Source organism: Planomicrobium sp. MB-3u-38 (assembly GCF_002836425.1).
GTDB classification, from domain to species: Bacteria; Bacillota; Bacilli; order Bacillales_A; family Planococcaceae; genus Planococcus; species Planococcus okeanokoites.
The window spans coordinates 57,672-170,420 of sequence record NZ_PJBO01000001.1 but is presented as its reverse complement, the minus strand read 5'-3'; the positions used below and the strand labels follow the sequence as shown (position 1 = coordinate 170,420).

The 112,749-nt window shown below is 48.1% G+C and carries 125 protein-coding genes, 1 pseudogene and 3 riboswitches (2 of these 129 running past the window's edge); of the genes and pseudogenes, 35 read left to right on the top strand and 91 right to left on the bottom strand.

From position 1 onward, the window contains the following. Positions 1-1,542, bottom strand: the 5' portion of a protein-coding gene (locus tag CXF70_RS01005) for a fructose-1,6-bisphosphatase (RefSeq protein WP_101801325.1). Its footprint begins 390 nt before the window's first position; only the first 1,542 of its 1,932 coding nucleotides appear in the window; its start codon is at positions 1,540-1,542; its stop codon lies off the left edge, out of view. 245 nt (positions 1,543-1,787) lie between these two features. Between CXF70_RS01005 and CXF70_RS01000 the strand changes: the two genes are divergently transcribed. Then, on the top strand, positions 1,788-2,633 hold the full coding sequence (locus tag CXF70_RS01000; RefSeq protein WP_101801115.1) for a GAF domain-containing protein: 846 nt from the start codon (positions 1,788-1,790) through the stop codon (positions 2,631-2,633). Between the two features lie 90 nt (positions 2,634-2,723). Here CXF70_RS01000 and CXF70_RS00995 read toward each other — a convergent pair whose 3' ends face one another. The 10 genes from CXF70_RS00995 to CXF70_RS00950 all read right to left on the bottom strand — a co-directional run bounded on the left by CXF70_RS00995 (position 2,724) and on the right by CXF70_RS00950 (position 10,304). Next, positions 2,724-3,002 carry a hypothetical protein gene (locus tag CXF70_RS00995; protein ID WP_084243592.1) on the bottom strand — a complete coding sequence of 93 codons (279 nt, stop codon included), beginning with the start codon at positions 3,000-3,002 and terminating at the stop codon, positions 2,724-2,726. Between the two features lie 36 nt (positions 3,003-3,038). Continuing rightward, positions 3,039-4,811, bottom strand: a complete 1,773-nt coding sequence (gene arsA, locus CXF70_RS00990; RefSeq protein ID WP_101801114.1) for an arsenical pump-driving ATPase — start codon at positions 4,809-4,811, stop codon at positions 3,039-3,041. A 13-nt stretch (positions 4,812-4,824) separates the two neighbouring features. Continuing rightward, a complete protein-coding gene (gene arsD, locus CXF70_RS00985) occupies positions 4,825-5,184 on the bottom strand; it encodes an arsenite efflux transporter metallochaperone ArsD (RefSeq protein WP_101801113.1) in 360 nt (119 codons plus the stop codon). Positions 5,185-5,211: 27 nt separating this feature from the next. After that, positions 5,212-5,631 (bottom strand): arsenate reductase (thioredoxin), encoded by a 420-nt coding sequence (gene arsC / locus CXF70_RS00980; RefSeq protein ID WP_084243589.1) that lies wholly within the window; start codon positions 5,629-5,631, stop codon positions 5,212-5,214. Positions 5,632-5,676: 45 nt separating this feature from the next. After that, positions 5,677-6,027 carry an ArsR/SmtB family transcription factor gene (locus CXF70_RS00975; RefSeq protein ID WP_101801112.1) on the bottom strand — a complete coding sequence of 117 codons (351 nt, stop codon included), beginning with the start codon at positions 6,025-6,027 and terminating at the stop codon, positions 5,677-5,679. A gap of 178 nt (positions 6,028-6,205) precedes the next feature. After that, positions 6,206-7,048: an alpha/beta fold hydrolase gene (locus CXF70_RS00970; RefSeq protein ID WP_101801111.1), complete on the bottom strand. Its 843-nt coding sequence runs from the start codon at positions 7,046-7,048 to the stop codon at positions 6,206-6,208. A gap of 12 nt (positions 7,049-7,060) precedes the next feature. Further along, on the bottom strand, positions 7,061-8,125 hold the full coding sequence (locus tag CXF70_RS00965) for a DmpA family aminopeptidase (RefSeq protein ID WP_101801110.1): 1,065 nt from the start codon (positions 8,123-8,125) through the stop codon (positions 7,061-7,063). 37 nt (positions 8,126-8,162) lie between these two features. Then, a complete protein-coding gene (locus CXF70_RS00960) occupies positions 8,163-9,185 on the bottom strand; it encodes a DUF2268 domain-containing putative Zn-dependent protease (protein ID WP_158241137.1) in 1,023 nt (340 codons plus the stop codon). Between the two features lie 60 nt (positions 9,186-9,245). Further along, positions 9,246-9,740, bottom strand: a complete 495-nt coding sequence (locus CXF70_RS00955; protein ID WP_199172773.1) for a kinase — start codon at positions 9,738-9,740, stop codon at positions 9,246-9,248. Positions 9,741-9,764: 24 nt separating this feature from the next. Then, a complete protein-coding gene (locus tag CXF70_RS00950; protein ID WP_101801107.1) occupies positions 9,765-10,304 on the bottom strand; it encodes a hypothetical protein in 540 nt (179 codons plus the stop codon). 101 nt (positions 10,305-10,405) lie between these two features. Here CXF70_RS00950 and CXF70_RS00945 point away from each other — a divergent pair, with 101 nt between their 5' ends. Next, positions 10,406-10,945, top strand: coding sequence for an SDR family NAD(P)-dependent oxidoreductase (locus CXF70_RS00945; RefSeq protein ID WP_101801106.1), 540 nt, complete (start codon positions 10,406-10,408; stop codon positions 10,943-10,945). A gap of 236 nt (positions 10,946-11,181) precedes the next feature. Here CXF70_RS00945 and CXF70_RS00940 read toward each other — a convergent pair whose 3' ends face one another. Genes CXF70_RS00940 through CXF70_RS00925 form a run of 4 tightly spaced genes read right to left on the bottom strand, consistent with a single transcriptional unit; the run spans position 11,182 to position 13,135 of the window. Further along, positions 11,182-11,649, bottom strand: coding sequence for a GNAT family N-acetyltransferase (locus CXF70_RS00940; RefSeq protein WP_101801105.1), 468 nt, complete (start codon positions 11,647-11,649; stop codon positions 11,182-11,184). 34 nt (positions 11,650-11,683) lie between these two features. Continuing rightward, positions 11,684-12,178 carry a GNAT family N-acetyltransferase gene (locus CXF70_RS00935; RefSeq protein WP_101801104.1) on the bottom strand — a complete coding sequence of 165 codons (495 nt, stop codon included), beginning with the start codon at positions 12,176-12,178 and terminating at the stop codon, positions 11,684-11,686. A gap of 14 nt (positions 12,179-12,192) precedes the next feature. Next, positions 12,193-12,636, bottom strand: coding sequence for an ASCH domain-containing protein (locus CXF70_RS00930; protein WP_101801103.1), 444 nt, complete (start codon positions 12,634-12,636; stop codon positions 12,193-12,195). Between the two features lie 22 nt (positions 12,637-12,658). After that, positions 12,659-13,135, bottom strand: coding sequence for a GNAT family N-acetyltransferase (locus tag CXF70_RS00925; RefSeq protein ID WP_369916905.1), 477 nt, complete (start codon positions 13,133-13,135; stop codon positions 12,659-12,661). Between the two features lie 93 nt (positions 13,136-13,228). Here CXF70_RS00925 and CXF70_RS00920 point away from each other — a divergent pair, with 93 nt between their 5' ends. After that, positions 13,229-13,753 (top strand): P-loop nucleotide/nucleoside kinase family protein, encoded by a 525-nt coding sequence (locus CXF70_RS00920; RefSeq protein WP_101801102.1) that lies wholly within the window; start codon positions 13,229-13,231, stop codon positions 13,751-13,753. Positions 13,754-13,999: 246 nt separating this feature from the next. Here the strand turns inward: CXF70_RS00920 and CXF70_RS00915 are convergent, their stop codons facing one another. From CXF70_RS00915 to CXF70_RS00905, 3 genes are read right to left on the bottom strand one after another with little or no spacing between them, the layout of a single operon-like run. Continuing rightward, complete coding sequence (locus CXF70_RS00915) at positions 14,000-14,674, bottom strand: metallophosphoesterase (protein WP_101801101.1); 675 nt, start codon at positions 14,672-14,674, stop codon at positions 14,000-14,002. A gap of 54 nt (positions 14,675-14,728) precedes the next feature. Further along, complete coding sequence (locus CXF70_RS00910) at positions 14,729-15,265, bottom strand: GrpB family protein (protein WP_101801100.1); 537 nt, start codon at positions 15,263-15,265, stop codon at positions 14,729-14,731. A 21-nt stretch (positions 15,266-15,286) separates the two neighbouring features. Further along, the gene (locus CXF70_RS00905; protein WP_101801099.1) at positions 15,287-15,757 is read right to left on the bottom strand and encodes a GNAT family N-acetyltransferase; all 471 of its coding nucleotides are present in this window, start codon (positions 15,755-15,757) and stop codon (positions 15,287-15,289) included. 253 nt (positions 15,758-16,010) lie between these two features. On the opposite strand from CXF70_RS00905, the gene CXF70_RS00900 reads away from it, so the two are divergent. Beyond that, positions 16,011-16,451 (top strand): YybH family protein, encoded by a 441-nt coding sequence (locus tag CXF70_RS00900; RefSeq protein WP_101801098.1) that lies wholly within the window; start codon positions 16,011-16,013, stop codon positions 16,449-16,451. Between the two features lie 30 nt (positions 16,452-16,481). Here the strand turns inward: CXF70_RS00900 and CXF70_RS18410 are convergent, their stop codons facing one another. The 5 genes and pseudogenes from CXF70_RS18410 to CXF70_RS00875 form a co-directional block, all read right to left on the bottom strand. Next, complete coding sequence (locus CXF70_RS18410) at positions 16,482-17,012, bottom strand: hypothetical protein (RefSeq protein ID WP_233208506.1); 531 nt, start codon at positions 17,010-17,012, stop codon at positions 16,482-16,484. Positions 17,013-17,045: 33 nt separating this feature from the next. Next, positions 17,046-17,552, bottom strand: coding sequence for a hypothetical protein (locus CXF70_RS00890; protein ID WP_101801097.1), 507 nt, complete (start codon positions 17,550-17,552; stop codon positions 17,046-17,048). A gap of 38 nt (positions 17,553-17,590) precedes the next feature. Next, positions 17,591-18,109, bottom strand: a complete 519-nt coding sequence (locus CXF70_RS00885; RefSeq protein WP_233208505.1) for a GNAT family N-acetyltransferase — start codon at positions 18,107-18,109, stop codon at positions 17,591-17,593. 14 nt (positions 18,110-18,123) lie between these two features. Further along, positions 18,124-18,960, bottom strand: coding sequence for a nucleotidyltransferase domain-containing protein (locus CXF70_RS00880; protein ID WP_101801096.1), 837 nt, complete (start codon positions 18,958-18,960; stop codon positions 18,124-18,126). Between the two features lie 218 nt (positions 18,961-19,178). Beyond that, positions 19,179-19,310 (bottom strand): annotated as a pseudogene (locus CXF70_RS00875) (DUF3934 family protein); the annotation flags it as partial. 637 nt (positions 19,311-19,947) lie between these two features. Here CXF70_RS00875 and CXF70_RS00870 point away from each other — a divergent pair. Beyond that, complete coding sequence (locus tag CXF70_RS00870; protein WP_101801094.1) at positions 19,948-21,444, top strand: murein hydrolase activator EnvC family protein; 1,497 nt, start codon at positions 19,948-19,950, stop codon at positions 21,442-21,444. A gap of 946 nt (positions 21,445-22,390) precedes the next feature. Here the strand turns inward: CXF70_RS00870 and CXF70_RS00860 are convergent. The 4 genes from CXF70_RS00860 to CXF70_RS00845 all read right to left on the bottom strand — a co-directional run bounded on the left by CXF70_RS00860 (position 22,391) and on the right by CXF70_RS00845 (position 25,623). Next, positions 22,391-24,043, bottom strand: a complete 1,653-nt coding sequence (locus tag CXF70_RS00860; protein ID WP_084243567.1) for a b(o/a)3-type cytochrome-c oxidase subunit 1 — start codon at positions 24,041-24,043, stop codon at positions 22,391-22,393. A gap of 2 nt (positions 24,044-24,045) precedes the next feature. Then, on the bottom strand, positions 24,046-24,513 hold the full coding sequence (locus CXF70_RS00855; protein ID WP_101801092.1) for a cytochrome c oxidase subunit II: 468 nt from the start codon (positions 24,511-24,513) through the stop codon (positions 24,046-24,048). Between the two features lie 28 nt (positions 24,514-24,541). Further along, positions 24,542-24,664, bottom strand: a complete 123-nt coding sequence (locus tag CXF70_RS00850; RefSeq protein ID WP_084243565.1) for a cytochrome C oxidase subunit II — start codon at positions 24,662-24,664, stop codon at positions 24,542-24,544. A gap of 284 nt (positions 24,665-24,948) precedes the next feature. Continuing rightward, on the bottom strand, positions 24,949-25,623 hold the full coding sequence (locus CXF70_RS00845) for a Crp/Fnr family transcriptional regulator (protein ID WP_369916913.1): 675 nt from the start codon (positions 25,621-25,623) through the stop codon (positions 24,949-24,951). 227 nt (positions 25,624-25,850) lie between these two features. Here CXF70_RS00845 and CXF70_RS00840 point away from each other — a divergent pair, with 227 nt between their 5' ends. Both CXF70_RS00840 and CXF70_RS00835 read left to right on the top strand, forming a co-directional pair. Then, the gene (locus CXF70_RS00840) at positions 25,851-26,324 is read left to right on the top strand and encodes a universal stress protein (protein ID WP_101801091.1); all 474 of its coding nucleotides are present in this window, start codon (positions 25,851-25,853) and stop codon (positions 26,322-26,324) included. Positions 26,325-26,673: 349 nt separating this feature from the next. Beyond that, positions 26,674-27,081 (top strand): DUF1259 domain-containing protein, encoded by a 408-nt coding sequence (locus CXF70_RS00835; protein WP_101801090.1) that lies wholly within the window; start codon positions 26,674-26,676, stop codon positions 27,079-27,081. A gap of 80 nt (positions 27,082-27,161) precedes the next feature. Here the strand turns inward: CXF70_RS00835 and panB are convergent, their stop codons facing one another. Then, on the bottom strand, positions 27,162-27,998 hold the full coding sequence (gene panB / locus CXF70_RS00830) for a 3-methyl-2-oxobutanoate hydroxymethyltransferase (RefSeq protein ID WP_101801321.1): 837 nt from the start codon (positions 27,996-27,998) through the stop codon (positions 27,162-27,164). Positions 27,999-28,338: 340 nt separating this feature from the next. Between panB and CXF70_RS18285 the strand changes: the two genes are divergently transcribed. From CXF70_RS18285 to CXF70_RS00815, 3 genes are all read left to right on the top strand, one after another. Then, on the top strand, positions 28,339-28,998 hold the full coding sequence (locus CXF70_RS18285; protein ID WP_199172766.1) for a hypothetical protein: 660 nt from the start codon (positions 28,339-28,341) through the stop codon (positions 28,996-28,998). A gap of 16 nt (positions 28,999-29,014) precedes the next feature. Further along, positions 29,015-29,575: a peroxiredoxin family protein gene (locus CXF70_RS00820; protein WP_101801089.1), complete on the top strand. Its 561-nt coding sequence runs from the start codon at positions 29,015-29,017 to the stop codon at positions 29,573-29,575. Positions 29,576-29,650: 75 nt separating this feature from the next. Further along, a complete protein-coding gene (locus tag CXF70_RS00815) occupies positions 29,651-30,067 on the top strand; it encodes an NUDIX hydrolase (RefSeq protein ID WP_101801088.1) in 417 nt (138 codons plus the stop codon). A gap of 238 nt (positions 30,068-30,305) precedes the next feature. Here CXF70_RS00815 and CXF70_RS00810 read toward each other — a convergent pair whose 3' ends face one another. The 6 genes from CXF70_RS00810 to CXF70_RS00785 form a co-directional block, all read right to left on the bottom strand. After that, positions 30,306-30,845, bottom strand: a complete 540-nt coding sequence (locus CXF70_RS00810; protein ID WP_101801087.1) for a GNAT family N-acetyltransferase — start codon at positions 30,843-30,845, stop codon at positions 30,306-30,308. An 89-nt stretch (positions 30,846-30,934) separates the two neighbouring features. After that, positions 30,935-31,174: a hypothetical protein gene (locus CXF70_RS00805; protein WP_101801086.1), complete on the bottom strand. Its 240-nt coding sequence runs from the start codon at positions 31,172-31,174 to the stop codon at positions 30,935-30,937. Positions 31,175-31,229: 55 nt separating this feature from the next. Beyond that, positions 31,230-31,748, bottom strand: a complete 519-nt coding sequence (locus CXF70_RS00800) for a DinB family protein (protein WP_084243557.1) — start codon at positions 31,746-31,748, stop codon at positions 31,230-31,232. Continuing rightward, a complete protein-coding gene (locus tag CXF70_RS00795) occupies positions 31,749-32,225 on the bottom strand; it encodes a GNAT family N-acetyltransferase (protein ID WP_101801085.1) in 477 nt (158 codons plus the stop codon). Positions 32,226-32,244: 19 nt separating this feature from the next. After that, a complete protein-coding gene (locus tag CXF70_RS00790) occupies positions 32,245-32,718 on the bottom strand; it encodes a GNAT family N-acetyltransferase (protein ID WP_101801320.1) in 474 nt (157 codons plus the stop codon). Between the two features lie 17 nt (positions 32,719-32,735). Next, positions 32,736-33,431, bottom strand: coding sequence for a Type 1 glutamine amidotransferase-like domain-containing protein (locus tag CXF70_RS00785; RefSeq protein ID WP_101801084.1), 696 nt, complete (start codon positions 33,429-33,431; stop codon positions 32,736-32,738). A 318-nt stretch (positions 33,432-33,749) separates the two neighbouring features. Here CXF70_RS00785 and CXF70_RS00780 point away from each other — a divergent pair, with 318 nt between their 5' ends. The 4 genes from CXF70_RS00780 to CXF70_RS00765 all read left to right on the top strand — a co-directional run bounded on the left by CXF70_RS00780 (position 33,750) and on the right by CXF70_RS00765 (position 36,853). Further along, entirely contained in the window at positions 33,750-34,061 is a 312-nt protein-coding gene (locus tag CXF70_RS00780) for a hypothetical protein (protein ID WP_101801083.1), read from the top strand. A gap of 115 nt (positions 34,062-34,176) precedes the next feature. Next, complete coding sequence (locus CXF70_RS00775; RefSeq protein WP_101801082.1) at positions 34,177-34,695, top strand: sigma-70 family RNA polymerase sigma factor; 519 nt, start codon at positions 34,177-34,179, stop codon at positions 34,693-34,695. Continuing rightward, positions 34,688-36,019: a DUF4179 domain-containing protein gene (locus tag CXF70_RS00770; RefSeq protein WP_101801081.1), complete on the top strand. Its 1,332-nt coding sequence runs from the start codon at positions 34,688-34,690 to the stop codon at positions 36,017-36,019. Before CXF70_RS00775 ends, CXF70_RS00770 begins: the two co-directional genes overlap by 8 nt. A 102-nt stretch (positions 36,020-36,121) precedes the next feature. After that, a complete protein-coding gene (locus CXF70_RS00765; RefSeq protein ID WP_101801080.1) occupies positions 36,122-36,853 on the top strand; it encodes an SDR family oxidoreductase in 732 nt (243 codons plus the stop codon). 414 nt (positions 36,854-37,267) lie between these two features. Here CXF70_RS00765 and CXF70_RS00760 read toward each other — a convergent pair whose 3' ends face one another. The 19 genes from CXF70_RS00760 to gnd form a co-directional block, all read right to left on the bottom strand. Then, the gene (locus CXF70_RS00760; protein WP_101801079.1) at positions 37,268-37,693 is read right to left on the bottom strand and encodes a DUF4064 domain-containing protein; all 426 of its coding nucleotides are present in this window, start codon (positions 37,691-37,693) and stop codon (positions 37,268-37,270) included. 38 nt (positions 37,694-37,731) lie between these two features. Continuing rightward, on the bottom strand, positions 37,732-38,688 hold the full coding sequence (locus tag CXF70_RS00755; protein ID WP_101801078.1) for an ABC transporter permease: 957 nt from the start codon (positions 38,686-38,688) through the stop codon (positions 37,732-37,734). Beyond that, positions 38,681-39,601: an ABC transporter ATP-binding protein gene (locus CXF70_RS00750; protein WP_084243546.1), complete on the bottom strand. Its 921-nt coding sequence runs from the start codon at positions 39,599-39,601 to the stop codon at positions 38,681-38,683. The genes CXF70_RS00755 and CXF70_RS00750 overlap by 8 nt, the downstream gene beginning before the upstream one ends. A gap of 198 nt (positions 39,602-39,799) precedes the next feature. Continuing rightward, a complete protein-coding gene (locus CXF70_RS00745; protein ID WP_101801077.1) occupies positions 39,800-40,210 on the bottom strand; it encodes an HIT family protein in 411 nt (136 codons plus the stop codon). A gap of 11 nt (positions 40,211-40,221) precedes the next feature. Further along, positions 40,222-40,983, bottom strand: coding sequence for a metallophosphoesterase family protein (locus CXF70_RS00740; RefSeq protein WP_101801076.1), 762 nt, complete (start codon positions 40,981-40,983; stop codon positions 40,222-40,224). Between the two features lie 36 nt (positions 40,984-41,019). Further along, entirely contained in the window at positions 41,020-41,664 is a 645-nt protein-coding gene (locus tag CXF70_RS00735; protein ID WP_101801075.1) for a class I SAM-dependent methyltransferase, read from the bottom strand. An 81-nt stretch (positions 41,665-41,745) separates the two neighbouring features. Continuing rightward, the gene (locus CXF70_RS00730; RefSeq protein ID WP_101801074.1) at positions 41,746-42,588 is read right to left on the bottom strand and encodes a hypothetical protein; all 843 of its coding nucleotides are present in this window, start codon (positions 42,586-42,588) and stop codon (positions 41,746-41,748) included. Positions 42,589-42,606: 18 nt separating this feature from the next. Next, the gene (locus tag CXF70_RS00725; protein ID WP_101801319.1) at positions 42,607-43,083 is read right to left on the bottom strand and encodes an 8-oxo-dGTP diphosphatase; all 477 of its coding nucleotides are present in this window, start codon (positions 43,081-43,083) and stop codon (positions 42,607-42,609) included. Then, entirely contained in the window at positions 43,076-43,639 is a 564-nt protein-coding gene (locus tag CXF70_RS00720) for a GNAT family N-acetyltransferase (RefSeq protein WP_101801073.1), read from the bottom strand. The genes CXF70_RS00725 and CXF70_RS00720 overlap by 8 nt, the downstream gene beginning before the upstream one ends. After that, complete coding sequence (locus CXF70_RS00715) at positions 43,636-44,154, bottom strand: GNAT family N-acetyltransferase (RefSeq protein WP_101801072.1); 519 nt, start codon at positions 44,152-44,154, stop codon at positions 43,636-43,638. Before CXF70_RS00715 ends, CXF70_RS00720 begins: the two co-directional genes overlap by 4 nt. Positions 44,155-44,166: 12 nt before the next feature. After that, positions 44,167-44,742: a nucleotidyltransferase family protein gene (locus tag CXF70_RS00710; protein WP_101801071.1), complete on the bottom strand. Its 576-nt coding sequence runs from the start codon at positions 44,740-44,742 to the stop codon at positions 44,167-44,169. Positions 44,743-44,777: 35 nt separating this feature from the next. Further along, entirely contained in the window at positions 44,778-45,317 is a 540-nt protein-coding gene (locus CXF70_RS00705) for a GNAT family N-acetyltransferase (RefSeq protein ID WP_101801070.1), read from the bottom strand. 80 nt (positions 45,318-45,397) lie between these two features. After that, positions 45,398-45,823 carry a GNAT family N-acetyltransferase gene (locus CXF70_RS00700; protein WP_233208502.1) on the bottom strand — a complete coding sequence of 142 codons (426 nt, stop codon included), beginning with the start codon at positions 45,821-45,823 and terminating at the stop codon, positions 45,398-45,400. Then, positions 45,820-46,035: a hypothetical protein gene (locus CXF70_RS00695; protein ID WP_101801069.1), complete on the bottom strand. Its 216-nt coding sequence runs from the start codon at positions 46,033-46,035 to the stop codon at positions 45,820-45,822. Before CXF70_RS00695 ends, CXF70_RS00700 begins: the two co-directional genes overlap by 4 nt. Positions 46,036-46,052: 17 nt before the next feature. Next, on the bottom strand, positions 46,053-46,496 hold the full coding sequence (locus CXF70_RS00690) for a DUF4181 domain-containing protein (RefSeq protein ID WP_084243536.1): 444 nt from the start codon (positions 46,494-46,496) through the stop codon (positions 46,053-46,055). Beyond that, on the bottom strand, positions 46,489-46,785 hold the full coding sequence (locus CXF70_RS00685; protein ID WP_101801068.1) for a hypothetical protein: 297 nt from the start codon (positions 46,783-46,785) through the stop codon (positions 46,489-46,491). The genes CXF70_RS00690 and CXF70_RS00685 overlap by 8 nt, the downstream gene beginning before the upstream one ends. Positions 46,786-46,808: 23 nt before the next feature. Beyond that, positions 46,809-48,485: an FAD-binding dehydrogenase gene (locus CXF70_RS00680; protein ID WP_369916912.1), complete on the bottom strand. Its 1,677-nt coding sequence runs from the start codon at positions 48,483-48,485 to the stop codon at positions 46,809-46,811. A gap of 813 nt (positions 48,486-49,298) precedes the next feature. Further along, on the bottom strand, positions 49,299-50,843 hold the full coding sequence (gene gntK / locus CXF70_RS00670; protein ID WP_101801065.1) for a gluconokinase: 1,545 nt from the start codon (positions 50,841-50,843) through the stop codon (positions 49,299-49,301). 62 nt (positions 50,844-50,905) lie between these two features. Next, complete coding sequence (gene gnd, locus CXF70_RS00665; RefSeq protein WP_101801064.1) at positions 50,906-51,790, bottom strand: phosphogluconate dehydrogenase (NAD(+)-dependent, decarboxylating); 885 nt, start codon at positions 51,788-51,790, stop codon at positions 50,906-50,908. Between the two features lie 122 nt (positions 51,791-51,912). On the opposite strand from gnd, the gene CXF70_RS00660 reads away from it, so the two are divergent. Then, complete coding sequence (locus CXF70_RS00660) at positions 51,913-52,764, top strand: MurR/RpiR family transcriptional regulator (RefSeq protein WP_101801063.1); 852 nt, start codon at positions 51,913-51,915, stop codon at positions 52,762-52,764. 43 nt (positions 52,765-52,807) lie between these two features. Here CXF70_RS00660 and CXF70_RS00655 read toward each other — a convergent pair whose 3' ends face one another. Next, entirely contained in the window at positions 52,808-54,040 is a 1,233-nt protein-coding gene (locus tag CXF70_RS00655; RefSeq protein WP_158241136.1) for an MFS transporter, read from the bottom strand. Positions 54,041-54,502: 462 nt separating this feature from the next. On the opposite strand from CXF70_RS00655, the gene CXF70_RS00650 reads away from it, so the two are divergent. Then, entirely contained in the window at positions 54,503-55,732 is a 1,230-nt protein-coding gene (locus CXF70_RS00650) for a dicarboxylate/amino acid:cation symporter (RefSeq protein WP_101801061.1), read from the top strand. Positions 55,733-55,808: 76 nt separating this feature from the next. Continuing rightward, positions 55,809-56,648, top strand: coding sequence for an aldo/keto reductase (locus CXF70_RS00645; RefSeq protein WP_101801060.1), 840 nt, complete (start codon positions 55,809-55,811; stop codon positions 56,646-56,648). A gap of 366 nt (positions 56,649-57,014) precedes the next feature. Here the strand turns inward: CXF70_RS00645 and CXF70_RS00640 are convergent, their stop codons facing one another. Continuing rightward, entirely contained in the window at positions 57,015-57,731 is a 717-nt protein-coding gene (locus CXF70_RS00640; RefSeq protein ID WP_101801059.1) for a sulfite exporter TauE/SafE family protein, read from the bottom strand. Positions 57,732-57,778: 47 nt separating this feature from the next. Then, positions 57,779-58,348: a GNAT family N-acetyltransferase gene (locus CXF70_RS00635; protein ID WP_101801058.1), complete on the bottom strand. Its 570-nt coding sequence runs from the start codon at positions 58,346-58,348 to the stop codon at positions 57,779-57,781. Between the two features lie 90 nt (positions 58,349-58,438). Between CXF70_RS00635 and CXF70_RS00630 the strand changes: the two genes are divergently transcribed. Beyond that, complete coding sequence (locus CXF70_RS00630) at positions 58,439-59,035, top strand: histidine phosphatase family protein (protein ID WP_101801057.1); 597 nt, start codon at positions 58,439-58,441, stop codon at positions 59,033-59,035. Here CXF70_RS00630 and CXF70_RS00625 read toward each other — a convergent pair. The 3 genes from CXF70_RS00625 to CXF70_RS00610 form a co-directional block, all read right to left on the bottom strand. Continuing rightward, the gene (locus tag CXF70_RS00625) at positions 59,005-59,412 is read right to left on the bottom strand and encodes a GNAT family N-acetyltransferase (RefSeq protein WP_101801056.1); all 408 of its coding nucleotides are present in this window, start codon (positions 59,410-59,412) and stop codon (positions 59,005-59,007) included. The genes CXF70_RS00630 and CXF70_RS00625 overlap by 31 nt on opposite strands. Next, positions 59,402-60,238: a PP2C family serine/threonine-protein phosphatase gene (locus CXF70_RS00620; protein ID WP_101801055.1), complete on the bottom strand. Its 837-nt coding sequence runs from the start codon at positions 60,236-60,238 to the stop codon at positions 59,402-59,404. Before CXF70_RS00620 ends, CXF70_RS00625 begins: the two co-directional genes overlap by 11 nt. A 569-nt stretch (positions 60,239-60,807) precedes the next feature. Next, positions 60,808-61,857, bottom strand: coding sequence for an NAD(P)/FAD-dependent oxidoreductase (locus tag CXF70_RS00610; RefSeq protein WP_101801053.1), 1,050 nt, complete (start codon positions 61,855-61,857; stop codon positions 60,808-60,810). Positions 61,858-61,989: 132 nt separating this feature from the next. On the opposite strand from CXF70_RS00610, the gene CXF70_RS00605 reads away from it, so the two are divergent. From CXF70_RS00605 to CXF70_RS00590, 4 genes are all read left to right on the top strand, one after another. Then, positions 61,990-62,781 (top strand): ABC transporter ATP-binding protein, encoded by a 792-nt coding sequence (locus CXF70_RS00605; protein WP_101801052.1) that lies wholly within the window; start codon positions 61,990-61,992, stop codon positions 62,779-62,781. 5 nt (positions 62,782-62,786) lie between these two features. Then, positions 62,787-63,707 carry an iron-hydroxamate ABC transporter substrate-binding protein gene (locus CXF70_RS00600; protein WP_101801051.1) on the top strand — a complete coding sequence of 307 codons (921 nt, stop codon included), beginning with the start codon at positions 62,787-62,789 and terminating at the stop codon, positions 63,705-63,707. Between the two features lie 66 nt (positions 63,708-63,773). Further along, positions 63,774-64,772 carry a FecCD family ABC transporter permease gene (locus CXF70_RS00595; protein ID WP_101801050.1) on the top strand — a complete coding sequence of 333 codons (999 nt, stop codon included), beginning with the start codon at positions 63,774-63,776 and terminating at the stop codon, positions 64,770-64,772. Beyond that, on the top strand, positions 64,769-65,776 hold the full coding sequence (locus CXF70_RS00590) for a FecCD family ABC transporter permease (RefSeq protein ID WP_101801049.1): 1,008 nt from the start codon (positions 64,769-64,771) through the stop codon (positions 65,774-65,776). Before CXF70_RS00595 ends, CXF70_RS00590 begins: the two co-directional genes overlap by 4 nt. Before the next feature lie 464 nt (positions 65,777-66,240). On the opposite strand, the gene CXF70_RS00585 is transcribed toward CXF70_RS00590, so the two are convergent. From CXF70_RS00585 to mtnK, 7 genes are all read right to left on the bottom strand, one after another. Then, complete coding sequence (locus tag CXF70_RS00585) at positions 66,241-66,834, bottom strand: flavin reductase family protein (RefSeq protein WP_101801048.1); 594 nt, start codon at positions 66,832-66,834, stop codon at positions 66,241-66,243. Positions 66,835-66,898: 64 nt separating this feature from the next. Beyond that, positions 66,899-67,903: an EAL domain-containing protein gene (locus tag CXF70_RS00580; RefSeq protein ID WP_101801047.1), complete on the bottom strand. Its 1,005-nt coding sequence runs from the start codon at positions 67,901-67,903 to the stop codon at positions 66,899-66,901. A gap of 147 nt (positions 67,904-68,050) precedes the next feature. Continuing rightward, the gene (locus CXF70_RS00575) at positions 68,051-69,088 is read right to left on the bottom strand and encodes an ABC transporter permease (RefSeq protein WP_101801046.1); all 1,038 of its coding nucleotides are present in this window, start codon (positions 69,086-69,088) and stop codon (positions 68,051-68,053) included. Continuing rightward, positions 69,012-70,547: a sugar ABC transporter ATP-binding protein gene (locus CXF70_RS00570; protein ID WP_101801317.1), complete on the bottom strand. Its 1,536-nt coding sequence runs from the start codon at positions 70,545-70,547 to the stop codon at positions 69,012-69,014. The genes CXF70_RS00575 and CXF70_RS00570 overlap by 77 nt, the downstream gene beginning before the upstream one ends. A 76-nt stretch (positions 70,548-70,623) precedes the next feature. Beyond that, the gene (locus tag CXF70_RS00565; protein ID WP_101801045.1) at positions 70,624-71,709 is read right to left on the bottom strand and encodes a sugar ABC transporter substrate-binding protein; all 1,086 of its coding nucleotides are present in this window, start codon (positions 71,707-71,709) and stop codon (positions 70,624-70,626) included. Between the two features lie 330 nt (positions 71,710-72,039). Beyond that, a complete protein-coding gene (gene mtnA / locus CXF70_RS00560; protein ID WP_101801044.1) occupies positions 72,040-73,083 on the bottom strand; it encodes an S-methyl-5-thioribose-1-phosphate isomerase in 1,044 nt (347 codons plus the stop codon). A gap of 3 nt (positions 73,084-73,086) precedes the next feature. Beyond that, on the bottom strand, positions 73,087-74,265 hold the full coding sequence (gene mtnK, locus CXF70_RS00555; RefSeq protein ID WP_101801043.1) for an S-methyl-5-thioribose kinase: 1,179 nt from the start codon (positions 74,263-74,265) through the stop codon (positions 73,087-73,089). A gap of 77 nt (positions 74,266-74,342) precedes the next feature. Next, a riboswitch (SAM riboswitch) is annotated at positions 74,343-74,497 on the bottom strand. A gap of 947 nt (positions 74,498-75,444) precedes the next feature. Continuing rightward, a riboswitch (SAM riboswitch) is annotated at positions 75,445-75,554 on the top strand. Positions 75,555-75,631: 77 nt separating this feature from the next. On the opposite strand from mtnK, the gene mtnW reads away from it, so the two are divergent. The 9 genes from mtnW to CXF70_RS00510 all read left to right on the top strand — a co-directional run bounded on the left by mtnW (position 75,632) and on the right by CXF70_RS00510 (position 82,505). Further along, positions 75,632-76,846 (top strand): 2,3-diketo-5-methylthiopentyl-1-phosphate enolase, encoded by a 1,215-nt coding sequence (mtnW, locus tag CXF70_RS00550; protein WP_101801042.1) that lies wholly within the window; start codon positions 75,632-75,634, stop codon positions 76,844-76,846. A gap of 2 nt (positions 76,847-76,848) precedes the next feature. Continuing rightward, a complete protein-coding gene (locus tag CXF70_RS00545) occupies positions 76,849-77,514 on the top strand; it encodes a 2-hydroxy-3-keto-5-methylthiopentenyl-1-phosphate phosphatase (protein ID WP_101801041.1) in 666 nt (221 codons plus the stop codon). Continuing rightward, positions 77,511-78,140 (top strand): methylthioribulose 1-phosphate dehydratase, encoded by a 630-nt coding sequence (locus tag CXF70_RS00540; protein ID WP_369916903.1) that lies wholly within the window; start codon positions 77,511-77,513, stop codon positions 78,138-78,140. The genes CXF70_RS00545 and CXF70_RS00540 overlap by 4 nt, the downstream gene beginning before the upstream one ends. A 25-nt stretch (positions 78,141-78,165) precedes the next feature. Further along, positions 78,166-78,699: a 1,2-dihydroxy-3-keto-5-methylthiopentene dioxygenase gene (locus CXF70_RS00535; RefSeq protein ID WP_101801040.1), complete on the top strand. Its 534-nt coding sequence runs from the start codon at positions 78,166-78,168 to the stop codon at positions 78,697-78,699. Positions 78,700-78,877: 178 nt separating this feature from the next. After that, on the top strand, positions 78,878-80,236 hold the full coding sequence (gene mgtE, locus CXF70_RS00530; protein WP_101801315.1) for a magnesium transporter: 1,359 nt from the start codon (positions 78,878-78,880) through the stop codon (positions 80,234-80,236). 79 nt (positions 80,237-80,315) lie between these two features. After that, complete coding sequence (locus CXF70_RS00525; RefSeq protein WP_101801039.1) at positions 80,316-80,726, top strand: DUF4395 domain-containing protein; 411 nt, start codon at positions 80,316-80,318, stop codon at positions 80,724-80,726. A gap of 120 nt (positions 80,727-80,846) precedes the next feature. Further along, the gene (locus tag CXF70_RS00520; RefSeq protein ID WP_233208501.1) at positions 80,847-81,488 is read left to right on the top strand and encodes an alpha/beta fold hydrolase; all 642 of its coding nucleotides are present in this window, start codon (positions 80,847-80,849) and stop codon (positions 81,486-81,488) included. Positions 81,489-81,504: 16 nt separating this feature from the next. Beyond that, entirely contained in the window at positions 81,505-81,885 is a 381-nt protein-coding gene (locus CXF70_RS00515; protein WP_101801038.1) for a VOC family protein, read from the top strand. Positions 81,886-82,034: 149 nt separating this feature from the next. After that, a complete protein-coding gene (locus tag CXF70_RS00510; protein WP_101801037.1) occupies positions 82,035-82,505 on the top strand; it encodes a hypothetical protein in 471 nt (156 codons plus the stop codon). A gap of 444 nt (positions 82,506-82,949) precedes the next feature. Here CXF70_RS00510 and CXF70_RS00505 read toward each other — a convergent pair whose 3' ends face one another. The 9 genes from CXF70_RS00505 to CXF70_RS00465 form a co-directional block, all read right to left on the bottom strand. Beyond that, positions 82,950-84,617, bottom strand: a complete 1,668-nt coding sequence (locus tag CXF70_RS00505; protein WP_101801036.1) for a hypothetical protein — start codon at positions 84,615-84,617, stop codon at positions 82,950-82,952. Next, entirely contained in the window at positions 84,604-85,410 is an 807-nt protein-coding gene (locus tag CXF70_RS00500) for an ABC transporter ATP-binding protein (protein ID WP_101801035.1), read from the bottom strand. Before CXF70_RS00500 ends, CXF70_RS00505 begins: the two co-directional genes overlap by 14 nt. Before the next feature lie 134 nt (positions 85,411-85,544). Continuing rightward, complete coding sequence (locus CXF70_RS00495; RefSeq protein ID WP_101801034.1) at positions 85,545-86,753, bottom strand: multidrug effflux MFS transporter; 1,209 nt, start codon at positions 86,751-86,753, stop codon at positions 85,545-85,547. Positions 86,754-87,166: 413 nt separating this feature from the next. After that, positions 87,167-87,901, bottom strand: a complete 735-nt coding sequence (locus CXF70_RS00490; RefSeq protein ID WP_101801033.1) for a sulfite exporter TauE/SafE family protein — start codon at positions 87,899-87,901, stop codon at positions 87,167-87,169. 150 nt (positions 87,902-88,051) lie between these two features. Continuing rightward, on the bottom strand, positions 88,052-89,329 hold the full coding sequence (locus tag CXF70_RS00485) for a glutamate-5-semialdehyde dehydrogenase (protein ID WP_101801032.1): 1,278 nt from the start codon (positions 89,327-89,329) through the stop codon (positions 88,052-88,054). Between the two features lie 18 nt (positions 89,330-89,347). Beyond that, positions 89,348-90,133 (bottom strand): glutamate 5-kinase, encoded by a 786-nt coding sequence (gene proB, locus CXF70_RS00480; RefSeq protein ID WP_084243497.1) that lies wholly within the window; start codon positions 90,131-90,133, stop codon positions 89,348-89,350. Between the two features lie 534 nt (positions 90,134-90,667). Further along, positions 90,668-91,282, bottom strand: coding sequence for an NUDIX hydrolase (locus CXF70_RS00475; protein WP_084243496.1), 615 nt, complete (start codon positions 91,280-91,282; stop codon positions 90,668-90,670). 321 nt (positions 91,283-91,603) lie between these two features. Continuing rightward, positions 91,604-94,744, bottom strand: a complete 3,141-nt coding sequence (locus tag CXF70_RS00470; protein WP_101801031.1) for a DEAD/DEAH box helicase — start codon at positions 94,742-94,744, stop codon at positions 91,604-91,606. A gap of 165 nt (positions 94,745-94,909) precedes the next feature. Continuing rightward, positions 94,910-96,025: a GGDEF domain-containing protein gene (locus CXF70_RS00465; RefSeq protein ID WP_101801030.1), complete on the bottom strand. Its 1,116-nt coding sequence runs from the start codon at positions 96,023-96,025 to the stop codon at positions 94,910-94,912. A gap of 255 nt (positions 96,026-96,280) precedes the next feature. Between CXF70_RS00465 and CXF70_RS00460 the strand changes: the two genes are divergently transcribed. The 3 genes from CXF70_RS00460 to CXF70_RS00450 all read left to right on the top strand — a co-directional run bounded on the left by CXF70_RS00460 (position 96,281) and on the right by CXF70_RS00450 (position 98,252). Next, a complete protein-coding gene (locus CXF70_RS00460) occupies positions 96,281-96,982 on the top strand; it encodes a Na-translocating system protein MpsC family protein (protein ID WP_101801029.1) in 702 nt (233 codons plus the stop codon). Positions 96,983-97,157: 175 nt separating this feature from the next. After that, positions 97,158-97,397 carry a KGG domain-containing protein gene (locus tag CXF70_RS00455; RefSeq protein WP_101801028.1) on the top strand — a complete coding sequence of 80 codons (240 nt, stop codon included), beginning with the start codon at positions 97,158-97,160 and terminating at the stop codon, positions 97,395-97,397. A gap of 93 nt (positions 97,398-97,490) precedes the next feature. Then, positions 97,491-98,252 (top strand): purine nucleoside phosphorylase YfiH/LACC1 family protein, encoded by a 762-nt coding sequence (locus CXF70_RS00450; protein ID WP_101801027.1) that lies wholly within the window; start codon positions 97,491-97,493, stop codon positions 98,250-98,252. A 75-nt stretch (positions 98,253-98,327) separates the two neighbouring features. On the opposite strand, the gene thiW is transcribed toward CXF70_RS00450, so the two are convergent. The 10 genes from thiW to CXF70_RS00400 form a co-directional block, all read right to left on the bottom strand. Next, positions 98,328-98,816 carry an energy coupling factor transporter S component ThiW gene (gene thiW / locus CXF70_RS00445; protein WP_101801026.1) on the bottom strand — a complete coding sequence of 163 codons (489 nt, stop codon included), beginning with the start codon at positions 98,814-98,816 and terminating at the stop codon, positions 98,328-98,330. Then, the gene (gene thiE, locus CXF70_RS00440) at positions 98,813-99,466 is read right to left on the bottom strand and encodes a thiamine phosphate synthase (RefSeq protein WP_101801025.1); all 654 of its coding nucleotides are present in this window, start codon (positions 99,464-99,466) and stop codon (positions 98,813-98,815) included. The genes thiW and thiE overlap by 4 nt, the downstream gene beginning before the upstream one ends. Further along, positions 99,447-100,280 (bottom strand): bifunctional hydroxymethylpyrimidine kinase/phosphomethylpyrimidine kinase, encoded by an 834-nt coding sequence (gene thiD / locus CXF70_RS00435; protein ID WP_084243489.1) that lies wholly within the window; start codon positions 100,278-100,280, stop codon positions 99,447-99,449. The genes thiE and thiD overlap by 20 nt, the downstream gene beginning before the upstream one ends. Continuing rightward, positions 100,256-101,068 (bottom strand): hydroxyethylthiazole kinase, encoded by an 813-nt coding sequence (thiM, locus tag CXF70_RS00430; protein ID WP_101801024.1) that lies wholly within the window; start codon positions 101,066-101,068, stop codon positions 100,256-100,258. The genes thiD and thiM overlap by 25 nt, the downstream gene beginning before the upstream one ends. 1 nt (position 101,069) lies before the next feature. Continuing rightward, positions 101,070-101,753 carry a thiaminase II gene (tenA, locus tag CXF70_RS00425; protein WP_101801023.1) on the bottom strand — a complete coding sequence of 228 codons (684 nt, stop codon included), beginning with the start codon at positions 101,751-101,753 and terminating at the stop codon, positions 101,070-101,072. Between the two features lie 86 nt (positions 101,754-101,839). Then, positions 101,840-101,942, bottom strand: a riboswitch (TPP riboswitch). A 177-nt stretch (positions 101,943-102,119) separates the two neighbouring features. Beyond that, complete coding sequence (locus CXF70_RS00420; RefSeq protein WP_101801022.1) at positions 102,120-102,314, bottom strand: hypothetical protein; 195 nt, start codon at positions 102,312-102,314, stop codon at positions 102,120-102,122. Between the two features lie 242 nt (positions 102,315-102,556). After that, complete coding sequence (locus tag CXF70_RS00415; RefSeq protein ID WP_233208500.1) at positions 102,557-103,120, bottom strand: GNAT family N-acetyltransferase; 564 nt, start codon at positions 103,118-103,120, stop codon at positions 102,557-102,559. A gap of 27 nt (positions 103,121-103,147) precedes the next feature. Beyond that, positions 103,148-103,600: a helix-turn-helix domain-containing protein gene (locus tag CXF70_RS00410; RefSeq protein ID WP_101801021.1), complete on the bottom strand. Its 453-nt coding sequence runs from the start codon at positions 103,598-103,600 to the stop codon at positions 103,148-103,150. A gap of 199 nt (positions 103,601-103,799) precedes the next feature. Then, on the bottom strand, positions 103,800-104,294 hold the full coding sequence (locus CXF70_RS00405; RefSeq protein WP_101801020.1) for an LURP-one-related/scramblase family protein: 495 nt from the start codon (positions 104,292-104,294) through the stop codon (positions 103,800-103,802). Positions 104,295-104,327: 33 nt separating this feature from the next. Continuing rightward, the gene (locus tag CXF70_RS00400) at positions 104,328-106,388 is read right to left on the bottom strand and encodes an ATP-binding protein (RefSeq protein ID WP_101801019.1); all 2,061 of its coding nucleotides are present in this window, start codon (positions 106,386-106,388) and stop codon (positions 104,328-104,330) included. A gap of 249 nt (positions 106,389-106,637) precedes the next feature. Between CXF70_RS00400 and CXF70_RS00395 the strand changes: the two genes are divergently transcribed. Further along, entirely contained in the window at positions 106,638-107,195 is a 558-nt protein-coding gene (locus CXF70_RS00395; RefSeq protein ID WP_101801018.1) for an ECF transporter S component, read from the top strand. A gap of 71 nt (positions 107,196-107,266) precedes the next feature. On the opposite strand, the gene CXF70_RS00390 is transcribed toward CXF70_RS00395, so the two are convergent. From CXF70_RS00390 to CXF70_RS00365, 6 genes are all read right to left on the bottom strand, one after another. After that, complete coding sequence (locus CXF70_RS00390) at positions 107,267-107,605, bottom strand: hypothetical protein (protein ID WP_101801017.1); 339 nt, start codon at positions 107,603-107,605, stop codon at positions 107,267-107,269. 99 nt (positions 107,606-107,704) lie between these two features. Continuing rightward, a complete protein-coding gene (locus CXF70_RS00385; RefSeq protein WP_101801016.1) occupies positions 107,705-107,935 on the bottom strand; it encodes a hypothetical protein in 231 nt (76 codons plus the stop codon). 468 nt (positions 107,936-108,403) lie between these two features. Beyond that, positions 108,404-109,948, bottom strand: coding sequence for a malate:quinone oxidoreductase (locus tag CXF70_RS00380; RefSeq protein WP_101801015.1), 1,545 nt, complete (start codon positions 109,946-109,948; stop codon positions 108,404-108,406). A 275-nt stretch (positions 109,949-110,223) separates the two neighbouring features. Beyond that, positions 110,224-111,474: a GGDEF domain-containing protein gene (locus CXF70_RS00375; RefSeq protein ID WP_101801014.1), complete on the bottom strand. Its 1,251-nt coding sequence runs from the start codon at positions 111,472-111,474 to the stop codon at positions 110,224-110,226. Between the two features lie 162 nt (positions 111,475-111,636). Further along, positions 111,637-112,422 carry a nitroreductase family protein gene (locus CXF70_RS00370; RefSeq protein WP_233208499.1) on the bottom strand — a complete coding sequence of 262 codons (786 nt, stop codon included), beginning with the start codon at positions 112,420-112,422 and terminating at the stop codon, positions 111,637-111,639. A 142-nt stretch (positions 112,423-112,564) separates the two neighbouring features. Beyond that, a protein-coding gene (locus CXF70_RS00365) for a TetR/AcrR family transcriptional regulator (RefSeq protein ID WP_101801312.1) crosses the window boundary here: on the bottom strand, positions 112,565-112,749 show its end. 436 nt of this gene lie beyond the right edge of the window; 185 of the gene's 621 nt are visible here — the last part of the coding sequence; the start codon falls outside the window, past its right edge — the gene reads right to left on this strand; the stop codon is at positions 112,565-112,567.

Sequence of the window (112,749 nt, the reverse complement as noted above, 5' to 3'; positions counted from 1 at the left end):
GCCGCACATCTCTTCATCTTCCCGCAAATAATAATAAGGGTTTTTACGTTCCTTGTGCGTTTCTTTTTCTTTGATGAAATAACGTTCAAATGTCGTCATTTCACGCTTGCCGAATAATGAAGAATTCTCGCCGGTCCACAGATACCATACCATATCCGTCGCAAAGTCATCCGTTTCGTCAGGGTTGGCGAAAGCATGGCGCAGATATTGTTCAAAGACGTCCAGCAAGTCGCGTCCAGCATAGCTTTTTCCTTCGATCTCCATCTTCTTCATGTCGCCGTTTTCCTCCAGCGGGATACAGCCGTGGATCAGCAGATTGCCGTTGTACTGCAAATAAAGGCTGCCTTTTTTCATCAGGAAATTCATATGGCGCGCAAGTTTTTCGGAATGCTGGATCGAAAACAGCAATTTGTCCATCACTTGCTGCTCTTCATCCAGCAACCGGTCCGGCTGCTCGGGATCGATTGTCGCAAAGCAGGTGTTCTCGAGCGCATAAGTAATGCCGTGGATTGTCGCTGTTTTATTTTTATAATCAACTTTCTCCAGCAGCAGCCTGTCTTCCATCTCGAAGCAAGGACGGCGCTTGATGATCGGGCTTTCCAGTTTGAACTGGATCATCGAAATGGCCTGATGGATTTTGGTGATTTGGAGCTGCTCCTGCTCCGTCAGTGTTTCATCTGAAATCCGTTTCGGCCGGAAGACGGGGTTGTCGTCATAATACTTCTCCGCCAGATTCAGCAGCGGACGCAGATTGATGCCGTAAACATCTTCGATGATGTCCAAATTATTGTAGCGGGCACAGATTCGGATAATATTCGCCAGGCATACTTTCGAGCCGGCAAATGCGCCGATCCACAAGGCATCATGATTGCCCCATTGAATATCGACCGAATGGTAGTCAATCAGCGTATCGACGATTTTATGCGGATCCGGTCCCCGGTCGTAAATGTCGCCGACCACATGCAGATGATCGACCACCAGGCGCTGTGTCGTATAAGCGAGTCCAATGATCAGCTTATCTGCCTGACCAAGCGCAATGACCTGATCAACCATTTTTGCATAATACTCCTTTTTATTCGTGAACTCATCCGTCTTGTACAGCAATTCTTCGATGATGTAGACGAATTGCTTCGGCAGCGCACGGCGCAATTTCGAACGTGTATATTTCGATGAAGCATATGCCACCAGCTTCAGCATGCGCTCGATGATTTCTATGTACCATTCCCGCAGCTCCTGTTTGCTGCTGAAATTGCTTTTGATCAATTGCAGTTTCTCTTCAGGATAATAAACCAGTGTGGCAAATTCGTTCAATTCCTTTTCCTGCAACTCATCCTTGAAAAGGTCCTTGATCTTCACTTTCACATTGCCGGAACCGTTGCGCAGCACATGCTGGAACGCCTGGTACTCGCCGTGCAGATCGCTGACAAAATGCTCCGTCCCTTTGGGAAGATTCAGGATCGCCTCCAAATTGATGATTTCATTTGCCACTTTTTCCTCGCTGTCGTATTTCTGCGCCAATAAATCCAGGTATTTTGAATCCATCATCGGAATATCCCCTTTCGAAATCCATTCGCTGTTTATTAAAAAAGAAAGCCTCACCTGTTTCAATGCTGGCCATCCAAAAAAGAAATCTCTTCTCTATCCAGTCTATAGCAGTTCGAGGGAAGGCTCTAGTATAAAGTGCGCCCTTTGCCTTGACCGTTAAAACACATTTCCTATAGGGTTAAAGATAGAGAAATCGAAAAGTTCTGCTAAAGAGCCTTTGAGAATGAGGAGGAAATCAATACATGCCCGAAACGAAAAGAATCTCCACTCATGAGTCATTGAAAGCAGTTTCCTATAAACTGTTTGAAGTGATCAGCGAAGAGCTGGAGGTAAATACTGCTTATGTTACCCAGCGAGGACCCAAAGCGATGGAAGTCATCAGCTCGTTCAATAGAGATCATTATATTATTCCAGAAGGCTATCAAGTCGATTATGACGGAACTTACTGCCGCCTGATCATCCAAAGCGACGAAGAAGCGATGCATACGAATAACCTCGGTTCATTCACCCTGACAAAAGATCTGGAAGTGACCGAGCAGCTTGAAGTTAAAGGATTTTTAGGTGTGACCCTGCGTGATTTTTATGGAAACGTATTCGGCACCTTATGTGTCATGGACAAAGAGGAAAAAGAATTCAGCGAGGACGATATCCATTTTCTGAAGAAGATGGCCGAAGTGCTCTCCTATCTCATCCACCTGGATAACACGATAGCAGATATTGAATTGTTGAGCGTCCCGATCATCCCGATCAAAAAAGGGCTCGCGATTCTTTCGCTGCAAGGCAATATCAACGAAGAGCGTTCCCACAAAATTTTGGAAGATACATTAAGCTATGCGGCCAAAAACGGCAGCCATTCTTTCATCATCGACCTGTCGCAAATCGTCCTGCTTGAAAACCGCTTTCCGGATATTCTGAAAAACCTGGTGCTCGGTTTGAATATCATGGGCATCAAAGTCATGATGACCGGACTGCCGCCGTGGCTTGTGAAAATGCAGGAAGTCCGCGACCATCTGACTGACCTGCAAACGGAATATGTCATGGATATCGAATCGGCGTTGAATAAAATCGGATATACGCTGGAGAAATAAGATCTGGGGAAATCATTTGAAAAAGAAGCGGAATTGCTCAGTCTGAGCAATTCCGCTTCTTTGATTGTGAAAAATATAAACTGCAGCTGTTTAGCAGCCTGCTGGAGCACCAATCATCACCAGACCGGATTGCTCACCTTGTTCTTCAAAATCCAACGTTAAGCTCTCCGCTGCATCTTTCGCTTCCGGTGCAATAGCCATACGGATTCCGTTGACATCCGTCATTTCATCCGCTGCTTCCGGCGCATCCAGTGACAGGCCGATTTGCGGTCCGCAGCAGCCTGCTACAGCATAGATGCGCAGACTTTCCGCATTCTGCTCTTCCAGAATGGATTCAATATATTGTTTTGCTTCATTGGTGATCATCATTGGTCTCATCTCTCCTTTTGGTGATTAAGTGAAAATTTATAAACTGAATTCCTTCAATTGGTCATAGCCGATTTTCTCTTCATGCAGCCAGGGAATGACGGCGCATTTCGCCGCAAGTCCGCTGTTCACTTTAGCAATCCATTCAGTCTCCGAACTTGCGCGGCCACGGAGGACAGGATCTGTTGTATCCGTTGCAGCCAGGCTTTGGTTGATAACCCACCATTTCGGGTCGATGCCGGCCCGTTTCAAATCTTCCTGAAGGCGCGCGGCTTCAAGAACCGGTGTCGCTTCAGCCAACGTGACGATGACAACGCCGGTTTCTTCCGGATTACGCAAACGCGGAAGAAGCTTTTTGACATTTTCCGGCACGTCGCCTGTCGAACGGCTCATCTCTTTATGATAGGCCTCCGTTGAATCCAGCAATAGGAGCGTATGGCCTGTCGGCGCTGTATCGATGACGACGATTTCATCTTCCGACTTTTCCACGACAGTTGCAAATGCCTGGAACAATGCGATTTCTTCGGTGCACGGCGATTCCAGGTCTTCCTGTAAATAAGCCAGCTCTTCTTCCGACAATCCGCTCCCAGCATTTTCAAGAACCGCTTTTTTATAGCGTTCCACTTCAACTTCCGGGTTGATGCTGCTGATCGACAAATTGTCCTGCGCGTCACTGCCTTGGAATGTGTATGCCAGGTGCGCCGCCGGATCGGTCGTCGTCAAATGGACGCGATGTCCCTTTTCTGACAAGCCGACCGCAATCGCGGAAGCAATCGACGTTTTGCCGACTCCGCCTTTACCCATTGTAAAAATGACGCGTGTGTTTTTTTCGGAAAAATCGTTAATAAGCTGATTCAGACCTGGCAGTTCTTCCATTTTCACCACTGTTTCTTCTGCCACTGATGCTGAAATGGCTGAAGAACTGAATAAATAACGGAGATTTCCGATCCCTGTCAGCGAATACGAAACGAATGGCAATGAATATGCCATAATCTGCTTTAAAGCTTGAGGTGTTTTATTCAGAGCGGCTCGCTGGCGATTATAAAACGCGCTTGACACTTTGTCTTCTGCCCGGTGCGTCTGCAGCAGTCCATTAACGATGAGCAATTGGTTATCGATGCCGATCGCTTTCAGTTCCGCAGAAGCACGGTCCGCTTCAAGCAACGATGAATTGTCGGGACGGGCGACCAATAACAATGTGGTCTTCTCACGATCTGCCAGCGATGCAACGGCTTTGCCGTACATCTCTTTCTTTCCTTCCAGACCCGCAAGCGGACCCAAGCAGGAAGCGCCATGCGTACTTTCTTCCAAAAATCCGCTCCACGCCGTCGGCAATTGCAACAGGCGAAGCGTGTGGCCGGTTGGTGCCGTATCAAATAAGACATGATCGTATTGATCCAGAATTTCTTCATCAGCCAATAAGTGTGAGAACTCATCGAACGCGGCAATCTCCACAGTGCAGGCACCCGATAATTGCTCTTCCATCGTCGCCAGTACAGCATCGGGTAATTTTCCGCGGTAAGGACCCACTACATTTTCCTTATAGATGCGAGCCGATTCTTCCGGATCGATATTGCAGGCGTACAAGTTAGGGACAGCGGAAATCGCTCTTGGCTCATTCGACAATTCCACTTCCAGCACATCCTGCAGATTGGAAGCGGGATCGGTGCTGACGAGCAGCACTTTTTTCCCTTGGTCAGCGAGTGCGACCGCAGTTGCACAGGCTGTCGATGTTTTGCCGACGCCGCCTTTTCCGGTGAAAAACAGGAACGGCGTCAATTGCATTTTTTTCGGATTGAACAATGAATGCATCAAATTCTCTCCTTTATTTGCCAAACTCTACTGATACGCGAACCCTTGGCTTTTCCTGCAATTCGGAAGGAGTGGTGCCGAACCAATCAGCTAATTCCTCATTTGTAGGGTATTCGGCTGTTTTCACAATTTCACCATCAAGAAGGACAAGCGGAAGTGCATCCGGACCGCCATTCGCCAATGCCTGGTTCACTGTCTGATTTTCCACAAATGCACTCGGGTCATTGCTGAGGTTAAAACGTTCAATTTGAAAACCTTTTTTCTCCAGTGAATAAACTGCAGAAGCAATGCGTGTCAGTTCCGGGTCGACGACAGGTCCGCAGACGCCTGTGGAGCAGCACATTGCCGGATCAAAGATTTCTACCTTTTTCATGTTGTTTCCTCCTCTATACAGAACTGCTTATTTGCCTGTTTCAGCGAATTCACGGATGCGCGCGCCGATTTCGTCGCGGACATTCTGGAATACCGTCCACTTTTCTTCTTCCGTGCCTTCCGCTTTTGCCGGATCCGTAAAGCCCCAGTGATCGCGCTTCACATGCGGCGGTGTCATTGGACATTTATCGGCAGCGTCGCCGCATAAAGTCACGACGAAATCCGCATTATTCAAAATTTCAGTATCAATGATATCTGATGTCTGCTCAGAAATATCGATATCCACTTCGTTCATCGCCTTCACCGCGTTCGGGTTCAATCCGTGTGCTTCAATTCCCGCGCTCAGGACTTGCCATTCGTCACCAAGAATCTGTTTCCCCCAGCCTTCTGCCATCTGGCTGCGGCATGAATTTCCTGTGCATAGAAAGTACAATGTTTTTTTTGTCATAGTAAAAACTCCTCTGTAGGTTAGATTTTTTATCGTGTTAGTTCTTTAATTGCAGCTGATGCGAAGCCCTTGCTTCTCCAACTCTAAAAGCCTGTCGTCCTGGCTCGGGATGAATTCCAAGATGTGCAGCACCATCTCGTAAGTGTCGCTGTCTTTATTCAATGAATAAAAAATCCACTGACCGCGGCGCTGTTCTTTCACCAATCCGACATCGCGCAATTTCCGCAAATGCTGGCTGATGGCCGACTGGCTGATCTGAAAGATTTCCACGAATTCGCAAACGCAGCAATCGTTCTTTTCCAGCAGCTTCATCATGGCAAGCCTTGTTTTGTCGCCCAATAACTTAAGGACCATACCGGCTTTTTCGATTTCGACTTCTTTTACTGTCGCTTCCATTTGGATTTCACCTCATTCGTTATAGGTTTATTTTTTAATCGATAGCTATTATTCTTAAAACTAAAAACAGCATATCAGTATATACTTATATGTTCAAGTGGCTATTGATAGCTTTAATTTTTTGGCATTGAAAAAAGGCCGCTCGTTTACATGCGGCCCTGTATAAATCTTTCTCTATCTATAATTGTTCTACAAACGATTGATAAGCTTCACCGAATCGCTCCGCTTCCTCCAGGAACGGATAATGATTGCTGTCTTCGAATATTGCCAGAGTGGAGTCCGGTATCAATTCGTTCATTTCCACCGAGTATTCGAGCGGACATTGCACATCGTGTTTTCCGCAAATGATCAAAGTCGGCGCAGTGATCAGCCTCAGTTTTCTGGTGACATCAAACACATGCAATTCCCTGCTGAAGAAATTGAGCCGCACAGCTGACAGTTCCTTTCGGATATCTTGTGTGAAATAATCATCGTACTTATCCGGATTCGCTAAAGAGAGCTTTGTACGCTGGATTTTCAAGCTGCTCTTTTCCTCTGCCGACAACCCCGGCTGCTTCAGGTTTTCCATCAGTTCCTGCATCTTTTCAAATTGAGGATGCTGTTCGTTATAGATGCAGTCCTTTGAAAACGTCATATATTCCCTGGCCGCTGCGCCGACGATTACATTAAAGCTGAGCTTTTCTGAAAAATAAATGCCATAGACAACGCCCAGCATGCCGCCGGTCGAATGGCCAGCAAAGCCCCATTCATCAAATCCCAACGCTTCACGGATTGCTTCCAGGTCAAGAACCGTTTCAAGCAGACTGAGTTGATGCGGTTTCTCTGCTTTTGCGGAGTTTCCCGCCTCTCTCAGATTGACCAGGAACACCAGATTCGTCTTCATAAAAGCATCTGCAAAGAAATCGCCTGTTTCATTGAACTCGGAATAATGGTGAGTGACGCATAAAGGGGGACCGTCCCCTTTTATAAACACTTCGAAATCGCCGCGGGTTGTTTTGATTATTTTTTGGGTCCACTTCATAAGAGCGCCTCCTCACACTAACGATACGTCAAACTTCTTGACCAAATCCTTGAACGCCGGTCTTTTATTGCCATCACGGCCGGTTACTTCATGAGCCGTCACCAATGAATTCAAAACCGCTTCTTCCGTCGCTTCACCTATCGCGCGGAAAGCGGTGTCCATATCTTCTTCGTGAATTTGTGGGAGTGCCAGTAGGTGTTCCGGCTTGTCATGCGGTATGCGGACAGCGGTCGAGAACCCAATGACGATTTCTCCGCTGCCGTTGGTGATGATCGAACCGGTTCTGGACAGGCCGGTAACGGCCCTTTTGAGGATCCGGTTTAATTGGCGTTCAGATACGGGCAGGTCGGTTGCAACGATAATCATGACAGAGCCTTTATCTTCTTCCTTATAAGATTCGAGAAGAGCCTCCTTCAATTCCTGCCCGACTGCTTTGCCTTGTATAAGCAAATCACTGAGAATACCGAAATTCGACAACACGAGTACCCCGATTGTATAGTTGCCGTGGCTCATCTCCATAATCCGGGAAGCGGAACCGATTCCGCCTTTCAGCGAGTAGCACAGCATACCGGTCCCTGCTCCGACCGCTCCTTCCGCGAAATCAGATGAAGTGTTATGGAGCGCCTCGAGAACATGTTCCCGCTTTACAAATTTCGCGCGGATGTCATTCAGGAGCATATCATTACATTCGCCGATCACTGCGTTCACCGTTCCAGTCGTTCGTCCAATTTCAGGGTTCTGCTCCAGCATGTAATCCGTCAGCGTATCGGCAGCTGTTCCTACAGCCAGCGTATTCGTCAAAAGAATCGGCGTCTCCAAAGTGCCGAGCTCCTTTATCTGAATCGTTCCCATCGTTTTGCCGAAACCGTTGATGACGTGGCTGGAAGCGATCAGCTTCTCTTTGAAGATGTTCTCTTGATGCGGCAGGATAGCCGTCACACCTGTTTGGCTGTCCCCTTCGCTGAGCGTCACATGCCCGACCGTTACACCTTTCACATCGGTGATGGCGTTGCGGGCCCCCGTTTGGAGCCGCCCAATCGCTACTCCGTAATCGCGTATCCGTTTTTGGTTGAACATGTTATCGGCTCCTTTGAGTTTATTGAAATTAAGTTGCTTACTCTCTAAAATCACTGCCTGCCAATATTTCTTCAGCGCTCATCCCCAGCCATTCACTGACATCTATCTCTGGATGGTTTTTGAGGAAGCTCTGCATGATTTCGTGGCCGATGATGTAATTGGCAGAAGCGGGAATGCCTTTTACAGGATTTCCGTTAAGAAAGTCTTCCCACACCCCCATTTCGACAGAATCTTTTTGTTCCATAAATAGATTGCGCGCCTGTTCAGTAACCTTGCCGTCCTCATTTGAAATCCACGACAGGTTTATACCCGGATAGTTGAGCAGTGAAAAAGCCACTGCTTTCCCTTCCATAATCGTGGATTCAAGTAGCGTGGATTCAGCCGTTGAACTTTCAAACGCCCCTTTTTCCATATCTATTAAATGAAAATATTCATGGGATACGGTATGTTTCAATTCTTCTGTCTCAAGACTTGAGTGTACGAACAGAATCATTACCTCCTCATTCAGCGCTACTCCGCTTGCATTGAGTTCTGGACTCCCGCCATGGATGAAAGCCGGATTCGCAGGAAAGACATGTATAGTTTTATTGCCGCCAGGTAACGATTCCGCGGACTTTTTGAGCGACTCTTCGATTGCTGATTGGAACTCGGCTTCTTTATCAGACAGCGCTTCGAGTGAACTTTGCAGCGGGATGATGTCTTGCGGCGGGGTGAAAATTATAAGATTTATGTATTCGAGCACACTTTTTTCATCGAAGGCATTTTGACGAAATGGCTGGAAAATTGTTTGAGCGTACGCATCGTTCAGTTCAGCCGGCTGCTCTTTTGCCAAAGCCACGTATTCATCGAATGCGTCGTAGTACGAGAAGATTTCAAATTGCTGGTTGCCGATTTTCAGTATGGCAAATTCAGATTCGGTGGTTTTCTGTATGTTTTCTGCAGCTTCGTCTTTTTCAACACTTTCTCCTTCTGGTTCCGGATTAGGCGCAACGTCTTCTGAACATCCCAACAGCAGTATTGTCAGCAGAATAGATGAAATTGGGACAAATAATTTTTTCAATACTTCCCTCTCCTCTATAAAAAACGTTTCATCCACTTTCATATTAGAAAATCTTCTGAATTAAACTATTCGACTAGAAATCAAACCCAAAATACTTTCCTCCGTCATTTCTTCCGTCAGCATCGTTTCGCCCGATGTGCCAAGATAATCTTTTGGATGCCACCAGGCACGCAGCGAGTCTTCTCCGAATGCATCGGCAAGTGCACGTGACTGATGGCGCTCGACCGTCTTTTCGAAAGGCAAATCGAAGTAATACACATCGGCATTGCCTTCATAAAACCGGATCAAATCCATCAGCATTTCGCCGTAGCGTTCTTTCATTAGAATTCCTTCCAAAATCACAAACTCACATTTGCCTTTGCCGTACTCGGTGATCTGCCGGATAAGCTCCAACGATAGGTTTCCTTTTCTGTCGCGGACGCTCAGCATGTCCCGCCGCACAACATCCTGCGACACCAAAAGCGTGCCATCCCCGAAACGGTCCTGCAGGCTTTTCGCTATTGTGGTTTTTCCGCTTCCCGAGTTTCCCCGTAGGATAATTAGCTTTGTTTTTATTGGAATCAGGCCTTTCTCAATAACTTATATATTTACTTCTGCGACTTCTTTCGCCGTTCTTCTTCGCAGAAGTTCATCGATCACCCAAAAGATCATTGCACTGATAACCGGGAGAATCCACAGTTCCCTTATCAGCAGCATGCCAAATCCAAAATGCACAAATCCTGCCGCCACCATGCGATGAGGGTAACGCGCCGCTAACCAATCCGATAACAGCGAAACCGGCAGGCCGTAAATAAGAAAATAAAAAAGGGTAATGGAAAAAACGAGTAAACTATACCCTAAAGAGTCTCCAGATTCGATAAAGGTATTAAAATTCGTTAAATCGCCAGAAAGCAGCACCGGCACAAATAGAACCAGCATCGTAAATATAATCGTCCCACTCACTGCGGCTATGAACTTTCTCCACATCCGCTCCTTTGTAAAAAATTCATAGCGGAACGGCAGAAAAAAGAACAGCATGACGGATATAAAAATGATTTTTAGGTATGAGGGCGTTTCTGATACCATGATCAGAAATGAAAAGAGTGAGAATACCGCAATTTTAAAGAGCAGATGCTTCATTTGATTTCTCCTTTTTCTTTAATCATACAGCATTAATTCCCTTTTACTGGCTTTTAATTTACAATTATCGCATTATTCTGTTCAAAAAAGGACTGATTTTTATGAAACACGCACTAGTGATCGGCGGCACCGGCATGCTTGCCCAGGCTTCTGTCTGGCTGTCGCAAAATGGGTACCGCGTTTCGGTGATTGGCCGCAACCACGAAAAGATGCAGCGGCTGATTGAAAAGAATCCGAAAGGAATCATTCCGGTGCCGGTTGATTACAGAGACTCCGAAAAACTAGCTCAGCAGTTAGCCCAGATTCAGCAAAAGAATGGCCCAATTCAATTGGTGCTTGCCTGGATCCATTCAGATGGTCCGGATGCGATCCCTTGCTTAATCGATTCTCTTCCGCGAGACTCCGACTGGAAATTATTCCATGTAAACGGCAGCAGCTCGAACCTGAAGGAGATAAAAGTTCAGGTTTCTGTGCCCTCACATGTCCATTATTATCAAATTCAACTCGGTTTTAAGCTGGAAAGCGGCACATCCCGCTGGCTTACAAATGATGAGATTTCGACTGGTGTCATTGAAGCGATACGGGCCGAGAAAGCGCAATACGTCGTCGGAACGCTCAGTCCTTGGGAGAAACAACCTTAAGATCCAGATTGAAAAACATTCGCTACGGCGAATGTTCCTGGGATGGTCTCCGCCAGGCGGAAACCACCCCATCATTCTGTGTTTTTTGCATCAACAATTGATGTGAGAGATATTTGAGTGGTGATTTCAGTTAATCCCCAACTATTTGGATACCTTTTCTTTTTACTTTCTGATTCCAGAAAGTAAAAAAAGGACCCTTGAAGAAGGTCCTTTAAAATACTGCAGCATACTCTTGCCTAAATCCGTTTCCCCATCGCCATAGACGCCGGCTGGTATCCCAATTTCTCATAAACTCTTTGGGCACCGGGATTATTGCCGAAGACATTCAATCCCATTGAAGTGACGCCGGCACTTTTCACAGTTTCCTCTAATTCTTCCAGCACCAAACTGGCGAATCCCCTTTTTCTGAACGCTTCATGAATGAGGATGTGGTAGACGTAGGCTTTATTGCTTTCGGCTTGGATGTTATACCAGAGCACGCCGATTTTCTTGTCGTCTTCGGGTGAATAAATGTTACGGATGTGCTGGTCTGCTGAGTTCTGCCTGTCCGGAAGTAAAGTGGCCATTAAATCTTCGGACTCCCCCAAAGCTTTTTCATACGGAATCATAAAATTGTCGGATAAGTCTTTGGCGTAATCCGGAATAAAAAATTCCATGTATTGATCAAATTCTTCATCATTCATTTCTGTCAGTTGTGTTTTCATTACCGCACCCCTTTGTGTCTTTACTTATGCCTCTTCATATCTCCCTTGAATACCGCAATGACACCTGCTCTTCGCCGGTATCCGTCAACTCCGTTTTCTTCCCTTGAAGCCGAAATCCTCGCGCTTCGTAAAACGGAATACCATGCTGATTGTCTTCCTGCACAGAAACCCATTGTTTCGCTGCGCCTTGCTCTTTCTGCAATTCAGTCAACGCTTCCAGCAACAACCTGCCGATTCCTTTGTAGCGGTAAGTTTCATCTACATACAGCATGAAAATCTCGCTCACACTAGGGCTGGTCATGCCGCCACCTATCACTCCTGCTACGTCAGAGTCGATCAAAGCCACGTGTGTATAGGAACCGGCTTCCATATCGCTGCGAATGCGTTCGTGGTTATACCAGAAATCCACATTTCGTTCCTGATACGCTTCGCTTAATTTCCCTGCGACGGTTTGCTTCCAGCCGGCCGAGCAAATCGCGGAAATCGCTTCTATGTGGTTTTCAGTAGGTTTGGCAATGGTTACTTCCATGGTCTTCTCTCCTATTATTTTGTATGGATCGTCTCAAAGCGCTCGCAGACGAGCGGCATCGATTCCGAGTATTCGAGGTCCACTTTCCCTAATTCGCTTTTGAAGAAATTCTCGTGGGCGTTCCACCAGAATTCATAATCCCCTTCGCCTTCTGCCAACGCAAACTCCACCGGCACTTTGTTCATCGGCATGATTGAAACTTCGGTCACGCGGATGATCGCAACGGGCTCTTCTTTCGCATCCAGGACGATGTTATATTGGCCGACTTGCGGCAAAGGCTCATTTTCAATTTCATATAAAACATGGGCAGAGCAAGTCGCTGTTTTCTTGCCTTCGACGACCAGGTCCGCCAGCCAGTCCGCTTCCGCTCCGAATTGAAATGCTTCCACTTTTTCCGGCTTCGGCTGCCCTTGTGCTGCCCAATATTCATTCCAGAATTTTTCTGCCTGTTTGTTCATCAATAAAACCTCATTTTCTAATTCAAATTGTGTTACTGCAGTAATAAACCATTTTCACAAATTCAAAGACACTGCCATTGGTGGCTTGCTGGAATCGTTCCGTTTCTTTGAATCCCATCTTGTCATAGACTTTTATTGCGCGCTCGTTGAAAGCGGCTACGGATAACGTGATTTTCTGAGGATTGTATGTGGATTTTGCATATTCCATGCCCGCTTTCAGGAATTCGTTTCCTTTTCCGCTGCCGGTCAGATCCGGTTTCATTCCCAGTCCGATGTCGATTGTGTCCTGAGCCGTTTGAGTAAAACTGTAAAAGCCGACGACTCCCCCGTTTTGGATGACGCTGTAATATGTATTATTCCGTGCCTCCGGATTCAGGAATTCCGCTAAATCTTCCGGATCCGCATCCATATCATAAAAAGCATATTCCCCGACGTAACGCCAATGGGCGGCGATTTCTTCCGCCTGCTGCTGGGTCATTGTTTGAAAAGAATAGGCCAATGCTTGTTCACCTCCAGATTCGATTTAAGTAAGAAGTAAGCTAGAATATAGATTATGCAATGCATAAAATATTATGAGAAACGAGGAGTTTCTATGTTCTTTGCTCAAATGTCCGGGTTTCCTGGGTCCGGAAAGTCAGCGCTATCCCTTGAAATCGCACAACAGTTCGGGACAGTTATCGTTGATCACGACATCGTCAAATCTTCTTTGATGGAATCGATCGAGCACGCGCCTATCGACCCGAAGCTTGCCGGTAAAATCGCCTATAACATCGATTGGTCGTTAGTCGAATTCCACCTCTCACAAGGATTTAACGTCATTTTGGACAGCCCCTGCTTGTACGATGAACTTGTCGAAAAAGGAATTTTCCTTTGCGAAAAATATAATGCCGGTTACAAGTATGTGGAATGCTATTTGGATGATATGGACGAAATCAACCGAAGATTAAAAACACGCAACAGAATGGTCAGCCAAATCCCGGAAATCCGTTCGCCGGAAGCTTTCACTTATACAATCGCCAACAGCAAAAAGCCTGTCGGACATGAAATCCTGACCGTCAATACCATACGGCCACTCGAAGCTTATTTGCCGGAAGTCATCGATTATTTAAAGAAATAAAAGCAAAAGATAGTCTTTATTCGCATAAAAGAGACGGTATTGGCAATGAAATACGCGGTGTTGCATAAGAAACGGGTATATTTCCGGAGTGCTGCAATTCTATGAGCGGTATTTTGCATTCTATGATCACTTATTTCATTCTATGATCACTCAGTGGATTCTATGATCATTCAGGGGATTCTATGATCACTTATTAGCATTCTATGATCATTCAGCCGTTTTCCACCTCGAAATCATCGTCGCTTCTCACGGTTTCTCCACAAAATAACTCTTCCGGCTCGGCAGCTCCAGACAATTCAGCTGGCTGCCATACGCCGCGCCGCCGTCGATGCCGATTATATTATTGCCGCCAAAATAGATGTCATTTCCGCCTCCTGCCCGCAGCAGAAACGCCGGTGTATGGCCGAATACTACCGCCTTTGCGCCTTCGTAGGCTTCATAGAACTCTTCCCGTATCCAGATCAATACATACGGATCCGTCTCCTGAACCGGCGTGCCGGGCTGAACACCTGCATGCACAAAAATAGTATCGTCTGTTTCATGGAAAAAGCCCAGCTCTCCAATAAAGGCGACGTGTTCCCAAAAAACATCTGTTTCCGGAAGCCCAGCCTCTTTGATTGATGGATCGTAGCTCTGCAGAGTTGGAATGGCGCCATTTCTCGCCCATCTCTCCAGGGCGGCGGGTTCACCTTTTGCCGCTGCCAGCATCATCGCGTCATGATTTCCGCTCAATACGATTGCACCTAACTTTTTCAACTCGATGACCCGTTCCAAAACGCCTCTTGAATCCGGACCGCGGTCCACATAATCTCCCAGTAAAATCAGCTGGTCTTTGGCAGAATCGTACTCCGCCTGTTGCAGCAGCTCCTCAAAAAGTTCAAGCTCACCGTGAATGTCACTGATTACCAAAGTCCTTTTCATAAAAACGCACTCCCCCGCTACACCGTCTTAACTGCCGGAAACGACAGCCTTTATTTAAAATGACTCTGTTCGCTTCGCAATAATCCCTTTCACAAACGCTTCTTTATGATCCGTGTATTCTTTCATGCCTGCAGCCGCCTTTTCCAGATACGCCAATTTGACCTGTAAATATTGCGTTCTGGCTTCCACATTTGAATTCAGGTAATCCCTGAAATAGATCAAGTCATTCCATAGGTCTCCCCGATATTCGACCAAATGGATGAAGTGGGTTTTTTCTTGATACGAATCGTCTGTAAATTTCGCCAGCACCATTTCACCCGGCCGCTCCACTTTCAATCGCAGGAAACCTGTTTGCTGAAACGCCTGCAGCAACTCTCGATCCACCTGATTCAAAACATCGACTCCAATGATTAAATCCAGAATCGGTTTTGCCGCCATCCCTTTGATCGCCGTACTGCCGATATGTTCAATCCTATTTTCATCAAGACCGGTATTTTCAATCAGCTCTTCTTGCACGCGAATAAACTCTGCAGCCCATTCAGGCGTGTAATCCACTATTTTCACTTCATTCTTTTTGAGGCCCAGCTTCATTGAACTCCCCCTTTATAACAATCAACCCAATAATTTCAGGAAGTGGCTGCGTTCCGAATCTTTCCAGTCCACTCCATAGCCCATCTTCTTATAAAATTCGATCGCGCTATGCCATTCGTTGTTTGTCTCGAGTACCAGCTCTTTATATCCTTGCTGCCTTGCAGTTTCTTCCAGTTTTCGCAGCATCGATTCAGCCAGGCCGCCGCGTCTATGGGATTTCTTCACAGACATCCTCTGGATTCTTCCGGCAGTTTCGCTTTCTTTGGTTAACGCTCCTGTGCAGACGACTTTATTATCCTCCAGACCAACCAGGAATACATCGCTATTCCGGATGTAGTTTCGGATGATGTTCCGCAGGTCCGGATTGAAGGAATGATCCAAAAACCCGAAACGCTCTTCCAGCCCGTCGAGGATCAACTGCCTCGCCGCCGCTTCATATTTTTCAGTTACGGGCACGATTGGCATGGATTGCTGAAGATTGTTGATGTTCATTTCTCTATTCCTCCAGATCTCTTTTCATTCGCATAATATTTCCGTTCGACAGACCTGCTTCAAGTCTTCCCAATCAACTCAAAGAAATCTTATTATTAATAATATTAACATTAATTTCCATCAGAATAAAAAGAACTTTATATAGAAGTATTTATTTAAAGACTATGAAAAGAAGGGAATAAATTCCTGAATCCCGAATACCTTCACTAGCAAGCAATCACGTAATTACAGCCGACAGAGGAGGAAGTTGAATATGACTGGGAAATACCACAAAGTGCAGGACGTACTGGACACATACAAATCAGCCATCTACGAACAGGATGCAGACAAATTTCTGACCATCTACAATCCGGATATCCATATTTTCGACAGCTGGAATAACTGGGAGAGCAAGGGGATTGCGGCATGGAAAGAGAATGTGGCGGAGTGGTTCAATGGATTGGGCAATGAGAATATTTTGCTCGAAGTGGATTTTAATGATGTGGCAATCGCAGAAGATGAAAAAGCGGCATTCGTGCATTGTGCGATCACTTTTGCTGCCAAGGATGAAGATTCGGGTGAGACATTGCGTGAAATGACCAACCGGTTCACATTCGGCTTGAAAAAGGACAGCGATTCCTGGAGCATCGCCCATGAGCATTCATCACTGCCCATCGACATGGATACCGGAAAAGGGATTTTCGACGCGAAGTAAAAATAACAGGGATTGCTGCGGCAATCCCTGTTATTTTTCTGTTTCTCCAAGTTCCAATTTATCCTTATCCAATTTTTGCTTTTCTTTCCACGCCTGCATAACATTTTTGTGGTAGTCTTTCGGATTTTCAATCAGGATCCAGTCGATTGAATGAGCAGGGGTCGGCATCCACTTTTTTCTTCTTTCCCTTATCTTTTCATGGTGTGTGTAATGCGGGTAGATGACAGTGGACCTGGTAAACCAGTGCCCATACAGCTGACTAAACCGAATGTCTTCGATTTCATCCCAGTAAATTTTATTGCCTTGCAAATCGATGACGATGCCTTCTTCATCCCAGTAAAAAGTCTTTCCGGCTTTTCTTTTTCTCCAGAGATAGATGGGGTACGCTATAAAAGGAGTGGGAAATATAAGGGTTACCCCAATAAATTTTATCGTTTGCCACACACCCTCTTGTGCCACTTCTGCTACAGCCAGCATACCGATCAGCAAAAAAATCAGACCCGATGCCATAAAAACTGCCATCGTTAATAGGGATAGCCTGTATTCTTCCCCTCGACTCAAAAAGAACCCTCCTCCTCTTATATAGGCAGTCGTTCACTCCACATCCAACGCAACCACATAACTCGCCTGCCCCTGCTCCCAGTGCGCAAAGATCTCGAAAAGCGTCGGACCTTCATGCTCCGCCAGCTCGAATGGAACGGGATAGGCAGTGCGGTTGCCCGCTTCGTCCCAGACAAATAGTTGATAGGACAGCGGCGGTTCACCGAACTCCAGCGCGACATCCGCATGGCGGTCAACTTTCCGTGCGTTGTCCGTGCTTATCATTTCGTGCGGTGCAACGGAATCAGCTTCAATCCCCGCCATCGACTTCACTTCCAAGTCATAATAACTCCAGCTGTAGCCTCCCCGGTATGTCCGGATGATGTCGTCACCGATTTTCAGTTCAAGAGCTGGTGGTGTTTGGGATTGTGAATGGATGGGCTCCGACTGATCGGCCTGGTCGCCTGCTTGGTCGCCTGCTTGCTCGTCAGCCGTTCCGCAGCCATAAAGCAACAGGGCCGCGACAATAAACGCCACAATAATTTTAAACTTCTCCCCCATCTCATCAGCCCCTTTATACCAGTAGTCGACTCATCAGCTCATAAAGTTTCAGCCCACCGCCCGCGATTAATCTCCATAAGCCATTTCCGCTCTCCATCGATTTGCTTCACCTTTTGAAAGCCGCATTTTTCGTAACAGCGGATGGCACGCGGATTGGTCAATTCAGGATCGACCGTGACAGCGTCCGCTCCTTTTTCCTTAAAAATAAAGCTTAGAAACTCAGTCACCATTTGCGTGCCGTACCCTTTGCCGAAAAGTTCCGGTTCACCGATAAACTGGTCGATGCCGTAAATAGTTTCTTCCATAGAATAGCCATAGCTTTTATAATCTTCATCCGTTAACCTGCAGCATTGCATGAACGCGAACGGCTTGCCTGCCGTTTCGGCGATATAAGGTTCAACCGCTACTGACCCGTCAATCCGGGGGCCATACTTTTCACGAAGCTGCCCGGCGCTCGGCGGGGCGGCTGGATCTCCGAAAAATTCAAGAACTTCCTTTGTGTTGAGCCATTTCGTCATCAACTCTAAATCGCCATGGCTCATTCTGCGTATTTTCAAATCCCTCTCCCCCTCTACAGCACCAATCCAAGTGCCCGGCTAACCACTTCGCTGTTACTGTCTGTACCGGCCTGCTCGCTCAATGTTTTATTGAGCCGGATGAATTCCGTCGATATGCTCTCTAGTACCAGTAATACACTGCCCGGGTCACGGTCCGCTTCCCAGCCGGCCAAGCGCTGCAGCTGCTCTTCACTCAGGCGGCTTCTCGAGCCTTCGATTTTCGACCATACCTGGTAAGGGCTGTCGAGATGCCGATCCATTTCCATATACCAGCCGTATGCCGTAAGCCAGCGTACACTGTCGAGATTGGCAAGTGCATAATAAGGTTCGCCTCTCATGGCCGCACGGTAGGTTTCATGGATGAACGCCAGCATTTTCGTACGCCAGAACTCCACTTCCGCAGGCGTGATTTTATAGATGGCCTCTTCCGAAAGCTGACGGATCGGTTCAAGCAAGCCGTGCGGATCATAAAGGATTTTCATGCCCTTCATCCAAATGGATGGCGTGATATCATCGGCGGTATGGTACCAGGAATCGACTTTGATGAAGCAGTCGAAATGGCTGACTATCACCGGCGACGCCGCAATTCCTTCATAGAACAGTACATTGCCCCACTTCCCCGCGCGTCCGAATTTATCGGCAATAAAACCTTCCAGCTTTTCAGGTTTCACGATGGTGTGGAGATCAATGTCCGAATAGCTGTCGGCATTCCCTTTCGCGAGGGAGCCAGCCAGATAAACTGCCAGCACATCCGGATCCTGCTCGAGATCCTGACGAATCACATCCAGCAACCGGTTCCTGGCTTCGGGTAATCGACTGTCACGCTGCCAATGTTTTTCTTCTATTTTCATCCCTTTCTCCTCCTGCCATTTCTGCCTGTATCCATATCATTCCATTCGCATTACTCATAAGCAATATTTTTTGGTACAAAAGAAGGAGATTTACAGAAGAAAAGAGAAGATATAAAAAAAGCCGTCCTTTTCAGGACAGCTTCAGCGTATTTCCATTAACCGTCAATCCAGCCAGGTTCATCAGCGTTCGTTTTTTCACCTGATTTATTGTCCGTGGATTTCTTGTTGTTTTTGCTTGTGTACGGCTTAAAACTCTTGGCTTTATTGGATCCCGCTTTCCAGCGGTTCCAGCCTTTCTTGCCGGTTCCTTGGCCAGTACCGCTTTTTTTCTTTTCTTTTGCCATTTCCATCACTCCATTACTATCTTGCATTATAACACGGAGGGAGCACCTTTAGCACACCCTCTAATCCATGCAGCGCCAGAAACTTCAGGTGATTCCACCCTAACTTCCAAGATTCATTATCCCCAGATAAGTTTCACTCCTGTCTTTATTGACGAATACAAAACTGTCCTACTCTTTTTTTATTACTGTTTTATTTCAATAAAACGCAAGCAGATTTACCTACTCTTTTTACCACTTCTCTTTTAAGGCGCTGGTGGGCAGCCATATTCCACCAGAATCATCTCTTGTTTGCTGTGTATTCAGGACTGATCATTTATTTGGAATTAAACAGCAAACCCTTGTTATTACTGCATCAATTGAAGCTATTTATCAGATTTCTCACCAATCTAACGAGAATAAGGACCTTTTGGCACAAGCATTCCGGATTTTATTTCGCATATAGTCTTGTACGTTTCTTAATACCTATAAAAATTACCAAAAGAGCGTTGAAAATGATATACAACTGTAACATAAAAGAGGTTTAGAGCTGTTATAATGAACGTGCTGCAATTATAAGGCACCGAATTTTTATCCAACAAAACTATTTGACAGTATATATAGAAACGATAGAAAGAGACCGTAAATTCGAAAGGGGAAAAACAACTTGAACTTGAAGTCGAAATGGATGTTGTCTGGGGTTTCATCATTATTAGCTATCTCGCTTTTATTGCCTACCGCCGATGTCAATGCCAATACATTAAACAAACTTGAACAGCAACAACAGGAAGCCGAGCAGAAAAAAGCTGAATTGAACTCAGGCATCAAAGAAAAAGACAAAGAAATCAAAGTTACCAAATCAACATTGGAAACAATCCTTGGAAAAATCCAGGAATTGAACAATAAAGTCGAGGAAACTGAAGGCAAGATCAACAGTGTCCAAGCCGATATCGATACAACTAAAGCTGAAATCGAAGAATTGAGAGCTTCAATCGAAGAATTGAAGATCAAAATCGAAGAACGTACTGCATTGTTGCAGGAACGCGCACGCGCAATCCAATTGAGCGGTGGATCTGTTGACTACATAGACGTCCTACTTGGCGCCAACAGCTTTGTTGACTTCATCGACCGTTTCTCTGCCGTCAGCACATTGATCGACGCAGACCGCGAAATCATGCGTGAACAGGCAGCAGATAAAGAATTGCTGGCAGAACAGAAAGCTTCTGTCGAGTCAAAACTTGCGCAGCAGGAAGCTCGCAACGCTGAGCTGAAAAGCTTGAAGTCTGATCTGGACAGCCAGAAAAAACAACAGGGCGTCCTTGCTGAAGAGTTGAAAGCTGAACAGAAACGCCTTGAAAGCGAAAAGGCGGAATTGCATGAAGAGCACGAAGCGGTTATAGAAATGAGTGCGGATCTTGAACAGCAAATCTCTGCTGAACAGGCTCGTCTTGCTGAATTGGCACGCAAAGCTGAAGAAGAGCGTCAGGCTAAATTAGCAGCTGAGCGCGCGGCGGCTGAAAAAGCGGCGGCAGAACGTGCAGCAGCTGAAAAAGCGGCTGCCGAGAAAGCAGCGGCAGAACGTGCGGCGGCTGATAGAGCTGCAGAAGAACGTGCGGCAGCTGAACGCGCAGCAGCGAGAAACGAAGCCGAGCGACAGGCAGCCAACGAACGTGAAGCAGCTGCTAAGCGTGAAGCGGCAGAGAAAGAAAAAGTAAGCGCACCTGCTCCTGCACCAGTGGTATCAGCACCAGCCAGCAGTTCTGGATTTATCCGTCCAGCCGCTGGTCGTCTGACTTCAAATTACGGTGGCCGTAATATTGGAGCAGGAAATGAAAATCACCGTGGCGTTGATATTGCCAACTCTTTAGGAACACCTATCAAAGCAGCGGCTTCTGGTTATGTAACATATGCAGGCCCAATGGGAACTTATGGAAATGTCGTTATGATGACCCATTCTATTAATGGAAAAACTTACTCAACAGTGTATGCCCACATGAGCTCTGTTGGAACAAGCCAAGGTCAATATGTCTCTCAAGGCGGCTTTATCGGCTCAATGGGAAGTACTGGACGCTCAACAGGATCTCATCTTCACTTTGAAGTCCATATTGGTCCATGGAACGGCGCCCGCACAAACGCAGTCAATCCGATGAATTATATTAATTAATAACAAAAAGAGCAAGCACCTTTGGGTGTTTGCTCTTTTTTGTTTGGGAGGAGAATTGGGTTGAGGGCGGTATTTAGTTGGGAGAGGTTTCGCGTCCGCGAATCCTTCCTTTAAGGGATTGGGATAAGGTTTGGCGGCGACAAAAAAGTATCATTTTTGGCATATAAATATTTAGCTGAGCATAACCGGTGCTTTGCCGTGCACAAACCCGGCTCTCCCGCGCATAAAACTTTTCAAAAGAATAATTTCCTCTTTCTGCATCAGAATTTCTCATTTAGCAAACGTATTTATCTCCAATTTCATCCCGACGGAACAGCAGCAACTTAAAAATCACTATTCTCATGACTTCCCCTTCTAGAGTAGATGGCAATCAGTCGAATCCGAGAAAAACCTAATTGCTCTTCTTATCCCAACTTTTCAAGGGCGAGATTTTCTTTGCCCCATAAGCCCTTTTAGATGAAAAAGGCTTCGCGGACGCGAAGCCTTCCTTTAAAGGATTGGAGTTTTTCGCACGGCGAAAAACATCCGCTGTTGTTCTTGGTTTTTGGGTGTGGCGGATCTGGAATTTTAGAGTATCTGAAATTCGGAGCACATATAATTGGTGAAAATATCCTAAAATTAGCACTGCGCACATATTTTCCTGCCACCGCACATAAAACTTCATTTCCGCACACAAATGTTCCTCACCGCACATAACTGCCAAGATGCAGCAAGATTCCTCTTCCCTCAGGCTATTCTTCTATAAAAACCCGTATCATTTACTCGAATTTCCGTTAAAAACCAAAACCACACACCAAAAAGCCAGCTGTCCGCAGACAGCTGGCTCCTTAACATTAATGTTTCTCTTTATTCCTCGTCAGAAACGCTTGTTTCGACCAATATAGCTGTGAAGAGAATGAAAATCAGCATCATGGAAATGACCATTGTGAACATAATTATTCAACTCCTACCAAGTTTTGAATCCTTCTGAACCAGGTGGTGCATGCATGATCATGGAAGAAAGCGGGATCGCGTAGGCGATGATGATTAAAGCAAAAGCGATGCCGATCCAGATCCACCAGTTTTCAAGCCATTTCGGCGTATTTGTCTTGTCGCTTTCGGCCATCGGGAATTCGACCTGGTCTTCCACTTTCAACGCTTTCGGTGACAGGAACATCGACATGACGACGATGTATATCAGGATCATGGCGGACAGGAACAGGATGCTTCCTCCGACTGCCATTGTTACGTGGCTAGTGAGGATGCCGTCGAACCATTCCAGTGCGCTCGGGTGGTTATTGTAATTCGAGAATGCCGTCCGGCGCGGAGCACCGAGCAAGCCCAGAATATGCTGGGAAGTCGACATGAGCAGCATGCCGATTGACCAGGTGATGATCTGGACGAATGCCAGCTTCTGCATGGCTTTAGTGAATTTACGGCCAGTCAGGTACGGGATGAGCCAGAATGTGAGACCCATGAATGTCATCGCGACCGGTGTACCGACCGTGATATGGAAATGCCCAACAATCCAAAGCGTGTTATGGACAACTTCGTTCAATTGGAAACTTGCGTTGATGATACCGCCCGCTCCGCCGGGAATGAAGAATGCCATTGCGATGAAGATCGATGTGAAGCGAACGTCTTTCCAAGGTAATTTCTTGAACCAGCCAAATAGGCCGGTCGCGCCTTTTTTGCGTCCTGAAATTTCAAAGTTCGCGAACATTGTGAAGGCTGTCATAAGTGATGGGATGATTACCATGAACGTTAAGACGACCTGCAGGAATTTCCAGAAGTTCGAGATACCCGGTTCTGTTAATTGATGGTGGAAACCGACCGGAATCGAGAACAGGATGAATAGTACAAATGCCAGACGGGCTAACGAGTCACTGAAAACTTTGACGCCAAGGATTTTCGGTACGATTACATACCAGGCAATGTATGCCGGCAATAACCAGAAATATACGAGTGGATGTCCGAAATACCAGAACAACGACCGGCTTAATTCGACATTGATCGTATCTGTCCAGCCGAATGCCCAAGGAATGTATTGGAACAGCACCGTTGCGACAACACCCAGACAAGCGATCAGCCACAGTACGATGGTTGTGATAGTCATGAATGCGAATAACGGGCTCAATTGGCCTTTATTATTTTTGCGCCATACGCGGTAATGGCCAATCAGCGCGAAACTGGAAATCCATGTGCCGACTACGAACAGCGCCAGGCCGACGTAGTACCAGCCGCTTGCTTTCAGCGGTGCATAGAAAGTGTACAGAACCGATGCTTCACCAGCGACGATCATGACAGTCGCCATGACTGTACCGATCAGCGTCACCCAAAAACCGATCCAGGAAACGAGTCTTACTTTCGGCCCGAATGTGCCGAGGCTCTTGCTCATGCCGGTAACAAAGAATGCGAAGATGAAGAACGTTGTATAAATAAGTGCGAGCAGCACACCATGTGCCGTTAAAATTTGATAATAATCAAGCCATGCCGGCAAATCGAGTTTATCGTTGCGGATGAAGACTTGCAGCAGTCCCATCAGTGTTCCAATCAGGAAGGCGATGTAGGCAACGCCGATATACCATAATGCTAATTTGCGATCTTGCAGAGCGATCATGCTTAGTACACCTCAATTTCTGTAAACATAAAATGGTGGCCCGTTCCGCAGTATTCATTGCAGAGAATTAAATACTTGCCGGGTTTATCGAAAGTATAGGCACGTGTCGTAATCTGGCCCGGAACGACCATCATATTCACTTTCGTGTCGTCGATCGTGAAACTGTGGACGACGTCCTTACTTGTTACTTTAAAAATGATTTCTTTGCCTGCCGGCACGCGCAATTCCGGTGCCGTATAGCTGAACGCACTGGCGACAATCGCCACCTGGTACGTGTCATCATCGATTTGGGTAACACCCGGATTATCGAATGGTGCTGTTTGATCGACTTTCTTCGGGTCGATCGTATCCATCCCGCCTGACGGATGATGGTCTTGCGAAAATGCCGTAATGCCTACAATGCTCAAGAATACAATTAAAGATATAATTCCAAAAACCAGCCAAATCTTTTCAAATTTATGCAAATGCATTAAAAATTTCTCCCCTCTGCTTCTTTCTCTATCTGCCTATATACATCATATAAACTACAACCCACATCACTACGATGATGACACCTACAACCATTACACTGGCAAGCGTCCCTCGCAGATCCATTCCATCATGCTCATTATTTTTGCTCATTTACTTTCACCTCTTACGTCATTCGTTCTATATTGTCAGCTTATGCTTTTCTGTTCCGTTGCATTGTGATAAATATCACACCTGGGCAAGTTTTTAGTGAAGTTGTCAATTTTCGGACAAAAAATGACGAAGAGTCCCATCGGCAGCCGGCCGATGTACCTGAACGCACGCAAATTGCTTTTTATCGCACGCATTTTGATTTAATCTCACGCAAGCGCCCCTTTATCGCACGCAATAAAATTTTTCCGCAAAAAAAGAAGCCTCCCCGTCTCCGGTTCGGCTTCCTAATCGATTTTGCATAAATAAATCGGGCATTCTTCACAATTGATCTCGTCTTTCAGTCTGGGAATCTGGTGGATGACGAGTTTGCCGTCTTTCATGGAAACGACGCCATCTTTTTTCAGATCATTCAGCATCCGGTTCACCACTTCGCGCGTCATCCCGCAGAAATTGGCCAGCTCCTGATTGGTCAGCACCATATCGATGAGAACCCCTTCCGGATGGCTTACGCCGTAGCTGTTGCTGAGGCGGATCAGCGTTGAGTATAGCGCGCCTTTCTTGCCATGCAGCAAAAGATCGCGGAATTTCGTCTGGGTCTTTTGCTGATCCATACCGGTCCAGCGCATAAATGCCATGGCCAGTTCCTGATCCCGCTGCAACGCTTCTTCCAGATCTTCAATCGTGATCTTGAGGCATTCGGTATCTTCAACCGCTTTGGCATCCAGCCGGTATTTGGAAGGTCCTGAGAACACCGTGATTTCACCGACCATCTGATTTACTCCGCAGATCTTCAAAGTCAGCTCCCGGCCTTCAGGCGTCACCTTTCCGATTTGGACTTTCCCTGACTTCACCAGGTAGATGCCTCTGATCGGATCGCCTTCCCGGAACAGGTAGCTTCCTTTCGAATATTTTCTGCTGGTGTGGCGGATGTCGCCATTTCCCAGCAACGCTTCATGTATTCCGATTTCCGTATTTTTTTTATTCAAATTGCTCCAACTTTCCTTGAATATCTTAGGTTAAGAATATCATATTAACAGTTTTTTGACGCAAAATTTTTGTATTTATTTCCTATTAAATTGAAAACCTTCTGCTGCATCAATTAATAACTATTTATCATGAAAAAGAAGGAAGATTGAAATGAGATAGAGAATTGGTTAAAGACAAGAGGTTTAAGGAGGAGATTGGGATGACTCTGAAATATTCTCATATACTGGTAGCTTTAGACGGCTCACGGCAAGCGGAATGGGCGTATAAAAAAGCGATGGACATCGCTTTGCGCAATAACGCTGTGCTGAATCTGGTCAATATTATCGACAACCGTTCTTTTGGTATGGTGGAAGCGTATGACAAAAACAGTGCAAAACGCGCGAAAATTGAAGCTCGGGATCTCTTGGCGAAGCACAAACAGGAAGCTGAAGCAGCAGGCGTTGAAACCGTGAATGTCATCGTCGAATATGGAGTCACCAAATCCGTCATTCCGAAAGAAATAGCTGAACGGACCGGCGCCGACCTGATCATCTGCGGTGCAACGGGACTGACTGGTGCGGAACGGATCATCATGGGCAGCATTTCCCAAAGTATAGTACGTTTTGCGAAATGTGATGTTCTTGTTGTCCGGACTGAAGAGGACGCCGCGAGGCAAGAGCAGGTAAGTGAATAAAATCTCTGAATATCTTCTACATCCCAGCCGTTTCCTGCCATGCAGGAGACGGTTTTTTCGATTCCGGCTTACTTCATTCTATTCTTGGCATGACTTAAGAACCTATTTTTTATATTTAGGTTTGATTGGATATGAAAAATGGAAATAGAAGTACAGGAGTCGGAAAACAATTAGCGTTTCTGCTTATTTTGTCTATTCATGTTTAGCAAATATAAATTGTAATATCAGCGAACTTCGGACAGGATGACACAGACAATTGTGCTGCTGACAACGCCGGAAAGGATCATTGGATTCTTTTTTGGCGTTTTTTAGTGAGTTTTATTGGATAAAAAAGGAAGGAGAGAGCATCATGAACCGTTTACAGGAAACAGCGGATGAAGTCTCCGCCTTGCTTGATGCAGAGGTTGAAGTTTTAGGGGAGACATGTGTTGTCAAGAAGAAAAGACGGTTGAATATCCATACGGACCAGAATAATTTCTCTTGTATCTTGGAGCTGGATATTTCCTTTAAGAACTTGAAAGATAATGGCCATGCTTTGAATATAGCGGAAATCCTTCTATTGCCGGAAGAATTGCCAGCCTTTACAGCGGCTTGGTCCGATTTTTATATACCGCTTCCCGTCAATTTCAAGCAGCGTTGCGAAACCAATCCCAATATCGTTTGTTTGCATTTGGAATCCATGGAATGCCCGAAAGATTTTGCGATGCGCCTGGCAGCCTGTTTAAAAGCGCTTGAGCCTCTTGAATCCGTAAGCTGACGCTGAAACTTTCAAGCATGACCATATAAATAAGATAAAAAAATCCGGATCCCAATTATAGGGATCCGATTTTTTTATCTTCAGGCTTTGCCGCCATATAATTGCTGAAGTTCCTCTTCTTTCATCGTGAACCGGTGTTCTTCGGCCGGAAATGCGCCGGACTTCACATCTTCCACATAGGCACTCAAGCCATTTTTCATGACGTTCCCCGCTTCCGCGTAGGAACGGACAAATTTCGGCAGATGATGTGAACCGTATTTGACAGTGTCGTGGTAAACGAGCACTTGGCCGTCCGTCTCACTGCCGGCACCGATACCGATAACCGGAATCGATACGGCTTCCGTCACTTCTTTGGCCAATTGATACGGAATGCATTCCAGCACCAGCATGAACGCACCGGCTGCTTCACATGCCTTCGCATCTTCAATCAGTTTTTTGGCCGCGTCAGCCGTCTTGCCCTGCACTTTAAAGCCACCGAGCACCCCCGCCGTCTGCGGCAATAAACCCAGATGCGCCACGACTGGGATGCCGGTGCGTGTCAGCAGTCTGGTGACATCCGTCACTTCATCCGCCCCCTCAAGCTTCAAAGCCTCCGCACCTGTTTCCTGAAAAATACGGACGGCGTTCTGCAAAGTGCGGTCAATGTCCCCGTGGAATGAAGCAAACGGCATGTCGACCACTAGAAATGTGTCCTGCGCTCCGCGGCGTGCCGCTTTGCCGTGATGGATCATATCTTCGATTGTCACTTTGACTGTGGAATCATAGCCGAGAACGACCATTCCGAGTGAATCTCCGACCAGGATAATATCCACACCCGCTTCTTCCGCGATTTTAGCGGAAGGGTAATCATAAGCCGTCAACATGGCGATTTTCTCGCCTTCTTTTTTCATCTTCGTAAATACAGCTGTGTTCTTCATCATTTTTTCTCTCCTTTTCAGGAAGAAAACCGGACATAAAAAGCCTTCTGTTCCAAATTGGACAGAAGGACAGGATTTTCATCGGCTGGTTTCCTCCGTCCCTGTCATTGATTGATCAAGGCAGAATGTTTTATGGGTTGCAATTGCTTTGCCGGTGCAGTTCCATCCGGATACCGCCCTCACTCACACTATAGCAGAAGCGGTAATAGTCTGACAATATTTCCCGCTTTATAAGAAAATGAAATCCATATGGACACACTTTCATTTCCAAGCAAATTTGATTAAACTTTTTCATATACCCTGTATAGTATACGATAGCTACTATTTTTCGGAGGTTCTTATGGCCATCATCAGTAAATTAACCATCATTCTAATCATTGCAATCAGCTTTGTCCTTGCATTTCTGGCTTTTTACCTGCTGAGTAATTTGCCAAAAGAACAGCGAAAACAGCAAATCAGTGAAATCACTTCGCAGCTGATCAACTTCGTGCTGTTCCTGTGGCTCGCAAAAATTTTATTGAATTTGCCTTTATTTGTCCAGGACCCGCTTGCAGTCCTTGCCTATCCAAGCAATTCGGAAGCTTTTTATCTGGCTGCGCTTTTTACTGGCATCCTGATCTATGTTAAAGCCAAACAGGTTAAACTAGCCGGTGGACGGCTGGCCCATACGTTTCTGCAGATTTTTTTGGCTGCCTCGTTTGTCTATGAATTCATCCAGTTGGCTTGGCGTGAAAACCCTTTTTCACTCCCTTATCTGGTGGTCTTCGGCCTTTTACTGGCGTTGTTCCATGGCTTGCAGGGACGGATGGATCCGCTGAATCAAATCAGCATCGTGCTGGCGGCCGCAGCAGCCGGCTTCTTTGCCATTCATTTCATGCTGCCGTATCTATCCGTTTTTGGGTACATTGTGGAACCCTGGTTCCTGGCCTTGTTTCTTGCCGCATGTTTCGGATTGCTTGTCACTGGGTCCTCAGACCGGCCCGATCCCGATTTAAATTAAATTTTGGAGGCTTCTTATGAAAAAAATTGTATTCTTCCTTATCATCGGCGCCATGCTGTCATGGGCCATCTACGATTTCACCATGACCGGCACTGATTCCGCCAATCAGCCAAATGACGTTGCATCTTCCGCTGCTTTCGGCGAATCTGCTGACACAGGTCTCGCTGTCGGTAAGACTGCACCCGATTTCACACTTGAAACTCTCAGTGGTGAACAAGCAAAGCTTTCGGATTTCCGGGGCAAACCGGTTTTCGTTAATTTCTGGGCTACCTGGTGCCCGCCATGCCGCGCTGAAATGCCGGACATGCAGAAACTCTATGACAATGAAGACATCGAAATCCTCGCCGTCAACTTGACCGATACGGAAAAAAGTGAAGATGGCGTAGCCACATTCGTCGAAGAAATGGGCTTAACTTTTCCGGTTCTGATGGATCCGAAAGGTGATATTTCTTCCGCCTACAATGTCAAAGCTTACCCTACGTCATACATGATTGATGCAGAAGGAAAAATCAGTTATATTGCTTATGGTGCCATGAATTATAATACGATGGTACAGGAGTATGAGAAAATGAAATGAGTTTTGGCACGGAGAGTATTTCCCGGGAAATATTATGAATATAGAAGCTCAAATCAGATAAAAGGGGTTTGTTAAATGTTTGCAGTAAACGTGGAAGGCGCCATTCACCGTAATGGCAAATGGCTGTTGATCCGCAGAAGTGAAAAAGAGGAACATGCCGGAGGCAGTTTGTCACTGGTGGGTGGACAATGTGATATCGAAGGCTTTTCCTCTGATATTCTCGAAAGAACCCTGGAACGGGAAATATTCGAAGAAGTCGGCTGTGAAGTTTCTGGCCTCAACTATGTAAACAGTTCTTCATTTGTGACGGATTCAGGAGTGAACGTCATCGATATCGTCTTTATATGCCATCACCGGGCTGGCGAGCCTTTTGCCAAAAGTGCGGATGAAGTCGATGAGGTTTTGTGGATGACGACTAATGAAATTCTGGGGCATGAAGAACTGCCCGATTACCTGAAAGTGAATATCCGTTTGGCGGATAAGATGCTGTAAAGGATGTTGCAGGGTGAGTAATTGCTTTATATAACATCACGTTTTCGACATTGATGAAGCGTTTATCGATGTTCAGGAAATTATATCGGCGTTCAGATCATTATATCGGCGCTCAGGAAATTATATCGGCGTTCAGATCATTATATCGGCGCTCAGGAAATTATATCGGCGTTCAGCCTATTTCAGCTGGTTAAGACAGAAAAAAAGGCGAAGCCATCGTTTTGGCTCCGCTTTTTCTTTACGCACGTTCAGTTATTTCCCGCCATTCATCTTCGAGTATTCCCATCTCCCAAAGGCTCCAGTAGTCATCGCCAAATTTTTGGTGGTCGCGCATCAAGCCTTCTTTTTGGAAACCGGCTTTTTCATAGCAGGCGATGGCCGCTTTATTGAAATCAAAGACACCCAGTGTGACCCGGTGCAAGTTAAGCTCATCAAAAGCGATTTTCAGCACTTGCTGGATCATCTGACAGCAAAAGCCCTTGCCTTTTGTGTTCGGGTCGCCCAAAATGACGCGGCCAATACGCGCAGATCGATTATTCCGGTCGATCCGGGACAAGGAAACATGGCCGACCAGTTTTTGTGTCTGCTCATCAATGACACTGTAGATATAGGAAGTTGAATCTTTCTTATTCGCGTCTTTCAAATACTCCATCAATTGAAACTCATTCAAAGGATAGACGAAGCTTGGTCCCGCCCATTGCAGCATGAACTCCGCTGTCTCCACCCAATCCATCAATTGCTTGAAGTCCTTCTGTTCGAAATAACGTAACGTAATCATCGAGGTCCACTTCCTCTTCAGTAATTTCAGCTCTTCATAGATAATCTACCCTACACCATTACGCTTTTAAATTGAATTCCTAAGTTTCTTTACATTTTAAACTCAGCCGCATTTTCTTTTCTGTTCCGTTCTTCCAGGTATTCATCAAGAACTGATCTTCTGGGTTTCTTGCCGATCATGATCTTATGGATTTCATTCAGCAGCATAAGTCCTCTGATCAGAAGACCTAATACAATTCCGAAAGCCAGCAGCCCCCCGACAAATGGCCCGAAGAATAATAAAGAATAGCCGAGAATCGTGCTTAACAATATAGCTATGAACAATTTCATTGTCATCCCCCTGATTTTCTCTATTTCCAACACTACTTTAACGTAATAGTTAGATTTACCGGTGCTTCATTTCCCGTTTTAGCATCCGAATCTGTCCTCTATGGCTGATTTCATCTTCAAGTACATGGAACCAAAGATAATAATTATTGTAAGAGACACCATTCGGCCACGTATTCTCTTCGAACAGCCACGCTTCGTCTTTCGTCTTCAGCTGTTTCAAAGTTTCTTTCCGGACTTCCGCCAGTTCCTCAAGATAAAATTCGAGAGGACGATCTTTGATATCGCGTCTCCCTTCATCTCCAAGGTCGACTGCAGATCCCCAGTACGCCATCTCCTCTTCAGTAAAATCCCGCTTCTCGAACGAGATCACCTGATGCACTTTTTCTATTGCGGCGATGTGCAGCAGCAGCGCACCAATCGAATTGCTGTGACGTGTTTTTAAATGATCCAGTTGCTGCTGGGTCAATCCGCCGATTTCCCAAAGTGTGACAGCACGCGCATGTTCCAGCATCGACACCAGCTCACCGATTTTATCCGGATAGCCTTTTGACGCTTTAATGACATAATCGATCATCTAATCCATCTCCTTTTTGTAATACACCAATGTGGCTCTGTCATTGATCTTCCGTTCCTTGGCTGTACGCTGATATCCAAGTTTTTCATACAAATGGCAATTACCCGCTTCTTCAGCGAGCGTCGACAGTTCCCAAATTTTATCGTCTGCGAATAGCTCTTCCGCCATCGTCATGGCAGTTTGCGCAATGCCTTTTCCTTGGTGGGCTGTGCCAATAAAGATTGGACTGATCCACAGGCTTCCCTGTTTTTCTTTGCGCACAATATGAATGGCGCCGGCCAGTTCGTCCTCAGCCAGAATCATGTAATAACGACTGTCAGGATTTTTGATGCGGCTGACCGTTTTTTCCAGCGGTTCTGTCGCAGGGCTCGTGCCGTAATCCCTGTATTTTTTCAGCAACGGCGTAAATGCTTCCAGCTGCATTCTGTGTATCGCTTCAGCGTCGGATTCGGTTGCCTCCCGCAATGTAATTCTCATCTATCCCGCCTCATATGCTTCAGTCTTTTTCCACCATCGTCAAAAACACCGCAAAGTCCGTCTTAAATTCAGCCTCTTTTTTGAATCCGAACTTTTCGTAAAGGCGGATGGCGCGTTTATTGAATGTGGCCACTGTCAGCCGCAATGGCTTACCAGGCTGCTGTTGAAGGATCTCCTGCTCTATATAAGCGAAAAAATCGCTGCCCAAGCCGTGCCCCGTTTCCGCCGGCTTCATGCCAAGACCGAAATCGATGCAGCCATCAGGATAAACCCCAATTATCCGGCCGGCCGGCACTTGCGCGGAATTGCCGGTACAATAAAATCCGAAGAGTTCCCCTTTTTCATTGCGGACCGCCCAGTATGTACCAGCCATGATTTCACTCATCGATTCGTCGTTCACACTATTATTATAAAAATCATAAGGATAGGAATAGCGCCAGTTCAGGATTTCCGCGGCGATACTTTCGGTCATTGGTTCTGATGTGAATTTCATGAATGCACCTTCTTTTATCATGTTTCTTTAGCACCGAGATATTCTGTTTCCAGCTCCTCCTCTTTCCCTGGCGACACAAAATACACTTTCGCTTCTGGCCGGGAACTGACAATCCTCTTTATTTCTCCGTTGACGTAATGAATGGCCGCCCCGTCGTCTGCGGCAATTCCCGGCTGCAATGTGCCATCGTCTACCAGCTTCCGATACGTGGGCCGTCTTTCGGCTTCGCCGTCGTAATGCGGACAGTTGCTGCCACTCAGGAAACCGAGCGCTTTCAGCGGCTCCAGCTTATCGCCGTAGGAATCGGTCACGCCTTCCTCGAACCAGCAGATCGATCCCGCGCTGATGCCGGCCAAGACGATTCCCTGATCCAGCGCTTTGCGCATGATTTCATCCAGCCCCCATTCCCTCCAGAGGGCCAACAGATTTTTCGTGCTGCCTCCGCCCACATATATGATGTCCTTATCCAGCACATAATTTTCCAGGTCCCTGACCGGCGGCTTAAATAAAGACAAATGGCTCGTCTCGCAGTTTTCCCCATTGAAGAAGTTATAGAAATTCTGGATCATGTTTTCATTGTCGCCAGCGGCCGTGCCGACATAGCAGATTTTCGGCTTGTCTTTTCCGGCCTGCTTCAAGATATAACGGTCGAGCAGCGGATTTTCCGGTTCCATCAGGAAACCGCCTCCGCCCATTGCGATAATTTGTTTCATAAGTGTTCGCTCCTTCGTTTTCAGTCAGGTTTTCTATTGAGTTTTTGCGAGTTGGGCGTATTTGGGTGAAAGTTGGGCGTATTTGAACAAGAGTTGGGCGTAAACTGAAAATGCCTGGCAGCTGCAGTTCATCGATTGAGCGGATCGCTTTGTATAGGTAAATATTACCGTTCAAACCGCCTCATTACAATGCAATTCGGAACATTTTGATTTGCTTGCCATAACGTACCCCTATTTTCTGGCAGATGAGGTAAAATGGTTTTATTAAAGATTTTATTCCAATTGCTGATTCTAAAAATGGTTTTAGGAGGAATGCGGGTGGATGTGGATACGGTTTTGAATTTATATATTTTCTTCCTAGCCGCTGCAGCTGTCCTGTGTATGGTGATCGCCTGGTTTGTCACTCGGATTTCCGAGAATCTTTTGATCGGTTTTGTCAGCATTTTCATCGCCAGCCTGCTCAGTTTGATGCTGATCTTCGGCTGGTTCCAGTCCATGACTATGGATGCCGCGGAAGACAACATCCACTGGATTTTCAGCTACGGCCTGGTGCTTCTGCTTTATCCGGTCTACCTGTTCATGAATTGGTTCATCTTAAAAAGAGCCCGGGGTGTCCGGGCAGAAGATTAGCCCTCCCGGTTTCAATACCGGGATTTTTTTATGCGAATAAAATATTTTATTTCATATGAACTTTTTCGGCACTGCCGTGTCTAATGTGTAACCGGAAAGAAATGAGGTGTGGGTTGTGGACGATATTGAAGTCGCCCGAAGAGCGATAAAAGGTGATGAAGAAGCATTCGTCACGTTGATGCAAATACATAAAGAAGCCTTATTGCGGACGGCTTTGGCTTTCTTGAAAAACGAGCACGATGCGCTGGAAGCATTGCAGGAGACGACTTACCGTGCATTCAAGAAAATCGGCACTTTAAAAGAACCTGCTTATGCCAAGACCTGGCTCATCCGCATCACGATCAACTATTGCCAGGATCAATTAAAAAAAGACAAACGTTACGTTAGAAATGGAAAATCAGCGGATTCCGCTGTATCTGACGACCTGACGCAGCTGGAATTGCAGGAAGCTTTAAGCATCTTGTCGGCCGATGAGCAGCAATTGATCTATATGAAGTATTTTCAGGATGTCAAAATCAAAGACATCGCTGCACTCGAGAAAATCCCGGAAGGCACCGTAAAATCACGATTGCATAAAACATTGCGGACACTGCGCAGCCATTTCGAAGGAAAAGGAGAGATGGACCATGTATGAAAAAGAGGAACAGAAATTGACTGGTTTCAAAGATCGCCTTGAACAGGTCGCTCTTCCTTTGGAAGCGGCGGATGGCGCAATCATGCAGGGACTGGAACGGGCGAAACGTGAAAAGCTGCAAGCGCGAGCCAAGCGCAAGCGTACTCTTTGGAGTTTGGCGGCTGCGGCGTTGATTATACTGACCTTGGTGACGACGATCCGCGTGTCCCCCGCTTTTGCCAATGCGGTGGCCTCGATTCCGGGTATGGAGAAATTTGTGGAATTGATCCAGAATGATAAAGGATTACAAGGCGTATTTGAAAACGAATATTACCAGCCGATCGGCGAGTCGCAAACGATTGGCAACGCAACGCTGACGATCGATGGCGTTATATTGGATGAGTCGGGGATGAATATTTTTTATACGATTGAGTCGGCTGTGGAGATGGGGGATATCTCAATCAATCCGATAGCTCTGAAAAATCAAGAAGAGATTTCTCCTGATGGTATGTCTTGGCATCATTCTGATTTTGAAGAAGGTTCTCCTAAAATTTTTCAAGATGTTTTAAGTTATAAGTTTTCAGAGTCCACGAAATTCGAAGATCTGAATTTCACACTCGATATGCAAGTTAAGTTGAATGGCAATGAATTCGATTTCTCCATACCTTTTACAGTGCCGGAGAATGTGAAGCCAAGTATCGTGTATGAAATGCATGAAGAAGTTGAAGTTGAAGGACAGAAGTTTACAGTAGAAGAAGTAACTATTCATCCGCTTCGGATTGGAATCCGTCTCACCTTCGATCCGGATAACACGAAAAAAATTCTACAGTTTGAAGACATCCGCCTTGAAAATGAAGACGGCGAAGCCTGGAGTTCCATCGCAAATGGCATCTCTGCGAGTGGAGAGGCTGAGGACGGCGAAATCGTTTATTATCTGCAAAGCAATTATTTCGAAACCCCGAAAAAGCTTTATCTGCGCATCAATAAAATGCAGGCAGTTGATATTGAAGATTCCTATTTCCTCGTAGACACTGATGAGAATTTATTGCTTCACAGCCCGAAAGATGGTCGATTAGAATTGATTGAATCGAATCGTTCCGGAATTGAAATGATTTTGAAACAGGAAGATCAACAGGATCACACGTATGGAATCGATAAAAAGATTACAGATGCCAATGGGGAGTTACTGGATATACAGTCTTCAGGAATATCTTCGGGATATGAAGGCAAGCAGGATATCAGTATAGATATCAATGACAATGGCTACATCAACCCAGTAAGAGTTGATCTTTTCGCCTACCCCAACTACATCAACGGAGACGTTAAAATTGAACTGAAAAAATGACAAGCGTACACTAAAGGGCAGGAACCTTCTTGAGGTTCTTGCCTGTTTTATTTCAATGAAAGGCAATTCGCATGCAATATATGGAAATGGAGTGAATCGAAGATGAGCAAAACAGCAATCATCACTGGTGCCAGCAGCGGCATCGGACAAGCAGCAGCAAAAGAGTTAGCGAATAAAGGATTTTCCGTCATGCTGGCGGCGCGGCGCGAAGAACGCCTCGTGGAATTGAAGAAGGAAATCGAAGACGCCGGCGGACGCGCGGCTTATAAAGTGACGGACGTTACGTCAGCCGAAGAAATGAAAAAATTGGCCGAGGCCACAATCGAGCAGTTCGGACAAATCGACGTTCTGCTGAACAACGCGGGCTTGATGCCTTTATCATTCATGAATAAATTGAAGATCGACGAGTGGGACCGCATGGTCGACGTCAATATTAAAGGTGTGCTTTACGGTATCGCAGCCGTGCTTCCGCATATGGAAGAGCGCAAGGAAGGCCACATCATCAATATTTCTTCGGTGGCCGGCCATGACGTCACAAAAGGCAGCGCCGTTTACAGCGGAACGAAATTCGCCGTGCGCGCCATTACAGAAGGTTTGCGCCAGGAACTTGATCCGGCGATGAATATCCGCGCGACGATCGTGTCACCGGGTGCCGTTGCGACGGAACTTACGGAAACAATTACGGACAAGGATATCCTGTCGGCCTTTTCGAATGGCCCGTCCATGGAATTCCTGCAGGCGGAAGACATCGCGCGCGCGATCGGGTATGCCGTCGAGCAGCCGGCGCATGTCGATGTGAATGAAATATTGATCCGCCCGAGACAACAAAAATAATTTGTGGCAATCCCCCTGGAGATTCTTTTTCCAGGGGGATTTTTGCTGAACGCCGATAAAACTTTTTAATCGCACGCATTTTTGTCTAACCGCCCGCAAAAATTTTTAACCGCCCGCAAGCCCCCTGGAATTTTGGATTCCAGGGGGCTTTTTCGCGGAACGCGCATAAGTGATGGCTAATCGCGCGTATTTTTTTCTAATCGCGCATAAAATTTTTTAATCGCGCGTATTTTCTCTTAATCGCGCATATTTTCTTCTAATCGCACGCATTTCATTTTAATCGCACGCAAACCGCCTTTCCCCGATTAAGTCTTCTCTTCAACCCACACATCCCCTCTCCAAAAACCCCAAAACCCTCAAAAACCAAAAAGGAAGCTTTTCGCTGCGCGAAAAGCCTCCCATTTCAATTCCTAATTACATTTCCAACGTCGTTTTCGGTTTGCGCACAAGGCACATGATGCCGGCTACCAGATAGAAAATACCGGCAATGACGCCGACGCCTGTTGTAACGAACGAGACGATAACTGCAGTGGCGATGAAGATGATGCCGGCGATGACCGGCTTACGGTTGCCTTTCAGCAAGACCATGGCAATGATTCCAAGAACGATTGCACCGATGGCTGATGCCAGAAGCACCCATCCGCCTGCACCCATCAAGTCAATCATTGCATCGAACTCATCCATTGTCAGATCCGTCGTCGGGTCGCCTGTCCCCGTCATCGTTTCTTCCATTAGTTCTCGATTGTTCTGCATCCAGAGCATGAATCCTCCAATTGCCGCCATAAATGCATAACCTAACGCTCCAATAATTCCTAATACGATTTCTGCTGTACGTTTCATTATTCATTCCTCCTAAATGTTTTATTCAAAGTTAAGCTTTAATTTCCTGCTACGTCCCGTTTCGTAAAGGCTGCCCACGCTGCGCCCATGAAGATGGCGAAGTAGACCAGCAGCACGATGATCGAGAAGGTCATCGACATTCCAGAAATCATCGGTTCCGTACCGTTTGTGTATTGTGCCAGGTTGGTGTTAGCGAACAGGATGAATTTCGACCATTCGTATTGCGACAGGAACGCGACAATCGTGTTGCCTGCCATCATCAGGAAGATCGCCAGGCCGATTGCCATGCCGCTGCTTCTGAATATTGCCGAAATCATAAAGGCGAAAGTCGCCATCATCACCAGTGTGACGATACTGAAGCCGTAAGATTTCGCGATTTCACCCAATACGTCATTATATGCGTAGCCTGGCATCATGTCCTGCACGATCATCGGATTCAAGCCGTTCAATCCGAATAATACTGCGCCGACTAACCAGGACGCCAATAGCAGGAATACGAGCAATGTTAAAGCGAATATCAATACGGATACATATTTGGACAATAAAATCTTCGTCCGCGAAATCGGGCGGATCAGCAGTAATTTGATGGTGCCCCATTTAAATTCGTTTGAAATGATGCCCGCTGCCACGATAATCGTGAACAGGCTGATGACTGAAGTCAGGAAACTGTTTTCAAGCACATATTCCCAGCCGTCATAAGGCTGCGGCTTGATGTTATTTTCGAGATGGTAATTGTTTTCGGCAATAATCATGTCATTCATGAAGCCGCCGAATTCTTCATTCGCCATTTCAGCAGTCAGCTGCGCATTTTCTTCCTGCAATTCCGTTTGCCAGCCATCCCCGTACTCTTTGAAATCCGATTCGGTTCCGAAAAATTTTGTAATAAGTCCGCCGCCGATGGCAATGACGAGGATTACCGCAAACATGACCCACGTACCTTTTTTCGCATACAGTTTGATCTGTTCATTCCAGATCAGCTTCATGAAATTACTCAATAGTATTCTCTCCAATCAGGTCAAAGAATTTATCTTCCAGCGTCGCCTGCAGGACACGCACCCCGTAGATGCTGATGCCCAGTTCCATCAGGTTTTTCAAAATCTGTGGAATCTCTTCACGTTTGACCGACATGGAAAGTTCCTTGCTGCCCACACCGACTGCATTCGGCAGATGGGTATCGAGATAGGTCTTCGCTGTTTCCATCGGCTCGACCTCGATATAGACTTCTTTCAGTGCTTCTTCGTTTTCAACGGTCCGCACTTCTTCAATGGCAATCAATTCACCGTTCTTGATGACGCCGATCCGGTCGCACATCAATTCGATTTCCGTCAACAAGTGGCTGGATACGATAACCGCCACATTCTCTTTTTCCGCAAGATTGCGTATGTATTTCCGGATTTCACGGATTCCTGATGGATCCAGCCCATTTGTCGGCTCATCCAGTATCAAAATCGACGGTCCATGCAATAAAGCTTGAGCGATTCCAAGACGCTGGCGCATACCAAGTGAGTAACGCCCCGCTTTTTCGTGTATCGCCTTTTCCAGTCCAACCAGAGAAACCACTTCTTTGATCCGCTCATCCGTTACGCCTTCGACCATCCGCGCATATTGCTTCAGATTCTTCCAGCCACTCAGGAATGGATACATCTCCGGATTTTCAACGATAGCGCCGACATGCTGGATCGCCCCTTTGAAATCGGTTTTGATGCTTTTGCCTTCAATCAGCACATCGCCTTCTGTGATGTCGATCAGTCCAACCATCATCCGTATCGTTGTCGTCTTTCCTGCTCCGTTCGGCCCTAAAAACCCGAACACTTCGCCTGCCCTGATATCAAAATCCAGTCCTTTGATAATCGGCTTGCTGCCAATCGTCTTTTTTAAATTCACCAATTGCATTGCCGGCTTCGACATGATGTGCACCTCCGTATTTTACTTTCCACTCTTTTCTACGAACCAACAGGAAGAAAGTTCCCATAAATGGTAATTCTCCTAAAAATTATTGGATACAGAAAATTTAAGGCGGTGAAAATAGGTGGATACAAAAACTCAAAAAAGTACGTCTCCCTCACTGAAGACGTACTTTTTTAGCGGCATTGCTTATTACGTTAATTAACTCTGATGCTGCGGACGCGTGTTTTCCGGCTTTTTGATCCAGTGGCGCAAGCCTTTTCCGGCATACGGTTCATCGTTGTAACGCGGAATGATATGAAAATGGCTGTGCAGAATCGATTGATTCGACGCTTCGCCGACATTCCAGCCGAGCGTGAAGCCGTCAGGCGAATATTCCTGCTTCAGATATTCCTGCGCCTGCTGCATCAATTCGTAAGTGTCATTCCATTCTTCCTTCGTCAATTCAAATGTGTTCACGCGATGGGTTTTGGGAATGATGATGCCGGATCCTTCCAACACACCTTGATGACGGTCATGCTGCAAAAAGTAGCATGTATCGTTTTCAAGGATGATATGCTGTTCCGGGTCATCCGCGAAATTACAGTATGGGCAATCCTCTTTATAATTCATTGTTTTCTCCCCTATCTCTTTTTCAATGAAGCATTTGCCTGGCCGCCGTGGAATATGCGCAGAATGAAATCACGCTCCGGCACCTGCAGTTTGTCATATGCCTCAAGAAACTTTTTATTGTCATAGGCAGCCGATTTTATTTCCACTTCAAAGCCCTCTTCTTTCGCTTCGATGATGGCATACGGTGCTTCCGGTTTATCGTTGCAGCCGAGAGCACCGGGGTTCAGGTAAATCGTCCGGTCGTTATGGAAAAAATGCTGCGGATGGTGATGGCCGAAGCAAATGAGACTTTCATCGTGGCCGCTGAACATTTTTTCAGCGTTGCCAAGATTCGGCTCGACGATCTGTGAGAACGGATCCTCGCTGATCGGCATTGCCGTTTTACGGTTTTCCATATGATAATGTGTGAAAAGCACACGATGTCCGCTGAATTCTTCACGGATGACGCGCGGCAATTGCTCAAGCTTCCCGATAAACTTCGCGTCCATATTATCCGCAATCCATTGATGGTGAGCAAGGACGTGAAGATGGCTTCTCGGATATTCGCGGCCTGCTGCGAGCGCCAGGACAGCTTCATCGTGGTTGCCGGTGAGCATCGATACGTCGTTCCGGTCAAACAGGATACCCAGAACTTCATCCGTTTCGTGGCCGATTGCAATCATATCGCCCAGACAATAAATATGGCTGACATCACCAGCAGCGTCGATTTCAGCAAGCACCGCTTCCAAAGCGCCGGCGTTGCCGTGGACATCCGTTATCACTGCAAATTTCATGGCTGGATTCCTCCATTTTTCATTTCTTCCCTGCTGTTACGAAACATCCGTGTTTGCTTTTGACAGAATGATGACGCCTCCACAATGCGACACGGGGTGAAATTCACTGTGGCAGATGTGACTGATCGATGCTTTAAACTCGTCGTAGGCAAAGTAGAACTCATCCTCGTCCCAGTAAGAAATACTGTCCAATCGGCATTGCGCCAGATCTTTGCGCGTACGGAACGCGATATCGCCAATATAGATCTTGCCGTCCGCCTTCAGGCGCGCCAGCAAAGTTTCGATAAATACCGTTTTCTCTGCATCCGTCAGATGGTGCAGCGCATAAGTGCTGACGATCGTATCATAATGGCTGCTGGCAATCGGTTCCGGCAGACCTTCAGTGATGTCCGCTTGCAGGAGACGTGCTTTCGGCATCTTCTGCTGCGCGATGGCGATCATTTCCTCCGAAAAATCGATGCCGTCGATATGGTGGCCATTTTCGCATAGTTTTGCCGCTAATATGCCTGTCCCGAATCCGATGTCCAGCACATGCGATTGTTCTTTCTGCATCGCTTCATTGAAGATCAAATTCAATATTTCCTTATATCCTGCAAACGGATATTCGTTGTTTTCTTCGCTCAATTGAACGGTGCGGTCGTAATCGTTTGCCCACAAATCAAAGCCTTGCTTATTTAACATGTATGTATTCCTCCGTTGATCTTGATTACCTAAATTTTAACATAAATCGGGTGGGACAGTTATTTGCGAACCTCTTTATTCCTACCCCTCCAACCACTTCTCAGCAGATTCCAGAAACCCTTCCTCTCCCCAGTCGAGTATGGCCTTCAGTTCACCGATCTCTTCAATTTTGCTTTGAAAGAAATTATTTCCCAGGAAATATGCGAGCCGATCATAGCCGAAACGCTTGCCGCCGTTGATGGAGAACCATTCCTTGAATAGCTCCGCCGAATCGAGTGTCCGGTAATCTTCCGCGAATGCCCGTTTTATTTCAGCGGTATTTTGGACCGCAAAATCCAGCCATTCGCCGCCTTCGCTGTCGAATGAATAATAGACGGCCGCATTCAGACCGGCTGCAGTCTTTCTCGAAAAATGCGTGGCCGCGCCTTCCTGATAAATCCAAGTCAGCGGGTGGGTCCAGTCAACCCGGCTCCAGTCGATATCTGCCCTGTCAGAAATGATGTGATGTGCCGCATGGCCGAACTCATGCGCGGCGATAACCCGCAAATGGTCCGGCTCCGGCGACAGTTTTTCAAGCGCGAAGCTGATATTCGGGATCAACGCCCGGTATGTATAGGCATTCGAGCCAAAGCCTCCGACAAGCAGATTGACATCCACCGGAAACGTGATGCCGTAAAGCCGTTCGTAGGCTGTAGCGGTTTCTTCTATTAAGGCAGGCAGCCGCCACCGGGCGGCTTCGATTCCATCCATCGCTTTTGGGTATTTACGGATCGACTGCTGATGGCGTTCTTCCGTGTCCTTGCAATGATAGGCGAAATATTCGGCGAAAATTTCCGGATATTCGTTATAATAACTTCTTAAAAACGCAGTGGTCCCATCGTAATTCTTCAAGAAATAACCTGCTGTGTCGACGATTTTCACCATTCGATCGCCCGCCTTGTCCTATAATTTTCTGATCGACTCCTCCAACGCCTCTTCCTGAACGCCGTCCCATCGCTTATGCACTTCAAATGTGCCATCTTCAAAAAATAATGGAAAGCGTTCACGGAACCATCCTTGCATCGGCAGCTTCAGCGCTTCTGCCACTGGCACCCACTTCAACTTTCCTTCCGGCGGATTTACCAGCAGCTCGCCTTCAAATTCCACTGCTATGTAATTGAACACCATATAACGTGAACCCTCACTGAGGTCAGTGAATTCATCCAATCCTTTATAAATCAGCCTGGTGACAGTCAATCCCGTTTCTTCTTTCACTTCACGGATGGCGCCTTCGGCAATCGACTCCGGAAAATCCACTTTTCCGCCGGCTCCGATATAACCCGGAAACCCTTTTTCAGGCGGCCGCTCAATCAGCAGCACCCTATCGCCGTCGAGTACAAGACACATCGTCATCAAAGTTATGTTGGAGCCATCAGCCATTGCCATTCACCCGCAACGCCTTCCATTCCGGTTCAAGCAGCGAAAAAATCAGCGCGTCGTGCGAGGTTCCCCGCTGGAATAAATAACCGCGCAATACCCCTTCCTGCTTGAACCCCAGTTTTTTCAGCATGGTGTTTGAAGCATCGTTCGCAGGATATGTGACAGCACCCATCCGGTAGAGCCCCAATTCTTCGAACGAATAACGGAGCACTTCAAGCACGGCTTCTTTCGCCAGCCCCCTGCGCCAGAAATCCGGATGCAATTCATAGCCGATCTCCGATTTCTTTGCTCCCGGATTTAAATTATTCAGCCCGATTGTACCGATAAACTCACCGGTCTCTTTCAGTTCCAGCCCCCAGCGATAACTGCGCTGAGCTTCGAAGCCGACTTGAAACGCCGACACCATTTTTTCAGCAATGTGGCGGTCTTGAAGACTGTCCATTCCGTAATACTCCGTTACTTCGTCTTTGGATAAGATGCCGAACAGCGCATCGATATGCTCGGGACCAATTTGAACCAGGCGAAGACTTGGTGTTTCCAATACAGGAAATTTCATTTCCATTCCTCCTTGTGGATTGCATATACATAAGCGGCTCTGCCGGATATCAGACTCTCTTTCTCCAGCTTCATGCCGCAATTTTCAGCAACCCGCTGCGATGCTTTATTGTCAGGATGGATCAATGACACAGCACGCTTTTTGCCGAGTTCACCGAAAGCATAATCCCGCAGGGTCTTTGCCGCTTCAGTCGCGTAGCCTTGTGACCAATAATCCTTAGCAACCCAGTAGCCGATTTCCCATTCATCGGCGCCGTCCACTTTTTGCGGGACGAGTCCGGCATGGCCCACTGGCTCCCCGTCGCTCCTCCGCTCCAGCAATAACAGCCCTGTTGCCGGATCATCCTTATACCCCTGATAAACCCAGTAAAGAAAACGCAGCGCTCCGTCCCTATCCCGCGTTTCGCCGTTTCCGACATATTTCACCATTTCGGGATCCGCTGCCATGCCATGCAAAAAAGCGAAATCCCCATCCACATAACGGCGAAGAACTAAACGTTCCGATTCGATTTTCATAACTTCCACCTCTTAATGCCGCTTTATTCCTGAAGCCACTTCCACTTTCGGCCATTTTTCTGCCCACTTCTTGGATTCGACCCGTTGATGATAAATCTCCATCAATCGCTCGTCTTTTTCAAAAGCCGGAGTCGGACAAACTTTCATGCGAATTAAATCATCCATACCGTGCGGCGCCGTCAATTCAAGCTCGCCATGCTCATCCAGCTTCGCTCCTAACGCAGTCGCCGTTTCCGGGAATTGCGAAATGGCGTCGACTGCGGACCGGTAAGGCGGCAAAGCATTGACTTCGTGCATTCGTGCCTGATTCTTTACCGACCACGGCAAGCCCGGCATCAGCCGGCCCAACTGACGTTCGTAGTCTTTCTCCAGTTCTTCGTCCAAATCATTTTCATCAAAATAAATGACGTCGATGTCGCCCAAAGGCGTTCTATCCGCATAACCGTGAAGATGATTCCAAAATTTGGAACGCACAAAGCCAGCGCACACCCACCAATCCGGCAATTGCAGCGACTCTGCTATACGCAGCACTTCCATCATCCATCCGTCTTTTTCAATGAGATTCAAAATGTCTTCTTTCGTTTTCATCCCGCATCTCCCGCTCCATCAATAGTTCCACTTCTTTATTCGTCTTCCGGATTGATGATTGCCATGACCACGTGATCTTGCCACTGGCCATTGATCTGCACATTTTTGCGGGCAAGCCCTTCCCGTTCGAACCCAGCCTTTTCAAGCGCGCGGATTGACGGGGCATTATGGGGCATGACACCGGCTTCAATCCGGTGAAGTCCAAGTTCCTGGAAAGCGTAATCCGCAGCGAGCCGGATCGCTTCTGTCGCATAGCCTCTGCCATTGAATTTCTTGTCGACTACATAACCGATCATACTGCTTTGCAGCGGTCCGCGGAAAATCCGGAAAAGGTTGATCGAGCCCACCAATCGGCCGGTTTCATTCTCCACAATCGCAAAATTATACTCCCGGCCAGCTTCGCGGTTCTCCGTGCTTTGTTCGATCACTTCTTTTTGCATCAATAGAGTATAGAAATCTTCGCCGGTAATGACGGAGAATTCTTTGAAGAACTCTTTGTTGTCCAGTTCCATCTGCAATTTCGCTTCCGCGTCGTCCAGCGTCAAAAAACGGATATGAACTTTTTCTCCCCGCATCGTACCGTCTCCTCTTCCTTGTCCATCCGGACAAAATCATGCTAAAAGAACAAAAAGATGTTCCACGTGAAACATTTCAGTTATTCTTCATACGTTTTTCGGAATCCATAAAAAGCACGGAACTTTTTTGTTTCATAATACGTTCTAGACGTGCTGTTGGCGAGCAATTCCATCCGTGTTCCAGGATATAAATCATGGATATGCTGCATTAATTTCCCGCCAATTCCAGTGCCCCGCCTGCTTTTCTCTATAATTAATTCGCATACAAATAGTGTCACTGCTCCGTCCGTCAGCGCGCGCAGACAGCCGACCAATTGGCCATCCTGCTCCGCCACTACGGCCAGATTCGACCCTTGCCATGCCGCTTTGGTCTGTACATGATTCGCCACCAGATTGCTCCAGCCTTCCTGTTCATTGAGCTGATGGATCGCCTGGAAATCCGGCTCTTCATATGGACGAATCTTCAGCTCCTGCTGTTCCTGCATGTTGGGATTCCCACCTTTCATAACTTGCCTTCTTTAATCCAACTCCGTATCCGGAAACTGCCGCCCACTGTCACAAGCCCCAGCATTAACGCCAGCATGATGCAGATGATAAATTGGTTTATTTCCTGCATTCCTTCAGTATTTAAGACAATGAATACCAGCAAACCGATCAGTAAAAAATACATCAGCACATTCGGCAGGATCCACCCCAGTCTCATCGTTTTATTTTTCATCTAAATTCATCCTTTGCTTAAAATAATGGAATATCCGGGAACATGAAACCGGCGAAACTCAGGATAAGCAGGATGATCAAAGGAAATTCAAGAAGTGTGAAAATGTACTCCCTCGGATTTTCTGCATATTTCCGTTCCATATAAGCCTTGTAGAGAGTGACGATCAACGCCGCGACGACAGAGGCGTAGATCGGATACAGCGCACCATGTTCATATCCATAGATTAATGCAGCAACCATCCCCACAGTCCCGGCTATATTCAAGTAAAATTCCACTTTTTCATGCCTGGCATTCACATAATTCGCTTTGAATATATTCCGTTTCTCGACACCCAACACTTTCTTCAGGAACAGATTGACGAGAAACAGGATTGCAACCATACCCAATAGAAATAAAACAAATTTCCACTCAAAGTCCAGAGGCAGCCATGTACGGGAGTAGTCCGGATGATCATCAAACATGCAATTCTTCCTCGGTTTCCGGCTTGGATCTGAGCAATAGCACAAATGACAGGACGCAAGTCATCAATAAGCCGAAGCCCGTAAGAATGCCGCCAAGGATAAGGAATTGGTTGATGCCGGCTTCGTAGATCATATTGTATTGAGCTGTATCCATCATACCGTCATTACGGTTAATTTCGGCAGAAGCGAGTGACTGTCCCCTGGAGCCGCTGTTGAAGATCATGAGCAAGCCGATGATGATGCTGATACCAGAAATTGCATAAGCGAAAGTAAGATAGTTCTTATTCATCTAAATCATCCTCTCCATCGATATCAGCCGCTGAATTCCGCTGCCGCACGTCCTGCGACTCTGCCGGAAAACAGGCAGCCGCCGAGGAATGTCCCTTCGAGTGAACGGTAGCCGTGCACTCCGCCGCCGCCAAAACCGGCGACTTCTCCTGCGGCGTATAATCCCGGAATCGGCTGGCCGGCGTCATTCAGGACGCGTGAGCTTAAGTCCGTCTGCAGTCCGCCGAGCGTTTTGCGGCTGACGATATTCAAGCGCACTGCGATGAGGGGACCGTTTTTTGGATCCAGTATTTTATGCGGCGCAGCGACGCGGATCAAACGGTCGCCCCTGTAATTCCGGGCTCCGCGCATCGCCGTCACCTGCAAATCTTTCGTGAATGTATTGTCCAGCTGACGGTCACGCGCAGCAATTTGCCGTTCGATTTCTTTCAGATCGATCAGGTTTTCGCCGGTCAGCTCGTTCATTCCGGACACCAGATCGGGCAGATTATCCGCGACAATAAAATCTTCGCCTTTATCCATGAAAGCCTGGACTGGCGCTGTTGCGCCTTTTTTCACCCGTGACAGCACCTGCGGAATGCTTTTTCCGGTTAAATCCGGATTCTGCTCAGAACCTGACAGCGCAAATTCCTTTTCAATGATTTTTTGTGTCAGAATAAACCAGGAATAGCTATAGCCTGTTTTTTGAATGGTTTCGAGTGTGCCCAACGTATCGAATCCTGGAAAATTCGGCGCCGGGAAGCGCTTGCCTGTCGCGTCGAACCACAGTGACGAGGGTCCCGGAAGAATGCGGATGCCGTGGCGGCTCCATACCGGATTCCAGTTTTTGATGCCTTCCGTGTAATGCCACATGCGGTCGCGGTTAACGAGGCGACCGCCTGTCTGTTCCGTAATCGCGAGCATCCGGCCGTCGACATGTTCCGGCACACCGGATAACATGTCCTGCGGCGCTTCGCCGAGCCGCTCCGGCCAATTTTTGCGGATTAATTCGTGATTGCCGCCGATGCCACCGCTTGTGACGATTACCGCTTTGGCGTTGTATGTAAAGTCTCCGATTTTATTGCGTGAACTCACTTCTCCCCTGGCCGCTTCGCTCGGTTCCAGAATCGATCCATGGATACCGGTGACGCCAGCGCCTTGGGTCAATAAGCCGTCCACTTGATGGCGCGGCCGATATTCGACGAGACCGCTTTTCATGTGTTCGCGAACGCGGCGTTCGAACGGCGCGACAATTCCTGGACCCGTGCCCCACACGATATGGAACCGCGGCACTGAATTGCCATGGCCTTCGGCGAGATAGCCGCCCCGCTCGGCCCAGCCGACGACAGGGAAGAATTTCACACCCATTTTTGCAAGCCATTCCCGTTTTTCACCGGCAGCAAAATCGACATACGCCTTCGCCCATTTCAATCCCCAATAATCTTCATCGCCTGTCCGGTCAAAGCCTGCTGCGCCAAGCCAGTCCTGCCACGCCAGCTCTTTCGAATCTTTGATTCCCATACGCCGCTGTTCCGGCGAGTCGATCAGGAATAATCCCCCAAATGACCACCAGGCCTGTCCGCCGAAAGACGCTTCCGGTTCCTGGTCCACCAATAACACTTTCCTGCCGGCATCCGCCAACTCCGCTGTTGCCGTCAATCCCGCCAATCCGGCCCCCACTACGATCACATCGAACTCCATCCACGCTTCCCCCTTGGTGATGCTGTTTCTGCTAATATCGTATCATTTTGAGCTGGTATATTATAGTTAATAATTTTTGTTTTCTGACAATGAAGGCAGTGATGAGCCAGGATATATTAGCCAATATTTTTTACAAAGAAGCTGCATCGGTTTCTTGGAGGAGAATTTCTGCTGAACGCACGCAAGTTGCTCTTAATCGCACGCATTTCGATTTAATCGCACGCAAACCGGTCTTAACCGAACGCAAATAATATTAATCGCCCGCAAATTCATTGTGCTAAGAATTTCTCGTATTCTAAATAATATAAAGAAAGTATTCCCAGCGAACCACTCCGATTCCCTACTATAAACTTGGCCTAGTTTTAATAATTCTTCGCTGGCGCAAGAGTCCATGTGCTGAGCCCGGAAATTTTATCCATAATTAATTTTAAAAGACTCATAATTAAACTTTTTAAGTAATAATTCGTCTAAACGCGCATAAGTATTTTTAATCGCGCGCAAATCCATTTAATCGCGCGTATTTTATTTTAATCGCGCATAAAACTCTCTAATCGCGCATAAGTGTTAATTTCAACAGAAGCTGAACAGGAGGGAAAATAATAAAGAAAATATTTCCAGACGTCACCTCGCGTCGACTCAACTCCCCCTCTACCAAAACCCCCTTGATATGAAAAAACCTTCGCTCCCGCGAAGGTTTCCTCCAACACCGGATGTTTTCCGCCATGCGTAAAACTTCCACTATCGGCTTTTATTAAATCTCTCTTCTTTTCCTGCTTTAATTGCCAACAAAAAATCCGGCACCCCATCTAACCGGGGCACCGGATTTTATTCGCATCAGCCCAGATGTTTACGCTGGAAGTCGGCGATGCTTGCGTATTCGTCTGTTAGCAGGCGTGACAGCCGGATGAAAATCGGCAGCAGTTCCTTGTAGATTTCGGTGCAGTCCGGATCTGGTTCATGGGTATGCGTGTGGCCGATCATGTCGCCGACAATGCTGAAGTCGTCGATTTCACCGAGCGCATACATGCCGAGAACGACGGCGCCGAGGCAGGAGCTTTCAAAGCTTTCGGGAACGGTGACGGGCTGGCCGAAGATATCGGCCATCAACTGGCGCCACATTTCCGAACGGGCAAAGCCGCCGGACGCTTTGATGAGTGTCGGTTCGCCGGTCAATTCCTCGACCGCAAGCAACACGGTGTACAGGTTATAAACGATGCCTTCGAGCACGGCGCGGATCATATGCTGCTTTTCGTGATGGATGCTCAGGCCGAAAAACGAGCCGCGGGCATTGGAATCCCACAGCGGTGCGCGTTCACCCGTCAAATAGGGATGGAACAGCAGACCGTCGGATCCCGGATTGACGGTCGAAGCGATGCGCGTCAGTACGTCATACGGATCGATGCACAGTCGTTTGGCCGTTTCGACTTCAGCCGCGGCGAATTCGTCGCGCAGCCAACGGAGAATGATGCCGCCATTATTGACCGCTCCACCGATGACCCAATGGTCGGCGGTGAGCGCGTAACAGAACGTCCGCCCTTTCGGATCGGTTTTCGGCACCGGAGAAACGGTGCGCACAGCGCCGCTTGTGCCGATCGTGACAGCGACGACACCCGGATCGATGGCGCCGACCCCAAGATTGGCGAGTACGCCGTCACTTGCGCCGATAATGAACGGCACGTCTTTAGGAATTCCCATGAAAGCAGCATATTCTGACGCTAAGCCGCTCAAGGGGTGCGTCGTCGGCACCGGTTTCGGCAACTGGCCGGCATAGATTCCGGCAACTTCAAGCGCACCGCTGTCCCAATCGAGATTCTCGAGATTGAACAGGCCGGTCGCTGAAGCGATGGAATGGTCGACGACATATTCGCCGAATAATTTATGGAACACGAAGCTCTTGATGTCTGCGAACATCTCCGTTTGATCAAAAATCTCTGGCTTATCTTCTTTCAGCCAGACGATTTTAGCTAACGGCGACATGGCATGGATCGGTGTGCCCGTACGCAGGTAAATCGCATGGCCGTCCATTTCTTCCTTGATGCGGGTGGCGTGTTTGGAAGCACGCGAATCCGCCCAGGTGATGCTTTCCGTCAATAATTGATCCTCTGCGCCGACCGCAATCAGGCTGTGCATCGCCGAACTGAACGATACCAATTTCAGCGTTGCCGGGTCGATGGCGCTTTTGCGGATCGTTTCCCGCACTGTGCCGAGAACCGCGCGGAAAATCTCTTCCGGATCCTGTTCCGCCGTCAGCGGCGTCGGCGTGTGCAGCGGATAGAAAATCGTCTCCGTCGCCAGCACCTGTCCCGCTTTATTGAACAGAACGGCTTTCGTCGAAGTCGTCCCGATGTCCACTCCAAGATAATGTGATGGTTCAGCCATTGGAACCCTCCTCTTCTGATACTCAAATTATACGCGAATAAAATATGGGTTGCCTTCAGTTTTTATTTCTTCACCACAGCATGCCCGCCAAATTCGTTGCGCAGTGCCGCGACGACTTTGCCTGTGAAGGTGTCGTCCTCCTGTGAACGGTGGCGCATCATCAATGACATGGTGATGACCGGTGCTGCGACTTGCAGATCGAGTGCCGTCTCGACGGTCCACTGGCCTTCGCCGGACGAGTTCATGACGCCTCGGATGCCGTCGAGGTTGGCGTCTTTTGAAAACGCGTTTTGTGTGAGGCCCATCAGGTATGAGCTGATGATGGAACCGTTGTCCCATACGCCTGCCACTTCTTCATAATTGTAATCGAACTGGCTTTTACTGAGGATATCGAAGCCTTCCGCAATCGCCTGCATCATGCCGTATTCGATGCCGTTGTGGATCATTTTCAGGAAATGGCCGCTGCCGGCTTTGCCTGTGTACAGGTAGCCGTTTTCAACGGAGATGTCCTTAAATACCTGTTCGATATCCTTGAATTTCTGTTCGTCTCCGCCGATCATCGAGCAGATGCCGTGGCGCGCGCCTTCTGTGCCGCCGCTCGTGCCGCAATCGAAGAAATAAATTCCGTGCTCCTGCAGCATTGCTGCGCGGCGCAGCGTATCTTTGTAATTCGAGTTGCCGCCGTCGATCAATGTATCGCCTTTTTCGAGTAAAGGCAGCAGTTCGCCGATCACTGTTTCCGTAATTTCGCCCGCCGGCACCATCAGCCAGATCGTACGCGGTGCTTTCAAGCTGCTTACCATCTCTTCTATAGAAGAAACCCGCTTGAAGCTATCCTCTTCAACTGTGGCAAAATTATCGTATCCGACCACTTGATGTCCGTGGTCCGCTAAGTTCAAGGCCAGGTTCAAGCCCATTTTTCCTAATCCAATCAAACCAATTTCCATTTCAATCGCCCCTTTGGGAATTTTTTTCCGTAGTGGTTTTATTATATCAAATTTTTTTCCTTACACAAGGGAAGTGTAGTATAATGTCAGTACGAAACGTGTCAGAAATGAGGAATTCACTTATGAAAGAACAAAAATTTGCGCAGGCGGCCATACGGGGCAATTATTCGCAGTTCAGCGACAAAGAAAAGAAAATCGCTGATTTCGTATTAAATGATCCGCGCAATATCATCCATTTGACGATCAACCAAATAGCAGACGAATTGAACATCGCGGAGTCCACGATCTTCCGCTTCTGCCAGCGCATCGGCTTTAAGGGTTTTCAGGCCTTTAAAATCTCCCTGGCTTCCGAAGTGGTGACGCCGCTGAAAGATATCCACGAACAGATCGAAGAAGGCGACGAAGTCAAAACGGTCGCTGAAAAAGTGTTCCGGTCCAATATCAAGACATTGGAAGCGACGCTGCAGATTGTGGACGGCGAAACAATCGAGCAAGCCGTCACGACGATCATGAACGCCCGCAAAGTCGAATTTTTCGGCAATGGCGGTTCTGCCAGCGTTGCGATGGACGGCTACCATAAATTCATTCGCCTTGGCTTGCCTGTGGCCATGAATCTCGATGCCCATGTCCAGGTGATGTCCGCATCCCAGATGAATGAGCAGGATGCTGCCATTGTCATTTCCCATTCCGGCTCGACGACCGATATTTTGGATGTGCTGCGTGTGCTGAAAAATAAAGGCGTCACCATCATCTGCCTGACAAACTTCGCGAAGTCCCCGTTGACCAAGGAATCGGATATTTGCCTTTACACGGTCTCTGAGGAAACCGATTTCCGCTCGGAAGCCTTGTCTTCCCGCATCGCGCAGTTGAGTCTGATCGATGCGCTGTACACCAACCTGATGATTAAGCGCGGCGATGACGGCAAACAATCGCTTCAGGATATGCGCGAAGCGATGTCGCATAAACGTTTATAGGAAAACAGACCTGCCGTTGGATGGCAGGTCTGTTTTTTTACGATCATACGGCGGTTTCGCTCTCTGTTTTATTCGCAGCGGGCTGCTCCTTGCTGACCAAAATGGCCAGACCGCTGCTGACGCCGAGTATCAGCAGGGAGCCGGTGATGATGACCGGGCGGATGGCCAGCAATTCGGCAGCCACGGCAAAGCAAAGTGTCAGCAGGATGACGAGGATCGCTTCAGCCATGCCGTAGATGCTGCCGATCCGGCCCATCATGGCAACGGGAATGTTTTCCTGATAGAAGGTTTGGAAGCCGGTGTTGGCAAAAGCAAGCGCAAACGCCAGGACAAAGAAGCCGATTGCGGCGCCTGTGAAATCCTCAGAAAAAGCATAGATGAGATAACCGGCTGATACGATTATCGCGCCCCCTCCCATCAGGAAAGAAACTGTCAGCCGATTGCCGAGCCCAGCGGCGACGAGCGATCCGCCAGCAATCCCGGCACCGGCGACACTCACGAGAAAGCCATATTGCTGTTCGCTCAAGCCAAGCACCAGAATCGAAAAAGAAGCTTCCAGCGAATCCAGCGCAGTCGCTAGCACCGTCACCGCGCTGAAAGTCAGATAAACTGCCGCTATATAACGGTTCCGCCTGCTGAAAGCGAGCACCGCAGCCAAATCGCTGCGAATCAGTTTCAGATTCAATGGCTCTTCGGAGCTGCCGGTTTTATTGCCATCGAGGTTCGGCAGAATGGCGGTCAGCATAGCCGCATGAAATAAAGCTGCGGCGTTGGTATAAAGGGCAAAGTCCGCACTGCCAACGGCTAGCAAGGTGCCGGCGACAGCTGGACCCAGCAAGAAAGCGCCGGAACCGACAAGGCTCCGAAAAGCGTTAAAGCGCTGGCGCTGCGAAGGCTTCAGCAGCAGGGTCACATAAGCCATCGACGTCGGGGCGAACATGGAGCCGGCGATGCCGAGCACGAAAACCGCGGCATAGATGGATGCCAGCGAGTCGAACAGCGGCAGCAGCAGAATGAGCGCTGCCCGTGCCAGGTCGAGCCGGATCAGCAGCTTGCGCTTATTCAGCCGGTCAATCAGGCTGCCCGCCCACATATTCGTGAAAATCGCGGCGAGCGGCACGGTCATATAGAGGCCTGCCACCGCCATCGCCGAATGATCCGCCATCGCCAGCACTTTGAGATTCAAGGCGATAAGGTAAATCCATTCTCCGATATTCGAAATGCCGACTGCCGCCAATAAAATCAATGGAGCTTTCCAATCAGATAATTTCGCCATAAAAAAAATCGCCTCCAAGACAATTCGTCTTGGAGGCGGTTCGGGTTCGCGGTGCCACTCCAGTTCACCGGCATGTCGCCATGCCAGTCTCATTAAGTACGACAGGACGCGCCTGCTTATACTTTTGCCCGGTAACAGGAGCTCCTGTCGCGCCACCCCCATTCGCTGGTTCCGGCACGCTGCTCAGAGACTTGTTTCAGCCGTCCGCCTCTCCCCTTTTCCAGCTGCCGGGGGTCTCTTGTGAAAGGTTGGAATCTGCTTACTCTTCTCTTCTTCGCATTTGGTTTTCAATAGGATAACATTGGGCACTAATAGTGTATAGGGTAAATTTTTGACTATAAAACCATCCTTTTGAGCAACGGCTTTGACAGCTGCCCGCCCTTCATCTACTGTAATGGGTAATTCCAAGTAATTTTATACGAATTAAACTATATTTCAATAATTTTTTGAAGGAGGCAGCATATGAAAGCCGTTTGGAGAAAATATACAGATACATCTTTAATAGTTAAAATCACCATCGCCCTGATCCTTGGAGTGATCGTCGGACTGCTGTTCGGCGAAGACGCTGCGGTGCTGGCGCCGCTCGGCGATCTGCTGCTGAATTTATTGACGTTCCTGATCATTCCATTGATCTTGTTCACCTTGATGGTCGGCGTCAATCAGAGCCGTCTCGGTGACCTCGGCCGCATGGGCGGAAAGGTATTCCTCTATTATGTTTTAAGTTCGGCGTTCGCCATCATCGTCGGGTTGACCGTCGCAACCCTGTTCCAGCCCGGCACCGGCATGACGCTTCCAGCCGATGAAACTTTTGAAACTCCTGAAAATCCCGGTGTCATCAATGTACTGTTGAATATCGTGCCATCGAATATCTTTACTGCGTTCACTGAAATGAATCTGCTCGGCATCATCTTCACGGCATTCGCGTTCGGGTTGGCGATCGCCTATATGCGCAGCTCAGCGGAATTCGGGGAACTCGGAGAACATCTTTATAAAACCGTCAACGGTCTGAATGAGGCCACCATCGTCGTCCTGAAAGTGATTCTGCAATATGTGCCAATCGGCGTTTTCGCCATCATGGCGGAAGTGGTCGGCAGCCAGGGGCTTGATACGCTGCTGTCACTCGGTGAAATGGTGCTCGTGCTGTATGTCGCCATCGCCGTGCAGATTGTGCTCTATACGCTGCTGTTAATTTTGATGAAAATAAAACCGGGCATCTTCTTCAGCCATGCGCGGACGCCGATTCTGACGGCGTTCGTCACGCAAAGCAGCTCCGGCACTTTGCCGCTGACATTGGAAGCGGCACGGGGACTCGGCTTATCAAAAAGTTTGTACGGCTTCAGCCTGCCGCTCGGCGCTACCATAAATATGGATGGAGCCGCCATCCGAATCGCCGTATCCGCCGCTTTTGCCGCTAATTTGACGGGCAATCCCTTATCCTTGCCGGATATGCTGATGGTGGTGCTCGTCGGTACGCTCGCTTCTGTTGGTACAGCCGGTGTGCCAGGAGCCGGAATCGTCATGATCGCCACCGTCTTCGCGCAGCTCGGACTGCCGATGGAAGCTGTTGCATTGCTGACTGCGATTGACGCACTTGTCGGCATGGGCGCAACGATGCTGAACGTAACCGGTGACCTTGTCGGCACGACTGTCATCGATAAAACCGAAAAGAAACGGCAGGCTGCAAAAGCGTAACGCAGCTGCCGTTTTTTTATTGGAACAGCGGGTATATTAAAAGACAAGTTATTTACGATTGGGAGGTGTTGATCCGATGAAAAATTTGGCATCCGCCAGCACATTGCATAATGCCGTCGAAATGCCCTGGTTCGGCCTCGGCGTATCCGGGCTGAAGGACGGCGACGAGACCGCCGATTGCGTGCGGACAGCAATTGTCAATGGTTACCGAAGCATCGATACGGCCGCCATGTATGGCAATGAAGCCGGTGTCGGCCTGGGAGTCCGCGAAGCACTCGAAGAAACCGGCCTGTCCCGTGAAGATATCTTTGTCACATCGAAAGTATGGAATTCCGATCTCGGCTACGATTCTGCGCTGGCCGCATACGAAGCGAGCCTGGAGAAGCTGGGACTCGATTACCTCGATCTGTATTTGATCCATTGGCCGGTGGAAGGAAAGTATAAAGATGCATGGCGCGCGCTTGAAAAACTGTATAAAGACGGACGCGTCAAAGCGATCGGCGTCTGTAATTTCCAGATCCATCACCTGGAGAATGTATTGAAGGACGTCGATATCGTACCGATGGTCAATCAAGTCGAGTATCACCCGCTGCTGACACAGGAAGAACTTCATAAATTCTGTAAAGCCCGCAATATTCAATTGGAAGCCTGGTCGCCGCTCATGCAAGGCAAGCTGCTCGACCATCCTGTCCTCGAGGAAATTGCGATGAAGAACGAAAAAACGCCGGCACAAGTTATCCTGCGCTGGGACCTCCAAAACGGCGTCGTCACCATTCCGAAATCTTCAAAAGAACCGCGCATCATCCAGAACGGCCAAATATTCGATTTCGAGCTGACCGACGAAGACATGGAACGCATTTCCGCGCTCAATGAAAACCGCCGCGTCGGTCCGGACCCGGATAATTTCGATTTTTGATTTTATGATGCGAAAAGCCATCTTTCTTGCACCGCTTGCCGGTGAGAAAGATGGCTTTCTTGTGTTGGGGTGCGGGTTGGCTCGTTTGGGGTGCGGTAATTCGTCTGCGAGATGCGGAAATCGGCTTGCGAGGTGCGGTTATCTTCATTTGAGGTGCGGTCGGCAATTTTTCAAGGACCATATATGAAAAAACGAATAATAATATGAAATATTTTCCAATATTTTATTTTTAGTTGCGCGATTTCGTCATTTAGTTGCGGTTAGATTTAATTTAGTTGCGGTTAAACTTGATTTAGTTGCGGTCGTCGCCGATTTAGTTGCGGTTAGAAAATATCCAAAGACATTTTCGTTTTTATTCCATAGTGGTCAGCCCAAATTATCCATCAACAAATACACACCCGTAAACAGCAGAATCGCATAAGTGACATAGCGGAAAGTGCGCTGGTCGATCCGGTGGAACAGCCGCTGACCGAGATACAGGCCGAGCAGCACAATCGGGATGGCCATCGCACTGGAGACCCAAACGGTCGTGTGAGTGCCGGTAAAAATAATTTGCAGCACCAGGCTGACCGAATAAATGAACAGGTAAAATGCGAGCGTGGTTCCCCGAAGCTTTTCCTTCAGGGTATCGGTTCCCGAGAAATACAGCAAAAGCGGCGGCCCCGGCATGCCGATGCTGGTCGTTAGGCTACCCGACAAGCCGCCAAACAGGAAATCGCGACCCGCCGTCCGCCTGATGCGCAGGGATAAAATCAGCAAAACAGTCAGCAGCAGAATGACCAAACTGATGCCCAGTTTCAGCTTCTGCATATCGGCAACCACAAAAACAGCGATGCCAATCGGCATGCCAGCGATGCTGCCAATGATCAGCCTTTTCAAAATCCCGAAATCGATATCGTTTCGGATTTTCGAAATCAGCGCCGAGGAAATGATAAGCGACAGCACAAGATTTATTTGGATGGCATCACTGACGCTGAAAAGAAGCAGCAGAAAAGGTGTCGCCAGAATCGAGAATCCGAAACCGGTGCTGGTCTGTAGCACGGACGCCGTCAGGATAATCGCGATGAACAGGAAGACTTCCACAAAAGCACCCGCCTTACAATGAGATTGATTACGATTTTACCACACGCTTACCGCGAATAAAATTCATCCTTAAGAACCGCATACATCGCTAGATCGACAAATTCCCCTTTGATGATCATGTGCTTGCGTAAAACACCTTCCCGGATCATGCCAAGTTTTTCGGCGACGCGCTGTGATTGTGTATTGTCCAGCATAATCGGCGCTTCTACTTTGATGAGATCCATTTCCTTGAAGCCGAAATCGATCAGCGTTTCCGCCGCTTCAAGCATCAGTCCCTGTCCCCAATAATGATGGGAAAGCGTATAGCCCACTTCGGCCCGCTGCCGTTTCTGCAGCCAGTTGACGAAATCGATGGTTCCGATCATCTTGTTTTCGCTCTTCAACTCGATGGCCCAAGTCAATTTTTTATTGTCTTCATAGCCTTGGCGAATAAAGCTGATAAACTCTCTCGTATCGTCAGTTGTTTGGTGTGCCTGCCACGGCATGAAACACGATACGGCGGGCTCGGATGCGTATTCGAACATGTCATCTGCATCCGTCATTTCGAGTTTGCGCAACAGCAATCTCTCGCTTTCAATAGTCGGTAATTTTTCGTAAATCATGGTTTTTTCATTCATCCGGATTCCTCCTGTTTGTTATTAGCGAGTGCGTCAGTCCCAAAATTGGTTTATTCTATATAGTAGAAATCGTCAAAGGAGTTGGATCGGATGACCACAATCGGCATCGTCAGACACGGCATTACAGAATGGAACGTACTCGGGATTGCGCAGGGCAACAGCAATATTCCGCTGAATAAAACCGGGCGTGAACAGGCCATCGCGTTATCCGAACGGCTGGCAGCCGAAGAGAATTGGGACCTGATTATTGCAAGCGACCTGGAGCGCGCCAAGGAAACCGCTGAAATCATTGGCGCAAAACTCGGACTTTCCATCAGTCGTTTTGATGCGCGGCTGCGCGAAATGAGCGGCGGCGAAATCGAAGGCACGACAGAAGATGATCGCATTGCCAAATGGGGAGCCGACTGGCGCACGCTCGACCTCGGAATGGAAACGCGTGAAGCGGTGGCCGAACGCGGTGCCGCTGCCTTGCAGGACATCGTGAAAGACTATCCGGGCAAACGTGTCCTTGTCGTCAGCCACGGCGGCTTGATCGGATTGACGCTCCAATCATTATTGCCGGAGCAATTCACGAAGACCCTGCTCGACAACACCTCGATCACTATTTTGAAAAATGCTGAAGATGCGTGGCAATGTCCACTCTATAACTGCACTCGTCATTTGGAAGGCAAAGTCTTCACACAATAAAATCGTTCTCGGCCTGGGTATTTTTCGCCCAGGCTTTTTATATTAAATCCGATTTTCCGGTAGAAATCGACGGCGTCCACATCTGTTTCTGCGGCGATTTCTTGTATGTTGTGGAGCTTGATGACTTCTTTGATCATCCAGGAACCGATTCCGCTGCTGCGGCAATCGACGCCAACTGCAATATGGCGAATCTCACAGCGCGAAGCGCCTTTCAAGTCGATGCCAATAAACGCCGCTTCACCCATTAGATATAAATTTCGATTCGGATCCTCAATATACCGGGCATATTCCGCTTCCACCTGCTTCTCCGCCATCGCAGAAGCCATCAATTTCTTGAGCTCCAGGCTGGGTTTGGGTGCTGCAGCTTTACTCAACACCCCAACTATCCTCTTTCCTCACAGTTTGCTGATTGCTGGCGTATAGCGGTTTTTCTGCAACATCCACTGTCCAGGTGACTAACGTGACACTGTCTCGCACCCCTTGTTGCTGAACGGTTTCAAGCAAGTTCCGGATGCCATCTTCTTCATTGATTCCATTAAATTGATCGTAGATATTTACCGGTTCCTTATAAGGTTCGCCCGGACATTCCGTGAGGCCATCCGTCGCCAATAAGATCTGGTTCCGCCCTTGCCGCAATTCACGCAAGCCGCTGCTGAAGCTTGGCACCGGCTGGGCAAAGCTGTTATTGCGTCCAATCCACTCGTAAAAATGACGCTGATTCAGCTGATATTGTCCCATTTCCGCAAGTTCGGGATGAAACAGGTACAGTAGACAATCGCCGACCGAAAACCAATACAAGTGCTTGCCTTTGCGGATGGTGATCAAACACGCGGTTTCGCCCTGTATTTCCCGGCACGTCGCCAGGAAATCCTTTTGCCGGAAAATCCGCAGCAGCAAAGCCTCAAGGCTCTGAAAAAATTCAAAGCTGACGTCCATGGACAAGAACGATCTGATCTCTTCCTGATGCGCAAGGAATTGCTCCATCACCACTTCTGCGCTTTCCGCCGTATCATGTGCATCCATGATCATCGCCAATTCCCAGTCCTCTTCCGGATTCGCCCAAGCCAGACAAGCATCCTCGTTCTTCGTCTGCCCCGCTGCCGAATTGCCACCGAACCGCCCGATCGCCATCTTCTGCATCTTCCATATATCCGGCCGATCCACAAAATGCTCCTCGCTGCCTACCCAGTCAAACTCCTCCATCAACCCCACATCCTCTTTTTAATATTCTTACAATTATAGAACATCTGCCAGTGACTGGAAAACTTTTTCGGGATTTATGTGAATAAAATCGGTGGGGATGTGGCTGGTTTGTGGTTGGGGTGCGGGTTGATTGGCTTGGGGTGCGGGTTGGATCTTGTGAGGTGCGGATTGGATCGTGTGAGGTGCGGGTTAAACCGTTTGGGGTGCGGCTTGATCGAGTTGGGGTGCGGGTTGGACCATTTGGGGTGCGGCTTGATTCATTTGAGGTGCGGAAATTGCCTTTTGAGGTGCGGTTATCTCCATCTAAGGTGCGGTCAGCAACTATTCGACACTATAATATAAAAAGTGACCAATAATTTTAAAAATTTCCCATAATTTTTATTCTAGTTGCGCGATTTCATAATTTAGTTACGCTTGCGGTCGCCAACCCCTATTTTGAAAAAGCCGCCACTTCCGCGGCGGCTTCCTTAAAGACTGGAGTTTTTCGCGCCGCGAAAAACATCCGCTCCACGCGTTTGAACTCGACTCCATCTGCAAAGAAAAAAAGACGGCCCCACAGGCCGCCTCCCTTAACTCATCATCTGTTTGACCAATTCTTTGTTGCGCTTCTTGAAGATTTCATTGTGCGACGAGACCATGGCGATTTTATTGGCGTCCGGCTGGATATAGCTCTTCGCCTGGTTGACGGCGTTGGCCGCGTCCTGGAAAGTGCCGGCGATTAGATTGAGTTTGCCGGGATGCTGGAGGATATCGCCGGCGGCAAAGAGGCCATCGACCGATGATTCGCTTTTGGGCGTTCCCGCAATATAGTAATCGTCCGCAATTTCAATATCCAAAGGGCTGTTGCCTAGCAAGCTGATGTCGCGCTCGTAGCCGTGATTGATAATGACTTCATCTATAGGAAGCAGGATTTTCTCCGCAGTTACCCGATTGGTCAACTCAACTAGCTCGATGGCATCGCGGCTGTCTGAAGCGATCAACCGGCTGATGGACGTATTCAAATGGCAAACGACAGAACTCCCGTGCAATTGGCTGACCTGGGCTTCGTGCCCGGCGAGCGAGTCTTTCCGGTAACTGACGAATACTTTGTCGGCAATCGGCTCGAGCTCATTGGCCCAGTCGATCGCCGAGTTGCCGCCGCCTGAAATGAGGACGGTCTTCCCTTTGAAACGTTCGAGCGATTTGACGGTGTAATTAAGATTGGATACTTCAAAGCGCTCGGCGCCTTCAATCTCCAGTTTCTGCGGATTGAGGATACCGCCGCCGACTGCGACGATCACCGTTTTGGAGAAATGAATCTGGCCGGACGAGCCTTCCAGCCTGAACAAGCCATCCTCTTGTTTCTCAATGCTTTGGACTTTCTCATTGAGAACTACTTCCGGGTTGAATGTCAGTCCCTGCGCCACCAATTGGTCGATCAGCTTAGCGCCGGGCATCGGCGGCTGACCGCCCACATCCCAGATCATCTTCTCGGGATAAACGTGGATTTTCCCACCCAGGCGCGGCTGGAACTCGATGATTTTCGTTTTCATTTCCCGAAGGCCGCTGTAGAAAGCTGAATATAATCCTGCTGGGCCTCCGCCGATAATGGTGACGTCAAAAACTTCTATTTCATTCATTAGAATCATCCTTTTCTCTTAAGTTGACCGTTGACAATGACATGCATTCGCCTTATAGTATTGATTGTACTGAAAATGATAATCGTTATCAATTAGTTTCTCGTTTAATTTTCAAATAGGAGGTTTTACTATATGGTTCGCCTGTTCGCTGAGCATCTGAATATCAGCTATGGAGACCGTGCGATCGTAAAAGATTTATCGCTGTCCATCCCCGATAAGAAAATCACCACCATCATCGGATCGAATGGCTGCGGCAAATCCACTTTACTGAAAGCCCTGACACGCGTCATTCCCCATCAGTCCGGCAACATCGTGCTTGATGGCGCCGATATCGCCAAAGAAAATACAAAGAAGCTCGCCCGGAAAATTGCTATTCTCCCGCAGACTCCGGAAAACGCGCCAGGTTTGACCGTCGGTGAATTGGTGTCATACGGCCGCTTCCCTTATCAGAAAGGCTTCGGACGCCTGTCAGCCGAAGACCATGACATCATCAACTGGGCACTCGATGTGACCGGTACACAGTTCTTCAAATATCATCCGGTGGATGCCTTATCGGGTGGCCAGCGCCAGCGCGTCTGGATCGCCATGGCGCTTGCCCAGGAAACGGAAATGATTTTCCTGGATGAACCGACTACATACCTTGATATGGCCCACCAGCTCGAAATTCTTGAGTTGCTGCAGATGCTGAATGAAGAGCAGGAACGCACCATCGTCATGGTCCTGCACGATTTGAATCAGGCCGCACGTTTCGCCGACCACCTGATTGCCATGAAGAACGGTGAAATTATCAAAGCCGGCGCATGCCATGAAGTCATCACTGCCGATGTCTTGAAAACCGTCTTTCGGATTGATGCGGAGATTGGAATGGACCCAAGAACGCAGAAACCGATTTGCATCACCTATAACTTAATCAAAGGAGCATAATCATAATGAAAAAATTAACATTCTTGCTGATTTTATTGGCTGCTTTATTCCTTGCAGCGTGCAACTCAGAGTCAACGGAAGAAAAAGATGAAGCTTCGGCGGAAACGACGCCGGAAACGATTACATATGAATCAGAAACAGGACCGATTGAAGTTCCTGCAGATCCACAGCGTGTCATCGTCTTGTCGACGTACGCAGGAAATGCCATGGCGCTTGATGTGCCACTGGTCGGCGTGGATTCGTGGTCGAAGATGAACCCTCGGTTTGAAGAAGAATTGGCGGATGTGGAAGAAGTTGCCGAAGATGACCTCGAAAAAATCATCGAATTGGACCCCGATTTGATCATCGGTTCGTCCACTATGAAAAACATTGATAAGCTGAACGAAATCGCACCGACAGTCACGTTTACATACAATAACGTGGATTACCTGACGCAGCATCTTGAAATCGGTAAAGTTGTAAACAAAGAAGAAGAGGCTCAAGCCTGGATTGACGATTTTAAAGAACGCGCGCAAACTGCCGGCGAAGAAATCCGTGCTGAAATCGGTGAAGACGCAACCGTCTCGGTCATCGAGAACTTCGATAAACAAATTTACGTGTTCGGCGACGCCTGGGGCCGCGGAACGGAAATCCTTTATCAGGAAATGAAATTGAAAATGCCGGCGAAAGTGGAAGAAATGGCTTTGAAAGACGGCTACTACGCGTTGTCACAGGAAGTTCTGCCTGAATACATGGGCGACTACGTGATCTTCAGCAAAGACTCTGAACAGGACAATTCGTTCCAGGAAACAGATGTCTACAAAAATACGGAAGCCGTGAAAAATGGCCGTGTCTTTGAAGCGAACGCCAAGGAATTCTATTTCAACGATCCGCTTTCACTGGATTACCAATTGGAATTCTTTAAAGAGAACTTTTTAGCTCAATAAAAAAGAAAAGGAATTCCTGGATCCTCGGGAATTCCTTTTTATCCTTAACAGAAATGATGATGCCTTATGCCGACAAAATTCAATTTCTTCGCCAAGATGCTCGCGGCGGTCGCCGTTTTCGTGCTGACGTTTACAGCCGCCATCGCTTTTGGCGCAGCCGATATCAGCTTGAACGATATCCGGCTCGCCCTCTTCTCAAACCTTACAAACGATGCCATTTCAGTGATTCGTGAAATCCGCCTGCCTCGGGAATTGGCGGCTGTCCTGGTTGGGGCGGCGCTTGCTGTGTCCGGCGCCATCATGCAGGGGATGACACGCAATCCGTTAGCGGACCCCGGTCTTCTTGGCCTGACTGCCGGAGCCAATGCAGCACTTGCGGTGACACTCGCCATGATTCCCGCTGCCAATTATTTCGGCATCATGGTCGCCTGTTTTATTGGCGCAGCTGTCGGCGGTGCGTTGGTATTCGGACTTGGCTCAATGAAAAAAGGGGGGTTCTCACCTTTCCGGATTGTGCTGGCAGGTGCTGCCATCTCCGCTTTCCTTACTGCCGTTGCAGAAGGGATCGGCTTATACTTTAAAATTTCAAAAGACATCTCCATGTGGACGGCCGGCGGCTTGATCGGCACGACATGGGGCCAGCTGCAGACGATTACACCGTTCATCTTGATTGCGATGGTGGTTGCGCTGCTGTTGTCACGCCAACTTTCCATCCTGAGTTTGAGCGAGGAAGCGGCAATCGGTCTCGGCCAGAACACCAACCGTACCAAAGCGCTGCTGTTTGTCGTCATCACGGCTTTGGCGGGTGCCGCTGTCGCGCTTGCCGGAAACATGGCGTTTGTCGGCTTGCTCGTGCCGCATATCGTGCGCGCCATCGTGGGCGTCGACTACCGGCACATCATCCCGATGTCCGCAGTGGCTGGCGCGATTTTCATGCTGTTTGCCGATCTGCTCGGACGAACGATCAACGCGCCTTTCGAAACGCCTGTGGCAGCAATCGTCGCCATGCTCGGCTTGCCGTTCTTCCTGATCATCGTCCGTAAAGGAGGCCGCGCATTCACATGATCCAGTCAGCTTTGATAAAAAAACAGCGTCTCTTCTTTTTCACACTGCTCGGGTTGATTGTGGCGACTGCCATCATCAGCGTCGGTGCAGGTTACTCATCCATGGGATATGACCGTATTTTTGCCGCGCTTATGGGACAAGGCACTTTCAAGGAAAATTTCGTCCTGTTCTCCATCCGCATGCCGCGCATCCTGATTACGGTGCTTGCTGGTATGGCGCTCGCCTTGTCCGGTGCGATTCTGCAAAGCATTACACGCAATGACCTGGCAGATCCCGGCATCATCGGAATCAATTCGGGTGCCGGCGCCGCAATCGCCTTGTTCTTCCTGTTCGTGCCTGTTGAGGCAGGTTCGTTCGTTTACCTATTGCCATTAGTCGCTTTTGGCGGCGCTTTGCTGACGGCGATATTGATCTACCTGTTCTCTTATCAGAAAGAGACAGGGCTTCAGCCAATCCGGCTGATTCTGACAGGCATCGGCTTTTCGATGGCGCTGTCCGGCGTCATGATTGTGCTGATTTCATCCGCTGAACGCGAAAAAGTGGATTTCATCGCCAATTGGCTGGCCGGCAATATCTGGGGTACGGACTGGCCGTTCATCCTGGCGCTGCTGCCGTGGTTATTGGTGCTCATCCCGTTTGTCCTCTATAAAGCCAATCGCTTGAACATGCTCGGGCTCAGCGAACCGGTCTCAGTCGGATTGGGTGTCTCCGTCGAAAAAGAACGCATTACGATGCTACTGGCCGCAGTCGCGTTGGCCGCTTCAGCTGTTTCCGTTACAGGCGGCATCGCCTTCATCGGCCTGATGGCGCCGCATATCGCGAAAGCATTGGTCGGTCCGCGCCACCAACTATTCCTGCCACTTGCGATTCTGATCGGCGGCTGGCTGCTCTTGCTGGCGGATTCCATCGGCCGCAATCTGCTCGAGCCGTCGGGCATCCCGGCCGGCGTCATGGCCGCATTGATCGGCGCACCTTATTTTATTTATTTGTTGATGAAGAAATGAAATATGCGAGGAACGCAGCCAGCTTGGTGAGCTGGCTGCGTTTTTTGGTTTGGGGTGCGGGTTGGAGCGTTTGAGGTGCGGTTATTCGTTTGCGAGGTGCGGAAATCGGCTTACGAGGTGCGCTTCTCTCCATTTGAGGTGCGGTCAGCGATTATTCGAAGCTGGAATGTTAAAAAGTAGACGATAATTTTGAAAAATTTTCCACATCTTTTCTTTCAGTTGCGCGATTTCATCATTTAGTTGCGGTTAAAATACATTTAGTTGCGCTTAAACCCATTTTAGTTGCGCTCACCCCAAAACCAACCCCCAATTTGAAAAGCCGCCACTTCCGCGGCGACTTCCTTTAAGACTGGAGTTTTTCGCACGGCGAAAAACATCCGCTCCACGCTTTTGAACTTTGCATAACCCGATATAAAAGAAAAAGGCCATGCCGGAAAGCAGCGCTTTCCGGCATGGGCCCTGAGTTAATCCGGCCGCTTCAACGAAAACATTTCGCCTAGTTTCGCGTAATTCGTACCCGCCAGGCGGCTGACAGGCTTCAAAACTTCCGCATTGATGCGCCCGTTTTCATATATTGATTCGTCGACATGAATCCGGACGATTCTGCCGATCAGCAAATCTGTATTCGGCAAGTCGATCGCCTGGTGAAGGACGCACTCAAAACGGACTTTGGACTGCTCCACAGCCGGCACATCGATTTCCTCACTGTCGACCAGCGTCAGTTTGGTCACATCGATCTCGCTTTCATTTGGCGGCAGCGATGCCGCGGTTTCATTGACTTCGAAGACATTTTCTTCGTCGACGATGTGAACGACGAATTCTTTGCCCGCCAGCACATTGCGCGCAGTATCTTTTTTGTCGTCGCCTTTGCGCTGAACGGAAACGGACAGCATCGGCGGATTCGACGACACGATATTGAAGTAGCTGAAAGGTGCCGCGTTCACAATTCCATCTTCGGATTTGCTTGTGACGAAAGCAATCGGCCTCGGTATGATCGTGCCCACAAGCAATTTGTAATTTTCGCGTTCTGTCTGTTGATAAGGATCAAAGCTCAGCACAGCCACCACTCCTTTTCATCCAGTTTACCCGAAACGCTTTTCATTGCCGCAGGAAATGCTCACTTTAAACTGGAACTGTCGCAATTCCTTGCGGCTCTTTTGACGGTTTGCCGAAATAATAACCCTGGAATAGTTCATAGCCCTGCTGTTTCAGCCATTCAAAATCCTCTTTCGTCTCGATACCTTCCGCGAGCGGAACCGATGCGATTTCCAGCGCTTTTTCAAGGAAACGCAATGCCGTTTTCTGTTTTTCAGCGTCTTCTGCCACGCCTTGTACATACTGCATATCGAGCTTCATATAATGCGGCTCGAGATCCGCCAGCATCTCGATCGTGCTGTAACCTTCACCCACATCATCCAGCGCGTACTGGAAACCTTTCTTCTTATAGAAAGCGAGGATGTCCCGCAAATGATCGATGTCATCCACTTTTTCCGTCTCCACCACTTCAAAAACCAGTTGGCGTGGATCGATGCCCAGTTCGTTGGCCAGATTGATCGTCGAGCGCAGGCAGAATTCAGGCGAATAAATCGAAGTCGGGATGAAATTAATGAACGCTTTCACGTCTTTTATTGCAGCAGAATGGCGTACAGCGGCCATGCGGCACACGCGGTCGAGCGCGTAAAGCCGGCTGCGCGATTTGGCAGCGGGGAAGATTTCGTTCGGGTAGATGACCGAGCCGTCTTCGTTATGGAACCGGGCGAGCATTTCATAAGCGAAAATCTCTTCGTTTGCCGTTACAATCGGCTGATAATGGCAGACCAGCAACTCCTTGCGGATCACGTCATCAATCCACTCCGTCTTGAAGACTTGTTCCATTTCACTCAGTTCCTGCCATTCGCCTTTATCGATGCGGAACTGCACTTGTTCTGGTTCCATCAGGTGCAGGCAAAAATCGAGAAATTCCTGTGCGCCCCGCTCCTTCATAAGCAATCTATTTTCTTTCCTTGTAATCTCCATGTCACGCCTTTCCAAGTGGCTGACGACTTTATCCATCAATGACAGATTGGCCTCGCCTTCCAACTTGATATCAAACCTCAGCTCTGCCACTGAACAATTATTGCATTCCATTGGTCACACTCCTTTTGTACTATACAATTCAGATTACCTTATATTGCTTAATAAATCTTTTTTATTATTCAATTTTTGGATAAAAAAATGCAGAACATCCAATAGTATATCGGCTGTTCTGCTATTATTCTTTATAGTTTATTAAGCTCAACTCTTCGAAAACTTATTCTTCGCATACACATACGTAACCGCAAGCGCTGCGACCAATACCGCACCTTTGATGATATCGAACGCGTAATACGGCAGGTTCTGGATCGTCAGCCCGTTCAGCAGGATGCCGATGACGGCTGCGCCGAAGAACGTGCCGAGCGCATTCGGCTTGCCGGCGCCGAGCACCGAATAGCCGACAAACACTGCGGCCACCGCTTCCATCAGGAGTGGTGCGCCGGCGTCAATCTGGCCGGAGCCGACACGTGCCGTAAACAGGATGCCCGCCATCGAAGCGAAGACGCCGGAAATGATGTACGCCGAAGTCTTCACACGTTTCACGTTGACGCCTGACAAGGTAGCCGCTTCCGCATTGCCGCCGGTCATATATAGAATACGGCCCCACCGTGTATGATTCAAAATCACATACGCCGTTAGCACCATGACCACCATAATCCACACCGGCACCGGAAGGCTGAGCATCTGGCCCTGGCCGATCCATAGAAACGCTTCCGACAATTGGCCGGGAGCGGTGCCGCCGGAAGTCAGCGGCATATTATTGTAGATCGAATAGCCTTCTGTATACGTCCGGTGAAGCCCCGCCACGATATACATCATGCTGAGCGTCGCAAGGAGATCGGGGATGCCGATGACCGTGATGAGGAAGCTGTTGACAAGGCCGACCGCGACACCGATCAGCAGCGGCAAAAGTAGCACGAGCCACAGCGGCATGTCATACCATACCATCAGCGATGCCGTCACGACGGTCGACAGGGACATCGTCGAACCGACGGACAAGTCAAAGCCATCGACGACGAGCGTAAATGTGACGCCGAGCGCCAGCAGCGTGACGATTGAAATCGACCGCAGGATGTCCGCGAAGTTGCCGTAGCTGAAGAACGCGTCGCTGAGGCTGCTGAAATACAGGATGATGACAATCAGCAGGATAATGGCGCCGTATTTAAACAGGAACTGAACTGCGTTCTCTTTCGCTGAGTTTTTCGTTTGGGGTAAGCTCTTCTTTTCCACCGCTTGCATAGAGTAATATCCTTTCCTGGGTCGCTTCTTGACGTGACAATTCCTTCACGATCTGACCATCGCACATTACCAGAATCCGATCGGAGATGCCGATCGCTTCATGGATTTCACTGGAGAAATAAAGGCAGGCTTTGCCGCTTCCGGCCAGTTCCCGGATCAATTTGAAGATGTCCACTTTTGCGCCGATGTCGACGCCTTTGGTCGGCTCATCGAATAAATAAAGCAGCGAATCGAGGCTCATCCATTTACCGATGGCCACTTTCTGCTGATTGCCTCCGCTCAGATGGACAAGCGGTGTTTCCGTATCGCCGGTTTTGATCTTTAATTTATCGATGATGTCTTCGGCAAATCTGTTTTCCGCTGCTTTATTCATGAACAGCTTGGTCGAGAATTTCCGGAGATTCGGGAACGAGGCATTGGCCCGCAGCGTTTCGTGGACAAACAGCCCTTCTTTCCGGCGTTCCTCGGGAATCAATGCCATCCCTGCCCGGATCGCATCTTCCGGATGCTTGATACGGACCTGTTTTCCCGCGACTTCCACAGAGCCGCTGACTGAACTCGACGCCCCGAACAGCGCTTTGGCCAGCTCTGTCTTGCCTGCCCCGACGAGTCCGACAATCCCGACGATTTCACCGGCTTTCACGGATAATGAAATATCCTTCAGCTTGCCGCTGTCCGATAACCCCCGAACTTCCAGCAGATTCTCGCCAGTCGCATGCGTCTGGTACTCCAGTTCATGACTGAGCGTTTCACCCAGCATCGCTTCGATAATTTGCTCGGAATCAGACTCTGCCGTAACGAAAGTGTTTACCCATTTCCCTTCGCGCATCACAGTGATGCGGTCGCTGATTTCGAATACTTCCGGCAGCCGATGGGAAATGAATACACAGCCGACGCCTTCGCTGCTCAATTTTCGGATGACTGAAAACAGTTTGTCCGATTCCGTCAATGACAAAGGCGCTGTCGGTTCATCGAAGATGATGAGCTTTGCCGAATGCACGAGCGCCCGGGCGATCAGCACCAGCTGTTTCTCCGCCAAAGTGAGCGTGCCTGCTTTTCGAGTTACGGCGATTTCCTCCGACTGCAATTGGACCAGCGCTTCTTTCGCCTGCTTGTTGATCTTCTGTTTCGACAACAGGAAATTGCCGCCTGCTGCAAAACTGTCCATCAGGATATTTTCCGCGACCGTCAGATCCGCAACAATGGCCGTATCGACTTCCTGGTAAACGCAATAAATGCCGTGTTCTTTGGCTTGTTTCGGTGAACGCAGGGAAATGACTTCCCCGTCCAGCCTGATTTCGCCGCTGTCCTGGCCGTATACTCCTGAAAGGATCTTGATCATCGTGCTTTTTCCCGCTCCGTTTACACCGAGCAAAGCGTGAACTTCACCTTTTTCGAGTTCCAGCTGGCCGTTTTCCAGCGCCGTTACATGGCCAAATCGTTTGCCGATTGCCTGCATGTCCAGTAATTGTGCCACTTCTGCACCCTCCTTTCGCCGAAAGGAGCCGCCCAATTCCGAGGACGGCTCCAATCCTTTATTCCCCTTCCAGTTCACGAAGATCGTCGGTATAGCCTTGCTCGCTCGCTCCCCATCCTTCGATGTGCTCGCTCAACGTTTCAGTTGTCACCGTTTCGTCCGGAAGCTCACCGGCATCAATGAAAACCGGCTCCAGCACCACTTTCTCCTCCGGCTGTTCACCGTTGATCAATTGGTACGCGTAACGCACCTGGATGCGTCCGATATCTGTCGGGTCGACCGCTGCCGAAGCCACCCACGGGCTGCCGTCTTTTTGGATCATCTGCAAATCTTCATCGCTCATGTCGATGCTGTAGACTTTGATGTCTGTGCGCCCTGCCTGCTCGATGGCACGGACAGCGCCTTTCGCGAATTCATCCCAAGCCGCCCAAACAGCTGTGATGTCGCCTTCGTTCGGGTATTGCTTCAGGATTGCTTCCATCTGCGCTTGTGTATCAAGCGCTGTATTTTGAGTGGCAGCACCGAATGCCGCAACTTCTTTGATGCCCGGGTTGTCTTTCAAGAATTGCTCATAAGCGATTTGGCGGCGTTCCATCGGGGCAAATCCTGCTGTCCAGATTTTTACGATATTCGCTTCGCCGTCGTGGTCTTCAGCCAGCTTCGTTAACGTCTGTTCTGCCATCAGCTGATCTCCCTGTTCAAGCGAAACCACGCCTTCCACATCAACTCCTGCGTCAAACGCTACAACCGGAATCCCTTTTTCCACCGCTTTTTCGACGCCTTGGTTCAACGCCTCTTTCGTTCCGTGGTCAATCAGGATTGCATCTGTTCCCTGGTTGATGGCGGCATCCAAATTGGATGCCATTTTCGCCAGGTCTCCTTCAGAGTTGAACACGGTCACTTTGCCGCCGAAGCTCTCAACCTGTTCTTCGACTCCGGCTATGTATTGCGCCGAAAACGTTCCGAGATTCTGCTGCAAAATCAATGCCACTTCCTTGCCCGCCAGCGGATGTTCAGAGGCTTCCGACTTTTTATCCGAATCCGTTTCCGCTTCCGTCACCGTCTCGCCTTTCGGCTGGCACGCCGCCAATAAAATACTGATGAACAATAAAGCCGCGATTATTAAAAATGATTGTTTTTTCATGAGTTTTCTCCTTCTTAACTTGCAATATTTTTGTTGTAATCACTATGAATACCGCTTCGGTGCTATGGACAAAGCTCCCGCAATAAGCCGAGAAGAACACTCGTCTTATTGCTCCGCTCAGTCCGGAAACGCACCGTCGCTGAGAGAAGTTTCTAACGATATGGAGCAAAACAGCGGAGACTCCCAGAGGAACAGAAACGGAGTTGGCTTTCCAACTCCGTTTCGAGCGAAGTGCTGAGATCCACTCGGGCGAAGTGGAACGAGCACGAGTTAGCTCAGCGCGAGCCCCCAGGAAAGCGAAGCTGTTTTGCGGAATATCGACTATATAACTTACTTAACTGTCAAAAACAGTTCCGGTATATTTCGTTCATAATTCGGATGGATGATGCCTTTTTCCGTGATGATTGCCGTAATGTACTGCGCCGGCGTCACATCAAATGCCGGGTTGTAGACTTTTGTGCCGTTCGGTGCAACTTGCTGTCCGGCAATATGCGTGATTTCCTTCGCCGATCGCTCTTCGATCGGGATGTTTTTGCCGTTTGGAATCTGCAAATCGAACGTTGATGCCGGTGCCGCCACATAGAAAGGGATTTTATAGGCCGCTGCCAGAATCGCCAGGTTGAAGGTACCGATTTTATTGGCTGTATCTCCGTTTGCCGCAATGCGGTCAGCGCCGACAATGATCGCTTCAACGCCTTTCGCCCCAATCGTGTGCGCCGCCATGCTATCAGTGATCAGCGTCACATCCACACCGGACTGCTGCAGCTCCCAAACCGTCAGGCGCGACCCTTGAAATACCGGTCGCGTTTCGCAGGCAAAGACTTCGAACTCACGCCCCAATTCCTTGCCGAGATGAAACGGCGCGAGCGCGGTGCCATATTTCGCTGTCGCAATGGAGCCCGCGTTGCAGATCGTCATGACTCTCGAACGGCCTTCCAATAGATCGAGCGCATAACCGCCGATCGTCCGGCACGCTTCCTCGTCTTCTTCATAAATACGTTTCGCTTCCGCTAAAATTTCCGCTTTTGCCGCTGCAACCGTTTTGGCTGATTGGATCGCTTGCTGCAGCCGGCCGATTGCCCACGCCAGATTGACTGCCGTCGGACGCGAAGACGCCAGGTAAACCGCGTCTTTTTTCACGAAATGATGGAATACTTCCAGCGTTTCCGTGTCATGCTTTTGGGCAGCCAGCGCCAAACCGTAAGCCGCTGTTATGCCGATCGCCGGTGCGCCGCGGACCTTCATTGTAATAATCGCATCGTAGACATCTTCGATTGTGTTCAGCGCGATATATTCCGTTTCATGCGGAAGTTTCTGTTGATCGAGAATAATCAATTGGTTGTTGATCCATTGGATTGATAATGGGATTGCCATGCTTTACAGCTCCTTCAAAAGCGCTGTCACATCCTGAATCGATGTGAGTTCGCTGCGTTTTAAGATTAAATTTTCCCCGATGCGGAGAGCCTGTTTTTTGGATTCGATACGCTGTTCTGCATCCTCAATACCGTCCAGGTCTTTGACATGCGCCAAGCCAATGGTGCGGCGGATCAATTCACAGCCGGCAAAACCGAGCGTGTCTTTGAAAATCTTGTCGAGAACGGATTCGCGGTAACCCGGAACGCTTTTGAAATCTTCAATGCCTTCATTTTCCCAAAGCTCCGTGAAGCGTGTTTCAAATACCTGCCACGCGTTTTCGATATGGCCGACGATTGAGCCGCGGCCATCGCCGTTCCGCGTGATGCCCTGTACAATCAGATTGGCAATAAACAAGCCGACGTCAAAGCCGATCGGTCCATAAAAAGCGAATTCCGGGTCGATGACCTTGGTTTCATCGTCATCAGCGAAAATGCTGCCGGTGTGGAGGTCGCCGTGAAGCAATGCCTCCGCTTCCGTCAAAAAGCTGCGCTTCAATTTCGCCGCTTCGAGTTTCAAACGGTCATTGTGCCAGATGCCTTCGACCGTCTGCCGAAGTTCCGGTTCGAAATCATTTGTCTCGTAATCGAAAAATGGATCCGTGAAAATCAAGTCTTCCGTGATTTTGCAAAGTTCCGGGTTGGAAAATTCAGCGGCCAGCCGCTTCTTCTCAAACGGATGCAACGCGAAGTCCGATGTATGGAATAAAGTCTGTGCCAGATATTCCCCGATATCGCTTGAAAGCTTAGGATACTCTTTTCCTTGGATCAAGCCTTCACGGGCGATCGTCAAATGGGACAGGTCTTCCATGATCGTATACGCCAATTCTTCATCGGTGCCATACACTTCCGGCACCAGGCCAACCGCATATTCACCGTGCTTACGCAACGCCGCAGCTTCGATCGCCGCACGCTTCAAGGTCAGCGGCCAGCTCTCGCCCACCACTTTGGCATAAGGCAACGCCTGCTTGATGATGACGCCTTTGCCGCTTGCCCGGTCACTTACCCGGTATACGTAATTCAAATTGCCATCGCCGATCTCCCGGCATTCCAGACCTGCTCCTGCCGGAAAAAGTCCCGCCGCCAAACCGATGGCCTCTGCTTCTGTCAATGCGTGGTATGTGGATACTGCTGTAGTTGTCATGTTTTTTCCTCCTGAATTACAATATAAAAACGCCTCTTTCCGTTAAGAAAGAGGCGCAGAATTAAGAGGTTCCATGCCTCTTATCTTCCAGAAAGTAAATTTCTGGTGGAATTAGCACCGTGCCTTGCGGGATGTTCATCCCGGCGCATAAAGCGCCCCTTCTCACGAAGGTATTACGGTCGGTTGCTGGGCGTCATAGGGCCAATTTCCCTCTGCCTGCTCTTGATAAGAGTACTAAGTTTTATATGCGGTTTTTGTTATGAGATGAATCCTACCACGGTTCAGAATAGACTGTCAACAAGAAGTTTTGAATTATTTTTCAATTTGCAAAATGGCTGCTCGCCACGTTTTGTATGCTCTTATGAAAGAACTGCTGTTTAGACAGGCTGCTTTTGCACCTCCCCCTTTACTTCAAATAAAAACTAAGTCCCTTTTAGCGGAAGTTTTCCGCTCGGCGGAAACTTCCTGGGTTTGTGGGTTTGAAATGAGCCTTCGCTGGCGGCGAAGGCTTTTCGATTCTTTTATGGTGGTTTTGGGTTGTTTTTGGTGTGTCTTGTTGAAGTGACAGCAGATTTCGGTCGTGATTTCACCTGTTTTTTGGTGAAAATGGCCGCCGGTTGAGGGACTCGGGGTTTTCTGAGGACAAATTCAGGTGAAATTCTCGATTTTGGATAGAATTTGCCTCGCCGGGCTACTGATTTTTCATTTCCAAGCAAGCTTAATTTCCAAATTAAGGATTTACTTTCCAGAATAGCTAAAATACTTTCCAATTCACTTTAAATACTTTCCAATTTGACCAAAATACTTTCCAAAACAGCCACTTTACTTTCCAAATTCATTTCTCAATCTTTATTTCCAAATTAAGGATTTACTGTCCGGATACACTGAAATACTGTCCGCATTCTCAAAATACTGTCCGCAAAACGAAAATACTGTCCGGATCAGCCTGTTTACTGTCCGGAGCCCTTTCGCCGCCCAAACCAAATCTAAAACCCCTGATTGCCTACAGTTTGCTGTGCAAACTGCTGGGTCCGTGAGCGGTAAGCCGCTCACTCCCCACTATGCAGTTTTACCATTGGCATCTCTCTCAAAAAACTTTCTCACAATTCCCTGTTGACAGAATTCTTCGCACGTGGAATAATCAGAATTACTTTATTGCAACAACCAACCGAATATCAATTCTTATTTAGAGCAGGTGGAGGGACAAGCCCTACGAAGCCCGGCAACCGGTCCAGCGATGGACACGGTGCTAATTCTTGCAGCCAGAACGTGTGGCTGAGAAATAAGAAGTCGTTAACGCCCTTAACCTCTTCTTATTTGAAGAGGTTTTTTATTTTTCATGAAAAGAACTTAAGGAGTGTCACATATGAGCAGACTGACAGCGAGCTATCAGGTATACGGCAAAGCGGGGTCTTTTGAGAAGAAGGCGGAAGGCATCGCGCTTGGGCTCACGATCGGGTCGTGGACCGACTTGCCGCTTCTCGAGCAGGAGCAATTGAAAAAACATAAAGGCCATGTGGTGTCGGTGGAGGAATTTCCACAAAGCCCTCACCCCCTCACGCCCGATGCAATTAAAGCACATATCAAAGTTTCCTATCCAAGCGCGAATTTCTCAGCGGACCTGCCGGCAATTCTGACCACCGTTTTCGGCAAACTGTCGCTCGACGGTGAAGTGAGATTATTGGATCTCGATTTTGAAGAAGGTCTGCTCCAAGAATTTCCGGGACCGCGTTTCGGCATCGACGGCATCCGTGGATTGCTCGATGTCCATGGCCGCCCGCTCGTTATGAGCATCTTCAAAGGCGTGATTGGCCGGGACATCGATTATCTAACGGCACAGCTCAGACAGCAGGCGCTTGGGGGCGTTGATCTAGTCAAAGACGACGAAATCCTGTTCGACAATCCGCTGACGCCTTTTGAACAGCGCATCACAGCTGCAAAACAAGTTCTGCACGAAGTCTATGCCGAAACCGGCCACCGCACGCTTTACGCGGTGAACCTGTCGGGCCGCACATCACAATTACGCGACAAGGCACGAAAAGCCCGTGAACTCGGTGCTGACGCATTGCTGTTCAATGTTCATGCCTACGGACTCGATGTGCTGCAGGAACTCGCAGAAGACGATGACATCGCTCTGCCGCTCATGGCACATCCGGCGTTCAGCGGTGCGTTCACTTCTTCTCCGTTCTACGGCGTCGCGGCACCGCTCGCGCTCGGCAAATTGACGCGCTACGCCGGCGCTGACTTCTCGCTGTTTCCCTCCCCTTACGGCAGTGTTGCCATGGAGAAGGAAGCGGCACTAGAACTCGGCGAACAGTTAACGAATGAAAGCCTGTTGAAACCAACGTTTCCGGTGCCATCCGCCGGCATCCATCCGGGACTTGTGCCGTTACTCATCAACGATTTCGGCATCGACAGCATCATTAACGCAGGCGGCGGCGTCCACGGACATCCCGACGGCGCGGCGGGCGGCGGCAAAGCATTCCGCCAGGCGGTCGATGCCGTCCTGCAACAGCAAAGCCTGGAAGACGCCAGTGAACAGCAGCCAGAATTAAAAACAGCTTTGGAATTATGGGGGTAATCATGAAACAGCCAATCATCTTTTGTGATTTTGATGGCACAATCACAACCAACGATAATTTAATCGCCATCATGAAGCATTTCAATCCGCCGGGCTGGGAACCGATCAAAGACGAGATTCTCGCTCAGACCATCTCCATACGTGAAGGTGTCAAAAAGATGTTTTCTTTATTGCCATCATCCAAAAAGGATGAAGTCATCGAATACGTGCTCGAGCAGGGGGAGATCCGGGAAGGCTTTGCGGATTTCGTCAACTATACGAGACAGCACAACATCCCGCTTTATATCGTCAGCGGCGGCATCGACTTTTTCGTCTACCCGCTGCTTGAACCGTTCGGACCGTTCGCAGGCATTTATTGCAATGAAGCGGATTTCTCGGGCGATACCATCCGGATCGATTTCCCGCACGGTTGCGACGACAAGTGCGCGAGCCAAGGCTGCGGCTGCTGCAAGCCGTCGATTATCCGGAAGCTTCTCGCGGACGGCGGCACGAGCATTGTCATCGGTGATTCGATCACCGATCTGCAGGCGGCAAAATATGCCGACCTTGTCATTGCCCGCGATTTCCTCATTGAAAAATGCGAGGAACTGAACATCCCTTACGAGCCTTTCGAGAATTTCGGAGACGTTACAGAAATCATCGATGCGAAATTGGGTGTGCGGTCATGACGACAGAACAGACATTGACGAAGCTGCAGGAAAAATGGAATGAACTGGCGGACGTTAAAGACGTTCTTGCCGGGCGCGACTGGTTCATGGGCACAAGCGGCAATCTCGCCATCAAAGTGAATGATGCGCCGCTCCAGTTCCTGGTTACAGCAAGCGGCAAGGATAAGTACAAACGGACCGATGAGGATTTCCTCCTCGTCGATGCGGCAGGCGAGCCGGTCGAAGCCACCCACCTCAAGCCTTCCGCCGAAACGTTGTTGCACAGCGCCATCTACAATAAAACCGGTGCCGGCTGCAGCCTACATGTCCATACCGTTGCCAATAACGTCCTGTCCGAACATTATGGACGCGACGGCAAAATCGATTTCAAAGGACAGGAACTCATCAAAGCATTCGGCTTATGGGATGAAGATGCTGTCTTGTCCATTCCGATCATCGCCAACCACGCCCATATCCCGCGGCTGGCGGAAGATTTCGAAGAACACCTGACAGCCGACAAAGGCGCTGTACTGATCCGCCACCACGGCATCACCGTATGGGGCAAAGACGCTTTTGAAGCGAAGAAATTGCTGGAGGCCAGCGAGTTTTTATTTCAATATCAATTGGCATTACTTCAAATAAAATAAACCCAATCAGAGAGGAAGATTATTAATGGCAATCATCAAAATTCAAGGTACAGACGAAACGATCGAAGCGCAAAACGAAGTCGCAGCATTTTTGGAGCAGCAGGAAGTTGTCTATGAACACTGGGACATCAATAAATTGCCGGAACCGCTCCGTGAAAAATTCGATTTGAGCGATGACGAGAAAGAACAGATCCTGCAAGCGTTCAAAGCGGAAATCGACGATATCTCTGAGCGTCGCGGCTATAAAGCGGCTGACGTCATTTCCCTTTCAGATTCGAACCCGAAACTGGATGAACTGTTGAAGAACTTCCAGCGCAAACATATCCATACAGACGACGAAGTCCGCTATATCGTCAGCGGCCACGGCGTTTTCATCATCCAGGGCAAAGACGAGCGCTTTTTCGAAGTCCACCTGACACCGGGCGATTTGATTTCGGTACCGGAAAACATCACGCATTATTTCACGCTTGCCGATGACCGCAAAGTGGTCGCTGTTCGCATCTTCGTGACGACTGAAGGATGGGTGCCGGTTTATCAGGAAGAAAGCGTTCAGAGCTGAAAGCATTCAATTAAATGAAAAGAATCCCGGTGAAGAAGCGCATCGCTTCGGCTTCCGGGATTTTTTGTGTATAAAAAGCTTTTCATCACCGGCGTTTTGAGGGATAGTGTAACAAATGAACACACCGTTTCCGCTTACGGACGCGGCGGATGTTCTGCTGATCCAAGGGGAGATTCTGATGGCATTATTAATGACCGATAACGAAATTACACTTGCAATTGTGCAGTCACTCAAAGAAGGGCGCATCCATGAATTCCAGGAGGTCATGGATGAACTGCAGCCCTATGATATGGCACAGCATTATCTCCGCATCCCCGGCAAGCACCGCACCAAGTTCCTTCTTTACTTAACGACCGAACAATTGACGGAATTGATGGATGAGCTCGACAGCGACGAGCAGCTGGAGATCTTGCATAAACTGGGCATCGAGAAATCCAAAAAAGTTCTCGACCGGATGGATAATGACGACCTCGCTTCGCTGCTTGCCGACATCGAGCCTCATCGCGCCGACGAATTGCTGGCGAATATGAACAGCGATGAATCGACGATTGTCCAGAACCTGATGAATTACCCGCCTGAAACGGCCGGTCGGATCATGAATGACCGCTACGTCTGGATTCCGGGTCATTACACGATCCGGGAAGCCATCGACAAGATCAAGCATTTCATTGAATATGCCGAATTTCTGAACTACCTGTACGTGGTTGATGAGGATCGGCGCCTCGAAGGCGTGGTTTCCTATAAAGACCTGCTGCTCGGCGAACTGGATGAGGAAATCAGCAATGTCATGTACAGCCGTGTCGTAAAAGCCGATGTGCTGACGGATCAGGAAGAAGTCGCCAACCTGATCAGCCGCTATGATTTCGTCTCCTTGCCGATTGTGGAGGACGATAACCGGCTGGTCGGCGTGGTGACCGTCGATGACGTGATCGATGTCGTGATGCAGGAAGCCAATGAGGATATCGAAAAACTGTCCGCTTCCGGTAAATCGATCGATTTCAAAACCAAGCCGATTGTCGCCGCTTACCGCCGCCTGCCCTGGCTTGTCCTCCTGCTGTTCATCGGTTTGCTGTCGGGCGGCATCATCAGCCGTTTTGAAGCGACGCTTGAAACGGTTGTCGCACTGACTTTCTTCATGCCGATGATTGCGGGCATGACCGGTAACACCGGCACCCAGTCGCTGGCAGTGGTCGTCCGCGGCCTCGTATCGCAAAAACCGAATTTCCGCCAAAGCATCAAACTGATCGTCCGGGAGTTATGGGTCGGCATCATCATCGGCGTGATTTGCGCCGTGCTGATCACAGGCATCGCTTATTTCTGGCAAGGCAGCCTCGTGCTCGGCTTTGTCGTCGGCAGTTCGCTGCTCCTGACGCTGATCATCGGGACCATGGCCGGCACCATCATCCCTTTACTTCTATTCAAATTAAACATCGACCCCGCCATCGCATCGGGACCGCTGATCACCACAATAAACGATATTCTGTCGCTGCTGATTTATTTCGGCATCGCTACAGTTTTTATCACGCAATTGATGTAAAAGGGTTGCGCCAGTTCTATTCCCTTTATTCCTATTAAGTTACTTGGTATAATGAACAAAAGAGTAAAGGGGCTGCATTATGACGATTCCAAAACCGCTTGTCCAATTAAATCAGAGTTTTATCGTATTGTCGGTTATCGCCGGACTGATCCTGTCACCAGCTATTCTCCTGCTGCCATTCGCAGTGGGTGTCTATACATTGATCACAAAGAAAAATCCGGTCATCATGGCCGCCAGACCGCTTTTGAAGAAGCCGGCCAATGAATATATCCAGGAAGACCGCGACCAGCAATTGTTCAATCAATGGATTGCGACTGTCTGCCTCGGGTTATCATTGGTATTCTTCGCTGCCGGAATTACGGCAGCCGCATATTTCTTCGCTATCATGGTCATGGCAGCAGCCGGCATAGCGCTGATGGGCTATTGCATCGGCTGCACCGTCCGCTACCGATTGATGATGATGAAGCACAACCGCACACGGACGAATTAAAACTGGACGCCACATTGAAAGTGTTTCACTTTCGATGTGGCGTTTTTATATGCCTTTATTTATTTCTTATTCCACAATTCCGAAATTTCGCTATACTGGAAATAATAGGGGGAATTGCTGATGAAATTAGTAAAAGAATCTGCTGAAGGATATAAAGGTTACGGAGTCCCTTATCTGATGATTAAGCAGGAAGAAGCTTCGGACCGCCTTGCTGTAATGCTGCCGGGCGCCGGGTATACAAACCAGGCCCCGCTGTTCCATTACGCGACGGATATCTATCTGCAAAAAGGCTATGATGTTTTAAATGTGAATTACCGGTACAACGATGACTTTTATGATGATTTCAGTATGGAAGAATTGAGCGAAGCCGTGCGCTTTGACGTGGCGAAGGTCATCGGCCAGGTGCTTACCGAATTTTCCTATAAGGATTTCTGCCTCATCGGCAAATCGCTCGGCACCATCGCATTGGCTTCCGAATTGCAGCGTCCGCTGTTCCGGGATGCAGCCGCCATCTGGCTGACGCCGCTCATCAAACGGCCGGATGTTTTTGACGCGATGCTGACTCTCCCGAACCGGGCACTCGGTTTTATTGGCGATGAAGATCGGGTTTATGATGCAGAGCGCTGGAATGAAATAAAAACGAATCCGCAGATGACGCTGCGATTGGTGCCGGGCACCGAACACAGCCTGGAGATTCCCGGAAAGACCCTCGCTTCCATCGACATCATGAAAGACATCATGGCCGAAATCGAGAAATTCTAAAAGGAGGACAATATTAATGATTACAACCGCTGTGCAGAAAATCAGTCAAATCGGCATGCCTGTGAAAGATATTGCACGGGCAATCGACTTTTACAAAGAACAACTGGGCCTGTCCCTCCTGTTCAACACGGATACGATGGCGTTCTTCGACTGCGGCGGCTTGCGCCTGATGCTGAGCCTGCCGGAAAGGGAGCAATTCACCCATGCCAGTTCGGTGCTCTATTTTGATGTGACAGATATTGACCTCAGCTACGCCGACTTTCAAGCGCGCGGTGTCGAGTTCAGCGGCCCTCCCCATTGTGTCGTCAAAAACGGTCCCGCTGAAACGTGGATGGCGTTTTTTGAAGACACCGAAGGAAATACGCATGCTTTGACGAGTGATAAGATATCTTCATAGGAATGAACGGAAGTCCGGACGGTAAATTCGTCTGGGCTTTTTTTGTTAAAATCCATTTCTTCCAAAAATAGTCTGAATATTTATGTTACAGTTAGTTTATATGCATATAGATGAGTTAAGGAAACGGTTGGGTTTAAAGGGGAGATAAAATGGAAGAAACGCAATGGGATTTACGGGAAGTTAAGCGCCTTAAAATGAAGCAGTTACTGCAATACAATCTTGCGATGCTCCTGCTGTTTGTATTGCTAAATTACTTTATGGAATATGGACAGTTCTATCTCTTCATAGGAATTTTTTATGTCCTTGTTGTAATTTTGGCAGCAAGTATAGTGTACAATTTAAAAACAGGAAAATTTATCGGTACAAAGACAAGCAAACGTGTTCAGGAGTTTGATAAAGCTCGCTTAGGAGAGAAACGTTGGAAACGGCGAAAAACATTGGAAGCAGCCTTCGGTGTTGTTCTAACAGTTTTTATTACGATATTCATATTTACAACAGATTTCAATAATTCAGGAGTGAATTATTCTTCAGCTGCCTTTCCATTTATCGGTGCTTGGATCGGCTATAATGTAGGAGAGTTTGTGAGAATGAACACGTTAACAGACCCAGCAAAAAATTGAGCTAAAACCATTGATCAAAATGACAAAGATAAAAGCAAGAAACTTCAGTTCATCCAACTGAAATTTCTTGCTTTATTTTTGTTATACGATGTTTTCTGATAAAAGCTTGAGAGAAATGATATTTCCACTTTCATGGATATACTGTCTGTTATGAGTCGAATACTGTCCATTACATATTGAGAGCGGGATTTACCGTATCAAAGAATGAAAAATCAGCAATTCATTTTCCAGTATTTGGACTTACTTTCCAAATCACCTAAAATACTTTCCAGTTTGACTCAAATACTTTCCAAAATGACTGGAATACTTTCCAATTTGCCATGAATACTTTCCAGTTCCTCATTTCAATTTAACACCGATTTTATTGTATAATATTACCACCAAAAACTTAACCCTCTCCATAAAAATACCCCACAGAAGCACTCGCTCCAGTGAGGTGTCCTCCTATATCTCCACTTCCGCTTCGGAACTTCCTTTCGCATCATCCGGTTTCCAACCCTCCGGAAACGTCTTGCGCCACGCGACGACAACCGCCACAATCAGCAGCACCAGGTAGACGTAGATGCCATAGTCGATTGATCTCGCGATGAAATGGACACCGAGGAATGCACCGAGGATGAATGTCAGCAAGATCATCCGGGCAGAGCCGGGATCCTGTGCAAATTCGAATGACCGGGTAAACGGAAAGTCTTCGTCTTTCATTATTCGATAGGTGATCAGTGAATGCAGAATCGCGCTCAGCAGCACCACGCCAAGGTCCGGCAGGATGCGTGCTGAGAAGATGAATACATAAGCAACGCCGACCACCAAAAATATTGGAAGATACAGTTTGGCGAGAAACGCTTTGATGGCCGCGCTGAACACCGCTGACTCCCGGTTGATCGGCGCTGCCCTGAAAATCCAGCCGCCTTTGTAGCTGCCTGAGAATTTCAGCATGAAAACCGTTCCCGGAATCATGATATTGCAGAAATAGATGAACAAAAACATATTGCCTTCCGAAATATCGGCGAGGCTGCGGATCCGCAATTCATTGAATATGAATAAAAACGGGAAAATCATAGACAGCGCCAGATTCGGAAAAGCTTTCAGCTTGAACTCTCTTTCCTTTTTCATCATCATTGCTGAAAAGCGGAAGAAAACACGTTCTTCCTTACTGCGGCACAACAGCTTTGCCCAAAATCCGTCAAGCAGGTGCCGGCCCGGCTTGCGGCTTTTTGTATCGCTCAGCATTTTTTCGAGATTGCGCTCAAAGGATGGCATCAACCGGCTGTAGACAAAAATTGCGACAATCGGCACCAGGACAGCAAGGACAGTAAACGCAATCATGTGCCAGGCTGCATTGCCGTTCAGGACCATCTCAAACGGCGCTCCGTACCAGATCGGCGGAATCAGGAAATGCCACCAGCTGAACGAGTAATTTATGTTGAGATCGGAGAATTCGAATGCACGGATGAGCACTTGATAACCGACTACAAGTCCCACGGAAAGCAGGATTTGAACGTAATTGATGATGTCTTTCAAACGCTCGCCATCGAAATAGCGGAGCACAAACAGGTAAAGCAGCGAGGTCAGCACGACAACCAACAGCATCGCAAATATGATTTCCACCAGGAAGACCAAAGAGAATAACGGTCCGTGCCGGTATAAGCTCACCACAAGCGGCAACGCTACAAATGCACCGGTTACAAAGCTCATGTAAATCATGATATGGATCGTCTTGGCAACCGTTATCGTTTTTTTATCGACCGGTTTCGTCTGCAGCACATTCTTATCCCGGACATCCAGCAGGACCGATGTGAAATCGGCGATCATGGAAGTCATCAGGATAAACAAGATCATGCCGAACATGATGCTCATCTGGAAAATGTAATTTTCACCGATGAACAGGAAAGGCAGCAACAGCAAACTGTAGATGCCATAGATCCACAGTGATTTCAAGAATTGGTTGCCTTCCTTCTTCTTGCCCATTTCATTGAAAACCGTTGGCACGCGGCGTTCGTCCATCGTCAGTTTGATCCGCAAGATCAGCATCATGACTTCGAAATCGACGCCGAACCGACGGAACAGCCCCTTGAACAAGGCGATGAATTTGAGTGATTTAAACTCCCGCATCGTCATGGTCTCCTCGTACGACGGAAACAAAATGCGCCGCCTTTTCGCGATGCTCAGTAAAGCCGGTCAATTGGTTGAAGATTCCCGACAACGAACCTTCCTCGCTCTGTTCCTGCAATTCCTCGAAACTGCCGTCCGCCATGACTTTGCCGTTCACCAGCAGGACGATGCGATTGCTGATCTTTTCGACCAGATCCATGATATGCGACGAATAAAAGATGGTCTTTCCTTCTGCCGCCAGCTGCGACAGGATTTCCTGGATGAACATCATGCTGTTGGCATCAAGACCGCTCAGCGGCTCGTCCCAAAAAAGCAGGTCCGGATTGTGCAGGAGACTCGAAATGATCAGCACCTTCTGCTTCATTCCTTTTGAAAAAGAAGACAGGCGCGCATGGCGGACATCGATCAGATCAAATTGCTGCAGCAGGCTTTCCGCTTTTCCTTGTGCAAACGCCTGCTCCAAACCATAAAGTTCGCCGATGAAGACGAGATACTCCATCGCGGTCAGGTTGTCGTAGGCTTCCGCATTTTCCGGCACGTAGCCGATGCGGCGTTTGTAGGACGGGTCGCCTTTTGAAATGTCCTGGCCGAAAATCACGACTTTCCCTTTATAATCCTCGATCAGGCCAAGCATGATTTTTACCGTCGTGCTTTTGCCGGCGCCGTTCGGACCGATATAGCCGATAATCTGCCCTTTTTGCACTTCCAGATTAATGCCGTTCAGCACCTGTTTTCCTCCGTAGCTCATTGTCAGATCCTGAATGGATAGAATCGATCCGTTTGCTGAATCCATCTGAACACCCCATTAATTATGTATTACTTTTATCTTAACATCCGATTGGTTGAAATTGGGAGTTCGTTTTAGATTAATAAAAAACAGCTGCCGAATAGATTCGACAGCTGCAAGGGTATATTTTCCATTTTTATTTAATTCGCATTCACTTTATGATCCAGGCGTTTTACAAGGAACAGATAGGCAAGAAGCGCCAGCAGACACATGGTGAAGATGATCAAACCCAATGGCACGGCGGTATCTTCTCCACCCGCGCCAACTAAAGGCGCTGCGATTGCGCCAAGTACGAACGGCAGAAGCCCGAGCAACGCAGAGGCGCTGCCCGCCACACGGCTTTGTTCTTCCATCGCCAAAGTGAAGGAAGCGGTGCCGACAACTCCGATTGCTGTGACAAAGAAGAAAATCGGAATGACGACAGCCCAAAGCGGCCCATCGACCAGCACGACAGCAAGCAGGAAAGCACCTGCGGCAGTTGCCGTATACAACGCGACTTCAAGGAATTTCTTCTCCGGCCAGACGTAGCTGAAGCGGCCGACGGCATAACTGCCGAAAATCAGGCCGATGCCGTTCATTCCAAACAGGATACTGAAGACCTGCGGCGAAACGCCGTAGATGTTCTGGTAGATGAACGGAGTTCCGGCCACATAGGCAAATACGCCGCCGATCAACAGCCCCTGCGCCAATGCATAACCGGTGAATTTCCGATTTTTGATGATGATGCTGAAATTGCTGATGGTTTCCGTCAGATTGCCCGGCACCCTTCTTTCCGGCGGCAAGGTTTCTTCCAATCGCCAAGCACTCACGAATAAAAGAATGAGCCCCAGCAAACTGAGAATCAGGAAGATCCCTTTCCAATCGGCAAACAAGAGAACCGTACTCCCCACTGATGGAGCGAGCAGCGGCACGAGGTTATTGACGACCATCAATAAGGCAAACAGGCGGGTCAATTCCGATCCGCTGCTGACATCCCGCACTATTGCCCGGGAAATAACGAGCCCGGCAGAAGCTGCAAAGCCTTGCACAAAGCGCAATCCGATGAATATGTATATGTTTGGGGCAAAGATACAGGCGACTGAAGCAATGGCATAAGCTATCAAAAAAATGATCAATGGCTTTTTACGGCCCAGTGAATCACTGAGCGGCCCCGTCACCAATTGACCGAATGCTAGTCCAAGGAGACAGGCGGTCAAACTGAGCTGCACTGCCGACGCATTGGTATGGTACACCTCTGCCAAAGTCGGAAACGCCGGAAGATACATATCGATGGTAAAAGGAATCATGGCTGTCAACGCGCCCAAAAGTATAACGAAACGTGATCGTTTCATCCCGGCTAAATTTTTCATTCTTATGGTACCTTCTTTCTTTTTTATTTCTTCTTAATAAATTCCTGAAAAGAAAACAGCTGTTTTTTAGCCTACCACAGAACAAGTCAGACTTCCCTTTTTTTGGCTTCTCGGGGCTGGGAATTTTCTTTGCTGAGAAATTAAAAGAAGATATTTCCATTTCACGGCGAAATTTTTGCTGAACGCCGATATAATTTTTTTATCGCCCGCAAATCTATTTAATCGCCCGCAAGTTATTTTTATCGCCCGCAAACTGATTTAATCGCCCGCAAATTCCGAAACGCAGGATAATTGAGCATCGAATAAAAAATCAAGCATTTATTCCCAGCAGTTTCGCCTCCTACAACCCCTGTAACCCAACAAAAAAAGCCCCTGCATCCGCAAAGGCCTCCTTGATTGGACTGAAGTTTCCCTCAAAATACCCGCGTAAAAAGAATTTGCGCAATCAACAGAACGGTGACCGCACGCAGCAGCGGCTTCACAAATTTCGGATTGAGCTTTTCGGCAATTCGGACGCCTGCCTGTGCCCCGGTAACCGATCCGGCCATAAGCGCGAGCGTCAACGGCCAGATGATGTGGCCCGCCAGCGTATACGTGACCGCAGCGCCCAGACAGCTGGAAAATGTAGCGAGCCGCACAAATCCGACCGCTCGGATATAGGCGATATCGAGATAGCTGAACAGGAACAGCATCAGTGTTCCCTGCCCCGGACCGAAAAGGCCGTCGTACATGCCGATACCGAATAACCCGCCCGCACTTTTCGGCTCAACTTTCAGCCGGCTTTCGCCTGTGAATCCTTTCTTGCCAATAAACGATGTGAAAAATGCAGCCAGCAACAAGAAACTCACCAAAATGTACATTTGCTCTTCCGGTATCGATGAAGCGATAAAGCCACCGGCAACTCCGCCCATTAGGCTCACCGGCACAATCCAATAGGATTCTTTCAGCGACACCTTCTTTTTCCGGATCAAGTAATAAAAACTGGAAAACGAACTGACTGTATTCGAGACTTTATTGGCACCGATCGCAGAATGGACCGGCAACCCGAGCAGCAGCATCGCCGGCAAACTTATCAGTCCACCCCCTCCGGCCAGTGTTCCCAGCGTCGTGGCAATCACTCCGAGAAAGAACATGAAAACGTAATCCATCCCCGTCACCTCTTTTCACACTAACTATAATCCTTCTGTTCACATAAATAAATTCAATAGTTATTATGAAAAACGATAAGTTTTACTTATATAGAAAAAGCCACCCAAAAAGCCGCTCACACGACTTCCAGGATAGACTTTCCCTTTTCATTATTTCGTTTGTCCGTTGCCTCTGATGATATACTTCGTTGACGTCAACGCCGGCAAGCCCATCGGCCCGCGGGCATGCAGCTTTTGGGTGCTGATGCCGATTTCAGCGCCGAAGCCGAATTCGAAGCCATCCGTAAAGCGGGTCGAAGCATTATGATAAACCGCAGCTGCATCGATTTCATTGAAGAATTGTTCAACATTCGCCGCATCCGTTGAAATGATGGCTTCCGAATGCTTGGTGCCGTATTGATTGATGTGCTGAACAGCCTCGTCGACCGTGTCAACGACTTTCACTGCCACTTCAAAGCCCAGATATTCCGTCGCCCAGTCTTCGTCAGTTGCAGGTGCAACTGCAGAAGAAACTCTTTGCACGGCGCTATCGCCATGAATCTTCACGTTCTCCGCCTGTAAAGCATCCACAAGTTCAGCCAGATGAGCGTCAGCCCAATCTTTCTGCACAAGAATCGTTTCGCACGAATTGCAGACAGAAGGACGCTGCGTTTTCGCATTGACCGCAATATCAACCGCCATCTTCACGTCCGCTGTCTGGTCGATGAAGATGTGGCAATTCCCCGCCCCTGTTTCCAAAACAGGTACTGTGGCATTTTGCACGACCGTTTGGATCAGCTTCGCTCCGCCGCGCGGAATCAAAACATCCAGATAGTCGTTCAATTTGAACATTTGCGACGCGGTTTCGCGGCGCGTATCTTCCAGCAATTGAACCGATTCAACCGGCAGTTTGGTATTTTCCAGCGCACGGCGAATCACCTGGACAATCGCTTTATTGGAGTTGATGGCAGTTGAACTGCCGCGCAGTACAATTGCATTTCCTGTTTTCAGGCACAGGCTTGAGGCATCGACTGTTACGTTAGGTCGCGCTTCATAGATCATGCCGACGACACCGATCGGTACACGGATTTTTGTCATCGCCAGTCCATTGGGCTGCTCCCATTTTTCGAGGGTTTCTCCGATGGGGTCGTTTAATCGGGTTAATTGGATCAGGGCGTCAGCCATATCCTTTAAGCGGGCTGCATCCAGTTTCAGGCGATCCACCAGTGAATCGTTCATCCCTGCCTGTTGCCCGGCCGTTATGTCTTTTGCGTTTTCACTTAAAATGAAGTCCTGTTCCTCCAGCAATTGTGCTGAAATGGTCTGCAAAGCCTCATTTTTATCTTCCGTCGCCGCTTTCGCCAACTGGAAAGCCGCCTCTTTTGCTTTTTGCGCTTTTGTTACCAATTCCGTTTCTGTAACTTTTTCTTCTTGCAGAAGTTGAGTCATTCTTTGTCTCCTTTCAAATTATGCATTCACAAGTACTTTCGGTTCCACCAAATTACCGATATAAGTTCCGTCGCCTTTTCCTTCAAAAATATCGACCAGTTTGTCGCTGCCTTCGCCAGAACCGATAAAGACCTGTACATCGGAAGCCAACGCTGTTTTCGCAGCCGTCACTTTCGATTTCATTCCTCCGGTACCGACGTTCGAAGAACCTTCCGCAGAAGCGGCATTTTCCATTTCTTCGTGGACTTCTGTAAGGAAGGTGTATTTTTGGGCTGTTGGATCGGTATTCGGGTTGCCGCTGTAGATGCCATTGATATCCGTCAAAATCATCAGGAAGTCCGCGTGCACCAGCTTGCTGACTAAAGCCGACAGCATATCATTGTCTCCAAAGGTCAATTCCTTCACTGCGACCGAATCATTTTCATTGATGATCGGCAGTACGTCCCGCTCCAATAAATTCGAGATTGTGTCATTTGCGTTCTTATACATATCTTTCGTCAACAGCAATTGTGCCGCGACGATGCCATGTTTCTTGCATTCATCCGCATATGCCTGCAACAGCAGTCCCTGCCCGACAGCTGCAGCCGATTGCTTATCAACAACGGCATCCGGACGCGATAAATAGCCGATGCTCTTGAACCCTGCAGCTACTGCTCCTGACGAGATTAAAATCACTTCATGGCCATCTTCTTTCAAACGGGCCAATGCTTCGACGTGTTCACGCAGTTTGCCGATCGACAATTTCCCATTCGGATCTGTCAGTGAACTGCTGCCTATTTTTACTACAATTCTTTTCTTCTCCACTTACTATCACTCCTATTTTAAATAAAAAATTTTCCCTTCTTCATGAAGACGGAAAAACCTCGGCTCCTTGGCATGTTTTCCAATTGAAGATTGTGCTCAATCCTGCGATGGGACTATACGCTGTTACGATGTTTTTATTTAACTTAAATAGACCGAATTAACACTGTGAAAAAGAATTTTATATTAATAAAACAAAATGATGAGCGTATAATCCTGCATGGATCCTAAAACCGTCAAAAAGGTTTTCTATCTGAATCCAGCAACTTCCCACCAGCGCTCCGCCTCGTTCGGTATTGTCTAAATTTCCGCTTGTGAAATTTTAAACAAAAGAATCAAGTAGCAATGTTAACATACATTATTTCCATTTCCAAATTACCCCCAGTTTTTCAGCGTCCTCGAACACTTCCCAAAGCCTATTGGATGTAAGGGTCAGCACTTTTTTAAATTTTTTTTTAAAAAAGCTCTATCCGGCTCCTGCCAGACGCCAAAACCACTGCTTCGTCATCCCCCATAAAAGCATAAAAAAAAGACCATTCAGCGAATGATCTCCATGAAATGCGTCAGTATTTTGGCCGTTAATCCCCATATCACCTTGTCTTCGTAGATATAGAAATATTCATCGACCTGGCGGGTGCGCCAATTGTAATTTTCCCCTCCGGCAATGAGGTCATAGGGGAAACTTTCTTCCGGCTGAATATCGAAATTCACGCGGTAGACCTTCGGATCTTTTTCGAGGAAAAACGATAACGGTACAGTGAACAGACTGTCCACTTCCGGCGGATTCGGCCGGAATTCAACATCCGGATCGATGATTCCCGCGAAGCTGTAAACGATCATGCCGAACGGCGAAACGATATAGTCCAGTGGGAAAATATCGGAAATCTGCTTGCGGCCGATGCCCAGCTCTTCCATCGTTTCACGGACTGCCGCGTCCCTTTCGGACTCATCCTGTTTATCGATTCTTCCACCCGGAAAGCAGATGTCGCCGGGCTGGTTTCTGAGCAGATGGGAACGGACTTCGAAGAGGATATGGATTTCGCCGTCTTTTTCGATCAACGGCAGTAAAATCGCAAATTTCGCAAACTCCTTATTGCCCAAAACTTCCGGAATGCGGTCTTTCACTCGAGCCACTAAACTTTTCGGATCCATATCTTCACCTCCGTTTCCTTTCCTTCTATTTTAGCAAACCCTCCGGCTAAATGCTTTCCTGGCAATAAAATAGAAGCCCAAGTTACATAAGTTCGTTTTTTACCGCTTCGGCGCTTAGAAAGCGGCTTTTTTTGAGAGAGTTTTAAGATATGGAGCAAAAGAGCGCAGACGCCCAGGTGACCAAGCGAAGTGCTGAGATCCACTCGGGCGAAGGGTACTGAGCACGAGTTAGCTCAGCGCAAGCCACCAGGCAAGCGCAGCTGTTTTGCGGAATATCGATTATTAAAAAGATATTAGTTCAACTTACAAAACAACTCCCCATCAAATCATCAATAATTCCCTTATATCATCTTCCGTCATCGCCGCAAGCGGTTCCTGGCCGGACTGGATGACTTCGTCGATGAGGTTCTTCTTCTTCTCCTGCAATTCGGTGATTTTTTCTTCTATTGTACCTTTAGCCACCATACGGATTACCTGCACGGTGTGCTGCTGTCCCATACGGTGCGCCCGGCTCGCCGCCTGCTGTTCGACTGCCGGATTCCACCATAGGTCATAGAGGATGACCGTGTCGGCTCCAGTCAGGTTCAGTCCGGTGCCTCCCGCTTTCAATGAAATCAGGAACAGATCGCCTTCACCCTCATTAAAGCGGCTGCACATTTCGACGCGGTCCTGCGGCCGGGTCTGACCATCCAGATAGAAATACGGCCGCCCTTCCCGCGTCAGCCGGTTGCCGATCAATTGCAGCATTTGCGTAAACTGGGAAAACACCAGTACACGGCGTCCCGCCATCCGGCTGCTTTCAACGATTTCCATCAATTGATCGAATTTCGCCGAGCCGCCTTCATAGCCTTCAACGAACAGCGACGGGTGGCAGCATAACTGGCGAAGCCGGGTCAGGCCGGCCAGTATTTTGATACGATTTTTCTGCAGACTGTCTTTATTAAGATGCTTGAGCGCTTCCTGCTTCAGTTCAGCGAGATAGGCCGCATAATATTTTTTCTGCGCCGGATACAGCTCGGAAAATTGCAGCGTTTCGACTTTGTCCGGCAATTCCTTCAGCACATCCTGTTTGACGCGCCGCAGGATGAACGGACGGACGCGTTTGGCGATGCTCGTGCGCCGCATTTCAGCGAAACGCATCCGGTTTGGCAGCAGTTCCGGGAATACAACATGGAAAATCGACCATAATTCATCCAGTGAATTTTCAATCGGCGTGCCGGTCAACGCAAAGCGGTAATCCGCTTCAATCGCTTTGACCGCTTTCGCTGTTTGGGTCACCGGATTTTTGAAAGCCTGCGCTTCGTCCAGGAACAGCGTATGGAACGTCTTGCCCTTGTATAGAGCACCGTCCATGCGCAGCGACGGATAGGATGTGATCAAAACATCCGCTTCTGCATTATCGGCAAACCGTTTCGTTCTCCGGGTTTTATTGCCATCAATGATGACGGCTTTGATATCCGGTGTAAATTTCGTGAATTCTTCGAGCCAATTATAGGTCAGCGACGAAGGCGCGACGATCAGCACCGGGGCTTGTCGCCGGCGGATTTCCGGCAGTTCCGACTGGATGAACGCGATGCTCTGCAAAGTTTTGCCAAGCCCCATATCGTCCGCGAGAATGCCGCCAAACCGGTATTTTGCCAATGCTTTCAGCCAGTTGAAACCGGCTTTCTGGTAATCACGCAATATCCCTGTCAGCGGTTCGGGGATGTCAAAACCGACTTCTTCGGGATTGCTGAGATTCTGCAGCAGCTTCGCAAAATCCGCACCGGGATCGAGCAATTCGCCTTCCTCGAGCGACGCCACCAGCTGCAGCCCTTGAATCAGCGGCAGCCGGATTTCGTCGCCGAACCACTCTTCTTGATTGCCAAGTTCAAGCATTAAATCGTTCAGCGCAATAAATTCAGGCGTTTCCAAAGACAATAACGTACCGTTAGGGATTCGGTAATACTTGCGCTTTTCCTTTAAAGCAGCGAGCACCAGCCGGATTTCCGCCTCCGGAATCTCGCCCGGCTCCAGCTTGAAAGCCAGCCAATCCGTGCGTTCCTTCACTTCCACCTTCACTTTCGGTCCCAGGTAATTTTTCTGCACGCGCATTTTCACAGCTGTCGTGGCATACACCTGCATCAATTCTTCCAGCTGCGGAATGGTGTGGAACAGAAAATCATATTCCGCTTCTTCGTCCTGCATATAAAAGCCTCCGTCTGTCTGGGTGAAGAGGCTGTTCTTCATGAGCTCCATGATCCGCTCTTCTTTGCCCCGCTGGCGGCGGACGCCCGGCAGGTGGCGGATTTCATCTTCCGCTTCTTCACATGGATTGATGACCAGTTGGCCATAATGGAATTCCACTCCGGCAAGCAGCCGGTTGCGGATGCGGTCAAGGAATAGTTTGGCCGATAACGGTGTTTCTTCCAGCCGCCCAGTGACAGCGGCAGCCATATGTACTTCTCCGAGACGTTCCAGTCCCGGAATGACGCTTTCCATGAAATAATCAGCCTGAGCCGGTGTAATATCCAGTTCTGCTGAACCTTCCATCAACTCTTTCAACTCTTCCAATCGCCTGCAGTCGTCCGGCGGCAATTTCACAAATACTCCGCCGCTGATCGCCAGTCCGTATGACTTCATGACCGTAATCCCATCGAGCCCTTCCGCTGTCAGCACATAGCCCGCGTCGCCGGACGTTTCAAAACGGAAGATCAACGGTAAATCGCCATCAAAACGCAAGCCTCTGTAAATCCGACCTTTATGCCCGATATTGACTGACGGAATTTCCGCGAGCAATTGCACAAGCGAATCCCATGCAGAAGCAGGAATAATGATGCGGCCACGACCAGTCACCGTACCATTGATCTTCATCAATTCTTGCAGCAGCGCATCCGTTTCCGCTGTAAAACTGAATGCTTCCCGAGAATAGGTTAAATCCGCAGAAATTGGATAGCTGGAACCCTGGTCGACCGCTTGCAGAAACGCTCCTGCGTTCTGAATCGGCACTGCGCCGTCCATCCCGGCGCTCAGTTTAGCCGAGAAGAAACGCTCGCCGTCTTCCGCTTCGACCGAATGCAACAGGAAGCTGATTTCCAATACCGGCCGGTCATCGAAATGCAGCTGTTTTTTGCTTGGACGCATCCTTTTGTCGCCGAACAGCTCCATTAAGCGCTCCGTTTTTTGCCGTTCCTGCTGCTGCACTTCATTGATTGCCAAAAGTGTGGCGGCAATATGCTGGCAATAGGTGCTGACAAAGCCGACAGGCGGGCAGCTGCATGAAGCGAGGATGGTGCCATCCAGTTCTTCTTTGACAGAGACTTCAAAAATACCGTTTGCCCGGACCTCCGCTTTGACCACAGTGATATTTTCACTCAGCGGCTCCAATGCCACTTTGCCCGAATCGAAATAAGCCTTGCCTTTCCGGTAGGCCGCCATGCCGCATAATTTTTTTATCCGATAATCGTTCAATGATGAATTCATGGAATGACCCTTTCCCGTACATGCTTGCATTTACTTTCCATTATCGCCAATAAACCCGGTGCAGACAATCAAGCGGAGGACCCATTATAGAAAAGCGACGGCACCCGTTCAGCTCTAATCAACAAAAACACCGCTCCCGCCGATTGGCGTAGCGGTAATCCTTCTTTAACCGATATAGTGGTAACTGCGATTATGCTGAATCTGATTTTTGCCATTCCGCTTGGCGTCATACAAATAAGAGTCCGCCTTTTTAAAAAAATCGCTTTTGGACAAACCCGGATAATAGTTCTGCAATCCCGCGCTGATGGTGACGCTTCTACCGGCAATTTCCGCATGCCGCACCTCCGCGATGCCCTTGCGCATGTCCTCCAGAATTGCCAGCGTTTCTTCGAACGGCTTTTCTGTGAAAAGGACAGCAAACTCTTCTCCGCCGTAACGCGCCACTACATCGTGGGGACCCGCTTTTTCTGCTATAATTTCCGCTACATGTTTCAACACCAAATCACCGCTGCTGTGGCCGAAATTGTCATTGATGCTTTTGAAGTTATCGATATCCAGGACCGCCAGCTGAAGCTGCATCCCCGAATTTTCCGCCTGCTGGACAAGCGAATCCAGATAGTTTTGGAAAGTCTTATGGTTAAAAAGCCCGGTCAGCGCATCCGTCTTCGATAATCGTTCCATGATGCGGTTCTGAATCAGCAGCTCCTCTTCTTTTTCCGCTGCATGCCGCAGCGTCGTAAGCATTTCCGTCCCTCTTTCAATTACTGCCAAATAAACGATATACCCGGCCACCAGAATGAACAGATAAGCAAAATATTCATATGGCGTCATTGCCGCCCGGCTGTCTGCACTTATGACATAAATGACGAGAAGAGCAGTGAAATTGGTCAAAAAACTGATGGTCAGCTTAAACTTCTTCAGGTAAATCAACGAGATCGCCATTGGCAGCAATAAAGTCATCTGAAGGCCCGGTAAACCCGGATTTGCCAGAATCATCACAACCGCAAGGAGGGTGCCTGCGAAAAAGAGGATGTACGGGTTATAGATTTTTAATATTTGTACCATGAACCAGGAAAGCAGCATGATGGCCAGGATAAAACTTGTCGGCCAGATCATGCGCAGTGATATATAGTCTTCTATATAATAGGAATAGTAAAAGAACGTGACGATCAAGCCGACTAATTGGCCCCCGATTGCCACAATGGCCAGCAAGCCATAAAAATAGAGGATTTTTTTTGCCCAAAATTCATAATTTAAACCCAATTGATTTGTCTTTTCCACGAGGTCCCCCTCCCTTCATCTTCAAATTCTTCCCTTTATTCTCATTCTATCAGGAACTAAGAGGAATAATATACTACTATTAAGATATTATTTTTAATGAAATTCCGCTGAATGTCTCTCTACTGCTCCTGATATTTACTATCTATCAAAAAAATAAAGACTCCTCGCAATTCCCCACCCAAACCTCTATAATTATGGGAACAAGCAATTATAAAATATCGGATAAATATGCTTTCGACGGAAGGAGGAATCTTCATGGCTTCAGAAAAGACGGTGCAATCTGAAATAAGCGGCTATATTTCAACGCTGCTCCGTGATCATTTTGGAAAAGGTCCAACATCCGTTTATGTAACTATCCGAAAGCCATTTATCGTTATCCACTTCCGTGGGTTCATCGCCCCTATGGAAGCCGTGCTGCTGAAACAGAAGGAATGGAAACGAGTTTTGGAAACCCGGGATTTACTGATCAATGAATTGGAAGAAGACATAAAGAAGAATCTATGGCGAATCGGGCAATTGGATATCAGTGAATTTCATGCGGACTGGAATCTTGAACTGGAAACAGGATTGCTGATTGGTGTCATTGATGAAAATGTGCAGGAAAATGATTTTGAATGGCCCGCAGAGATTGACAGGGATACTTTCGAGGAAAAGATTGAAACAGCCAGTGAACGTGCTGAAAAAACACCGAGCTCTATTGAAAGTTATTGGCTGAATGACCGGACAATACTGGTCAAAAGATATGGCATCTTAGTAGGGATCGAGAAAGCATTGATATCGGAAGGCTACTCCGAAATTCTCAAGCTCGCCAAACGACCGCTGGAGCGACACTTGATATTGGAATCACATCCCGAAAAAATACTGAAACGCAATATTAAAGAAGTTTTTCTTGATTGGAATTTCCAGGATGATATCGGTTATATCGTGTTTCTTCTGGAACCACCCAAAAAGCAGTAACTGACTTTCCCGCCCATTAAACAGGGCGGTTTTTTATTGGCGTAAAATAAAAAACCTTGATAGAAGGTGGGAAATATTATAAGTGTTTTACAAAACGGTTAATGGTGTTTGAGCGCATGTTAACCGGGAAAATCACATACTGTAACACCCAATACACTTTAAGGAGGAGTTAGAAATGGCAGACAAAAACAACGGCAACAAAATGAGTCGTGAAGAAGCAGGTCGTCTTGGAGGAGAAGCAACATCCAACAGCCATGGACAGGAATTCTATGAAGAAATTGGGGAAAAAGGTGGAGAAAACAGCCACAGCGGCAACAACTCGGGAGGCAATAATTCCGGAGGCAACAAAATGAGCCGCGAAGAAGCCGGCCGTAAAGGCGGCAGAAACAGCCACAGCAGCGGCAACAATTCGTAAGCGCTTAGTGTGGAACAGTGAAAGGAGGGCAAATGCCCTCCTTTTTTCTATACAATAAAATCCAGCTCTTATATAGTAGAGACAGGTGATGATATGAAAACGAAACTATACGTCCATTCGGCAAATTTCACAGCCGGGCTCACGCTGAAAGATGCGGTAGAATTCGAACTCAATAACATGGCGCTACATGCTTGTGAAGACCCGATGCTGATAGTGGAAAACCGGCGGAAACTGGCAGATTTCCTCGGCCTTACCCTCGTCGATTTTGTATGCGCCAACCAGACGCACAGCGCCAATTTCCACCGTGTCGAGGCAGCAGACAGAGGGCGCGGATCCACTGAGACCGGGCATGCAGTGGAAAACACCGATGCGCTGTATACTTATGAAACCGGTCTTGTGCTCTGTACGTTCGCCGCTGACTGCGTTCCGCTCCTTTTATACAATGAAAACAAAGGACTCATCGGCGCCGTGCATTCAGGCTGGCAAGGCACCATCAAAGAAGTGACATTAAAGCTTTTCGAACATCTGAAGAATGAGGAAGGCTGCAAACCGGAGGATTTCCATATCCAGATCGGCGCTGCATTAAGCCAGGAAAAATTCGAAGTGGATGAAGATGTCTACTTGAAATTCAAAGCGCTCGGCTATGCGGATGAATTCATATATCACAACGCTGAAACCGGCAAATACCATATCGATAACCAGCTGACCGTCAAGAAGCAATGTGAATTGGCTGGCATCCCGACAGGCCACATTTCAATCGATCGCACCTGCACATTCATGAATCCTGAAGGTTTTTCTTACCGCGAAGACAGGAAGAGCGGACGGCATATGGGCTTTATCGTTAAAAGAGCGTGAGCAGGCAATCTGCTCACGCTTTTTTGTATTATTTTTAAGATCTTACTGCATTAAATGGACTCTATCTAACTCCCTTTAATACAACAAACTTCTCACTTTGGTTTTCTCCAATCGATACACCAGCACTACACCCAATATCGCACCACTGATACTTGATACAAGGAACGGCGGCATGAAGAACAGCGCTGCGGTTTCAGTGCCCCTCAGCAGTTTGGCATACGGCACAGCTATCAATGATGCGATGATGCCGGTGCCGATGATTTCGCCCACTGCCGCAAAGCCGATGCGGCCCGACATCTTATACAATAAACCCGCAAGCAATGCGCCGATCATTCCTCCCGGAAATGCCAATAGCGATCCGGTGCCGGTCAGCACCCGCACTACTCCCGTCACAAAGGCTATCGTAACGGCAGGGATTGGTCCGAAAAGCACAGCTGCTATGACATTGATGGCGTGCTGAATGGGATAAGCGCGGGCAATTCCAGCCGGGAACGATACAAATGCTGAACCGGCAACTGCAAGCGCTACGAACATTGACATTACGACAAGTTTTTTTGTGTTCATATCAATACCCCTTTATATGAATTTTTGAAATGCGCGATTTGCAAAGCAATATCGTCAGCCTCCGACAACGCCGAAATGACGGCAACACCGCATGCACCTGCCTGCCAGACTGCTGGCGCATTTTGAGGCGTGATTCCACCGATGCCGAAAACAGGCGTCAACGGAAAGTGGCTGGTGACTTCCGAGATGCCCGCCGTGCCTGCCGGCCGTTTCGCATCCGCTTTCGATCGCGTGCCGTACACGGGACCCATGCCGAGATAATCCGCACCGGCATCGATGGCAATCTTCGCTTCCTCGAGTGAATGCACAGAAACACCCAGCACCTTTTCCTTGCCAATCAGTGTCCGTGCCTGCCCGCAATCCATGTCTTCCTGTCCGATATGGATGCCGTCAGCATCGACAGCGATAGCCAATTCGACATCATCATTGATTAAAAAAGGAACTTCGTAATCTGCGCATAAATTGCGGCACTTTTCCGCAAACTTCAGCAAATCCTGCCCCTGTAAAGCTCCCGCTCCTTTTTCGCGAAGCTGGAAATGGCTGATGCCGCCTTTTAAAGCTTCTTCCAATACCGACAGCGGGTTTTTGCCTGAAGCATTCTGCGTGCCCATGATGAAATAGACAGAAGGTTTATTGAACAAATTGCACATCCCCTTCCGCTGCAAAATAGCGGTAAGCGGCGTGGTTTGTCGGACCATGTCCAGCACCGATATGCAATTGATGCGAAAGCGCTGCCTGGATGAACCGTTTTGCCGTCACCAAAGCTTCCGGCAATGCTTCCCCTTTAGCCAATTCGGCTGTCAAAGCAGCCGAAAAGGTACAGCCGGTGCCGTGCGTCTGCTGGGTATGGATGCGCGCCGAACGCAGGACAAATGATTCACCGTTCCGATCGAGACAATAATCTTCCGCGATCAATGGATTATCGGCATGTCCCCCTTTGATGACGACGGCCTTCGCGCCAAAAGCGAGAATCTGTTCAGCCACTCTTTTCCGGTCTGCTGCTTCATGGATTTTCATGCCGCTCAGCATTTCCGCTTCCGGGATATTCGGGGTGATGACCTCCGCCAATGGCAATAACAAGGTCCGCATTGCCTCGAGTGCTTCGTCCTGCAGCAACGTTGCGCCGCCTTTTGCGATCATCACCGGATCCACAACAAGATTGCGCCAGCCATGCTTTCTGATTCCCGCCGCCGTTTCAGCGATGATTTCGGCGTCGAAAAGCATTCCCGTTTTCACGGCGGCAATGGCAAAATCCGCTCCGATGGCATCGATCTGCGCTTTCACCGCACCTGCAGGCATGGGATAGACCCCGTGGACGCCGCATGTATTCTGCGCCGTTACCGCTGTAATGGCCGATGTACCGAAAACGCCGAGCTCCTGGAAAGTTTTGATATCCGCCTGTATGCCCGCTCCGCCGCCGGAATCCGAACCCGCAATCGTCAATACCTGCTTGATCGCTGCCACAGTACATCCACCCCTTCCCCTTTTTCAAAGTCGAAGCCGGTTTCCTCGATCTCCATGCCGAATAAAACATCCAGGAATGTGTCGCGGAAACTGCCGGGTCCTTCTGAAACTGCCGCTGCCTTTTCACCGGCCGTCCCGTAAAATTTGAGAGCTTCGATTGCCGCAGCTGTTGGATTGTCCGGACTTACTGCCATGAAAGCGGCTGTCACAGCGCTGAGCAGACAGCCCATGCCGGTCACTGAACTCATCATCCGGTCGCCGCCCGTAATCTTTTCCACCCGCGAACCGTCGGCCACGATATCGGTCTCGCCTGTCACTGCCACCACCAAGCTGTATTCTATTGCTACTCGAGTTGCCAGTTCCTCCAAGTCGACATTGCCTTCACCGGCATCGACGCCTTTAGAGGCCCATCTCACTCCGCCGATTGCCGCCAGTTCACCCGCGTTGCAGCGCAGCACACTGACATCGATATCCGTTAAAATCTTCTGTATGGCATCTTTCCGAAAAGCGGTCGCGCCTGCTCCCACTGGATCCAGGATCACCGGAATTTTTTCCTTATTCGCCCGTTTACCGGCGAGCAGCATGCTATGAAGCGTTTCTTTATTCAACGTTCCGATATTCAATGACAAGGCGCGCGAAATGGCGACCAGTTCTTCCACTTCTTCTTGTGCTTCGCCCATGATGGGCGAAGCACCGATTGCCAGCAGCCCGTTCGCTTGAAAATTCGACACGACGTGATTGGTGATGCAATGGATGATTGGATTTTCACTGCGGATTTTACTGATCATCTCAAACACCCGCCTTTACTTGAGCCGGCAATTCCCATGTCTCCAACGTCCAGGCCTGCTGCCAGAAATTCCATTCGTAATAGCTGCTGCGGCGGAAACGGTCCTTCAATTCCTGGCGACGTTCCGCAGACAGCCCTTCCGCCAATCGATCCATCCGCCCGATTTGCTCCTGCACCAATTCGCCAAACCATTCCGAACCATACGTCTCAATCCACCGGTCGTAAATCGGATGCCCCGGTTCGGCGTCTTTCAAGCGCTCCCCAATTTCATAATAAAGCCAGTAACAAGGTAGGATAGTCGCGACCACATCCGCCAGATCACCTTCCATCGCGCGGTACATATGCGACACATAAGCATAGGCACTCGGCGACGGTTCAAATTTTTCCCAATCTTCCTCTGTTACCCCGAGCATGCCCATGAATGATTCATGAAGCGCCATTTCCGCCGCACATGTCTGCTCCGAATGATGCGCAAAGCTTTTCGTCGTCGCAAGGTCCGGCGCTTTGAGCGCACCGACCGCTTGCATCTTTGCAAAATTCGTCAGGTAATAAGCGTCCTGCATAACATAATAGCGGAATATCTCCACCGGCAAACTGCCGTCCGCAATCCCTTTCACAAACGGATGATCGAAACTCGCCTGCCATAAACTCTCGCAGTCCTGCCGCACTTCCTGTGTAAATTCCATCTTCTCCAGCCCCTTTCAGGCAAAATAAAATACCGCTTCCCAGTAAAGGAAAGCGGCAATAATATGCAAAAAGATAGAGAAATCCGGCATACGCTCGCCCACTTCCCTCCGCTGGTATGATCCAGATCAGGTTCAAAGGGTCCGAGCGTTGCTCGTCTCAGCCGATATCCGGCTCCCCCAGTGGTGCATGTATTCAGTTGTTCCCCCAAAGATTATCACATAGTCTGAAAAATCACAAATATATTTTTGAATGTTGCAAAAATCTCATTCACACCTATTACCGATTCGCCAAAGCAAATATGGGAATTTCCGATAAGGTCTCATATGCAAACTCTTGTTACTAGTTTTGTAAAATTAAATAACTCGCTAGGTTAAATTAAGTAAATCGGCAATCACTTCTGCACTTCCTGGTGAAAACATGAAAAGCGCGAATAATATGCAGATTAATCCTGTTACTACTAAAGTAAGTTTTCTTACAGACGAGTAATGCTTTTTCTTAAATATTCCTATAAATATTAAAAACAATCCTATGAACAAAATCAAAAAATACCAAAAACCCATTTCCTTACCTCCTCTACATCATATTAAAAGAAGACGTTTTTCGGAATTAAAGGTTCTTCCACATTGTTTCCACCCCAAAAACAAAAAACACCCCGCCAAAAGGCAGGGTGCATCGATATTTGCGGCGTCCAAGCCACGCTCCACAACGTGTTCCTCCAGGGAATGCTTGTCCGTCTTACGCAAATGAGCTCATCGCGTCTCTAACAATAAGCCCTAAGCGGCAATAAGTCAATGCATTTCGCTCACTGCGACGCGTGCTCGGCCGCCGTGATCTTATACAACACATGTCTTTTCAGCGGACTGCCTTCTTCCAGTTTCGGATGGTCGAATTCACCCGCTTTTTTCATGCCGATCCGCTTCATAACGGTTTCGGATGGTTGGTTGAGTGTCGCTGTAAATGAAAGAATTTCGTCCAAGCCCAAAACTCCGAATGCATAATCCAGACAGGCTCTCGCACCTTCAGTGGCATAGCCCTGTTTCCAGAATTTATTGTCCAGCCGCCAGCCGATTTCAACGGCACCTTGGAAACCGGCGTCAAAGCCTACTTCCAACAATCCGATAAAGCCGATGAACACGCCGTCTTCCTTGCGTTCGACTGCCCAGATTCCAAAGCCTTTTTCCTCGGTATGCCTCTCGAAGCGCTCGATCAGCCGATCCGACTCGGCTGGCGTCAGCATGTCTGGAAAATACTCCATCACCTGCGGGTCCGCATTCATGCGGGCAAACACTCCCCTATCGTCAGCCTTCCATCTTCGAAAACCGAGCCGTTCTGATTCGAAAATAAAACCATTTTCCGTCATTTTCATCCTCTTTTCCCCTTGGTTCGCCTCATTTTACTGATATTTGTCCTTCAATGAATCACTGCCGATTCCACCGATAACCATCAGAACTAACGGCCCGAAATTGGCAGCCAATCTCGCAAAACCTTCCAACATCAAAAATTCTGTTCCTGCAAAGTAATTTATACCCAAAATAATCAGCTTTGCCACAAGTAGAAACACGCCGATCATAAATACACTGTCAAAGAACACTTTCCACCTGGGATGAGCCAATTGTTTACTGTCTTGAATCACTTTTTCTTTCAATTCCCTGTCACTCCTTAGCATTTCGTCTATTGTTATCCCAAATAAATCGCTAAGATCGATAAGCACTTCGATGCTCGGCAGACTTTTTCCGGTCTCCCATTTTGAAACCGATTGCCGGCTCACGTGAATCTTTTCGGCAAGTTCTGTCTGGGACCATCCCATTTTTTCTCTTTCCGTTTTTAATCGTTCACTAAAAATCATACGATTCCCCGCCTTTCTCTACAGTTTCAATTTAGAACATATTTGTATTTGGAGTAAAGCTACTTCCGGTTGCTAAACCACGCAACTAACAGTTGCAACCAGTGTCCCCTCTGGTATAGGAGCATTTATCAAATAAAAAAAGCGACTGGACCCAGCCGCTTTTTCACCTGTTTATTTTACCGCCTTCTGAAAAAAATAATCACGACCCCGCCGAAGCCGCCGCCGCTTCATCCGCCTTCACACAGTCGATTGCGACGACCAGCGCAATCAGGAGATGCTCCATCTTTTCGTCCAAAACCTGCACCTCATAAGTGTCGCCCCAAGTCAGCCATTGCTTGCTGACGGAACCGACCACTTTGCCGTGCTGCAAAACTTCGAAATTCATATCCCACCAATTGCCTTGCACTTCGACCCCTTCAGCGTCAATCGTGTATTTTGCTTTGAAAAAAGTGAATTCCTTTTTGATCATCAATACTTCACGTCCATCCACTTCCACGAAAAACTTCGGCAGCAGGCTGAATGTTTTTTTGGTGATCAATGCTATTTCCTTGCGGGTGGGATCCATGATCGTAAATGTCTTCGGAATTTGCAAGAAGCTGCCTTCGACATAATAAACATCCTGCTGTTCCTTGTCCTTCACCGTAAATTTGCCGCTTAGACTAAAGACTTTCTGTTTCATGTAAAGCTGTCTCATCGCCATTCCCCCTTTGCTTCAGCATAGCCTTTTTCAGTCCGTCTTATCAATAGGAAATCTCGTAAAGAAAATCGTGCCTTCAGGTCCGGTTTCGATTTCAATCTTAGCGTTATGCCTCGCTGCTACAGCGTAGCAGATGCCAAGGCCGAGACCCGTCCCTTCATCTTTGGTCGTGTAGAAAGGCGTGCCGATTTTCTCGATGATTTCGGAATCGATTCCGCAGCCCTGATCCTGCACCGCCAGCACGACACAATTATCATTCTCCACATAAGTTCCGATTGTCAGCGTCCGTCCCGGTTCCATCGCTTCCAGGCCGTTGCGGTATAAATTGATGATCAATTGACGGATTTCGTTATGATTCAGCAATAAATCTGGAATTTCCTGCGTATAGATCTCAAGGTGTTTATTCTGATTGAACGTATCGACTTTGATCAATGGCGAGATGTCATTGATGATGGTATTCAGATTCATCTTTCTCATATCCGAAGTCCGGGTGTTGCCGACCGACAGGAACTCTGTGATGATGGCATTGGCACGATCGAGTTCATCAATCATCAGATTGAAATGCCCTTCGTGCGGCGCCAATAATTCATCTGTTTTCAGCAATTGCAGGAAGCCTCTCACCGTCGTCATGGGGTTGCGGATTTCATGGCTGATTCCTGCTGCCATCTGCCCGATCAAGTCCAGATTCGCTAGTCTCTTCAGCTCTTTTTCATACTTCTTTTTTTCCTTGACGTTTTTGAGCATACAGCAAATGCCATCGTCGAAAGGATACGCCGTTACTTCATACCAATAATCTTCCTCGTCGGATTGCGTCTCAAAACGCACGGTCATCCGCTCATCCATCGCCCGGTGGAATTCAGTATAGATGACGGTATCCACTGTATCCGGGTAGACTTCCCAGATGTTTCTTCCCATCACATCTTCCGCTTTTTTTCCTCCAGGCAGAAAATGATGCTGATTCATGAAGACATATTCCCAATTTTTATTCAGCGCGAAAAATCCGTCTGTAATACTTTCGACGACACTGTTGACCCGCTTGTTTGCAGCGTACAGCGCACTCGTCCGCTCTTCGACCATCACTTCCAATTGATCCATATACAATAAATTCGAGAATACCGGCGCAGTAGCGTCCACAATCGATTGAGCCAGGAGAATCTGCGGATCTTCAATATAATTCTCCCGTTCCAACGAGCTTATCGCTGAAATGACGCCCTGCACTTTCCCCATTGCAATCAACGGAAACAACAGTAAATCTTTATCGCCGTTCAGGACCAGCCGCATCCGCTTCCTTAAAGAAACCGCGTCATCCAGTAATTCTTTATAGCTGGCCAGCGAACCGAGCTGTATCAGGTGTTCATTCCATTCCGCTTCCGTCTTTTCGCCTGCCTTATAGAATTCCAGCCGCTTGCCGCCTTGTTCCAAGGAAGGCTTTACAATATGCGCTGCAAGTTCACAGCCGGCAGCCGTTTTATCCAGGTAAGTGAAACAGGTTTTCAAGCTTTCCCGTATCGTCGAACACAGCGACAGCTCTTGGGCAAGATCCAGCAGCAATTGCTTTTCTTCAAGCAATTTTTCTTTCTGGGAAATGGATTTCGCGTTTTGAATGGCGACGGCCGCCATATTCACGTAAGCTTCAACACTTTCGATCTCGGACTGGGTCAAATCCATCGGTGTGCCGGAATCAAACAGAAACACCAGGCCGAATAATTCCCCGTTATAGGAAATCGGCAACGCCAGCAGCGACTTGATCTGGAAAGCTTCAACCGAACGCGGATCCGGACGATGGTCGGTCGCGGTGTCCCGTATATAGATGGTTTTTCGGGTTGCAATGACATCCGCTGCGAGAGGATCGTTTGCAGGATCGATTACCTGCGATTGCAAAGTCATACCACCCATCAGCTCCGGTTTCCCCACGAAGCCCCGGTAAGTGCCATCTTTTTGCGGCAGGTAGATGCCAACTGAATTGCATCGCACAATCTCCTCTGAAATTGCCGTTGTCACCTGCTCCAGCACTTCCCGCAATTCCAGTTTCGTATTAATGATTTGGGTGATATTGGCAAGCCTCGAATATCGCGACTGTTCGTTCTCCATACAAGTATTCTCCAATCTATGCCTGGCAAATTAAAAATCATGTATCTCTCGAATCAATTTCATGCTGACATTGATTCGATTGCTCCCTACATTTTACCAAAAAGAACCCACAGATACGCGGGTCAACCTATTTTATTAAACTGACCCCTAAGAATTTATCGGAATTGGCACTTTTAAGTGGGTCAACCCTTTGCTATTCTTATCAGGAAAGTAAGATGACTAATAGAACCGAAGAAAGAAGGTAAATGCATGCAAAAAACAACTGCCCCAACAACTGTTTCCAGCAAAAGCACGTTCGACCTGATCCTGACGTCGATGGCGATTGCGCTGGTATTCGTAGCTACATTATTATTGAACATCCGATTGCCGATCGCCGCAAACGGCGGACTCGTCCATCTCGGAACAGCGATGCTGTTCATCATCGCCATGCTTTTCGGCCCGAAAAAAGCCGCGCTTGCCGGCGCTTTCGGTATGGGATTATTCGACCTGGTATCCGGCTGGACAGCCTGGGCGCCGATTTCATTTATCGCACGCGGCCTGCAGGGCTATATCGTCGGCCAGATCGCCTGGTCCGCTAGCCGCATGGGCAACAGCAAAACTTTCAACATCGTTGGAGCCATCGCCTCTGTGCCGGTCATGCTGGCCGTCTATTACATCGGTGAAGCCATCATCTTCAGCAACCTGATCATCCCGGCCGCTTCGATCCCGGGCAACCTTGTCCAAAACGCTGTCGGTCTCATCGTCGCCATTCCGGTGGTCATCGCGTTGAAGAAAGTGCCGTTCTTCAAAAGAGATTTCCAAAAATAAAACCAATAAAGGAGAGAGCTTCCCTGACGGAAGCCTTCTCCTTTTTATGTGCAGAAAAATTCTTTCTCATTCTATCCTATGTAATGGCGAATAATTTGATAGCACGCAATGGCCAAACCTAAGAAGCAGGCTTTCATTTTAGCTGTATGATACCTTTCACTCCGGAATAAGTAAAAGAAAACGACGACAAACCCGATAGGGAACATGAGCTGAAATTCACCGTCTCGGTCTGAATAGCTGGAGTAGATCGGCGTGATATAAGCACTGATCAAGAAATAAAAATAAACCGTAAACTGGCGAGTCTCTAATTGCTTGCTCCACTTGACCAATAAGTAAATAATAATTACTGCCATAACCATGACATGCAAAGCAGGAAGCATAAGCGTCCCGTTTCCAAGTTTGAACTCCATTCAGTCTCGCTCCCTTATATGATCTGCTCTTTAATGGCTGTTAATTGCTGTTACCGAAATAACGAATATCAACCTAAAGCCTCGCTTGCATAGTAAGTTTTAACTCCTTTTTCCTGTTAATAAATGAAATATAAAGGCACTAACAACAAATAGAATGGTCCCACCTAATACCTTTATGAAAGAGACACCTATTTGAACGGAATCTGCAGTTGTCTGTTTTATTTCATTGACTGACCACCAATGCTCTATCGAAGATTCATATATTGCTAAGTACAGCCAAATCACGTAAAAGACAAAAACAATCAAAGCAATGCCCATTTTTCTATTCATAACATTCTCCTTTAACAAAATACTGATCTGAGATATTTATACTTATTATGTTCAGTTGTTTCACTAGTTAAATAATGAAATAGCCAACTACTTAGATTACCATTTTATAGTATTTCCACATATTTTATGTAAAACCCTTTATTGGGGGTTAAAAGCTTTAGGATGAAAAGCTTTCGCGGACGCGAAAGCTCCTTTTAAGACATTGGAGTTTTTTGCATAGCGAAAAACATCCGCTTTAGGCTTTTGAATTTTGGTGGGAGAATATGGAAGCTGGTTCAAGCTTTACAGATTACGTAAATTTACTAAATTTCGCACATACTTGGTACTGCGCACATAAATTCTATTCACCGCACATAAATCCCGCTCACCGCTCATAAATCCCATTTTCCGCACATAAATCCCGCCCACCGCACACAAACCTAAAAAAGAAGAAAGCCCCACCCGGGACTTTCTCCTCCACTCATCTATTTACGCTTTTTCTTTAACAGACTTCGCTCCTGCTCCGACTGTTTCATTTGTATCGACTTCAATATTATTCAAACCAAGTGCTTTGTCGGTCATTTCATGGATTTCCTTGAACAAATCAGGGTTATCCACTAATGAGACGCCGTACGATGGCACCATTTCACGGATTTTCGGCTCCCATGCTTCTTTTTGTTCCGGGAAGCATTTATTGAAAATCTCGAGCATTGCATGCACTGCTGTAGAAGCACCCGGAGATGCGCCAAGAAGCGCGGCAATCGAACCGTCTTCAGCGGTTACGATTTCCGTACCGAACTGAAGTGTTCCTTTGCCTTTGTCGTCTGTGTCTTTGATGACCTGGACGCGCTGGCCGGCTACGACTACGTCCCAGTCTTCAAGTTTTGCGTTCGGGATGAATTCGCGCAATTCTTCGACGCGTTTTTCATCTGACAGCATAACTTGCTGGACGAGGTATTTCGTCAAGCCCATTTCTTTGGCTCCAGCTGCAAGCATCGTCAAGACGTTGTTCGGTTTAACCGATCCGATCAAATCCAAGTTCGATCCTGTTTTCAGGAACTTCGGTGAGAAGCCTGCAAATGGTCCGAACAGCAATGATTTTTTATTGTCGATATAGCGCGTGTCCAAATGCGGCACGGACATCGGCGGTGCGCCGACTTTCGCTTTACCATAGACTTTACCGTGGTGCTGATTGACAAGCTCCGGTTTGTTGCAGACAAGGAACAAGCCGCTTACCGGGAATCCGCCGATTTGCTTGGATTCCGGGATGCCTGTTTTCTGCAATAAAGGCAAGCTTCCGCCGCCGCCGCCGATAAAGACGAATTTTGATGTATGGTATTCGATTTTGTCATTTTTCATGTCGTGGACTTTTACTTCCCACGTGCCGTCGCTCAACCGTTTGATGTTTTTGACGGTATGCTCGTAGTTCACTTCGACATTTTCCTGCTCCAGATATTCGAACAGCATTTCAGTCAATGCGCCGAAGTTTACATCCGTCCCAGTGTCGATTTTCGTTGCCGCGATCGGCTCCGCAGAAGTACGGCCTTCCATGATCAACGGGAACCATTCTTTCAATTTTTCAGGAGAATCCGTGAATTCCATGCCGTTGAACAATGGAACCTGCGTCAACGCTTCAAAACGGTTTTTCAGGAATCGCACATTGTTTTCACCTTGCACCATACTCATATGTGGAATCGGCATGATGAAGTCCTGTGGATTCGTGATGCGTTTTTTATTTACAAGGAACGACCAGAACTGTCTGGAAAGGTGGAACTGTTCATTGATCTTGATCGCTTTGTCGATTTCGACCGTGCCGTCCGCTTTCTCCGGCGTGTAGTTCAATTCGCATAACGCCGCATGTCCTGTACCCGCATTATTCCACTCGTTGGAGCTTTCCGCTCCCGCTTTCTCGAGTTTCTCAAATACTTTGATTTCCCAGTCCGGTGACAGCTCTTTCAACATTGAGCCCAATGTCGCGCTCATCACGCCGGCTCCGATTAAGATAACGTCTGTTTTCTTTGGTACACTGCTCATTATACCCTTCCTTATCCTATAAATTTGCAAAAAAATGCCGGCGATCCTGCCTCATTCGTTCTCAAGCCAGTCTTTCCGGAAGTCATCTCTTTGCCTCAGTTTTTCGTAAAATCTATCGCAACTTGCCATAAAGTAAATAGTTCTACTTCTAAATGATAATTATATACCATTTCCGGGCGGCAATAAAGAAAAGCTACCTATTTTATAGGGTTTGGAGGTGAAATTTCCAAGCTACGCCAATAAAACCCGCAATTCCAATTTCATCCCGCGGGAATTTACGGGTGTACGAATTCATTCGATTCCATGCTGTTTTCTGCAGTGATGCGGTTGCGTCCTGAACGCTTTGATTTAAATAGCAGGTTGTCCGCGTAAATATATCCTTTTTCTATCGACGGATGGTCATTGAATTTTTTATAATATAATCCAAACGAAGCCGTGTAGGAGATCTTTACTTCTTCTTCATTGAAATCTGTCACGACATAGCTGTCATTCAAATCGATTCTTAGGCGTTCCAGCCGTTCACAAATTTCTTCGAAAGTGCTTTGCCGTAAAAATAATGTGAATTCTTCTCCGCCGCTTCGGAACAATAAATCGTCCTCCCGCAAATGGCTCTTCAGAAATGCCGTAAAGTGTCTCAGCACTTCATCACCCACCGCATGGTTGTAAGTATCATTCACTGTTTTGAAGCGATCGATATCAGCAACAACAATCCCGAAGGTTTCCCCTTTATTGCTGAGTTCCTCCATTTTCAAATCCATGAACGCGCGATTATTTGCGCCCGTCAAAGCGTCCCGATATGCCAATTCCATATATTTATCCCTGTCGCCCTTGTCCTTTAAATTCTGTATTATAGGGAAAATGGATTGGCTCACAAAATAATTCAAGGCAAAAATTCCAATCAGCAATTCCCACTGGCCTTCCACCAGAAATATAAACAAAAAGCCGTTGATCAAGCCTGTCTTCCCCAAGTCGAGGACATTCCAATTATCATAGAAATGAATAGCTTCTTTCAAATTGCTGATTTTTTGGGTGAAAATAAAATGAGTGAGAATAAAGGTATCTGTCAGGAAGTTCGTGATAAATACCAGGACGGCAAATAGCAGCCAAAAGCCGAAAGGGATATTTGAAAAATAAGGCTCAAATAATCCATATAAATAATAACAAGTGATATTCGCGAAGCTGTAGATGGAGATATTATAAAAAATATACAGGAAGGGTTTCCTGTAATCCGGATATCTCCATTTTTTAATGGAATGGACCAGTACCTGGTATGAAACTTCGTAAATGACGACTCCCAACGGCCCAGCAAACAAGGCGATCGCCATTCCGTAGTTGATTGCATAATCCAGTTCTGTTCCGCTATATTGTATTTTGATTCTTTGCTGGGAATAAACAACCGAAAAGAATACGAATATGCCAACCGCCAATAAAAAATGGGATGTGGACACATCCAGCTTCTGTGAAAAGACAGCAATGTATATGCTGATAAAAAAAAGAAAGAATATATGTAAATTCTGTTTGTTCATCGCGCAACTTCTTTCTGCATTTGGAATCGCTTTTTGTAGACCTGAAATTATTTTGCTGCTCTTGATTTTATTCCTTTACTGTTTTATCGGCAGAAGAAGAATATATTAAAGCCCGCAACCTGAAAATTTCAAGTTGCGGGCTTAGCTAAGCTTTCAGGAAACTCAGTCATTATTCATGAAGTTCTGCTTCTCCAAATAGCTCAGCACTTTCTGCGAAAAGGCCGTATGCGATTCTTTCGTGTACTTCGCCATCGTATACACCTGGGCCAGGTTTTTCACACCCAGTTCTTCCACCATTTCTTTCAGGCGCGGAATGGCCATATACCGGTTCCATCCGTTTTCATTCCGTTCCTCGTAGATCTTCAAAATGTCGGCATCTGAATAATCCTGGTATTGCTCATAATGGACGATTCCCTCCAGCGGCAAGCGGTCACGCGGCGCCGGATTTTCAGCTGGATAGCCAAGCGAAAAGCCGACAATCGGCACGACGTTTTCCGGCAGATTCAATAATTCGCCGATCTGGTCACAGTTCGCCAGCGTCGATCCCATATAGCAGATTCCGAGCCCCCGGTTTTCCGCCGCCAGCGCGCAATTCTGCGACGCCAAAGTGGCATCGATGGCGCCGATCATGAGGCTCATGAAATTATCGAAATGGACCGGCGCGTCATTGAGTACCAGCCATTTCCGCATCCTATTAAAATCCGCGCAAAACGTCACCAATACCGGTGCATCCACTACCATCGACTGCTCCATATGCGCTTCGTACAATTTCTCACGCAACGCTTTATCTTTCGTCACCACAATCGAATAGGTCTGCATATTGCCGCTCGAAGAAGCCCGTATTCCCGCTTCCAGTATCTCATCCAGCAATTCCTGGCTGATTTCACAGTCCTCGTATTCGCGTATCGATTTATGGTTATGTATAACATCCTTCAATTCCAAATTCACCACTCCCTATGATAAATAATAGCATTAATAGGAATGTTCTGAAATTGGTTTTGGCGAATAAAAAACCTTACCGCCTGGGTAAGGTTTGTAAAAAGAATTAAAGTTCACTTCCTACGAATCTTTTTAGAGGTGAATCTTGAAATCAGTCCTTCTGGACCTGCAGAGCCATTCGTAAAAATTCCATAAACAGTGCCGACTGTTTGCCTAATTGGACAGCCTGTGAGGGCAGAATTGCGTCGCCAAGCGCAAGTCCGTCAATGAATGTGATAATTGAGCGGGCAATCAAATCGTGGTCAAAGCGATCGCTGAATTCACCGGCTTCCTGGC

What these genes read in the sequence shown, in the direction of transcription:
- CXF70_RS01000 (WP_101801115.1), top strand. Translation starts at nt 1,788, where the DNA reads ATGCCCGAAACGAAAAGAATCTCCACTCATGAGTCATTGAAAGCAGTT.
- CXF70_RS00995 (WP_084243592.1), bottom strand. Translation starts at nt 3,002, where the DNA reads ATGATGATCACCAATGAAGCAAAACAATATATTGAATCCATTCTGGAA.
- arsA (WP_101801114.1), bottom strand. Translation starts at nt 4,811, where the DNA reads ATGCATTCATTGTTCAATCCGAAAAAAATGCAATTGACGCCGTTCCTG.
- arsD (WP_101801113.1), bottom strand. Translation starts at nt 5,184, where the DNA reads ATGAAAAAGGTAGAAATCTTTGATCCGGCAATGTGCTGCTCCACAGGC.
- arsC (WP_084243589.1), bottom strand. Translation starts at nt 5,631, where the DNA reads ATGACAAAAAAAACATTGTACTTTCTATGCACAGGAAATTCATGCCGC.
- CXF70_RS00975 (WP_101801112.1), bottom strand. Translation starts at nt 6,027, where the DNA reads ATGGAAGCGACAGTAAAAGAAGTCGAAATCGAAAAAGCCGGTATGGTC.
- CXF70_RS00970 (WP_101801111.1), bottom strand. Translation starts at nt 7,048, where the DNA reads ATGAAGTGGACCCAAAAAATAATCAAAACAACCCGCGGCGATTTCGAA.
- CXF70_RS00965 (WP_101801110.1), bottom strand. Translation starts at nt 8,125, where the DNA reads ATGTTCAACCAAAAACGGATACGCGATTACGGAGTAGCGATTGGGCGG.
- CXF70_RS00950 (WP_101801107.1), bottom strand. Translation starts at nt 10,304, where the DNA reads ATGAAGCATCTGCTCTTTAAAATTGCGGTATTCTCACTCTTTTCATTT.
- CXF70_RS00945 (WP_101801106.1), top strand. Translation starts at nt 10,406, where the DNA reads ATGAAACACGCACTAGTGATCGGCGGCACCGGCATGCTTGCCCAGGCT.
- CXF70_RS00940 (WP_101801105.1), bottom strand. Translation starts at nt 11,649, where the DNA reads ATGAAAACACAACTGACAGAAATGAATGATGAAGAATTTGATCAATAC.
- CXF70_RS00935 (WP_101801104.1), bottom strand. Translation starts at nt 12,178, where the DNA reads ATGGAAGTAACCATTGCCAAACCTACTGAAAACCACATAGAAGCGATT.
- CXF70_RS00930 (WP_101801103.1), bottom strand. Translation starts at nt 12,636, where the DNA reads ATGAACAAACAGGCAGAAAAATTCTGGAATGAATATTGGGCAGCACAA.
- CXF70_RS00920 (WP_101801102.1), top strand. Translation starts at nt 13,229, where the DNA reads ATGTTCTTTGCTCAAATGTCCGGGTTTCCTGGGTCCGGAAAGTCAGCG.
- CXF70_RS00915 (WP_101801101.1), bottom strand. Translation starts at nt 14,674, where the DNA reads ATGAAAAGGACTTTGGTAATCAGTGACATTCACGGTGAGCTTGAACTT.
- CXF70_RS00910 (WP_101801100.1), bottom strand. Translation starts at nt 15,265, where the DNA reads ATGAAGCTGGGCCTCAAAAAGAATGAAGTGAAAATAGTGGATTACACG.
- CXF70_RS00905 (WP_101801099.1), bottom strand. Translation starts at nt 15,757, where the DNA reads ATGAACATCAACAATCTTCAGCAATCCATGCCAATCGTGCCCGTAACT.
- CXF70_RS00900 (WP_101801098.1), top strand. Translation starts at nt 16,011, where the DNA reads ATGACTGGGAAATACCACAAAGTGCAGGACGTACTGGACACATACAAA.
- CXF70_RS00890 (WP_101801097.1), bottom strand. Translation starts at nt 17,552, where the DNA reads ATGGGGGAGAAGTTTAAAATTATTGTGGCGTTTATTGTCGCGGCCCTG.
- CXF70_RS00880 (WP_101801096.1), bottom strand. Translation starts at nt 18,960, where the DNA reads ATGAAAATAGAAGAAAAACATTGGCAGCGTGACAGTCGATTACCCGAA.
- CXF70_RS00860 (WP_084243567.1), bottom strand. Translation starts at nt 24,043, where the DNA reads ATGATCGCTCTGCAAGATCGCAAATTAGCATTATGGTATATCGGCGTT.
- CXF70_RS00855 (WP_101801092.1), bottom strand. Translation starts at nt 24,513, where the DNA reads ATGCATTTGCATAAATTTGAAAAGATTTGGCTGGTTTTTGGAATTATA.
- CXF70_RS00850 (WP_084243565.1), bottom strand. Translation starts at nt 24,664, where the DNA reads ATGAGCAAAAATAATGAGCATGATGGAATGGATCTGCGAGGGACGCTT.
- CXF70_RS00840 (WP_101801091.1), top strand. Translation starts at nt 25,851, where the DNA reads ATGACTCTGAAATATTCTCATATACTGGTAGCTTTAGACGGCTCACGG.
- CXF70_RS00835 (WP_101801090.1), top strand. Translation starts at nt 26,674, where the DNA reads ATGAACCGTTTACAGGAAACAGCGGATGAAGTCTCCGCCTTGCTTGAT.
- panB (WP_101801321.1), bottom strand. Translation starts at nt 27,998, where the DNA reads ATGAAGAACACAGCTGTATTTACGAAGATGAAAAAAGAAGGCGAGAAA.
- CXF70_RS18285 (WP_199172766.1), top strand. Translation starts at nt 28,339, where the DNA reads ATGGCCATCATCAGTAAATTAACCATCATTCTAATCATTGCAATCAGC.
- CXF70_RS00820 (WP_101801089.1), top strand. Translation starts at nt 29,015, where the DNA reads ATGAAAAAAATTGTATTCTTCCTTATCATCGGCGCCATGCTGTCATGG.
- CXF70_RS00815 (WP_101801088.1), top strand. Translation starts at nt 29,651, where the DNA reads ATGTTTGCAGTAAACGTGGAAGGCGCCATTCACCGTAATGGCAAATGG.
- CXF70_RS00810 (WP_101801087.1), bottom strand. Translation starts at nt 30,845, where the DNA reads ATGATTACGTTACGTTATTTCGAACAGAAGGACTTCAAGCAATTGATG.
- CXF70_RS00805 (WP_101801086.1), bottom strand. Translation starts at nt 31,174, where the DNA reads ATGAAATTGTTCATAGCTATATTGTTAAGCACGATTCTCGGCTATTCT.
- CXF70_RS00800 (WP_084243557.1), bottom strand. Translation starts at nt 31,748, where the DNA reads ATGATCGATTATGTCATTAAAGCGTCAAAAGGCTATCCGGATAAAATC.
- CXF70_RS00795 (WP_101801085.1), bottom strand. Translation starts at nt 32,225, where the DNA reads ATGAGAATTACATTGCGGGAGGCAACCGAATCCGACGCTGAAGCGATA.
- CXF70_RS00790 (WP_101801320.1), bottom strand. Translation starts at nt 32,718, where the DNA reads ATGAAATTCACATCAGAACCAATGACCGAAAGTATCGCCGCGGAAATC.
- CXF70_RS00785 (WP_101801084.1), bottom strand. Translation starts at nt 33,431, where the DNA reads ATGAAACAAATTATCGCAATGGGCGGAGGCGGTTTCCTGATGGAACCG.
- CXF70_RS00770 (WP_101801081.1), top strand. Translation starts at nt 34,688, where the DNA reads ATGTATGAAAAAGAGGAACAGAAATTGACTGGTTTCAAAGATCGCCTT.
- CXF70_RS00765 (WP_101801080.1), top strand. Translation starts at nt 36,122, where the DNA reads ATGAGCAAAACAGCAATCATCACTGGTGCCAGCAGCGGCATCGGACAA.
- CXF70_RS00760 (WP_101801079.1), bottom strand. Translation starts at nt 37,693, where the DNA reads ATGAAACGTACAGCAGAAATCGTATTAGGAATTATTGGAGCGTTAGGT.
- CXF70_RS00750 (WP_084243546.1), bottom strand. Translation starts at nt 39,601, where the DNA reads ATGTCGAAGCCGGCAATGCAATTGGTGAATTTAAAAAAGACGATTGGC.
- CXF70_RS00745 (WP_101801077.1), bottom strand. Translation starts at nt 40,210, where the DNA reads ATGAATTATAAAGAGGATTGCCCATACTGTAATTTCGCGGATGACCCG.
- CXF70_RS00740 (WP_101801076.1), bottom strand. Translation starts at nt 40,983, where the DNA reads ATGAAATTTGCAGTGATAACGGATGTCCACGGCAACGCCGGCGCTTTG.
- CXF70_RS00735 (WP_101801075.1), bottom strand. Translation starts at nt 41,664, where the DNA reads ATGTTAAATAAGCAAGGCTTTGATTTGTGGGCAAACGATTACGACCGC.
- CXF70_RS00730 (WP_101801074.1), bottom strand. Translation starts at nt 42,588, where the DNA reads ATGGTGAAAATCGTCGACACAGCAGGTTATTTCTTGAAGAATTACGAT.
- CXF70_RS00725 (WP_101801319.1), bottom strand. Translation starts at nt 43,083, where the DNA reads ATGGCTGATGGCTCCAACATAACTTTGATGACGATGTGTCTTGTACTC.
- CXF70_RS00720 (WP_101801073.1), bottom strand. Translation starts at nt 43,639, where the DNA reads ATGAAATTTCCTGTATTGGAAACACCAAGTCTTCGCCTGGTTCAAATT.
- CXF70_RS00715 (WP_101801072.1), bottom strand. Translation starts at nt 44,154, where the DNA reads ATGAAAATCGAATCGGAACGTTTAGTTCTTCGCCGTTATGTGGATGGG.
- CXF70_RS00710 (WP_101801071.1), bottom strand. Translation starts at nt 44,742, where the DNA reads ATGAAAACGAAAGAAGACATTTTGAATCTCATTGAAAAAGACGGATGG.
- CXF70_RS00705 (WP_101801070.1), bottom strand. Translation starts at nt 45,317, where the DNA reads ATGCGGGGAGAAAAAGTTCATATCCGTTTTTTGACGCTGGACGACGCG.
- CXF70_RS00700 (WP_233208502.1), bottom strand. Translation starts at nt 45,823, where the DNA reads ATGAAAGGTGGGAATCCCAACATGCAGGAACAGCAGGAGCTGAAGATT.
- CXF70_RS00695 (WP_101801069.1), bottom strand. Translation starts at nt 46,035, where the DNA reads ATGAAAAATAAAACGATGAGACTGGGGTGGATCCTGCCGAATGTGCTG.
- CXF70_RS00690 (WP_084243536.1), bottom strand. Translation starts at nt 46,496, where the DNA reads ATGTTTGATGATCATCCGGACTACTCCCGTACATGGCTGCCTCTGGAC.
- CXF70_RS00685 (WP_101801068.1), bottom strand. Translation starts at nt 46,785, where the DNA reads ATGAATAAGAACTATCTTACTTTCGCTTATGCAATTTCTGGTATCAGC.
- gntK (WP_101801065.1), bottom strand. Translation starts at nt 50,843, where the DNA reads ATGGCTGAACCATCACATTATCTTGGAGTGGACATCGGGACGACTTCG.
- gnd (WP_101801064.1), bottom strand. Translation starts at nt 51,790, where the DNA reads ATGGAAATTGGTTTGATTGGATTAGGAAAAATGGGCTTGAACCTGGCC.
- CXF70_RS00660 (WP_101801063.1), top strand. Translation starts at nt 51,913, where the DNA reads ATGAAAGAACAAAAATTTGCGCAGGCGGCCATACGGGGCAATTATTCG.
- CXF70_RS00655 (WP_158241136.1), bottom strand. Translation starts at nt 54,040, where the DNA reads ATGGCGAAATTATCTGATTGGAAAGCTCCATTGATTTTATTGGCGGCA.
- CXF70_RS00650 (WP_101801061.1), top strand. Translation starts at nt 54,503, where the DNA reads ATGAAAGCCGTTTGGAGAAAATATACAGATACATCTTTAATAGTTAAA.
- CXF70_RS00645 (WP_101801060.1), top strand. Translation starts at nt 55,809, where the DNA reads ATGAAAAATTTGGCATCCGCCAGCACATTGCATAATGCCGTCGAAATG.
- CXF70_RS00635 (WP_101801058.1), bottom strand. Translation starts at nt 58,348, where the DNA reads ATGAATGAAAAAACCATGATTTACGAAAAATTACCGACTATTGAAAGC.
- CXF70_RS00630 (WP_101801057.1), top strand. Translation starts at nt 58,439, where the DNA reads ATGACCACAATCGGCATCGTCAGACACGGCATTACAGAATGGAACGTA.
- CXF70_RS00620 (WP_101801055.1), bottom strand. Translation starts at nt 60,238, where the DNA reads ATGGAGGAGTTTGACTGGGTAGGCAGCGAGGAGCATTTTGTGGATCGG.
- CXF70_RS00610 (WP_101801053.1), bottom strand. Translation starts at nt 61,857, where the DNA reads ATGAATGAAATAGAAGTTTTTGACGTCACCATTATCGGCGGAGGCCCA.
- CXF70_RS00605 (WP_101801052.1), top strand. Translation starts at nt 61,990, where the DNA reads ATGGTTCGCCTGTTCGCTGAGCATCTGAATATCAGCTATGGAGACCGT.
- CXF70_RS00600 (WP_101801051.1), top strand. Translation starts at nt 62,787, where the DNA reads ATGAAAAAATTAACATTCTTGCTGATTTTATTGGCTGCTTTATTCCTT.
- CXF70_RS00595 (WP_101801050.1), top strand. Translation starts at nt 63,774, where the DNA reads ATGCCGACAAAATTCAATTTCTTCGCCAAGATGCTCGCGGCGGTCGCC.
- CXF70_RS00590 (WP_101801049.1), top strand. Translation starts at nt 64,769, where the DNA reads ATGATCCAGTCAGCTTTGATAAAAAAACAGCGTCTCTTCTTTTTCACA.
- CXF70_RS00580 (WP_101801047.1), bottom strand. Translation starts at nt 67,903, where the DNA reads ATGGAATGCAATAATTGTTCAGTGGCAGAGCTGAGGTTTGATATCAAG.
- CXF70_RS00575 (WP_101801046.1), bottom strand. Translation starts at nt 69,088, where the DNA reads ATGCAAGCGGTGGAAAAGAAGAGCTTACCCCAAACGAAAAACTCAGCG.
- CXF70_RS00570 (WP_101801317.1), bottom strand. Translation starts at nt 70,547, where the DNA reads ATGCAGGCAATCGGCAAACGATTTGGCCATGTAACGGCGCTGGAAAAC.
- CXF70_RS00565 (WP_101801045.1), bottom strand. Translation starts at nt 71,709, where the DNA reads ATGAAAAAACAATCATTTTTAATAATCGCGGCTTTATTGTTCATCAGT.
- mtnA (WP_101801044.1), bottom strand. Translation starts at nt 73,083, where the DNA reads ATGGCAATCCCATTATCAATCCAATGGATCAACAACCAATTGATTATT.
- mtnK (WP_101801043.1), bottom strand. Translation starts at nt 74,265, where the DNA reads ATGACAACTACAGCAGTATCCACATACCACGCATTGACAGAAGCAGAG.
- mtnW (WP_101801042.1), top strand. Translation starts at nt 75,632, where the DNA reads ATGAGCAGACTGACAGCGAGCTATCAGGTATACGGCAAAGCGGGGTCT.
- CXF70_RS00545 (WP_101801041.1), top strand. Translation starts at nt 76,849, where the DNA reads ATGAAACAGCCAATCATCTTTTGTGATTTTGATGGCACAATCACAACC.
- CXF70_RS00540 (WP_369916903.1), top strand. Translation starts at nt 77,511, where the DNA reads ATGACGACAGAACAGACATTGACGAAGCTGCAGGAAAAATGGAATGAA.
- CXF70_RS00535 (WP_101801040.1), top strand. Translation starts at nt 78,166, where the DNA reads ATGGCAATCATCAAAATTCAAGGTACAGACGAAACGATCGAAGCGCAA.
- mgtE (WP_101801315.1), top strand. Translation starts at nt 78,878, where the DNA reads ATGGCATTATTAATGACCGATAACGAAATTACACTTGCAATTGTGCAG.
- CXF70_RS00525 (WP_101801039.1), top strand. Translation starts at nt 80,316, where the DNA reads ATGACGATTCCAAAACCGCTTGTCCAATTAAATCAGAGTTTTATCGTA.
- CXF70_RS00520 (WP_233208501.1), top strand. Translation starts at nt 80,847, where the DNA reads ATGAAATTAGTAAAAGAATCTGCTGAAGGATATAAAGGTTACGGAGTC.
- CXF70_RS00515 (WP_101801038.1), top strand. Translation starts at nt 81,505, where the DNA reads ATGATTACAACCGCTGTGCAGAAAATCAGTCAAATCGGCATGCCTGTG.
- CXF70_RS00510 (WP_101801037.1), top strand. Translation starts at nt 82,035, where the DNA reads ATGGAAGAAACGCAATGGGATTTACGGGAAGTTAAGCGCCTTAAAATG.
- CXF70_RS00505 (WP_101801036.1), bottom strand. Translation starts at nt 84,617, where the DNA reads ATGCGGGAGTTTAAATCACTCAAATTCATCGCCTTGTTCAAGGGGCTG.
- CXF70_RS00500 (WP_101801035.1), bottom strand. Translation starts at nt 85,410, where the DNA reads ATGGATTCAGCAAACGGATCGATTCTATCCATTCAGGATCTGACAATG.
- CXF70_RS00495 (WP_101801034.1), bottom strand. Translation starts at nt 86,753, where the DNA reads ATGAAAAATTTAGCCGGGATGAAACGATCACGTTTCGTTATACTTTTG.
- CXF70_RS00490 (WP_101801033.1), bottom strand. Translation starts at nt 87,901, where the DNA reads ATGGATTACGTTTTCATGTTCTTTCTCGGAGTGATTGCCACGACGCTG.
- CXF70_RS00485 (WP_101801032.1), bottom strand. Translation starts at nt 89,329, where the DNA reads ATGACTCAACTTCTGCAAGAAGAAAAAGTTACAGAAACGGAATTGGTA.
- CXF70_RS00475 (WP_084243496.1), bottom strand. Translation starts at nt 91,282, where the DNA reads ATGGATCCGAAAAGTTTAGTGGCTCGAGTGAAAGACCGCATTCCGGAA.
- CXF70_RS00470 (WP_101801031.1), bottom strand. Translation starts at nt 94,744, where the DNA reads ATGAATTCATCATTGAACGATTATCGGATAAAAAAATTATGCGGCATG.
- CXF70_RS00460 (WP_101801029.1), top strand. Translation starts at nt 96,281, where the DNA reads ATGGCTTCAGAAAAGACGGTGCAATCTGAAATAAGCGGCTATATTTCA.
- CXF70_RS00455 (WP_101801028.1), top strand. Translation starts at nt 97,158, where the DNA reads ATGGCAGACAAAAACAACGGCAACAAAATGAGTCGTGAAGAAGCAGGT.
- CXF70_RS00450 (WP_101801027.1), top strand. Translation starts at nt 97,491, where the DNA reads ATGAAAACGAAACTATACGTCCATTCGGCAAATTTCACAGCCGGGCTC.
- thiW (WP_101801026.1), bottom strand. Translation starts at nt 98,816, where the DNA reads ATGAACACAAAAAAACTTGTCGTAATGTCAATGTTCGTAGCGCTTGCA.
- thiE (WP_101801025.1), bottom strand. Translation starts at nt 99,466, where the DNA reads ATGTGCAATTTGTTCAATAAACCTTCTGTCTATTTCATCATGGGCACG.
- thiM (WP_101801024.1), bottom strand. Translation starts at nt 101,068, where the DNA reads ATGATCAGTAAAATCCGCAGTGAAAATCCAATCATCCATTGCATCACC.
- tenA (WP_101801023.1), bottom strand. Translation starts at nt 101,753, where the DNA reads ATGGAATTTACACAGGAAGTGCGGCAGGACTGCGAGAGTTTATGGCAG.
- CXF70_RS00420 (WP_101801022.1), bottom strand. Translation starts at nt 102,314, where the DNA reads ATGGGTTTTTGGTATTTTTTGATTTTGTTCATAGGATTGTTTTTAATA.
- CXF70_RS00415 (WP_233208500.1), bottom strand. Translation starts at nt 103,120, where the DNA reads ATGAAAATGACGGAAAATGGTTTTATTTTCGAATCAGAACGGCTCGGT.
- CXF70_RS00410 (WP_101801021.1), bottom strand. Translation starts at nt 103,600, where the DNA reads ATGATTTTTAGTGAACGATTAAAAACGGAAAGAGAAAAAATGGGATGG.
- CXF70_RS00405 (WP_101801020.1), bottom strand. Translation starts at nt 104,294, where the DNA reads ATGAGACAGCTTTACATGAAACAGAAAGTCTTTAGTCTAAGCGGCAAA.
- CXF70_RS00400 (WP_101801019.1), bottom strand. Translation starts at nt 106,388, where the DNA reads ATGGAGAACGAACAGTCGCGATATTCGAGGCTTGCCAATATCACCCAA.
- CXF70_RS00395 (WP_101801018.1), top strand. Translation starts at nt 106,638, where the DNA reads ATGCAAAAAACAACTGCCCCAACAACTGTTTCCAGCAAAAGCACGTTC.
- CXF70_RS00390 (WP_101801017.1), bottom strand. Translation starts at nt 107,605, where the DNA reads ATGGAGTTCAAACTTGGAAACGGGACGCTTATGCTTCCTGCTTTGCAT.
- CXF70_RS00385 (WP_101801016.1), bottom strand. Translation starts at nt 107,935, where the DNA reads ATGAATAGAAAAATGGGCATTGCTTTGATTGTTTTTGTCTTTTACGTG.
- CXF70_RS00380 (WP_101801015.1), bottom strand. Translation starts at nt 109,948, where the DNA reads ATGAGCAGTGTACCAAAGAAAACAGACGTTATCTTAATCGGAGCCGGC.
- CXF70_RS00375 (WP_101801014.1), bottom strand. Translation starts at nt 111,474, where the DNA reads ATGAACAAACAGAATTTACATATATTCTTTCTTTTTTTTATCAGCATA.